Source organism: Rhodococcus sp. 06-462-5, from assembly GCF_002258315.1.
In the GTDB taxonomy this organism is placed as follows: Bacteria; Actinomycetota; Actinomycetes; order Mycobacteriales; family Mycobacteriaceae; genus Rhodococcoides.
Genome location: NZ_NOYD01000046.1, coordinates 11,638 through 126,980, shown reverse-complemented (window position 1 = coordinate 126,980; position 115,343 = coordinate 11,638). Strand labels below are relative to the sequence as shown.

At 65.8% G+C, this 115,343-nt stretch carries 105 protein-coding genes and 2 riboswitches (1 of these 107 running past the window's edge); of the genes, 62 read left to right on the top strand and 43 right to left on the bottom strand.

What is annotated here, in order from left to right; translation table 11 throughout:
• The 3 genes from CH251_RS20500 to rfbB all read right to left on the bottom strand — a co-directional run.
• Nucleotides 1-723: the 5' portion of an iron ABC transporter permease gene (locus tag CH251_RS20500; RefSeq protein WP_094614783.1), read on the bottom strand. Its footprint begins 360 nt before the window's first position; 723 of the gene's 1,083 nt are visible here — the first part of the coding sequence; its start codon is at nucleotides 721-723; the stop codon falls past the left edge of the window.
• On the bottom strand, nucleotides 723-1,694 hold the full coding sequence (locus CH251_RS20495) for an ABC transporter substrate-binding protein (protein ID WP_094614932.1): 972 nt from the start codon (nucleotides 1,692-1,694) through the stop codon (nucleotides 723-725). The genes CH251_RS20500 and CH251_RS20495 overlap by 1 nt, the downstream gene beginning before the upstream one ends.
• A 99-nt stretch (nucleotides 1,695-1,793) precedes the next feature.
• A riboswitch (cobalamin riboswitch) is annotated at nucleotides 1,794-1,937 on the bottom strand.
• Between the two features lie 30 nt (nucleotides 1,938-1,967).
• A complete protein-coding gene (rfbB, locus tag CH251_RS20490; RefSeq protein WP_094614931.1) occupies nucleotides 1,968-2,972 on the bottom strand; it encodes a dTDP-glucose 4,6-dehydratase in 1,005 nt (334 codons plus the stop codon).
• Between the two features lie 312 nt (nucleotides 2,973-3,284).
• Between rfbB and CH251_RS20485 the strand changes: the two genes are divergently transcribed.
• From CH251_RS20485 to CH251_RS20465, 5 genes are read left to right on the top strand one after another with little or no spacing between them, the layout of a single operon-like run.
• On the top strand, nucleotides 3,285-3,842 hold the full coding sequence (locus CH251_RS20485; protein ID WP_143544984.1) for a hypothetical protein: 558 nt from the start codon (nucleotides 3,285-3,287) through the stop codon (nucleotides 3,840-3,842).
• Nucleotides 3,839-5,047, top strand: coding sequence for a hypothetical protein (locus tag CH251_RS20480; RefSeq protein ID WP_094614781.1), 1,209 nt, complete (start codon nucleotides 3,839-3,841; stop codon nucleotides 5,045-5,047). The genes CH251_RS20485 and CH251_RS20480 overlap by 4 nt, the downstream gene beginning before the upstream one ends.
• On the top strand, nucleotides 5,044-5,415 hold the full coding sequence (locus CH251_RS20475) for a hypothetical protein (RefSeq protein WP_256979202.1): 372 nt from the start codon (nucleotides 5,044-5,046) through the stop codon (nucleotides 5,413-5,415). The genes CH251_RS20480 and CH251_RS20475 overlap by 4 nt, the downstream gene beginning before the upstream one ends.
• 51 nt (nucleotides 5,416-5,466) lie before the next feature.
• A complete protein-coding gene (gene rfbA, locus CH251_RS20470; RefSeq protein ID WP_094614780.1) occupies nucleotides 5,467-6,339 on the top strand; it encodes a glucose-1-phosphate thymidylyltransferase RfbA in 873 nt (290 codons plus the stop codon).
• Entirely contained in the window at nucleotides 6,336-6,920 is a 585-nt protein-coding gene (locus CH251_RS20465; protein ID WP_094614779.1) for a dTDP-4-dehydrorhamnose 3,5-epimerase family protein, read from the top strand. Before rfbA ends, CH251_RS20465 begins: the two co-directional genes overlap by 4 nt.
• Nucleotides 6,921-7,095: 175 nt before the next feature.
• Here the strand turns inward: CH251_RS20465 and CH251_RS20460 are convergent, their stop codons facing one another.
• Nucleotides 7,096-7,614, bottom strand: a complete 519-nt coding sequence (locus CH251_RS20460; protein ID WP_094614929.1) for a GtrA family protein — start codon at nucleotides 7,612-7,614, stop codon at nucleotides 7,096-7,098.
• A gap of 47 nt (nucleotides 7,615-7,661) precedes the next feature.
• Here CH251_RS20460 and CH251_RS20455 point away from each other — a divergent pair, with 47 nt between their 5' ends.
• The 7 genes from CH251_RS20455 to CH251_RS20425 all read left to right on the top strand — a co-directional run bounded on the left by CH251_RS20455 (nucleotide 7,662) and on the right by CH251_RS20425 (nucleotide 21,465).
• Nucleotides 7,662-9,113, top strand: coding sequence for an FAD-binding oxidoreductase (locus CH251_RS20455; protein ID WP_094614778.1), 1,452 nt, complete (start codon nucleotides 7,662-7,664; stop codon nucleotides 9,111-9,113).
• The gene (locus tag CH251_RS20450; RefSeq protein ID WP_037187221.1) at nucleotides 9,110-9,874 is read left to right on the top strand and encodes a decaprenylphospho-beta-D-erythro-pentofuranosid-2-ulose 2-reductase; all 765 of its coding nucleotides are present in this window, start codon (nucleotides 9,110-9,112) and stop codon (nucleotides 9,872-9,874) included. Before CH251_RS20455 ends, CH251_RS20450 begins: the two co-directional genes overlap by 4 nt.
• A 5-nt stretch (nucleotides 9,875-9,879) precedes the next feature.
• Nucleotides 9,880-11,769, top strand: a complete 1,890-nt coding sequence (locus CH251_RS20445; protein WP_094614777.1) for a galactan 5-O-arabinofuranosyltransferase — start codon at nucleotides 9,880-9,882, stop codon at nucleotides 11,767-11,769.
• Nucleotides 11,770-11,829: 60 nt separating this feature from the next.
• On the top strand, nucleotides 11,830-13,599 hold the full coding sequence (locus CH251_RS20440) for a glycosyl transferase (protein ID WP_094614776.1): 1,770 nt from the start codon (nucleotides 11,830-11,832) through the stop codon (nucleotides 13,597-13,599).
• On the top strand, nucleotides 13,577-16,780 hold the full coding sequence (locus CH251_RS20435; RefSeq protein ID WP_094614775.1) for an arabinosyltransferase domain-containing protein: 3,204 nt from the start codon (nucleotides 13,577-13,579) through the stop codon (nucleotides 16,778-16,780). The genes CH251_RS20440 and CH251_RS20435 overlap by 23 nt, the downstream gene beginning before the upstream one ends.
• Before the next feature lie 76 nt (nucleotides 16,781-16,856).
• On the top strand, nucleotides 16,857-20,174 hold the full coding sequence (locus tag CH251_RS20430) for an arabinosyltransferase domain-containing protein (protein ID WP_094614774.1): 3,318 nt from the start codon (nucleotides 16,857-16,859) through the stop codon (nucleotides 20,172-20,174).
• Nucleotides 20,175-20,502: 328 nt separating this feature from the next.
• A complete protein-coding gene (locus CH251_RS20425; protein WP_143537861.1) occupies nucleotides 20,503-21,465 on the top strand; it encodes a hypothetical protein in 963 nt (320 codons plus the stop codon).
• Between the two features lie 161 nt (nucleotides 21,466-21,626).
• On the opposite strand, the gene CH251_RS20420 is transcribed toward CH251_RS20425, so the two are convergent.
• The 16 genes from CH251_RS20420 to cobM form a co-directional block, all read right to left on the bottom strand.
• Nucleotides 21,627-23,171: an acyl-CoA carboxylase subunit beta gene (locus CH251_RS20420; RefSeq protein WP_094614772.1), complete on the bottom strand. Its 1,545-nt coding sequence runs from the start codon at nucleotides 23,169-23,171 to the stop codon at nucleotides 21,627-21,629.
• Between the two features lie 3 nt (nucleotides 23,172-23,174).
• Complete coding sequence (gene pks13, locus CH251_RS20415) at nucleotides 23,175-28,268, bottom strand: polyketide synthase Pks13 (protein ID WP_094614771.1); 5,094 nt, start codon at nucleotides 28,266-28,268, stop codon at nucleotides 23,175-23,177.
• 43 nt (nucleotides 28,269-28,311) lie between these two features.
• A complete protein-coding gene (gene fadD32, locus CH251_RS20410; RefSeq protein ID WP_094614770.1) occupies nucleotides 28,312-30,210 on the bottom strand; it encodes a long-chain-fatty-acid--AMP ligase FadD32 in 1,899 nt (632 codons plus the stop codon).
• A gap of 181 nt (nucleotides 30,211-30,391) precedes the next feature.
• Nucleotides 30,392-31,390 (bottom strand): LLM class F420-dependent oxidoreductase, encoded by a 999-nt coding sequence (locus CH251_RS20405; RefSeq protein WP_094614769.1) that lies wholly within the window; start codon nucleotides 31,388-31,390, stop codon nucleotides 30,392-30,394.
• 205 nt (nucleotides 31,391-31,595) lie between these two features.
• Nucleotides 31,596-32,549, bottom strand: a complete 954-nt coding sequence (locus CH251_RS20400; protein WP_094614768.1) for a cutinase family protein — start codon at nucleotides 32,547-32,549, stop codon at nucleotides 31,596-31,598.
• A gap of 12 nt (nucleotides 32,550-32,561) precedes the next feature.
• Nucleotides 32,562-33,107, bottom strand: a complete 546-nt coding sequence (locus CH251_RS20395; RefSeq protein ID WP_094614928.1) for a DUF732 domain-containing protein — start codon at nucleotides 33,105-33,107, stop codon at nucleotides 32,562-32,564.
• A gap of 83 nt (nucleotides 33,108-33,190) precedes the next feature.
• Nucleotides 33,191-35,092 (bottom strand): alpha/beta hydrolase-fold protein, encoded by a 1,902-nt coding sequence (locus CH251_RS20390; protein WP_094614767.1) that lies wholly within the window; start codon nucleotides 35,090-35,092, stop codon nucleotides 33,191-33,193.
• Between the two features lie 221 nt (nucleotides 35,093-35,313).
• Entirely contained in the window at nucleotides 35,314-36,327 is a 1,014-nt protein-coding gene (locus CH251_RS20385) for an alpha/beta hydrolase family protein (protein WP_052047297.1), read from the bottom strand.
• A gap of 329 nt (nucleotides 36,328-36,656) precedes the next feature.
• Nucleotides 36,657-37,667, bottom strand: coding sequence for an alpha/beta hydrolase family protein (locus tag CH251_RS20380; RefSeq protein ID WP_179273485.1), 1,011 nt, complete (start codon nucleotides 37,665-37,667; stop codon nucleotides 36,657-36,659).
• 219 nt (nucleotides 37,668-37,886) lie between these two features.
• Complete coding sequence (gene zomB / locus CH251_RS20370; RefSeq protein WP_094614765.1) at nucleotides 37,887-39,752, bottom strand: flagellar motor control protein ZomB; 1,866 nt, start codon at nucleotides 39,750-39,752, stop codon at nucleotides 37,887-37,889.
• Nucleotides 39,730-40,635 carry a decaprenyl-phosphate phosphoribosyltransferase gene (locus CH251_RS20365; RefSeq protein ID WP_045197991.1) on the bottom strand — a complete coding sequence of 302 codons (906 nt, stop codon included), beginning with the start codon at nucleotides 40,633-40,635 and terminating at the stop codon, nucleotides 39,730-39,732. The genes zomB and CH251_RS20365 overlap by 23 nt, the downstream gene beginning before the upstream one ends.
• Complete coding sequence (locus CH251_RS20360) at nucleotides 40,632-41,168, bottom strand: phosphatase PAP2 family protein (RefSeq protein ID WP_052049813.1); 537 nt, start codon at nucleotides 41,166-41,168, stop codon at nucleotides 40,632-40,634. Before CH251_RS20360 ends, CH251_RS20365 begins: the two co-directional genes overlap by 4 nt.
• On the bottom strand, nucleotides 41,146-43,053 hold the full coding sequence (locus CH251_RS20355) for a glycosyltransferase (protein ID WP_094614764.1): 1,908 nt from the start codon (nucleotides 43,051-43,053) through the stop codon (nucleotides 41,146-41,148). The genes CH251_RS20360 and CH251_RS20355 overlap by 23 nt, the downstream gene beginning before the upstream one ends.
• Nucleotides 43,050-44,279: a UDP-galactopyranose mutase gene (glf, locus tag CH251_RS20350; RefSeq protein WP_179273486.1), complete on the bottom strand. Its 1,230-nt coding sequence runs from the start codon at nucleotides 44,277-44,279 to the stop codon at nucleotides 43,050-43,052. The genes CH251_RS20355 and glf overlap by 4 nt, the downstream gene beginning before the upstream one ends.
• Before the next feature lie 67 nt (nucleotides 44,280-44,346).
• Complete coding sequence (cobF, locus tag CH251_RS20345) at nucleotides 44,347-45,096, bottom strand: precorrin-6A synthase (deacetylating) (RefSeq protein ID WP_179273487.1); 750 nt, start codon at nucleotides 45,094-45,096, stop codon at nucleotides 44,347-44,349.
• Nucleotides 45,093-45,836 carry a precorrin-4 C(11)-methyltransferase gene (gene cobM, locus CH251_RS20340; protein ID WP_094614761.1) on the bottom strand — a complete coding sequence of 248 codons (744 nt, stop codon included), beginning with the start codon at nucleotides 45,834-45,836 and terminating at the stop codon, nucleotides 45,093-45,095. The genes cobF and cobM overlap by 4 nt, the downstream gene beginning before the upstream one ends.
• Nucleotides 45,837-46,017: 181 nt before the next feature.
• Here cobM and CH251_RS20335 point away from each other — a divergent pair, with 181 nt between their 5' ends.
• Entirely contained in the window at nucleotides 46,018-48,234 is a 2,217-nt protein-coding gene (locus CH251_RS20335) for an N-acetylmuramoyl-L-alanine amidase (protein WP_094614760.1), read from the top strand.
• 77 nt (nucleotides 48,235-48,311) lie between these two features.
• Here CH251_RS20335 and CH251_RS20330 read toward each other — a convergent pair whose 3' ends face one another.
• Nucleotides 48,312-49,148 (bottom strand): HAD family hydrolase, encoded by an 837-nt coding sequence (locus CH251_RS20330; protein ID WP_094614759.1) that lies wholly within the window; start codon nucleotides 49,146-49,148, stop codon nucleotides 48,312-48,314.
• Nucleotides 49,149-49,223: 75 nt separating this feature from the next.
• Here CH251_RS20330 and CH251_RS20325 point away from each other — a divergent pair, with 75 nt between their 5' ends.
• The 6 genes from CH251_RS20325 to CH251_RS20300 all read left to right on the top strand — a co-directional run bounded on the left by CH251_RS20325 (nucleotide 49,224) and on the right by CH251_RS20300 (nucleotide 55,114).
• Nucleotides 49,224-50,255, top strand: coding sequence for an NADP-dependent oxidoreductase (locus tag CH251_RS20325; RefSeq protein WP_094614758.1), 1,032 nt, complete (start codon nucleotides 49,224-49,226; stop codon nucleotides 50,253-50,255).
• A gap of 57 nt (nucleotides 50,256-50,312) precedes the next feature.
• Complete coding sequence (msrA, locus tag CH251_RS20320) at nucleotides 50,313-50,825, top strand: peptide-methionine (S)-S-oxide reductase MsrA (RefSeq protein WP_094614757.1); 513 nt, start codon at nucleotides 50,313-50,315, stop codon at nucleotides 50,823-50,825.
• A gap of 180 nt (nucleotides 50,826-51,005) precedes the next feature.
• Nucleotides 51,006-52,277 (top strand): YhgE/Pip domain-containing protein, encoded by a 1,272-nt coding sequence (locus CH251_RS20315; protein ID WP_094614756.1) that lies wholly within the window; start codon nucleotides 51,006-51,008, stop codon nucleotides 52,275-52,277.
• Between the two features lie 19 nt (nucleotides 52,278-52,296).
• Complete coding sequence (locus CH251_RS20310) at nucleotides 52,297-53,040, top strand: CPBP family intramembrane glutamic endopeptidase (protein ID WP_037187130.1); 744 nt, start codon at nucleotides 52,297-52,299, stop codon at nucleotides 53,038-53,040.
• Between the two features lie 5 nt (nucleotides 53,041-53,045).
• Nucleotides 53,046-53,639, top strand: coding sequence for a DinB family protein (locus CH251_RS20305; RefSeq protein ID WP_094614755.1), 594 nt, complete (start codon nucleotides 53,046-53,048; stop codon nucleotides 53,637-53,639).
• Nucleotides 53,640-53,779: 140 nt separating this feature from the next.
• Nucleotides 53,780-55,114 carry an HNH endonuclease signature motif containing protein gene (locus tag CH251_RS20300; RefSeq protein ID WP_094614754.1) on the top strand — a complete coding sequence of 445 codons (1,335 nt, stop codon included), beginning with the start codon at nucleotides 53,780-53,782 and terminating at the stop codon, nucleotides 55,112-55,114.
• Nucleotides 55,115-55,187: 73 nt separating this feature from the next.
• Here CH251_RS20300 and CH251_RS28160 read toward each other — a convergent pair whose 3' ends face one another.
• Nucleotides 55,188-55,859 carry a hypothetical protein gene (locus tag CH251_RS28160; protein WP_143537862.1) on the bottom strand — a complete coding sequence of 224 codons (672 nt, stop codon included), beginning with the start codon at nucleotides 55,857-55,859 and terminating at the stop codon, nucleotides 55,188-55,190.
• A gap of 128 nt (nucleotides 55,860-55,987) precedes the next feature.
• Here CH251_RS28160 and CH251_RS20285 point away from each other — a divergent pair, with 128 nt between their 5' ends.
• The gene (locus CH251_RS20285; protein ID WP_094614751.1) at nucleotides 55,988-56,671 is read left to right on the top strand and encodes a response regulator transcription factor; all 684 of its coding nucleotides are present in this window, start codon (nucleotides 55,988-55,990) and stop codon (nucleotides 56,669-56,671) included.
• Nucleotides 56,668-58,119 (top strand): HAMP domain-containing sensor histidine kinase, encoded by a 1,452-nt coding sequence (locus tag CH251_RS20280; protein ID WP_094614750.1) that lies wholly within the window; start codon nucleotides 56,668-56,670, stop codon nucleotides 58,117-58,119. Before CH251_RS20285 ends, CH251_RS20280 begins: the two co-directional genes overlap by 4 nt.
• On the opposite strand, the gene CH251_RS20275 is transcribed toward CH251_RS20280, so the two are convergent.
• Together CH251_RS20275 and CH251_RS20270 are read right to left on the bottom strand one after the other, a co-directional pair.
• Complete coding sequence (locus CH251_RS20275; protein ID WP_094614749.1) at nucleotides 58,120-58,605, bottom strand: GNAT family N-acetyltransferase; 486 nt, start codon at nucleotides 58,603-58,605, stop codon at nucleotides 58,120-58,122.
• 9 nt (nucleotides 58,606-58,614) lie between these two features.
• Nucleotides 58,615-59,355, bottom strand: coding sequence for a 1-acyl-sn-glycerol-3-phosphate acyltransferase (locus CH251_RS20270; protein WP_094614748.1), 741 nt, complete (start codon nucleotides 59,353-59,355; stop codon nucleotides 58,615-58,617).
• An 86-nt stretch (nucleotides 59,356-59,441) separates the two neighbouring features.
• Here CH251_RS20270 and CH251_RS20265 point away from each other — a divergent pair, with 86 nt between their 5' ends.
• Nucleotides 59,442-60,311 carry a hypothetical protein gene (locus tag CH251_RS20265; protein WP_094614747.1) on the top strand — a complete coding sequence of 290 codons (870 nt, stop codon included), beginning with the start codon at nucleotides 59,442-59,444 and terminating at the stop codon, nucleotides 60,309-60,311.
• A gap of 44 nt (nucleotides 60,312-60,355) precedes the next feature.
• Here CH251_RS20265 and serS read toward each other — a convergent pair whose 3' ends face one another.
• Together serS and CH251_RS20255 are read right to left on the bottom strand one after the other, a co-directional pair.
• The gene (gene serS, locus CH251_RS20260) at nucleotides 60,356-61,609 is read right to left on the bottom strand and encodes a serine--tRNA ligase (protein ID WP_094614746.1); all 1,254 of its coding nucleotides are present in this window, start codon (nucleotides 61,607-61,609) and stop codon (nucleotides 60,356-60,358) included.
• A gap of 11 nt (nucleotides 61,610-61,620) precedes the next feature.
• Nucleotides 61,621-62,013: an ankyrin repeat domain-containing protein gene (locus CH251_RS20255; protein WP_094614745.1), complete on the bottom strand. Its 393-nt coding sequence runs from the start codon at nucleotides 62,011-62,013 to the stop codon at nucleotides 61,621-61,623.
• 34 nt (nucleotides 62,014-62,047) lie between these two features.
• Here CH251_RS20255 and CH251_RS20250 point away from each other — a divergent pair, with 34 nt between their 5' ends.
• Together CH251_RS20250 and CH251_RS20245 are read left to right on the top strand one after the other, a co-directional pair.
• Complete coding sequence (locus tag CH251_RS20250) at nucleotides 62,048-63,133, top strand: septum formation family protein (RefSeq protein ID WP_094614744.1); 1,086 nt, start codon at nucleotides 62,048-62,050, stop codon at nucleotides 63,131-63,133.
• A 13-nt stretch (nucleotides 63,134-63,146) separates the two neighbouring features.
• Nucleotides 63,147-63,479 carry a metallopeptidase family protein gene (locus tag CH251_RS20245; protein WP_082073870.1) on the top strand — a complete coding sequence of 111 codons (333 nt, stop codon included), beginning with the start codon at nucleotides 63,147-63,149 and terminating at the stop codon, nucleotides 63,477-63,479.
• 173 nt (nucleotides 63,480-63,652) lie between these two features.
• Here the strand turns inward: CH251_RS20245 and CH251_RS20240 are convergent, their stop codons facing one another.
• Nucleotides 63,653-64,450, bottom strand: a complete 798-nt coding sequence (locus CH251_RS20240) for a CbtA family protein (RefSeq protein WP_094614743.1) — start codon at nucleotides 64,448-64,450, stop codon at nucleotides 63,653-63,655.
• Nucleotides 64,441-64,635 (bottom strand): CbtB domain-containing protein, encoded by a 195-nt coding sequence (locus CH251_RS20235; RefSeq protein WP_032396459.1) that lies wholly within the window; start codon nucleotides 64,633-64,635, stop codon nucleotides 64,441-64,443. The genes CH251_RS20240 and CH251_RS20235 overlap by 10 nt, the downstream gene beginning before the upstream one ends.
• Before the next feature lie 48 nt (nucleotides 64,636-64,683).
• Nucleotides 64,684-64,839, bottom strand: a riboswitch (cobalamin riboswitch).
• A 42-nt stretch (nucleotides 64,840-64,881) separates the two neighbouring features.
• Between CH251_RS20235 and CH251_RS20230 the strand changes: the two genes are divergently transcribed.
• The 4 genes from CH251_RS20230 (at nucleotide 64,882) to CH251_RS20215 (ending at nucleotide 67,940) form a co-directional block, all read left to right on the top strand.
• Nucleotides 64,882-65,448 carry a histidine phosphatase family protein gene (locus CH251_RS20230; protein ID WP_094614742.1) on the top strand — a complete coding sequence of 189 codons (567 nt, stop codon included), beginning with the start codon at nucleotides 64,882-64,884 and terminating at the stop codon, nucleotides 65,446-65,448.
• Between the two features lie 88 nt (nucleotides 65,449-65,536).
• Nucleotides 65,537-65,848 carry a PE family protein gene (locus CH251_RS20225; RefSeq protein ID WP_037186570.1) on the top strand — a complete coding sequence of 104 codons (312 nt, stop codon included), beginning with the start codon at nucleotides 65,537-65,539 and terminating at the stop codon, nucleotides 65,846-65,848.
• 62 nt (nucleotides 65,849-65,910) lie between these two features.
• Nucleotides 65,911-67,116, top strand: a complete 1,206-nt coding sequence (locus CH251_RS20220; RefSeq protein ID WP_094614741.1) for a PPE domain-containing protein — start codon at nucleotides 65,911-65,913, stop codon at nucleotides 67,114-67,116.
• Nucleotides 67,113-67,940 (top strand): ESX secretion-associated protein EspG, encoded by an 828-nt coding sequence (locus CH251_RS20215; protein WP_094614740.1) that lies wholly within the window; start codon nucleotides 67,113-67,115, stop codon nucleotides 67,938-67,940. The genes CH251_RS20220 and CH251_RS20215 overlap by 4 nt, the downstream gene beginning before the upstream one ends.
• Here CH251_RS20215 and CH251_RS20210 read toward each other — a convergent pair.
• The 3 genes from CH251_RS20210 to CH251_RS20200 are packed head-to-tail and all read right to left on the bottom strand — an operon-like array spanning nucleotide 67,933 to nucleotide 70,259.
• Nucleotides 67,933-68,598 (bottom strand): histidine phosphatase family protein, encoded by a 666-nt coding sequence (locus CH251_RS20210; RefSeq protein WP_094614739.1) that lies wholly within the window; start codon nucleotides 68,596-68,598, stop codon nucleotides 67,933-67,935. The two genes, CH251_RS20215 and CH251_RS20210, sit on opposite strands and share 8 nt — an antisense overlap.
• The gene (pheA, locus tag CH251_RS20205) at nucleotides 68,595-69,527 is read right to left on the bottom strand and encodes a prephenate dehydratase (protein WP_094614738.1); all 933 of its coding nucleotides are present in this window, start codon (nucleotides 69,525-69,527) and stop codon (nucleotides 68,595-68,597) included. The genes CH251_RS20210 and pheA overlap by 4 nt, the downstream gene beginning before the upstream one ends.
• A 9-nt stretch (nucleotides 69,528-69,536) precedes the next feature.
• On the bottom strand, nucleotides 69,537-70,259 hold the full coding sequence (locus tag CH251_RS20200; RefSeq protein WP_094614737.1) for a hypothetical protein: 723 nt from the start codon (nucleotides 70,257-70,259) through the stop codon (nucleotides 69,537-69,539).
• A gap of 197 nt (nucleotides 70,260-70,456) precedes the next feature.
• Here CH251_RS20200 and CH251_RS20195 point away from each other — a divergent pair, with 197 nt between their 5' ends.
• From CH251_RS20195 to CH251_RS20175, 5 genes are all read left to right on the top strand, one after another.
• Nucleotides 70,457-71,224, top strand: a complete 768-nt coding sequence (locus CH251_RS20195; protein ID WP_094614736.1) for a DUF2470 domain-containing protein — start codon at nucleotides 70,457-70,459, stop codon at nucleotides 71,222-71,224.
• Between the two features lie 34 nt (nucleotides 71,225-71,258).
• On the top strand, nucleotides 71,259-72,068 hold the full coding sequence (locus CH251_RS20190) for a CPBP family intramembrane glutamic endopeptidase (RefSeq protein WP_032396467.1): 810 nt from the start codon (nucleotides 71,259-71,261) through the stop codon (nucleotides 72,066-72,068).
• Between the two features lie 397 nt (nucleotides 72,069-72,465).
• Complete coding sequence (locus CH251_RS20185; RefSeq protein WP_373454976.1) at nucleotides 72,466-73,725, top strand: LCP family protein; 1,260 nt, start codon at nucleotides 72,466-72,468, stop codon at nucleotides 73,723-73,725.
• A gap of 30 nt (nucleotides 73,726-73,755) precedes the next feature.
• The gene (locus tag CH251_RS20180; RefSeq protein WP_094614735.1) at nucleotides 73,756-74,316 is read left to right on the top strand and encodes a ferritin; all 561 of its coding nucleotides are present in this window, start codon (nucleotides 73,756-73,758) and stop codon (nucleotides 74,314-74,316) included.
• A 111-nt stretch (nucleotides 74,317-74,427) separates the two neighbouring features.
• On the top strand, nucleotides 74,428-74,982 hold the full coding sequence (locus CH251_RS20175) for a ferritin (RefSeq protein ID WP_094614924.1): 555 nt from the start codon (nucleotides 74,428-74,430) through the stop codon (nucleotides 74,980-74,982).
• Nucleotides 74,983-75,073: 91 nt separating this feature from the next.
• Here CH251_RS20175 and CH251_RS20170 read toward each other — a convergent pair whose 3' ends face one another.
• Genes CH251_RS20170 through CH251_RS20155 form a run of 4 tightly spaced genes read right to left on the bottom strand, consistent with a single transcriptional unit; the run spans nucleotide 75,074 to nucleotide 78,178 of the window.
• Nucleotides 75,074-75,985: a DUF5926 family protein gene (locus CH251_RS20170; protein WP_094614734.1), complete on the bottom strand. Its 912-nt coding sequence runs from the start codon at nucleotides 75,983-75,985 to the stop codon at nucleotides 75,074-75,076.
• A 10-nt stretch (nucleotides 75,986-75,995) separates the two neighbouring features.
• Nucleotides 75,996-76,769 (bottom strand): glycerophosphodiester phosphodiesterase, encoded by a 774-nt coding sequence (locus tag CH251_RS20165; RefSeq protein ID WP_094614733.1) that lies wholly within the window; start codon nucleotides 76,767-76,769, stop codon nucleotides 75,996-75,998.
• Nucleotides 76,766-77,830, bottom strand: coding sequence for a DUF4328 domain-containing protein (locus CH251_RS20160; protein WP_094614732.1), 1,065 nt, complete (start codon nucleotides 77,828-77,830; stop codon nucleotides 76,766-76,768). The genes CH251_RS20165 and CH251_RS20160 overlap by 4 nt, the downstream gene beginning before the upstream one ends.
• Complete coding sequence (locus CH251_RS20155) at nucleotides 77,831-78,178, bottom strand: rhodanese-like domain-containing protein (protein ID WP_094614731.1); 348 nt, start codon at nucleotides 78,176-78,178, stop codon at nucleotides 77,831-77,833.
• Nucleotides 78,179-78,464: 286 nt separating this feature from the next.
• On the opposite strand from CH251_RS20155, the gene CH251_RS20150 reads away from it, so the two are divergent.
• Nucleotides 78,465-79,391: an LLM class F420-dependent oxidoreductase gene (locus tag CH251_RS20150; RefSeq protein ID WP_179273504.1), complete on the top strand. Its 927-nt coding sequence runs from the start codon at nucleotides 78,465-78,467 to the stop codon at nucleotides 79,389-79,391.
• 95 nt (nucleotides 79,392-79,486) lie between these two features.
• Here the strand turns inward: CH251_RS20150 and CH251_RS20145 are convergent, their stop codons facing one another.
• Nucleotides 79,487-80,548, bottom strand: coding sequence for an acyltransferase (locus CH251_RS20145; protein WP_094614923.1), 1,062 nt, complete (start codon nucleotides 80,546-80,548; stop codon nucleotides 79,487-79,489).
• Nucleotides 80,549-80,886: 338 nt separating this feature from the next.
• On the opposite strand from CH251_RS20145, the gene CH251_RS20140 reads away from it, so the two are divergent.
• Nucleotides 80,887-81,510 (top strand): superoxide dismutase, encoded by a 624-nt coding sequence (locus tag CH251_RS20140; protein WP_094614729.1) that lies wholly within the window; start codon nucleotides 80,887-80,889, stop codon nucleotides 81,508-81,510.
• A 79-nt stretch (nucleotides 81,511-81,589) separates the two neighbouring features.
• Here the strand turns inward: CH251_RS20140 and CH251_RS20135 are convergent, their stop codons facing one another.
• Together CH251_RS20135 and CH251_RS20130 are read right to left on the bottom strand one after the other, a co-directional pair.
• On the bottom strand, nucleotides 81,590-82,510 hold the full coding sequence (locus CH251_RS20135) for a sucrase ferredoxin (protein WP_179273488.1): 921 nt from the start codon (nucleotides 82,508-82,510) through the stop codon (nucleotides 81,590-81,592).
• Nucleotides 82,511-82,514: 4 nt separating this feature from the next.
• Complete coding sequence (locus CH251_RS20130) at nucleotides 82,515-83,462, bottom strand: ABC transporter substrate-binding protein (protein ID WP_094614727.1); 948 nt, start codon at nucleotides 83,460-83,462, stop codon at nucleotides 82,515-82,517.
• Nucleotides 83,463-83,618: 156 nt separating this feature from the next.
• Between CH251_RS20130 and CH251_RS20125 the strand changes: the two genes are divergently transcribed.
• The 8 genes from CH251_RS20125 (at nucleotide 83,619) to CH251_RS20090 (ending at nucleotide 91,331) form a co-directional block, all read left to right on the top strand.
• Nucleotides 83,619-84,146, top strand: a complete 528-nt coding sequence (locus CH251_RS20125; RefSeq protein ID WP_094614726.1) for a peptidase — start codon at nucleotides 83,619-83,621, stop codon at nucleotides 84,144-84,146.
• Nucleotides 84,147-84,354: 208 nt separating this feature from the next.
• Nucleotides 84,355-85,059, top strand: coding sequence for a TMEM165/GDT1 family protein (locus CH251_RS20120; protein WP_094614725.1), 705 nt, complete (start codon nucleotides 84,355-84,357; stop codon nucleotides 85,057-85,059).
• Between the two features lie 33 nt (nucleotides 85,060-85,092).
• Nucleotides 85,093-86,277, top strand: a complete 1,185-nt coding sequence (locus CH251_RS20115; RefSeq protein WP_094614724.1) for a sensor histidine kinase — start codon at nucleotides 85,093-85,095, stop codon at nucleotides 86,275-86,277.
• Entirely contained in the window at nucleotides 86,274-87,290 is a 1,017-nt protein-coding gene (locus tag CH251_RS20110) for a hypothetical protein (protein WP_256979199.1), read from the top strand. The genes CH251_RS20115 and CH251_RS20110 overlap by 4 nt, the downstream gene beginning before the upstream one ends.
• A gap of 88 nt (nucleotides 87,291-87,378) precedes the next feature.
• Complete coding sequence (locus tag CH251_RS20105; protein ID WP_094614722.1) at nucleotides 87,379-88,674, top strand: ABC transporter substrate-binding protein; 1,296 nt, start codon at nucleotides 87,379-87,381, stop codon at nucleotides 88,672-88,674.
• On the top strand, nucleotides 88,671-89,612 hold the full coding sequence (locus CH251_RS20100; RefSeq protein ID WP_094614721.1) for a carbohydrate ABC transporter permease: 942 nt from the start codon (nucleotides 88,671-88,673) through the stop codon (nucleotides 89,610-89,612). Before CH251_RS20105 ends, CH251_RS20100 begins: the two co-directional genes overlap by 4 nt.
• A complete protein-coding gene (locus CH251_RS20095) occupies nucleotides 89,609-90,448 on the top strand; it encodes a carbohydrate ABC transporter permease (protein WP_094614720.1) in 840 nt (279 codons plus the stop codon). The genes CH251_RS20100 and CH251_RS20095 overlap by 4 nt, the downstream gene beginning before the upstream one ends.
• 115 nt (nucleotides 90,449-90,563) lie before the next feature.
• The gene (locus tag CH251_RS20090; RefSeq protein WP_094614719.1) at nucleotides 90,564-91,331 is read left to right on the top strand and encodes an SDR family NAD(P)-dependent oxidoreductase; all 768 of its coding nucleotides are present in this window, start codon (nucleotides 90,564-90,566) and stop codon (nucleotides 91,329-91,331) included.
• 40 nt (nucleotides 91,332-91,371) lie between these two features.
• Here CH251_RS20090 and CH251_RS20085 read toward each other — a convergent pair whose 3' ends face one another.
• Nucleotides 91,372-92,940, bottom strand: coding sequence for a TM0106 family RecB-like putative nuclease (locus CH251_RS20085; protein ID WP_094614922.1), 1,569 nt, complete (start codon nucleotides 92,938-92,940; stop codon nucleotides 91,372-91,374).
• A 137-nt stretch (nucleotides 92,941-93,077) separates the two neighbouring features.
• Here CH251_RS20085 and CH251_RS20080 point away from each other — a divergent pair, with 137 nt between their 5' ends.
• From CH251_RS20080 to CH251_RS20040, 9 genes are all read left to right on the top strand, one after another.
• Complete coding sequence (locus CH251_RS20080; RefSeq protein ID WP_094614718.1) at nucleotides 93,078-93,728, top strand: DUF6474 family protein; 651 nt, start codon at nucleotides 93,078-93,080, stop codon at nucleotides 93,726-93,728.
• Nucleotides 93,729-93,742: 14 nt separating this feature from the next.
• Complete coding sequence (locus CH251_RS20075) at nucleotides 93,743-94,264, top strand: hypothetical protein (RefSeq protein ID WP_094614717.1); 522 nt, start codon at nucleotides 93,743-93,745, stop codon at nucleotides 94,262-94,264.
• 45 nt (nucleotides 94,265-94,309) lie between these two features.
• Nucleotides 94,310-94,975, top strand: a complete 666-nt coding sequence (locus CH251_RS20070; RefSeq protein WP_094614921.1) for a YcnI family protein — start codon at nucleotides 94,310-94,312, stop codon at nucleotides 94,973-94,975.
• A complete protein-coding gene (gene mprA / locus CH251_RS20065; protein ID WP_094614716.1) occupies nucleotides 94,972-95,517 on the top strand; it encodes an MprA protease, GlyGly-CTERM protein-sorting domain-containing form in 546 nt (181 codons plus the stop codon). The genes CH251_RS20070 and mprA overlap by 4 nt, the downstream gene beginning before the upstream one ends.
• A 16-nt stretch (nucleotides 95,518-95,533) precedes the next feature.
• The gene (locus CH251_RS20060) at nucleotides 95,534-96,478 is read left to right on the top strand and encodes a copper resistance D family protein (RefSeq protein ID WP_256979198.1); all 945 of its coding nucleotides are present in this window, start codon (nucleotides 95,534-95,536) and stop codon (nucleotides 96,476-96,478) included.
• Between the two features lie 48 nt (nucleotides 96,479-96,526).
• Entirely contained in the window at nucleotides 96,527-97,711 is a 1,185-nt protein-coding gene (locus CH251_RS20055; RefSeq protein WP_256979197.1) for a DNA cytosine methyltransferase, read from the top strand.
• On the top strand, nucleotides 97,695-98,564 hold the full coding sequence (locus CH251_RS20050) for a GIY-YIG nuclease family protein (protein ID WP_143537863.1): 870 nt from the start codon (nucleotides 97,695-97,697) through the stop codon (nucleotides 98,562-98,564). The genes CH251_RS20055 and CH251_RS20050 overlap by 17 nt, the downstream gene beginning before the upstream one ends.
• 24 nt (nucleotides 98,565-98,588) lie before the next feature.
• Nucleotides 98,589-99,497 carry a LysR family transcriptional regulator gene (locus tag CH251_RS20045; RefSeq protein WP_094614715.1) on the top strand — a complete coding sequence of 303 codons (909 nt, stop codon included), beginning with the start codon at nucleotides 98,589-98,591 and terminating at the stop codon, nucleotides 99,495-99,497.
• Between the two features lie 68 nt (nucleotides 99,498-99,565).
• Complete coding sequence (locus tag CH251_RS20040) at nucleotides 99,566-100,669, top strand: TDT family transporter (protein ID WP_094614714.1); 1,104 nt, start codon at nucleotides 99,566-99,568, stop codon at nucleotides 100,667-100,669.
• A gap of 2 nt (nucleotides 100,670-100,671) precedes the next feature.
• Here CH251_RS20040 and CH251_RS20035 read toward each other — a convergent pair whose 3' ends face one another.
• Nucleotides 100,672-101,022: a VOC family protein gene (locus CH251_RS20035; protein WP_179273489.1), complete on the bottom strand. Its 351-nt coding sequence runs from the start codon at nucleotides 101,020-101,022 to the stop codon at nucleotides 100,672-100,674.
• A gap of 322 nt (nucleotides 101,023-101,344) precedes the next feature.
• On the opposite strand from CH251_RS20035, the gene CH251_RS20030 reads away from it, so the two are divergent.
• The 6 genes from CH251_RS20030 (at nucleotide 101,345) to CH251_RS20005 (ending at nucleotide 109,178) form a co-directional block, all read left to right on the top strand.
• Nucleotides 101,345-102,379, top strand: a complete 1,035-nt coding sequence (locus CH251_RS20030) for an ABC transporter substrate-binding protein (protein WP_094614713.1) — start codon at nucleotides 101,345-101,347, stop codon at nucleotides 102,377-102,379.
• Complete coding sequence (locus tag CH251_RS20025) at nucleotides 102,372-103,988, top strand: ABC transporter permease (RefSeq protein ID WP_373454973.1); 1,617 nt, start codon at nucleotides 102,372-102,374, stop codon at nucleotides 103,986-103,988. The genes CH251_RS20030 and CH251_RS20025 overlap by 8 nt, the downstream gene beginning before the upstream one ends.
• 25 nt (nucleotides 103,989-104,013) lie before the next feature.
• Nucleotides 104,014-105,045, top strand: a complete 1,032-nt coding sequence (locus CH251_RS20020) for an ABC transporter ATP-binding protein (protein ID WP_094614711.1) — start codon at nucleotides 104,014-104,016, stop codon at nucleotides 105,043-105,045.
• Nucleotides 105,046-105,171: 126 nt separating this feature from the next.
• Nucleotides 105,172-105,657: a MarR family winged helix-turn-helix transcriptional regulator gene (locus CH251_RS20015; protein ID WP_094614710.1), complete on the top strand. Its 486-nt coding sequence runs from the start codon at nucleotides 105,172-105,174 to the stop codon at nucleotides 105,655-105,657.
• 3 nt (nucleotides 105,658-105,660) lie between these two features.
• Entirely contained in the window at nucleotides 105,661-107,664 is a 2,004-nt protein-coding gene (locus CH251_RS20010) for an MDR family MFS transporter (protein WP_256979195.1), read from the top strand.
• A gap of 119 nt (nucleotides 107,665-107,783) precedes the next feature.
• Nucleotides 107,784-109,178, top strand: coding sequence for a PQQ-binding-like beta-propeller repeat protein (locus CH251_RS20005; protein WP_094614709.1), 1,395 nt, complete (start codon nucleotides 107,784-107,786; stop codon nucleotides 109,176-109,178).
• Nucleotides 109,179-109,211: 33 nt separating this feature from the next.
• On the opposite strand, the gene CH251_RS20000 is transcribed toward CH251_RS20005, so the two are convergent.
• The gene (locus CH251_RS20000) at nucleotides 109,212-110,765 is read right to left on the bottom strand and encodes a succinic semialdehyde dehydrogenase (RefSeq protein ID WP_094614708.1); all 1,554 of its coding nucleotides are present in this window, start codon (nucleotides 110,763-110,765) and stop codon (nucleotides 109,212-109,214) included.
• 154 nt (nucleotides 110,766-110,919) lie between these two features.
• On the opposite strand from CH251_RS20000, the gene CH251_RS19995 reads away from it, so the two are divergent.
• Together CH251_RS19995 and CH251_RS19990 are read left to right on the top strand one after the other, a co-directional pair.
• Entirely contained in the window at nucleotides 110,920-112,125 is a 1,206-nt protein-coding gene (locus CH251_RS19995; protein WP_256979194.1) for a lipase family protein, read from the top strand.
• Nucleotides 112,126-112,236: 111 nt separating this feature from the next.
• Nucleotides 112,237-112,989: a MerR family transcriptional regulator gene (locus tag CH251_RS19990; protein ID WP_094614706.1), complete on the top strand. Its 753-nt coding sequence runs from the start codon at nucleotides 112,237-112,239 to the stop codon at nucleotides 112,987-112,989.
• Here the strand turns inward: CH251_RS19990 and CH251_RS19985 are convergent.
• Entirely contained in the window at nucleotides 112,958-113,251 is a 294-nt protein-coding gene (locus CH251_RS19985) for a WhiB family transcriptional regulator (RefSeq protein WP_094614705.1), read from the bottom strand. The two genes, CH251_RS19990 and CH251_RS19985, sit on opposite strands and share 32 nt — an antisense overlap.
• Nucleotides 113,252-113,275: 24 nt before the next feature.
• On the bottom strand, nucleotides 113,276-114,316 hold the full coding sequence (locus tag CH251_RS19980) for an amidohydrolase family protein (RefSeq protein WP_256979193.1): 1,041 nt from the start codon (nucleotides 114,314-114,316) through the stop codon (nucleotides 113,276-113,278).
• Nucleotides 114,317-114,428: 112 nt separating this feature from the next.
• On the opposite strand from CH251_RS19980, the gene CH251_RS19975 reads away from it, so the two are divergent.
• Nucleotides 114,429-114,812, top strand: a complete 384-nt coding sequence (locus tag CH251_RS19975) for a DUF5313 family protein (RefSeq protein ID WP_094614704.1) — start codon at nucleotides 114,429-114,431, stop codon at nucleotides 114,810-114,812.
• A 24-nt stretch (nucleotides 114,813-114,836) separates the two neighbouring features.
• Nucleotides 114,837-115,316, top strand: a complete 480-nt coding sequence (gene rraA, locus CH251_RS19970; RefSeq protein WP_094614703.1) for a ribonuclease E activity regulator RraA — start codon at nucleotides 114,837-114,839, stop codon at nucleotides 115,314-115,316.
• Nucleotides 115,317-115,343 lie beyond the last annotated feature (27 nt).

The window sequence follows — 115,343 nt, the reverse complement described above, 5'->3', positions numbered from 1 at the left end:
CCTGGGCGCGCTGATCGATACGAGCAGTCCCACGCCGACCAACGCCAGCACGGGGAACACGAGAGTCGACCAGCGGGCATCACCGAAACCACCCGCGAGCCAATGCAATACACCGCTCAGACTTCGCTCGTCCGCGAACACGAGCAGCGTCAAGGTGATGAGAGCGGTGAAGACGCTGCCCACTGCGACACCGACGAGAACGATCGCCGTCGAGTGTGGGTATCGACCGCCGATCGCGAGCGCCAGGAACAGCGGGATCAGCGCACCGACGAACGCGGCCGCAGGCACGGTGAACGCGCCGAGTGCACCCGCGCCGATGCCGAGCGTCATCACCATCACCACACCGAAACCGGCACCCGAGGACACGCCGAGCAGGTACGGATCGGCCAGCGGGTTTCGCGTGACCGCCTGTGCAACACCGCCGGCGAGTGCGAGGGACGCACCGACCACCGCGGCGGTCAACGACCGCGGAAGCCGCGAATCGACGACGATCGCTGCACGCGCCTCGGTCCACCACGACTCGAACACGCCTGGGGCGAGCCGGTGCGCGACGATGGCCCACACGTCGCCCATGGGGATTCGCACCGACCCGAACGACACGGCCGCTGCAATGGACGCCAGCAACGCTGCCGCCGAAACGAGGAGGATCAAGCCGAAGCCGGTACGCGACGATCGTGTGCCCTGAGTGGCGGAGATGGCAGGCTTGTCCAGCACTGCGCTCATCAGAAGCGATCAGGATGCAGCGAGCGCGCGATGGTATCGGCGCTTCCGACGAGCCGCGGACTCTGGAAGAAGTCGTCGAGCGGAACGATGACGAATGCGTCTTGCTGCACGGCAGGCGTCGTCGCCATGATCGGCTGGCTCTTCAAGAAGTCGATCTTGCCCTCGGCGGACGTGTCGCCGTAGTCGAGGACCACGATGGCCTCCGGGGCCCGTTCGCCGACGAGTTCCCACGTCGTACCCAGGTACGGCCGGTCTCCCTCTACGAAGATGTTCTCGGCTCCGGCGTGATCGGCGATGAGTTGCCCGACGCCAACGCCTCCGATCGTGGTGGGCTCGCTCTCGCCCGAGTCGTAGAAGAACGTGGGCGTGGGGGCGACGCCGGCGAGCGCATCGTCGATCTCGTCGAGCCCGCTGACCACACCGTCGGTGACTTCCCGCGCAGCGTCGGCCACGCCCAGGAGGTCGCCCAGTTGGGCGTAATCCGTCTCCAACATCCCGATATCCGCGAGACCTGCGCCGCAATATTCGGAGAACAGGAACGTCGGGATGTCGAGTTCGGCGAACGACACGCGCGAGCGACCTTCCTTGTCGTCGAACGCGCTCCGCATTCCGCCTACGACGAGATCCGGGTCCAGGTCGAGGATCTGCTCCTTGGTCGGATACTCGTCGGCGAGGCCGTCTATCGACGCGAACTCGTCGGCCGTCTCCGGCGTCGGAACGGCATTGCGATAACCCATCCCGACGATCCGATCCGCCACGCCCATCTCGATGAGGACCTCCGTGACGTGGTCGTTCATCGAAACAATGCGCTGAGGTGGGGCGTCGAACCGCTGCACGATGTCGCAGTTCGTCACCTCGACGGGTTGATCGAACGGCGCTGTCGGGGCAGCATCGGCAGGGGCATCACCGCGGGAGCAGCCCGCGAACAGGACGGCCGCGGCGAGAACGGCGATGGGGGCGGAGCGTGACATGAGAACCTCGCTGGAGCTCAGAGCCACGAAATGAGAGTCGGGTGCGCAGCACGAAGCGGCCACGCGCAGGACTGCCGATTCGTAGACCACGACGAATAGGTGTGTCGCACACCAGCCGCTGGGTAATCGGGCTCGCCACCTTCGTCGGTGGCCCACCGTTGCGGGTCAGCGCCGGATTTCGACCGGCTTCCCCCATTGCGACTGGCTTGCTTGTGTTCGCCTCGCAGTATGCATCACCGTGTCGAACCCGCGTGAGCGCGCCTCACATATCGGTCAGGGCAGTACGGACTCTTTCGCTGCGTAGACGGCCTCGGTGGCGTCCTTCTGCGGTCGCCACCACTGCTCGTTGTCGCGGTACCAGTCGACGGTCGCCTTCAGGCCGGCGCGAAAGTCGATATAGGTTGGTGTCCAACCCAATTCGGTGCGGAGCTTGGTCGAGTCGATGGCGTAGCGCAGGTCGTGGCCGGGGCGGTCGGTGACGAAATCGAAGGCGTCGGGTGCGTTGCCGGTCTCTTCGAGAATGGCTTCGAGGACGGTGCGGTTGTTCGCTTCGCCGTCGGCTCCGATGAGGTAGGTCTCGCCGATGCGGCCGCCGTCGATGATGGCCCAGACGGCGCTGTTGTGGTCGTCGACGTGGATCCAGTCGCGCACGTTCTGCCCTGCCCCGTAGAGCTTGGGCCGGGAGCCGCTGAGGATGTTGGTGATCTGACGCGGGATGAACTTCTCCACGTGCTGGTAGGGACCGTAATTGTTCGAGCAGTTGGAAATGGTGGAGCGAACGCCGAACGAGCGGGTCCAGGCGCGCACCAGCAGATCGCTCGAGGCCTTGGTGGACGAGTACGGGCTCGACGGGTTGTACGGGGTCGATTCGGTGAACCGCGCCGGGTCGTCGAGTTCGAGATCGCCGTAGACCTCGTCGGTGGAGATGTGGTGGTAGCGGACGTCGTGTTCGCGGACCGCGTTGAGCAAGGTGGTGGTGCCGATGACGTTGGTGTGCACGAACGGCCACGGATCGGTCAACGAGTTGTCGTTGTGGGATTCGGCGGCGAAGTGCACAACCAGGTCCGTTTCGCGAACGAGGCGGTCGACGAGATCGGCGTCGGCGATGTCTCCGTGGACGAAGTCGATCCGATCGGCGACGGGGTCGAGGGAGGCCTTGTTGCCGGCGTAGGTGAGCTTGTCGAGCACGGTGACCTGGGAGTCGGGACGCTGCGCGAGGGTCTGATGTACGAAGTTCGCGCCGATGAACCCGGCCCCACCCGTGACGAGAATTCTCATGTACCGGCACTTTACCGGGGGATGCTCGTGCGGGCCGATCTTGTCTGCCACGCGTGCTAGCTTCTGTTCGACTTCGGGGGGAGTGGTGATCAGATGGGTCTGGGGAAGATTCTTGTTCGTCTCGCGGCATCGGTGACGCTGCTGTTCGGGATCATGTGGGCAATCCCGCAGCTGGCACCGGAGGTGCCGGAACCGTACGAGGGGGTACAGGCTCTTCCGCCGGTGTCGCCGGAACCCACGGGCTCGACGACGGCCCCGCCACCTCTGCCGCCCGGATTTCCGTCGATGAACCGACCGCCACCGAAAATCGAGGTGCCCGAGGGGCAACCGCAGCCCATCGCAACCAAATTCGGCTGGACCTACGAGATACCGGCGGACTGGGAGAACCAGTACGACGCGTTTACGGAGTGGACCGGTGAGGACGGGTCGACCGCTACGTACGGCGCTCTGGGGCTGCACGGGCGCTTCGACTGCGAAGGTGGCGAATTTCAGACCTCGGCAATCACAGGGATGACCGGTCGACGCGTCGGAGACTTGACGGTGCTCGCGTTTCAAGAGGTGCAAAAGGCCTCGATGATCTTCACCAACAGAGACGGATCCGAAACACCTACTGTTCGGATCAGCGACCCTCAGTACTTGGAAGTGGACGGTGAGCCAGCCGTCCGTTACTCAGCCTCGGTCGAAGACATACCCGATACGCCTGATTGCCCACCTCCCAGCGCAACATTTGACGTAGTGACCACAACCGGTTTCGCCACAACAGAGGTGGCGGTCTTCGTGGTTCTGGCCGACCGGGACGTCGAGAATGCGCTGAACGACGAGGACGTCGACAGCCTTATCTCCACTCTTCGAAAGAGTCCAGTGCAATGACCGAACCTCTTTATGCTAATTCCTCGGAAATAGCCGGTCTCGGCAATCTTCTCGATCGCATCAGCGTCGAAACACTGGCCAGCCGTCGCTATCTGCTCGACAATGCTGGTCTCAGCGAGAACGTGGTTGGGCAGATCCTGCAGCGACTCCAGCCGTATCTCGCTCGCTTCCAGGAGATGACACGCTCTCGGCAGGTTCACCTGTCTGCAAATTGCGGGGAAATAGGTGCCGAACTCAACAAGGCGGCGTGGCTGTATGCCGATCAGGATCAGCGAAACTACGACCTGCTCAACGCTCACACAAGCGGACCCCTGATTCCGGGCTTCGATCGTGGCAGTTCGGATCGTGCCGCCGTTGGGCACGTGGATGAATTCGACGGGGCAGCCGACTACGGCCGGCCACACGGGATCGACTACCCACCAACGAATCCCGCCGTCGACGATCTCCGCGAGGTAGTCAACGAAGCGGCCGGCTGGCTCGGAGAGATCGATCGAACGATCTTCGAGCTCTCCGGGTGGAGCCCCCTGAACGAGGCGACCATTCCGATCACCGGCAACTGGAACGAAATCAGGAGAATCGGCCAGGCGTACCAGATTGCAGGCGACGCCATGGAAGCTGCCGCAGAGTCCTTCTCGGCAGGAGTGCGCCGCGTCGACAACTACTGGAACGGCGCTGCCGCACAGGCATTCGCCGACTATGCCGACCGACAACTGGCCGCAATGCGATGGGAAGGGCCCGCCGGACGAACCATATCCGCGGTATGTGCGGTGATATCCGACCAGCTTCGCGAGGCCGCATCGGCAGTGGTCCGCAAGATCGTCGAGCTTCTGGAATCGGAGGTCGAGGTCGACAACGCCCGCGGTGCATTGAAGGTCGTGATCAAGAAGGTACCGGTGGTGGGCACAGCCTGGCAGGTCGAGAGCATCATCGAAATATGCTGGACCGCAATGGATCTGACCAAGGAACTCATCGCGCAGATCGAGCAGGTGGTCGACGACTTCGGCGCGTTCCTCGACGCGATCGGCGATCCCGAAGGCCAGGTGGGCAAGAAGATCGACGACACGTTGCGCCCCCTTAACGACTTCCTCGACTACGGCAAGCAGGCAGTCGAAGCAGGCAAAACGGCGGATATCCGACCGGTACTCGAGACTCCGGACGAGGACTTCTCCGTCGGCACCGGCGACGAACCATGGCGGGATGCATGATCGAGTTTCTGCCTCCGCACGTCCGCGACGCGTACGACCGTCTGATGGCATCCTGCGGTGAGCTCGAAGCCGCGCGTGCGCGGGCCCTCGACACCGATCTGAAGACAACAGCGACCCACCGAGTCACCGCAGAATTGCTGGCTCGCCTGGCGTCGTCACCGCGGGCGTCGGCCGACCTGATCCACTATGCAGGCCGGGTCGCGTCGGGTGAATGCAGCTGGGAACGCATCGAGGTGGACGCGGACCCGGTGCCACCGGAAGTCGAGGAACTCAAAGCCGACCCGCGAGTCGAGTGGCCGGAACACTGGCCGACGCCGATCGCCGAATCCGACATCGGCTCCCATCCGTATCGAATCCCCTGGGAGTGAGTGACGACACAATCGAGCGGGTGATCGGAGGGTCTGGAAGACTTCGCGGTCATGCGGGGAATCATTCTGGCGGGCGGCACGGGCTCGCGTCTTCATCCGATCACGATGGGCGTCAGCAAGCAGCTGGTCCCGGTCTACGACAAACCGATGATCTACTACCCGCTCTCGACACTGATCCTGGCCGGGATCCGCGAGATCCTCATCATCACCACCCCCCAGGACGCCGACCAGTTCACCCGCCTGCTCGGTGATGGCTCCCAATTCGGCATCTCCCTGACCTACAAGGTCCAACACGAGCCGAACGGCCTCGCCCAGGCATTCGTGTTGGGTGCCGAGCACATCGGCACCGACTCCGCAGCATTGGTGTTGGGCGACAACATCTTCTACGGCCCCGGCCTGGGCACCCAACTGTCCCGCTTCGACACCATCGACGGCGGAGCCGTCTTCGCCTACGAGGTCTCCGACCCCACCGCCTACGGCGTCATCGAATTCGATGCCAACCGCAAAGCCATCTCCCTCGAAGAGAAGCCCGCCGCCCCGAAATCGAACTACGCCGTCCCCGGCCTGTACTTCTACGACAACGACGTCATCGCCATCGCCCGCGACCTGCAGCCCTCCGCGCGCGGGGAATACGAGATCACCGACGTCAACCGTCACTACCTCGATGCCGGCCGCCTGCAGGTCGAAGTCCTCCCGCGCGGTACCGCCTGGCTCGACACCGGCACCTTCGACTCCCTCCTCGACGCCTCGAACTACGTGCGCACGATCGAACAACGCCAGGGTCTGAAAATCGGGTCCCCCGAAGAGGTGGCGTGGCGACGCGGATTCATCACCGACGACGAACTGCGCGCCCGCGCGGACAAGCTCGTCAAGTCCGGGTACGGCCGCTACCTGCTGGATCTGATCGACCGAGGGAACCGATGACCTTTCGTGAGTTGAGCATTGCCGGTGCCTACGAGTACACCCCACGCCAGTTCGGTGACGATCGCGGTGTGTTCTTCGAATGGTTCAAAGCCAGCCTCTTCGAGGAATCCACCGGGCGGTCGTTGGACCTGCTGCAGGCGAACTGCTCGGTCTCCGCCGCAGGCGTGCTGCGCGGGATCCACTTCACCACCAACCCGCCCGGGCAAGCCAAATACGTCACCTGCGCCCGCGGAGCCTTCCTCGACGTGATCGTCGACCTCCGCGTCGGGTCACCGACCTTCGGGCAGTGGGATTCGGTGCTGATCGACGACATCGACCGCAAAGCGGTGTTCCTCTCCGAAGGCCTCGGGCACGCGATCTTGTCGTTGGAGGACAACTCGACCGTCATGTACCTGTGCTCACTGGAGTACACCCCGGCGCTGGACCGCGACATCAACCCCCTCGACCCGGCCCTGGGCATCGACTGGCCCACCACCGCCCGCGACGGATCGCCGTTGACCTACGAACTCTCCGACAAGGACACAGCCGCCCCCACCCTCGCCCAAGCCCTCGAACGCGGAGACCTGCCGGGCTTGTCGTGAGCGGCGGGACGAGGCGGCGACGCCAGATCGGGCAAACGCGCGCGCGTTCGTCAGGCGCGCGGAGAATCGTCCGTGACCGCGCGCGAGAATGCACGCGTCTGGCAAGTGCGCGCGCGTTCGCGAACCCCCGGGGGCGAACCCGCGTCTGCGAACCGCCGGGGGCGAGCCCGGGAACTCAGCGAATCTTGAAGATCACGAATCGCTGAACGAGGAAGTTGATGACCGTCGCCGTGCCCTGCGCGATGACGAAGGCCACGTTGGCGTACCAGAAGCCGTCGGGAAGAGCCTGGTAGAGCCAGGTGTAGATGCCCACCTGGACGGCGAAGGTGACGCCGTACAGCGCGACTACGGCGAAGAACCTGGCCCGTGACGGAGCTGCGTTGAACGTCCAGCGCCGGTTGATCAGGTAGGCCGTCGTCGTTCCGAGAACGAAGCCGATGGCCTTGGCCAGGGTCACACCGACGCCGAACACGAAATGCAGGATCAGGTTGACGCCCTGGTCGACGATCGCCGACAGCACACCCGTCGCCAGGAAACGCAGCACCTGCGTCTTGAGATCGAGGGCTGCGTCGGCGATGTTCTCGGTCAGCGGCAGCTCGACGGGTAGCGGGACGTGATGCTGCAACTCTTCGTCCTCGGGCGACCAGTCGTCGTCCGTCGAGCCTTCTTCTGCGGAGCGGTCGGGGGTGGACACGAGGACTGACACTAGCCGCTGCTGCAGTGCGGGTACCCTCTTGAGCGATGTCCACGACAGCCGACGACGCACTCTTCCCCCTGGAACCACAGGCCGGGAACACTGCGCCGCTACCCACGCAGACCCGCACACTCACCGGTTGGGGCCGCACTGCGCCCTCCACTGGAGAGGTGCTCTCGACCTCCGACCCCGAGCTCATCGCGAACGCGGTCAAGCAGGTCGCCGAGCAGAACGACTCCAAGCCGGCCTATCTCCGACGCGGCGTCATCGCCCGCGGCCTCGGCCGCTCCTACGGTGACAACGCGCAGAACTCCGGCGGCCTGGTCATCGACATGAATGCGCTGAACGGCATTCACAGCATCGACGCGTCCACTCGCATCGTCGATGTCGACGGTGGCGTCAACCTCGATCAGCTGATGCGCGCCGCGCTGCCGTTCGGTCTGTGGGTACCGGTGCTGCCGGGTACGCGCCAGGTCACCATCGGTGGGGCGATCGGCACGGACATCCACGGCAAGAACCATCACAGCGCGGGTAGCTTCGGCAACCACGTCCGCTCGATGGAACTGCTGACCGCAGACGGACAGATCCGCCACCTGACGCCGTCGGGCAAGAACGCCAAACTCTTCTGGGCGACGGTCGGGGGCAACGGCCTCACCGGCATCATCCTGCGCGCGACCATCGAGATGACGCCGACGGAAACGGCCTACTTCATCGCCGACGGCGACGTCACCAGCACCCTCGACGAAACCATCGCGCTGCACAGCGATGGCAGCGAGAACAACTACGACTACTCGAGCGCATGGTTCGACGCGGTTGCGCCGCCGCCCAAGCTCGGCCGCGCAGCCCTCTCCCGTGGATCGTTGGCCCGGCTCGACCAGCTGCCGGAGAAGTTGCAGAAGGATCCGCTGCGGTTCAACGCGAAGCCGCTCGTGACGTTCCCGGACATCTTCCCGAACGGTCTGGCGAACAAGTACACGTTCTCCGCCGTCGGCGAGGTCTGGTACCGCAAGGCCGGCAACTACCGGAACAAGGTTCAGTCCCTGACGGCGTTCTATCACCCGCTGGACATGTTCGGTGAATGGAACCGCGCCTACGGCTCCAAGGGCTTCCTCCAGTACCAGTTCGTGGTGCCGCCGGAGGCCGTCGACGAGTTCAAGAAGATCATCGTCGACATCCAGCGGTCGGGTCACTACTCGTTCCTCAACGTGTTCAAGCTGTTCGGGCCGGGCAACAAAGCGCCACTGAGCTTTCCGATTCCCGGTTGGAACATCTGCGTCGACTTCCCCATCAAGCCGGGTCTCAACGAATTCGTGCGCGAGCTCGACAAGCGCGTTCTCGAATTCGGTGGTCGTCTCTACACCGCGAAGGACTCGCGGACCACCGCCGAGACGTTCCACTCGATGTACCCGCGAATCGACGAATGGATCAAGGTTCGCCGATCCGTCGACCCCACAGGCGTTTTCGCCTCCGATATGGCAAGAAGGTTGGAACTGCTGTGACGATAGATGCCGTCGGTAACCCCCAGACGATTCTGGTTCTGGGTGGCACCAGCGAGATCGGTCTCGCGATCACCGAGGAGTACCTGTCGAAGTCACCGGCACGTGTCATCCTCGCTGCGCTGCCGAACGATCCGCTTCGCGAGAGCGCCGTCGCACAATTGAACGCCAAGGGCGCGAAGTCCGTCGACGTCATCGACTTCGATGCACTCGACACCGCCTCGCATCCCAAGGTGATCGACGCGGCATGGGCCAAGGGTGACGTCGACGTCGCCATCGTGGCCTTCGCCGTCGACTTCGATGCCGAGCAGCTCTGGCAGGACCAGCGCAAGGCCGTCCTCGCCGCGAACATCAACTACACCGCCTCCGTCTCGGTCGGCGTGCTGCTGGGCGAGAAGATGAAGGCGCAGGCCTACGGCCGCATCATCGTCATGTCCTCGGTGGCAGGCGAGCGGGTACGTCGCTCCAACTTCGTCTACGGCTCCACCAAGGCCGGCCTCGACGGGTTCTACCTCGGGCTCGGAGAAGCGTTGCGCGAGTTCGGACCTCGGGTTACCGTCGTTCGCCCGGGCATGGTGCGCACCAAGTTCAGCGCGCACGTCAAGGAAGCCCCGATGACCGTCGACAAGGAGGTCATCGCCAAGCTCGCGGTGAACGCGTCGCGCAAGGGCACCCCGCTCATCTGGACTCCCGCTCCGTGGCGTCTGGTGATGATGGTGCTGCGGCACGTACCGCGGCCGATCTTCCGCAAGCTGCCCATCTGATTTCGATGACAATCGGGGTTGCACCGGCTCGCAGAACCGCCTCTGCCGTCGGCGAGATCGCTGCCGGTGTGCTCGTCGCAGTCGTGGTGGCGACGGTCGGGTTGTACGCCTTCTCACTGGTTCAGTGGCCTGCGTTCAACTCGTCCAACGTCACCCGCGCCATCACGACGCTCGGCCAGGTGGTTGCGGCAGCGCTGTTCGCCGCATCGATCTACCTGTACCGGATTCACAAGTGGCCGTGGGTCGCTCGGCTCGCGGCATGGATCGGGCTGAGCGGATTCGTCACCGTCACCCTCGGGATGCCGCTGGCTGCAACCAAGCTGTATCTGTTCGGCATCTCCGTCGACCAGGAGTTTCGTACCGAATACCTGACGCGACTGACGGATTCGGCGTCGTTGCGCGACATGACCTATGCCGACATCCCGCCGTTCTACCCCGCAGGCTGGTTCTGGCTCGGCGGACGAGTCGGCAACATCCTGGGCATGGACGGCTGGGAAGTGTTCAAGCCCTACGCAATCGGGCTGCTCGCCGTCACCGCCGTCGTGTCGTTCGTGCTGTGGAAGGCGCTGATCCGTGCCGACTGGGCCGTCGCCGTCAGCGCCGTCACCACCGCACTCGTCGTCGCCCATGCCTCCCCCGAGGCGTACAGCGCCGTGATCGTGATGCTCTTCGCTCCGGCACTCGTCCTCGCGTGGGGTGCGCTGCACCGAAGTGCATCAGGCGGGTGGGGAGCGGTGATCGGCACCGGACTCTTCCTCGGTCTGGCCGCAACGTTCTACACCCTGTATCTCGGTTTGGCTGCTTTCACCGTCGTACTCATGGCGCTGTTCGCAGCCGTCCTCGCCTATCGCGAGCGAAAGTCCTGGAACGTGCTGGTTCCCATCGCGATCAAGGTCGCCTCGATCGCCGCGATCTCGGGCCTCATCGCCGCAACCGTGTGGCTGCCGTATCTGATCGACTTCCTGCGCGGCGCACCGTCCACATCCGGCACAGCGTTGCATTACCTGCCCGAAGCCGGTGCGACGCTTCCCTTCCCGATGTTCGAGTTCTCCCTGATGGGCGTGCTGTGCCTCATCGGCACGGTGTGGGTCGCGGTGCGGTTCTCGTCCTCACGCCGGGCGCAGGCACTCGGCGTCGGCGTCGTCTCCATCTATCTGTGGACGCTGCTCTCCATGGCCGCCACTGCCGCGGGCACCACCCTGCTCTCGTTCCGCCTCGAAGCGGTGCTGATCGTATTGCTCGGCAGCGCAGGCGTTTTCGGCTTCCTCGAAGGCAGTCACGCGATCTACCAGGCCATCAACGAGCCACCCAAGTTCCGCATCGCGGCCGTCGTCGTGGCGGCCATCGGTGCCATGACCTACGCGCAGAACATCCCCCAGGTACTGCAGACCGAGATCACCGTCGCGTACTCCGACACCGACGGTGACGGCAACCGCGCCGACATGCGTCCGCCGAGCGCGGTCTCGTACTACCGCGAAGTCGACGCCGCCTTGACCGAGCAGACGCAGCGTCCGCGCGACGAGACCGTCGTACTGACCGCGGACACCTCGTTCCTCAGCTACTACCCGTACTTCGGATTTCAGGGATTGACCTCGCACTACGCCAACCCGCTGGCACAGTTCGATCAACGAGCCGAGGCCATCGAGCAGTGGACCGAACTCGAGACTCCCGATCAGTTGGTCGACGCGCTGAACACCAGCCAGTGGCGTGCACCGGACGCGTTCCTGTTCCGCCGCGGAGCCGACGGCTACACCCTGCGCCTGGCCGAGGACGTCTACCCGAACGACCCGAATGTGCGCCGCTACACCGTCACCTTCCCGGAGTCGTTGTTCGAGGATCCACGCTTCACCGTCACCGACATCGGACCCTTCGCGCTGGTAGTGCGCACGTCGTAGCTGTGTGACCCAGGTCGTTCGAGTTTCCGCCCACCGTGATCTTTCTGTAACCTCGACGCGATGACCACCCACGACCAGAGAGTTCTCGAGCGGCAGCCGACTACGGCACCGGCTCGACACTCCGGCGTCGGACGTGGTGACGTCGTTGCGGCGGTCGGATTTCTTATCGCTGCGGTCTACGTTCTGCAGGGTCAATGGCGCAATCTGGGTGGCGGCTACCTCTACAACAGCGGCCAGGACCAGACGATGTGGGAGTGGTTCTTCTCCGTTGCCGCGCATTCGGTTGCTTCGCTGAGCAACCCGCTGGCGAGTGACCTGCAGAATTACCCGCTCGGGGTCAATCTGATGGCGAACACGGCAATGTTCGGCATCTCGATCCCGCTGGCCCCGATCACGTTGCTCTTCGGCCCGACCGTGACCTGGGCAATTGCCCTCACCATCGGCCTCGCCGGCACATCGTTCGCGTGGTTCTGGCTGTTCTCCCGCCAGCTCAACTCATCCAAGGGTGCCGCGGCCATGGGCGGTGCGCTGTGCGGCTTCGCGCCCGGCGCGATATCGCACGCCAACGGCCACCCCAACTTCGTGGTGCTGTTTCTGCTTCCCGTCATCGCCATGCTGGTCACCCGCATCGCACGCGGCGGCGGAACCACCAAGAACACCGTCGGACTCGGCCTGATCGTCGCGCTGCAGATCCTGCTCGGCGAAGAGCCGCTGCTGATTTTCGCGATGTCGTTCGGCATCTTCGCCGTCGTCTACTACATGTCGCGGCCGCGTTCGCTGTGGCCCGCCGTCCGCAATGCCGTGCCCCGACTCGCCGTATCGGCCGGCATCGCGTTGACGCTCGTGGCGTTTCCGCTGTGGTGGCAGTTCTTCGGCCCGCAGTCGTACTCGTTCCTCGAACACGGGCCGATGGGCAACGACGCCAAAGCGCTGTTCCAATTCCCGACGCAATCCCTCGGCGGCGAGGCGACGCCGGGGCAGAACGTCCGCATCAACGCCACCGAGGAGAACGCTTACTTCGGCTGGCCGCTACTGGTGCTGTGCCTGGTTGCCGCGGTGTGGATGTGGCGAGTCGCGTGCGCCCGTGCCGCCGCTGCCACCGCGATCGTCATGAGCGTGCTCTCGCTCGGCGCGACTCTGGTGATCGGCAAGGACGACACCGGCATCACGCTGCCGTGGACGAAGCTCGCCGAATACCCCCTCGTCGAATCCGTGCTCGAGACCCGGTTCGCGTTGGGTGCGGTACCTGCTCTCGCCCTGCTGCTCGTCCTGGCCACCGATCGCACGGTTCGCAACGGACTTCGCCCGTTGCCTGCGTTCTGGATCGCCGGACTCGCCCTCGCGCTCGTGCCCCTGATCCCGACGCCGCTGGTCACCGTCGACAAGTCTCCGACCCCGGAGTTCTTCGCCGACGGTGAGTGGGAGAACTACGTCGACGACGGTTCCGTCGTCACCGTTCCCCTCCCGCGGCCCGAGGACGCGCGCCCGCTGCGCTGGCAGATGGACGCCGACATGGGCTTCAAGCTCGCCGCCGGATACTTCGTCGGACCGAGCGACAAAGAAGACAAGGTCGCCAAGTACGGAGCCGTCGACCGGCCCACCGCACTGCTGCTCGGCTCGGTCTACGACTCGGGCACCGTTCCCGAGATCACCGACGATCAGCGCAGTCAGGCAGCGCAGGACATGGCGTTCTGGGAGGCCGACGTCGTGGTGCTGCCGCCGAGCAAGAACACCATCGCCCTACGCACCACCGTGACCGACCTCGTCGGTGTCGAGCCTCGATACACCGGTGGCGTGTGGGTGTGGGATGTGCGGACGCTCGTCCCATAGCATCGTCGGCGTGCCCGAGACCGCTCCGAACCTCAAGACCTCCCGGCTGATAGCGATCGTCACCGGCATCATCGGTGCGATTCTCGCCATCGCGACTCCCCTGCTGCCGGTTCAGCAGGACGTTGCCACCCTCTCGTGGCCGCAGAGCTCGTTCGGCAGCGTCAACGCCCCGCTGGTGAGCTACTCGCCCGTCGACTTCGAGGCGACCGTTCCGTGCAGCGCGGCCAGTGCTCTCACCGACGGCGGCACGCTGATCTCCACCGCACCCATCGCGGCTGCGAAGACCGAGCAGAAGGCACTGATCGTGCGGGTCGACGACGGCCGACTGCAGGTTCTGCTGCGTGAGCGCGTCCTCGCCGAGGCTCCCGTCGCAGAGCTGTCCGAGAACTGCGCCCTGACGGTTACGTCGAACGCCACCAGCACCGTCGTCGACCTGGACGGCGAGGCGATTACGGTGGACGGTGACATCCGCCCGCAGGTCGTCGGCATCTACACCGACCTCACCGCACCGGTCGACGGCCTGAACGTGCGCGCGGACATCGACTCGCGTTACTCCTCGAGCCCCACCACATTCAAGTTGCTGGCCATGATCGTCGGCGCACTCGCGGTCATCGCATCGCTGTTCGCGCTCCATCGCCTCGACAGCATGGACGGTCGACGCCACCGCCGATTCCTGCCCTCGCGCTGGAAGTCGATCACCGGCGTCGACGCCGTCGTGGTCGGCGTGCTGGTGCTGTGGCACTTCATCGGCGCCAACACCTCCGACGACGGCTACCTGCTCAACATGGCCCGCGTCTCCGAGAACGCCGGCTACATGGCCAACTACTTCCGCTGGTTCGGCGTCCCGGAAGCGCCGTTCGGCATGCCCTACTACGACATGCTCGCCGCTCTCGCCAAGGTCAGCACGGCCAGCATCTGGATGCGCCTGCCCGCCACCATCGCGGCGCTGCTGTGTTGGCTGGTGATCAGCCGCGAGGTGATCCCCCGCCTCGGTCGGGCGGTACTGACCAACCGTGTCGCACTGTGGACCGCGGGCTTCGTGTTTCTCGCCTTCTGGCTGCCCTACGACAACGGACTGCGCCCCGAACCGATCATCGCCCTCGGCGCACTGCTCACGTGGTGCTCGATCGAACGCGCCATCGCCACCGGACGACTGCTGCCCGCCGCCATCGGCACCCTGATCGCCGCGTTCTCCCTCGCCGCCGGACCCACCGGATTGATCGCCGTCGCCGCCCTGCTCGCAGGCCTCCGCCCGCTGGTGATGATTGTGGTCAAGCGGGCTCGCCAGGTGGGACTGCTCGCCGTTCTCGCGCCGCTGGTCGCGTCGGGACTGGCGGTGCTGATCGCGATCTTCGCCGACCAGACTCTGAGCACCGTCCTCGAGGCGACCCGGGTGCGCTCGGCCATCGGACCGAACGTGCCGTGGTTCGAAGAACGCGTCCGCTGGGACGCGTTGATGACCATCTCGCCCGACGGCTCGCTCGCCCGACGATTCGGCATGTTCGCCATGCTGCTCTGCATCGTCGTGTGCATCGCGGTGATGCTCCGCAAGAACGGACGCATCCCCGGGACCGCCACCGGGCCGTCGCGTCGGATCCTCGGAATCATCCTGGGCGCACTGGCTCTGATGATGTTCACCCCCACCAAGTGGACCCACCACTTCGGGGTGTACGCCGGTCTCGCGGCATCGTTGGCCGCGCTGGCAGCCGTTGCCGTCACTGCGGCGACCGTCCGATCCCCGCGCAACAGAACACTGTTCACCGCCGCCGTACTGTTCCTGACGGCGGTGGCGTTCACCAGCTCGAACGGGTGGTGGTACGTCTCGAGCTACGGCATTCCGTGGTTCGACAAGCCGCCGTCCATTGCCGGAAAGGGCTTTTCGACGATCCTGCTCGGCCTGACGGTTCTGACGCTGCTCTACGCCGCCTATCAGCACGTCCGATTGCCCTATCGCAGAGAAGAACCCACCACGCGTCGACGCTTCGCGCCGTCCGCGCTGACCATCGTCGCCGGCGGGGTCGTCGCCTTCGAGGTGCTCTCGTTCGTCAAAGGCGCTGTGGCGCAATACCCGGCGTACTCCATTGCCCGATCGAACTTCTCCGCCCTCGCCGGAAACTCGTGCGGACTCGCCGGCGACGTGCAGGTGGAGACCGACGTCAACGGCTCGGTCCTGCAACCGCTCGATCCCGCAGCCGACGCACTGGGTGCCGGAGGGAGTACCGGCTTCACCCCCGACGGCGTCGCCCAGGACCTGACCGCAGACTCCGAGGACACCGCTCAAGGCAGCGCCAACTCCATCCGACCCGAGGACTCCGAACAGAGTGCGGCGGCCACCTCGTCGAACTCTGCGGGCACCTCCGGCGGAACCAACGAGAATGTCGGAATCAACGGCAGCACAGTCGCTCTGCCGTTCGGTCTGAATCCTGCAACCACTCCGGTGCTGGGCAGCTTCGGAGCCACCGAGCCTGCGTCGCTGACCTCCGGTTGGTACGCATTGCCGGGGGAAGGCGACCTGATCGCCATCGCCGCCGCCGGCCGTATCCGCTCGGTGGACAAGGACGGCGTCGTCACCCCGGGCCAACGCGTCGAACTGGAATACGGGCGCCGCGACGGTAGCGACGTCCAGGCACTGGGCCGCGTCACCCCCCTCGATATCGGCCCGTCGCCGTCCTGGCGCAACCTGCGGGTCCCGATGAGCGATCTACCGGCCGAGGCAGACGTCGTGCGCATCGTGGCCGAGGACAACGACCTGGCCGGCGATCAATGGCTTGCCGTGACCCCGCCGCGCGTCCCGAACACCCAGACGCTGAACTCACTGGTCGGATCGACCGATCCGGTGTTGCTGGACTGGGCCGTCGGACTTGCGTTTCCGTGCCAGCGACCGTTCGATCATCGCGACGGCGTCGCCGAGGTACCGAAGTACCGCATCCTGCCCGACCGCACCGGGGCCGAATCCACCAATGCCTGGCAGGACTCGATCGGCGGCGGCCCGCTCGGCTGGACCGAACTGCTCCTCGGAGCGGAGACACTGCCGTCGTACCTCGCCGACGACTACTCCCGAGACTGGGGATCGATCGAGAGATACATGCCACTCGATCCTGACGCGGCGGCGGCCGAGATCGACGTCGAGCAGCGGTCTCGGTCCGGATTGGCCAGCGACGGACCGATGAAAACCGACTGATTCCCTGGTTCTGTAATTATTCCCGGGGACGGTGCCTGTGTGACCTCTTCGTCACGCTCGCATAACATCGACTCTCGTGCCCGACGTCGTGACAGATTCATCAGCTGGTCCACCCGTTCCCGCTCCACTGCGAGCCTCGGACGAACTTCGTGCTCAGGTACGAATTCCCCGGCTGATCGCCATGGTGGCCGGCGTTCTCGGTGTGCTGTTCGCGCTGATCACTCCGTTCGCACCCGTCACTCAGACCACCGCCACCATCGCGTGGCCGCAGAACGGCCTCCTGCAGGACGTGGACGCCCCGCTGGTGTCCCAGGCACCCCTGAGCCTCACCGCGACCCTCCCGTGCTCTGCCGTCGCAGCACTCCCCGCGTCGGGCGGGCTACTGCTGGCGACGGCGCCCCCGCAGGGTGAAGGCGCGGCACTGAACAGTCTGTTCGTTCGCGTCGGCGAATCGAACGTCGACGTTCTCGACCGCAACGTGGTCGTCGCGACGGCACCTCGCGCCGACGTCGAGAGCACGCGCTGCGCGACCATCGAGATCACCTCGAACGACCAGTACACCTCCGCGGCATTCACCGGACTGACCGATGACGACGGCCAACCGATCCAGGGCCGTCTCGACGGCGACCTACGTCCCCAGGTCGTCGGCATCTTCAGCGATCTCAGCGGCGCGGCCCCGGCCGACATGTCGGTCACCGTCGACGTCGACTCGCGCTTCTCGTCGTCGCCGACGCTCCTGAAGTCTCTGATCATGATCCTCGCGATCGCCTGCACCTTGTTGGCCATCGGCGCACTCGGTCGGCTCGACGGCACCGACGGTCGCGCGCATCGCCGCTTCTTCCCCTCGCACTGGTGGAAGTTCACCGGCGTCGACGTCACCGTCCTCGGTGCTCTGGTCGGTTGGCACTTCGTCGGCGCGAACACCTCCGACGACGGCTATCTGCTCACGATGGCCCGCGCCGCCGATCACTCCGGCTACATGGCCAACTACTTCCGTTGGTTCGGCGTCCCCGAGGCCCCGTTCGGCTGGTACTACGACGTACTCGCCGTCTTCGCCAAGATCTCGACCGCCAGCCCGTGGATGCGCCTGCCCGCCCTCATCGCAGGCGTCCTGTGCTGGATGGTGATCAGCCGTGAGGTGGTGCCACGCCTCGGCCGCGCCGTCCGCAAGTCCAACGTCGCCCTGTGGACCGGCGGACTGGTGTTCCTCGCGTTCTGGCTGCCGTACAACAACGGTCTGCGCCCCGAACCGATCGTCGCCCTCGGAGCGCTCCTCACCTGGTGCTCGGTGGAACGATCCATCGCCACCGGCCGACTGCTCCCCGCCGCCGCAGCATGTCTCATCGGAGCCTTCACCCTCGCCGCAGCGCCGACCGGATTGATGTGTGTGGCAGCGCTTCTCGCCGGGGCCCGGCCCATCGCGCGCATCGTCGTCCGACGCCACCGCCAGGTCGGCACCCTCGCGATGCTGGCACCGTTGGCCGCAGCCGGCGTACTGGTCCTCGTCGTCGTCTTCGCCGACCAGACGTACGCGACGGTCATCGAATCCACCCGAGTCCGCACCATCATCGGCCCCAACGAGGCGTGGTACCAGGACTTCCTGCGCTACTACTACCTCTTCGTCCAGACCGTCGACGGCTCGGTCGCACGCCGCTTCGCATTCCTGACGATGATCCTGTGCCTGTTCACCACACTGTTCGTGCTGCTGCGTCGCCGACGCATCCCCGGCATCGCGAACGGGCCGGCCTGGCGTCTGCTCGGCGTCGTGCTCGGCACCATCTTCTTCATGATGTTCAACCCCACCAAGTGGACTCACCACTTCGGTTCCTACGCCGGCATCGCCGGTGGCCTGGCCGCGCTGACGGCCGTCGCCGTGTCGGCCAGTGCCCTGCGCTCGCGGCGAAACCGATCGCTGTTCACCGCCGGACTGATGTTCGTTCTCGCACTGTCCTTCTCGGGTATCAACGGCTACTGGTACGTCTCGAGCTACGGCGTGCCGTGGTTCGACAAGACGGTGTCGCTGGGCGGCAACGAATCCGGCACCCTGTTCCTCATCCTCTTCGGACTCGTCCTCGCCGTAGCCGCATTCCAGTACCTACGTGAGGGATACGCTCCCCCACAACCGAAACCGACATCCGCGCGCGGCAAACGCATCCGTAAGTTCGCTGCCGCACCACTGACCGTCATCGCCGGAATCATGGTGCTCTTCGAGATTCTCTCGCTCGTCAAGGGAGCCGTCTCGCAATACCCCGCCTATTCGTTGGCCCGCTCGAATGTGCAATCGGTACTGGGTAATTCGTGCGGACTCGCCAACGATGTCCTCGTCGAATCGAACCCCAACGCAGGCGTGCTGAGCCCGCTGCCCGAGGAGTTCGACCCCGTCGCAGGACCCCTCGGCGGATCGAGCAGCACACTGCGCAACTTCACCGCCAACGGCGTTCCCAGCGACCTCAGCGCCGACGCCGTGGAAGTCAAACCAGGACAAGGCAATACCGACCAGCAAGCCGTCGGACCCGCCTTCGAGGAAGGCCAGAGTTCGGGTACCGCGGGAGGCACCGGCGAAGTGGGCGTCAACGGCTCGTCCGCCGCCCTGCCCTTCGGTCTCGACCCGGCCACCACCCCCGTCCTCGGCTCCTACCAGGAAGGCGTCCAGGAGCCCGCGTCTGCCACCTCGAGCTGGTACCAACTACCCGCCCGCAGCGACGACGCTCCCCTGGTCGTCTTCTCCGCAGCCGGACGCATCTGGTCCTACGACGACACCGGAGCCCTCACCTACGGACAGTCGCTACTGCTCGAATACGGCAAGCGTCAGCCCGACGGTAGCGTCCAGGCTCAGGGCACCTACCTTCCGCGCGACATCGGACCCGCACCCTCGTGGCGCAACCTCCGAATCCCGTTGGCGAACATCGCACCCGACGCCGACGCCGTCCGCATCGTCGCCAACGACCCCAACCTCACCGGCGACCAATGGCTCGCATTCACCCCGCCGCGAGTTCCGGTGATGGAAAACCTGAACACCATGATCGGCAGTGAGCAGCCCGTGCTGCTCGACTGGGCCGTCGGACTGCAATTCCCGTGCCAACGCCCCTTCGACCACCGAAACGGCGTCGCCGAGGTACCCGGATACCGCATCCTCCCCGACCGCCCACTCGCCGTCAGCTCCACCGACACCTGGCAGTCCGGCGAGAACGGCGGCCCCCTGGGCTGGTCCGAACTACTCGCCAAGCCCGTCACCGTCCCCACCTACCTCGACAACGACTGGGCCAGGGACTGGGGTTCGTTGGAGCGCTACGAGCAGTACTACCCGAGCGCCGTGCCCGCTGAACTCGAAACCGCAGACGTCACCCGATCGGGCTTCTACAAAGACGGACAACTGCGAGTATTCGAGGACTGACCGCCCGCCCGCTTTGCGTCAATGGACCCTTGCACACGTCTCGACCGTGCAAGGGTCCATTCACGTTTCGGCCTGTTGTGGGTCAATGGACCTTTGCATACGTCTGAGCGCGTCAATGGTCCATTCACCTTCCGGTGGGGCAGGGACCGCGGACGCCATCGCGCCATCCGACTCCACTGGCCGGCCCTATCATCCGACTCCGACAGCGTCGTCCGGCTCACGACCGGCCTCAACCAATCCATTCACAGCCTGGTCGGCTATCCACAGACAACCCGCGACAGCGCCTGAACGCGACAAACGTGTCGGTGCGAAATTCCACTCTTCGGGCATGAAAAGACGACTGTGGAATGCGGGTTCATTGTTCGACCTGAGCTCGACTGGCGTCGTGACGCGCAGGCAGCTTCGCGAGGCGGGCGTGAGTGATGCAGCGATCGACGGCAGGTGCGCGGCCGGCGGTCCGTGGCAGCGGTTGCTACCGGGCGTCGTACTGCTGCGCAACGGACATCCGTCGACGCTCGAGCGCTCAGCCGCGGCGCTCGCATACGGCGGAGCGACGAGCATGATCACCGGCTGCGTCGGACTCGATTCGTTCGGATACGGGACCAACGGATCCGCCGGGGACGTCCATCTGCTGTTACCCGCGGAGATGCGTCGGGCATCGGTGTCTTTCGTCCGCGCAGAGCGGACGTGGCGTCTTCCCAAGCCGGTCACGAAGGGCAGCATCCGAGTTGCTCCTCTGGTGCGTTCACTGGTCGACGCCACGCGAGCCGCGAAATCCGAGGCACGGTGCGTCGCCCTGCTGACCGAGGTGCTCCAACGAGACGGCGTGACCATCGACCAGATCGCCACCGAATTGGCCGAAGGGCCGCGTCGCTACAGCGCGCTCACCCGCCGTGTACTTCTCGAGTTACGGGACAACGCGCACTCGGTGGCAGAACTCGAAGACCAACGCCTGTACCGAACAAGCGGACTGCCTGCGATGACGCACAACTGCGACATCTACGCCCGCAGCGGAGAGTTCATCGCCAATACCGACGGTTGGATCGACACCGTGGCGCTGGCACGTGAAATCGATTCCGTAACCCATCATCTGTCACCGGCCGACTACCAGCGGACACAGGCCCGACGCAACCGAATGCGGGCCCACGGACTGATCGTCGTATCCCATTCACCGCAAGACATCCGCGATCGGCCGACACAGGTGCTCGACGACTTGAGGATGAATTACCACCATGCTCTGGCAAGGCCTCGACCGGATGTGGTGATGGTTCCGCGCGAGTCGACCGCGTGAATGGACCATCGAACACATCTGACCGGTGCAGTGGTCCATTGAAACAGCCGCGGCTGATGCGTGAATGGACCATTGCATACGTCTGACCGGTGCAGTGGTCCATTGACGCGAACGGGAGCGGAGCGACCCCCGAATACGACGGACCGCCCACCTAGCTCTGACTAGATCGGGAGCAACGAGTGTTTGCGCGGACTCTTGTGCACTTCTTTGTCCCTGAGTATGTGCAGGGCCTTACGAATTTCGAGGCGCGTTTGTGAGGGCTCGATGACCGCGTCGATGTAACCACGTTCGGCGGCGATCCAGGGCGTTGCCACATGCTCGTTGTAGAAGTTGATGAGCTGCTTGCGCAGAGCCGGTGCGTTCTCGCCGGCCTCGGCGAGTTGTTTACGACTCATGATGTTGATGGCACCTTCGGCACCCATGACGGCGATGCGAGCGGTCGGCCAGGCGAGATTGATGTCGGATCCGAGCTGCTTCGAGCCCATCACCGCGTATCCACCGCCGTACGACTTACGAATCACCACGGTCAGTTTCGGCACCGTCGCCTCGACGAACGAGAAGATGAAGCGGCCACCGCGATGGATGACGCCGAGGGTCTCCTGGTCGACGCCGGGCAGGAAGCCAGGCGTGTCGACTAGGAAGATGATCGGAATGTTGTACGCATCGCTGAGGCGGATGAACCGGGCGCATTTGTCCGCGGCCTTGGCGTCGAGAGCCCCGGAAAGGTGCATCGGCTGATTGCCGACGATGCCCACCGGCCGGCCGTCGACGCGGGCGAAGCCGGTGATGACGTTCGGTGCCGTCTGGCCCGACAGTTCGTGGAATTCACCGTCGTCGAAGATGCGCAGGATGATGTCGTGCATGTCGTAGCCGGCGTTGTCGGCGTCGGGCATGAACGAATCGAGCTTGCGATCGGATTCGGTGATCTCCGGCTCGAGCCCCGGGTTGATCACCGGCGACTCTTCCTGGCAGCTCGACGGCATGTAGCTCAGGTAGTTCCGGATCCACTCGAAAGCGGCCTTCTCGTCGGCGGCCACATGGTGCACGTTGCCGTTGATGGCCTGGACGCGGGCACTACCCAGTTCGTCGAGGCTGACGTCCTCGCCGGTGACGGACTTGATGACGTCCGGACCGGTGACGAACATGTACGCCTCTTCGGTGGCGACCACGATGTCGGTGTTGATCGGGGCGTACACCGCTCCACCGGCACACTTGCCGAGGATCAGGGAGATCTGCGGGCACAGACCGGACAGCGCCTCGTGGCGTCGACCCAGCTCGGCGTACCAGGCCAGGGACGTCACCGCGTCCTGCACACGAGCTCCACCGGAGTCGTTGATGCCGACGACCGGGCAACCCATCTTGATCGCGAAGTCCATGATTCCGGCGACCTTGCGGCCGAACATCTCGCCGACGGTCCCGCCGAACACCGTCTGATCGTGTGAGAACACCGCGATCGGACGACCGTCGACGGTTCCGTGGCCGGTGACGACGCCGTCGCTGTAGAGGGCGGCCGGGTCGTTCGGGGCCTTCACCAGTGCGCCGATCTCGACGAAGCTACCGGGATCGAGCAGCGACTTGACGCGATCGCGGGCACTGGGGATGCCCTTCTTCGCCCGCTTCGCTACGCCGATCTCGCCGGCCGGTTCCTTGGCCTGTTCGAGCTTCGTCCGTAGTTCGGCCAGCTTCTCCGCAGTGGTGCCACTCAAGATCTACGCTCCGGTTCTTGCAGACTCGATGTTCTCGAGCGTCTTCGACAAATGGGCCGCAATTTTTCCAATGTACGGCTCGTCGACCACCGCGAGGTGATCGCCTCCGACGTAGACGATCTCGAGGTCCTCGACCACCGGTCCCCAACCACCGTGCTCTTCGCGGGTGGCGTACGCGGGCTCGAGAGCGATCGCGTCGTCGTGGTACTTGTCGGCCAGGTACAGCGTCACGTGGCCGCCGTACTTCTTGAGCTCGGCCGTTTGGATGGCCCGATTGTCGAGCCACGACGTGCGCTGGTGCTCGATGATGCCGCCGGGGATCTTGGCTCCGCTGAGCTTCACCAGATCGGTGATGATGCGGATCTGCCCCTCGTCGTCCGAGTCGACCAGCTTGTCGTAGGGAATCGGATAGTCGACGTTGTACGTCTTCTTCGCGAACGCCGCGTACCGCTCCCAGCGCTTGCGCACCTCGTCCTTGGTGTCCGGGATCTGCGTACCGGGCATGACGGTGTCGAGCAGCCCGACATAGGCGACCTCGATGCCCTCTTCCTCCATCTGACGCGCCACCTCGTAGGCGAGGATGCCGCCGAGCGACCAGCCGACGAACACGTACGGTCCTTCGGGCTGTATCGCCTTGATCAGCGGCACGTACTCCGCAGCCCGCACGGCGATGGGTCCTTCGACGCGCTCGAGTCCGTACATCGGAGTGCCGGCAGGCAGCTTCCGGAGCAGCGGCTCGTAGGCGACGGTGGAGCTACCGGCCGAGTGGAACGCGAACACCGGTGTGGCGGTGGAACCTTCGGGGCGGGCACGCAGATTGCGTACGACGCCGTCGATCTCACCGTCCTCGAGGTGCGGGCGAACCTTGTCTGCGAGCTGCTCGATGGTCTCCGAGTCCAGGACGTCGTCGAAGGTGATCTCGCCGCCTGCCCGCTCGGTCAGACGAGCGGCCAGCTTCTCGGCCGTCTCGTCGTCGAGGATCGGCAGGGTGTTGAAGATGCCCTTGGCCGATTCCTTCGTCACCACAGCCCATGTCGCGAACGTCATCCGCTCGGCATTGTCGCGCGGAGGCACGTCGGATCCGGCGGCCTCGGCGAAGGCTTCCTTGCCACCCAGGTCGGTCTGCGCCGCGGCAGCTACGGCCGGAGCAGGCTGATACTCGGCGCTCGGAACCGTTGCTTCCGGCGTTGCGATGGCAGTGTCCAGAGCTTCTTCACGAGCACCTGCGCCGTTCTCGGCAGCCTGCTCGGCCGCCTTCTCCGCCGCCTGCTTGTCGGCCAGTGCCTGCACCTCGTCGCGGTTCTCGATCGCGTAGCGCAGGTACTTCTCCACCTCACGCAGGTTCGCGTCGCGCACGGCCTGCAATTGCACTGTGGGGATATCGAATTCGTACTCGACCCGGTTCTTGATGCGCACGGCGCTGAGCGAATCGAGACCGAGTTCGATCAGCGGAACCTCGGGCGGCAGATCCTCGGGCGCGTAGCCCATGGACTCCGCGACGATGACGGCCAATCGATCTTCGAGCTTCTGGTTGCCGTTGGGATCCCAGCGATCCCCGAACGTCTCGACGACCTCCGGCAACTCCTCCATCGGTGACGAGCTCTGCTGTTCCACGGCCACAACGGGTTCCGGACGCACATCACCGGAGGTGACGACGGCCTCATGCAGCAGCGTGAACGCCGAGCCCTCGTGCGCGTGCACCTGCACCGACGCGCCACCGAGGTGCGAGGTCAACGTGGTGACGACCGTGCCCGCCTTCGGCACGGCGGCGTGGGAGACCGAAACACCCAGGGCCACATCGGAGAACACCTGCGATGCGGCAGCCGTGACCAGTGCATCGAAACCGGCGACGGCCGACGCCTGGACCTCCCACACGTGGCGGCCGTCCGGCAATGCGACGCGGGCACCGGGAACTCGCGCGTTGCCGCTGGAGCTGACCTGCGAGTTGAGCCAGAACTCCTTGCGCAGGTATGCAGTTCGCGGGATGTCGGCGTACGGGCCGGACTCGAACAGCGTTGCCAGTTCCAGTGCGTGACCGTGGACATAGAGCTGCGCCAGGGCAGCGAGGAACGTCTCGGACTCGTCCTCCTTGCGCTTGAGCGTCGGGATCAGAGTCGAATCGGCGACGCCTGCAGCCCATGCCGTGGCGGCAACCGACATCAACGCGACGGGGTTGGGAGCGAGCTCGACGAACGTCGTGTGACCGTCTCCCACAGCGACATTGACGGCCTGCGTGAACCAGACCGGATGACGCATTCCCTTGGTCCAGTAGTCGACACCGTGGATCGCCGCATGCCCGACGCGATAGTGCGCCTCACGATCGACCGACGAGTAGACCCCGGCAGTGAGTTTGCCGGGTTCGATTCCGGCGAGTTCGGCGGCCAGCTCACCGAGCAGCACGTCGACGGCTGCGGTGTGTCCGGCTCCCTTGACGTCGAGGAGTCGGGCCATCTTGCCTGCGGCCTCGGCCATCTCGACGAGAGCCTCGACCTCGGCGCGTGGCCCGCCGACGGTGGTGTGCGTCGGTGCTGCGTAGACGCAGGGTTCGACGTTGGGGAACTGATCGGTGAGCGTCTTGACCTCGTCCGGGGTGTATTCGACGAGGGCCATGGCACCCTGCGATGCGGCTCCGAGTCCTTCCTGGCCCTCGGCCAGCAGTCGCGAGCGGGCGTAGATGATGCGCACTGCGTCTTCGAGATTCAGACCCCCGGCGACGTATGCGGCCGCGACCTCACCCATCGAGTGCCCGATGACGGCCGACGGCTCGGCACCGTGCGCGCGAAGCGTTGCCGCCAAGGCGATCTGGATGACGAAGATGCCCACCTGGGAGTTCTCGAACTCGTAGGTCTGCGAGTCGTCGAGGATGATCTCGCGGATGGAGTAGCCGGCCTCGTCGACGAGCAGCTCGTCCACCTTGTCGACCTCTGCGGCGAACACCGCGTTGGTGCGGTAGAGCCGCGACGCCATCTTGCGGTGCTGTGAGCCGAAGCCGGAGAACACCCACACTGCGCCGTTGGAGGCGGGCGAATCCGCGGAGAACACACCGGGTCCCGGCTTGCCTGCGGCGATGGCGCGCAGTCCCGCGATCGCCTCGGCCGTGGTGGATGCGAGAACCACTGCGCGCGAACGCCCGTGGTTGCGGCGCGCCAACGTGCGGCCGACGTCGACGAGAGGCGTCGTGCTGCCCTCTTCGGTTTCGAGCCAGTCGGCCAACTCTCCGGCGGCTCGCTTACGGCGCGACGGAAGGGCCGCGGACACAGCGAGAATGACCGTCTCCGAACCGCTTTCAATATCGGACAGAATCGTCTCGGCCTCGGCTACCGGATCGGTGGTCTCGACCTCCGAGACTGCAGATTCAGCCTCGGGCTCGGCCACGATCGGCAGCTCGGCACCGGAGACGTCGGTGAGACCCTCGACGAGAACGGCTTCCGGGTCCACGGCCGCGGGGTCGAATGCGCCGTCGGTCTCGCCCGGGACGTACTCGCGCACGACGACGTGGGCGTTGGTGCCACCGAATCCGAAGCCGGAGACGCCCGCGACGGCCTTGCCGGTGTACCGCGGCCAGTCGGTGGCCTCCGGGATCACCTTCAGGTGCGCCTTGTCGAAGTCGATGTACGGGTTGGGGCCCACGTAGTTCAGCGACGCGGGAAGCTTGTTCTCCTGCATCGCGAGGACGACCTTGATCAAACCTGCTGCGCCTGCGGCAGATTCGAGGTGCCCGAAGTTGGTCTTCGCCGATCCCAGCAGGGCCGGCTTGTCCGCGTCACGGCCACGACCGACCACACGACCGAGAGCGTCGGCCTCGATCGGATCGCCCAGAATGGTTCCGGTGCCGTGCGCTTCGATGTAGTCCACGCCCGACGGGTTGATACCGGCGTCGCGGTAGGCGAACCGCAGTGCATCGGCCTGTGCGTCCGGGTTCGGCGCGAGCAGACCGTTGGAGCGGCCGTCCTGGTTGATCGCGGATCCGGCGATGACGGCGAGGATGTCGTCCCCGTCGCGTTCGGCGTCCTCGAGTCGCTTGAGCACGACGAGTCCGCCGCCCTCGGAGCGGATCATGCCGTTGGCGTCGGAGGAGAAGGCCTTGATGCGGCCGTCGGGCGCGAGCACGCCCGTCTGGCCGAATCCGACGGTGATGGGCGGGGCGAGCAGCATGTTGACGCCACCGGCAACGGCGAGATCGGATTCACCGGTACGCAGACTGCGTACTGCCTGGTGCACGGCGACCAGCGACGACGAGCACGCGGTGTCGACGGCGATCGACGGCCCGCGGAAGTCGTAGAAGTACGACACTCGGTTGGCGACGATGGCGGTGGACGTACCGGTGAGCGCATACGGGTGCACGGCCGGGTCACTGACTGCGATGAGCTGGTAGTCGTTGGAGGAGCTGCCGATGAATACGCCGACCTGGCTGCCCTTGATCGAGCTGGCCGGAATGTGCGCGTGCTCCAACGCTTCCCAGGTCAGCTCGAGCGCGAGCCGCTGCTGCGGATCGACGTTGACGACCTCGTTGGGCGACATCGCGAAGAACTCGGCGTCGAAGGTCTTGACGTCGTCGAGGTAACCGCCCTTGGTCACCGTTGCGGCCACCGCAGCAGCGATGACGGGATCGGAGGTGAATTCCTGCCAGCGGCCGTCGGGCAGATCGGTGATGCCGTCGCGACCCTCGATCAGCAGCGACCACATCTCTTCCGGAGTCTGTCCGGTGCCAGGGAAGCGGGAGGACAGGCCGACGATCGCGACGTCGTGTGCGTCGCCCGAGTGCCCGCCGCTGGTGTAGAACGCATCGTCGACGGTGCCGACCGGCTCGTCCGGCTCGCCCTCGATGATGATCTTGGCCAGCGAGGCAATGGTGGGGTGCTGATAGACGACGGTGGCGGTCAGGGTGACCCCCACCAGCTCCTCGATCTCGCCGCTCAGTGCGACGGCATCGCGAGAGGACAGACCGAATTCCTCCATCGGGCGGTCGTCGGAGATGGCCGACGCCGGTTGCCCGGTCGCGTCCGCAACCCAGTTGCGCAGCCAGTCCCGCAGCTGGGCAACCGTGAGGTCTCCGCCGTCCACGCGCTCGATTTTGTCTGTCTCTAGTTCAGCCATTACTCACCAAGTCGTGTCGGAGGAAAAACGGAGGGTGCGTCCGTCAGTCGGGCAGTTCTGCGTCCGGGAAGGCCGTCTGCTGGTAGCCGCCACGCAGCGTGCCCTCGATGTACGCGGCCTTGCAAGCGCGTCGAGCGATCTTGCCGCTCGACGTACGCGGAATGGAACCGGCCGGGACGAGGAGCACGTCGCGAACGGTGACGCCGTGTCGTGCGGAGACCGCGGTACGCACCTCGTCGGCGATCGGAGCCGGGTCCGCCTTGCCGGAGCCGGGTGCGCGCTCGGCGACGATGACGAGCTGCTCGGAGCTGTCGTCGGAGTCCTTGGTCAGGGCTGCGCCACTGAACTCGAACACGATGTCCGGGAGCTGGTTGAGCGGGACGGCGAAGGCCGCGACGAAACCGGGACGCAATGCCTTGCTGGCTTCCTGGGCCGAGAACTCGAGGTCCTGCGGGTAGTGATTGCGGCCGTCGACGATGACGAGGTCCTTCACGCGGCCGGTGATGTAGAGCTCGCCGTCGTGGTAGACGCCGAAGTCGCCGGTCCGCATCCAGTTGCCGCCCTCGGGAGCGCCGTCTGCGTGCGAGCCCTCGGGATTGCGGTGGACGAGCTTGTTGTGGAAGGTCTCCGAGGTCTCGGTTTCGCGGCCCCAGTAGCCCTTGCCGATGTTCTCGCCGTGCAACCAGATCTCGCCGACGTGCTCGTCGGCAACTTCGGTGGCGGTCTCGGAATCGACGATGGCGGCCCATTGGCTGCGGGCGACGGTTCCGGTGGACACCTGCGGGATCGCGCCGGGGGCGTCGGGGGCGACGACGACGAAGTTGCCCGCGTTGAGCTCGACGCGGTCGACGTAGACCACCTTGGCCTCGTCGGCGTGCTTGCTGGTCGAGACGAACAGGGTCGCCTCCGCCATGCCGTACGACGGCTTGATCGCGGACTTCGGCAGACCGTAGGGGCCGAACGCCTCGTTGAACTTCTTCATCGAGGACGTGGTCACGGGCTCGCTGCCGTTGATCAGACCGATGACGTTGGACAGGTCGAGGCTCTCGCCGTTCTTCGGCAGACCACGCTGGGCGGCGTGCTCGAACGCGAAGTTCGGTGCTGCTGCGAAGGTGCCTGCGCCGTCGGAGACCGCGGCGAGTTCCTTGATCCAGCGCCAGGGCCGCTGCACGAAGGCGCGCGGGCTCATGATGGTGATGTACTTGCCGCCGAGCGCCGGGAGGATGACGGTGAGCAGGCCCATGTCGTGGAACATCGGCAGCCAGGTGACGCCGCGGGAGTCGTGGTTGATCTCCATGCTGTCGACCATCTGCAGCGCGTTGACGCCGACCGCGCGGTGCGTGATCTCGACGCCGGCCGGGGTCCGCGTCGAACCGGACGTGTACTGCAGGTAAGCGATGTCGTCGAGCCCGGCCTCGGGCTCGACCCATGTTTCACCGACGCTGTCCGGGACCGCGTCGACGGCGATGATCCTGGGACGCTCCGCGGCGGGCAGCGCGCGGAAGAACGCACGCACGCCTGCTGCCGAGTTGCTCGCGGTGAGGATGGCGCTCGGCTTGCAGTCGCCGAGGACGGCATGCAGACGATCGGTGTGACCGGGCTCGTCCGGATCGAACAGGGGTACCGCGATGGTGCCCGCGTAGATCGCTCCGAAGAAGGCGATGACGTACTCGAGGCCCTGTGGTGCCAGGATGGCCACTCGATCACCGGGCTGGGTGACCTGCTGCAGGCGAGCCGCGACAGCTTTGAGGCGAGTACCGAACTCGGCCCAGGTCAGCTCGTGAGCTTCGCCGTCACGTTCCCTGGAGTAATCGACGAACCGGTACGCGAGCGTGTCGGAATTCTCCTTCACGTTCACCTCGACGTGGCGGACGAGCGTCTGCCCTTCGCCGATGGTGATATGCCCGTTCTCATCGATGAATTCATCGAACGTGTGGCTCATTACTTCAATCTCCTCCGACACGAATCCGCTGCCACACAGCCTGCGTGACCTGGGCCCGCACGACCGGCTACGTGCATGCAGACACCGAACAGCGTTTTATGTTACTGACTAGTAGCTCTTATGGTGTCGGTTTGGCACCTGGTTTGAAAGGCCAGCTACATGGTACCGACACGCGCCTACGTCACTCGCCTTTCAGCAAGTCGACAACCGGCGCGAATGCTTCCATTTGAGTAGGGAAAACCCCGACATAGGACATCGTCGTTCGCGCGCGAACGTTACGGATCTGATCGGCAATTTCCTCGTATGTCCCGAATGCGAGGTACGGAGACGACAGGATGTCCTCGACGGTTAGCTTGACGTCGACGTCCACGTTCGGCGGGTAGCCGTTGTCGAGTGCCGCCAGCGCCATCTCGGCCATCTGCTCGCGATCGTCGGTGACGACGATCGTGGTGATGGCCCAGTTCAGTTCGATGTCGTCGAACCGATCGCCCGCTGCCGCGCGAATGAGATCGACACGCTCGAGGGTCTTCTCGATGGTCATGCCCGAGAGCAACAGCTTGCCCTCCTTCGAGGTGCTCGGCACCACGGAGATGATGTCGGCGTGCTTGGCCGCCAGGGCGAGCATCCTCGGACCGCCACCGCCGATGCAGATGGGAGGACGCGGTCCCTGGCGGGGCCGAGGACTGCCCTTGAGTCCTGCAATCGTGTAGTGCTTGCCCTCGAAGTTGCATTCCTGACCGCGCAACAACACGTCGAGAATTTCGAGGGTCTCCTCCAGCTTCTCGATGCGCACGCCAGGGCGGTCGTACGTGATTCCCGCCTTGTCGTATTCCTCACGCATCCAACCCGCACCGAGACCGAGTTCGAGCCGCCCACCCGAGAGCACATCGATGGTGGCCGCATCCTTGGCCAGCACTGCGGGATGCCGGAAGCCGTTGGCCAACACAGCGGTGCCGAGCCGAATCTTGTCGGTGGCGACGGCGAGCGCTCCGAGTGCTGCGATGGGACCGACCTGGTTGCCCAGGTGGTCGGGGATCATGAAGCTGTCGTAGCCCAGTTCCTCGGCCTGTTGCGCCAGCTTGATGAACTTCCGAGCCCCGCCCTCCTCGGCGTTTCCCTCTCCGCCTGCAGCGAATCGGAATTTGCGCGGCCCTGCGGTCGCGGCCTCGGCGGAACTCATCTATTGCTCTCCTCGGAGTGTGCAGCGGTCTTGTTTCGGGTGACGCGAGCAGCCCGGTCGGGCCGATCTGCGCAGGTCCAAGGCGCCACTCTAGCCGCTGGCCCGAGCCGATCACACCGGCTGGGGGCTTCGCGGCTCAGGTTTGTGCCCGGCACCAGATCGCTGCACGTGACGTTGTGACGTTTCCGTTATGAAGCGTCGTCGCTCACGAATGCGCGGGCGTCGGGGCATTCTCGATCAGTCCGGCGGCCCACCCAGCGGTCCACTGAGTAGCCGTCGTACCGGATCCGTCGACGACAAAACTGTTGTACGACGCATGTACCGGGTTGCCTGCAGCGCCGATCAGAATCTGGATGCTCTGCGGAATGTTGCGGAGCGACAGTCCATCCGACGGTGACGAGCAGATCAGGTCCCCGGGTGCGCAGATCTGGTTGGTCCGGTCGTCGAGGGCACCGAAGCCACCTTCTCGGCGCCCCGTCATCGTGATGCCGGGCAGGTCGAGTCCGCCGAGAGCGACCTCGGCACCGACGCCGTCGAGCGGGCCCGGAACATCGGTACCGGAGACGCCGTCGCGTCGGCCGTCGGCGATGAGGGTGACGCCGAGAACGCGATCGGCGGAGATGGGACCGTTGCCTGCTCCGATGTCGGCCGCGATGTCACCGGAGATGACAGCGCCCTGCGAGAAGCCGGTGAGAACGAAGTTGGTCAACGGGCAACGTGCACTGACGTCGGTCATCTTCTGTACGGCGACGGCTTTGCCTTCGGTACGGCTGTTGTTGTACGACTGCTGGCCGTCCGGCGGCAGCGCGATGGGATTCGAGAACTGAGCCACGTACGGCACGGTGTAGACGTCGGCCCGCGATCCCGGGAACTGCTCCTGCAAGGGGCGAGTGACGTTGAGCATCAACGAGGCCGGATTGGCCGTCGGGTTGTACGGATCATCGGTGGCCGACGACTCCCAGGTACCGGGGATGGCGATGACCTGGACGTCGGGGCAGTCGGCCGGCTGCGACGTCGGCTCCTCGGGTCCCGGAGGCACCGGGATGCCCGGTTCCTTCGGCAGCCGTCCGGCAAGCAGGTACCACAGAGCGACGATGATCAGACCGATGATCGCCGCAACGGCAACAACCGGAAGGATTCTGCGCTTACGCTTGGCCATCACCGTGGATCTCTACGGCCTGCAGTACGTCGCCTGCGCGGCGGCGATGTAGGTCTGGGCTGCCTGCTGAGCCTGCGTCTCGCTCATCTGAGTTCCGGAGGCGCTGGCCTCGACGCCGACGTTCGCCGTGACGAAGGTCGAGATCTCCTCCGCCGTGACGCCCTGCGCCTGCGCGGCGCAGATGTAATTGGCCGTCGACACCGCGATGTCGCCGTTGCCCGCCGGGGTGATGCCTTGCTTCCTCAGCTCGTCCAGGAAACTCGTACCGCGGTCGTCGATCTGGCTTTCCGTCGGCCCCGGAAAATCGTCCGGGACGGGCTGCGGCTGCTCGGGCGGCGCGGTGGCTGCCTCACCCGGACTCGTGGTCGGCGCAACGGTGGTGGTGGTCTCGGCAGCCGACGTCGTCGAACTCGCCTCGGTCGTCGTCTCGGCAGCCGAGGTGGTGCTCGTCGGCGCTCCGGTAGCCGTCGAGTCGTCACTCCCGCAGGCCACCAGCATCGAACTCGCCGCCACGGCGAACACACCGAGCGACAGAGTCCTGGTGAGGGAATTACGCATCATCGATCGAAATCCTTCGGTCGTCGGGTCGCAGGCGAGAGTACCGCCACGCTCTGAGAGGACTCTGAAGAGTCATGCACGCTCTACGGCGCGATCGTGGCAACGCCGTCCTTGACGGTGATGATGCCGAACTGGAAGTTCTGCTGCTTGCCGCCACCGTCGATGTCGAACTGATCGCTGGTGGGGTAGCCCAACCGGCCGCCCTCGTAGCCGACCGATCCCCATGCGTCGAAGATCGGACCGTACGGGGTGGACCACGCTCCGCTGAGCGGGCTCCAGTAGATGTTGCCCGTCTCGAACTGGTTGAAGCGTCCGCCGTCCCTGATCGGGCCGAGCTCGTTGGACTTGGGGAACCCGAGAGCTCCACCCTCCCAACCCAATTCGCCGTACTTGCCCAAGATCATGCCCTGCACCGAATGCACACCGGCATCGGGCGAGGTGTAGATGGCACCGATCTCGAAGCCCTGTACCGATCCGGGCTTGTTCGGCGTTTCGACCTCGTCGAGCACCGGGTAGCCCAGCGGTCCGCCCTCGTAACCCTGAGCGGCCCACTCGTCGAGCACAGCTCCCTTGACCACGTGCGCGCCGGTCTGCGGCGTGAAGTAGACCATGCCGTTCTGGAATGCGTTGAACCGTCCGCGACCGTCGGGAGTTCCGATCTCGCCGGTGGTCGGGAATCCGAGCGCACCCTCGGGGCCCCTGTTGCCCTGGTAGATGCCACCGATGGCACCGGCGACGACCTGCGCACCGGTATCGGGGCTGAAGAAGACCCGGCCGAACGTGAAGTCCTGAGCGCGACCTCCGGCCACGTTGTACTCGGCGGTCAAGCACGGGCCGAGCCACGAATTGGCACCGCTCGCGTTGCCGATCAGGCCGGCCACGCTGCATGCGGGCTTGTCGACCTCGACGCCGAGTGCGGTGGCGAGCTGCGGCCACAGCTGATGCAGCTCGAACTGCCAGTACGGCCACGAGTGCGTGCCCGACGGCCGGTAGTTGACCTGAGCGGGGATGCCGAGCTGGTTGAGCTTGGTGGCGAAGGACTGCGAGGTCAGGCGGGAGAGAATCTCGAGCCCCATGCCTGCGTAGTTGGTGCTCACGCCCGGAATGCCCGACGGCTGGTCGTACGGTCCGGTCGAGCCGTTGCCACTGGAGATGTAGAGGCTGACGCCCTTCAGCTTGTCGGCCAGCAGGTACGGATCGTGCTGTGCCCACAGGGAGTTGGACGGCGAGCCCCACATGGCGCTGGAGCTGTAGCCGCCCGCGTCGGTCATCGCGTACTGGATGGCCTGCGGCATGCCGAGCGAGGTGGTGGTCAGGATCCCCGAGAGCGATCCGGCGAACTTGAAGAAGCCGGGGTTGCGCGCGGCCAGGAACATCGCGGACGTACCGCCCATCGACAACCCGACGACTCCACGGGTGTCGGTGCTACGCCAATCCCGCTCAAGAATCGGTGGGAGCTCCTGGGTCAGGAACGTCTCCCACTGGTAGTTCTTGCCGTTGTCCTGATCGAGCCAGTCGGAGTAGAAGCTGGACTGGCCGCCGATGGGAAGGACCACGTTGACGTTCTTGTCGGCGAAGTACGACTCGGCGTCGGTCTCGGCCGTCCAACCGTTCTCCTGATCGGTCGCGCGCAGGCCGTCGAGCATGTACACCTGCGGGAACGTGGCCTGCGGGTTGATGTTCCAGTCACGCGCGAGCAGCAGCTGAACCTGGATGGGCGTTCCCATCGAGGGCGACTGGATCCACAGCGCGACGCGACGATCGGAGAGCCAGTCCACCGACGTGACGGTGGCACCGGACGTCTGCGTGTAGGCGGGGCCGGCCAGCGCAACAGGGGCCGTCTGCGCGATGGGGGCAGCAGAGGCAACGGTCGTCGTCGCGAAGGGGATCATCAGCGCGGAAGCGACGGTCAGTGCTGCTGCCGCTCGCCGAGCCCGTGTGCCGGCCGATGTAGTCCGACCGAACCGAACAAGCTCAGTGCGCATGATGGTGACTCTCTTTCGACGTGACTTTCGAAGGTCTCCTATCGAGACATGCTTCGTATGTCTTTCTACACGTGCCCGATGCCGACGAGCAGCAGACGCGCTGTGACTGGTGGTGCAATTGTGAACTGAGTCGGCGATGACGACCATGGCCGGACCGAAAAATGCCGCCCGGCGCACAGACGCGGGGCGGCATTTCTCGAAGAACGACTACTCGATCGGTGTCAGGCGTTCAGCGCGTCCAGGATCTGGCCGCGAGCCTTCCACAGCTCGGCTCCCCAGTACGGCCATGCGTGGATGCCGTTGGACGGGAAGCTGTAGGTGGCCGGGATGCCAAGAGTGTTCATCCGGATCTGGAATGCACGGGTGTTGGCGAGCGAGAGTGCCTCGAGGGCCATGCCGTTGGCGGTGTTGTAGAAGTCGATCGGCGCAGCCGGACGATCGAACTCGCCGGGCAGACCGCTGGCCGCCGAGATGTACAGGGACATGCCCTCGAGTCGCGGCGCGAAGACGAACGGGTCGTTGCGCAGCCACGCCGGGTTCCACGGCGGTCCCCACATGGAGTCGACGTTGAAGCGTCCGGCATCGAGCATTGCGACGCGGATGGCTTCACGCATGCCGGGTGCCGAGATGTTGAGGTAGCCCGAGAGCGAACCGGCGAACTTGAACTGATCGCGGTGGTACGCGGCGAGCGTCAGAGCTGCCGAACCACCCATCGACAGTCCGAGAACACCGTTGTTGCTGCGCGAGACACCGTAGTTCTCGAGGAACGCAGGCAGTTCCTGCGTCAGGAACGTCTCCCACTTGTAGGTGACTTCCTGGCCGTTGAAGTTCGACGAGGTGTACCAGTCGCTGTAGAAGCTCGACTGACCGCCGACGGGCATGACCAGGGTCACGTCGTCGTTGGCGAACTGATCCTGCGCGTTGGTCTCGAACGTCCAGGCGTTGCGGTCGTCGCGGGCGCGCAGTCCGTCGAGCAGGTAGAGAGCCGCGTTGCCGCCGCGGGCCGCCCACTGGACCTGAACCTTGATGGGGCCCATCTCGGACGGGACGATCAGGTCTTCACGGCCACCGGCAGGGGCCTGGTGCGCGACGGGAGCGGGCGCTGCAACAGCGACTGCTCCACCGACGACACCGGCTGCGAGGGGAAGGACGAGTGCTGCAGCACCGACGCCGAGCAGGCGCTGACGCCAGCGTGAAGACGCCTTCGGTGTTCTGCTGAGGCCGGCAAATCGCATGAAACGTGCTCTCTCTCATCTACGCGGTCTCCGCGACATGCGGCCCCCGGCAATCGAACAGGGCTTTCCTGGTGGCCCCTCCGGGCCGAAGGACGATGTGGTCCCGAAAAATCTGAGGTTCTGCTGTGAAACAGGCGAACCGCTCGATGGAGGTTATTCCATCGAGCGGTTCCAAGGCAAAACTGTGATCAGCGTCCCAGTTTCACCTCGACGTTTCCCTGAAACAGGAGACTATCCTGCTCGGTCCCCGCTGAACAGCCCTGAAAAGTCGTGAAGTTTCACGAAGGGCCGAGAAGCGGGCGAAACGACCGAAATGATCCGTGACCGGGTCAGTTACCGATGTTGGCGCTCAGGTCCGGTGCCATGATGCGGATCTGCTCGCCCCAGTAACCCCACTGGTGGGTACCGACGGCCGGGAAGGCATAGGTGACGTTGTTGGCACCGATGCTGGCCATCCGGATCTGGAACGCCCGACTGTTCGCCAGTGCGATGGCCTCGAGGCCCATGCCGTTGGCGGTGTTGTAGTAGTCGATGAAGCTCCGCGGGCGATCGAGTCCGCCGGGCAAGCCGCTACCTGCGAACACCCACACGCGGGTTCCGTTGTCGCGCAGACGAGGCGCGAAGACGAACGGGTCGTTGCGCAGCCATGCCGGATCCCACGGCGGTCCCCACATCGCGTCGATGTTGTAGCGACCGGAGTCGAGCAATGCCAGACGCATCGCTTCACGCATGCCGGGAGCGGAGATGTTCAGGTAGCCGGACAGCGAGCCCGCGTAGCTGAACTGGTCCGGGTGGTAGGCCGCGAGCGTCAGAGCAGCCGAGCCACCCATCGAGATACCGATGACACCGTTGCGGTTGGGGTTGAAGCCCCAGTTGGCGCGCAGGTTCTCACGCAGGTTCTGCGTCAGGAAGGTCTCCCACTTGTATGTGGTCTGCTGGCCGTTGAAGTTCGACGGTGCGTACCAGTCGGAATAGAAGCTCGACTGTCCGCCGACCGGCTGGACGACGTTGATGTTGTACCCGGCCAGTACGGCACCGGCGTCGGTCTCGTGCTCCCAGCCGGAGATGTCGGTGGTGGCCCGCAGCCCGTCGAGGAGGTAGACGACACGGTTGGTGTTGCCGTCCGCGGCGCGCCAGACGCGACTCTTGATCGGACCCATGCTCGAGTCCGTCCAGACGTCGATGGCATTGCCGTCGAAGGCTGCGTTGGCAGTTGCGCCACCGCCGGCTACAGCCAATCCCAGTGGGAGGACCACCGCCATCAGCATGGACGTGGCGGCGCGCCGTCCCCAGGACCCACCCCGCTTGTCCTCGGACCGGCTCTTCCTTCTACCCAGCATGCACTCGACCTCTCAGCTGCTTCATCGTCACATCGGTTACGCAATCAACGCTTGATCTCGCAAGTTCATCATGTCTGCCGCCCGACCACAGAGGTCGGACGCATACACATCCTCCGCACTTATCGCGCGAAGGACGACCCCCGTTACATGATCGAGATAGCTCATCTTGGCGTCGAGACCATTTCGGCGCAACCCGGTGACCTTTTCGTGTTCGGACACCTAATTGTCCGCCTTCAATATCGGGGCCGGAAGATCACATCGTTGTATTTCGTACTTCGGCACCCGATCGAACCGATATCCGGCGTAGAAGAGCGAACGCTTGAAGTTCCGGACGAACAGATCCTTCGTCAACGGAGCCCGATACGAGGTGAGCAGCTCCTGGGTGTCGGGGCAGGTCAACGCCACCTGAGCCTCGGTGACCCAGTCCTCGTCCATGTACCAGGGCAGGTACGGATGGACGGCGACGAGTCCGAGATCGGCCACCACCCAGTCCGGATACAGATTCTTGTCGTGTCCGATCCGGCCGTTCTCGAGCCGCTCGGTGTGTGACGCCAACGGGTACGCCAGCCCCATCTGGTCGATGACCCGCACGTCGAGCCCGACGTTCATGCTGGTCATTCCCAGGTTGAGGAAGAAGACGGTGTGACCGAACCCACCCTCGGGGATCGGCAGCGGTGGCGGCACGACATCCCAGTACGTGAACTGGGCCGACGGCAACAGCAACCCGCCGTCGGGAGTGTCCTCGATCGCCTCGACCATCCCTCGCATCCGCGGGTAGTCGAGGTAGTCCGAGGCCAGAATCGGATGGGCGTGCCCGGTGTTGAGCGAGTAGAACGCCCGCTCGTCGACGATGCCACTGCGTCCGACGATCGAGCCCTGCGGCATTCCCGTCGTATTGGCAGCCACCACGGCCCAGACCACGATGCCACCCCAGACGAACAGATCGGCGACGAAAACCGCTGCCGCGCGGTCTGCGGACCAGCGTTTCGGGAGGGCGACCGGTAGCACCGAAATCGGCAACAAAAGCGTGAACAATGCCGGCAACAATGTCCGTCCGTGCATGAAATCGCCGCCGACGCGAATGGCGTACAAAGCCAGCAGAAGGCCACTGATCAACACGAAAACGACCACGGCGGTCGGCGTCCGCAGAGCTGCGAGCCAGCCGCCGACGGTACGGGGTAGGGACAGCCGCACTCGTGAGGCCGACAGTGCGGCACCGACGACGAGCAGTAGGAGCGGGAGCCACAGCAGGTATGGGCCCACGAGGTTGGACAGGTACTCGAACCCCTGCGACCACTTGGCTCCGCCAGCATCCTTCGACACCGCGGTGTTGGGGTACGGCAGGCCGTAGTAGCCCATGCGCCAGATCTGATAGAGCACCGGCACGGCTCCGGCGAACGCGAACACTCGCAGCCTGGACAACCAACTCTGTGGGGCCAGGAAGATCATCGCCAGCGCCAGCACCGCCACGATGGACAGTTCCGGACGCACCAGCGGGCCGAGCCCGGCGAAGAAGGCCAGCAGGAGCAGCTCGACGCCACCGGAGCGGCGCTGTCCCCAGCGGACCATCAGCACCCACAGCATCGCCAACCAGAAGATGACCAGGCAGGTCTCGAGGCCGGACGTGGCGAAGTCGCGGGCGGGCGGAACCGCGATGTAGACCAGTACACCGGCGGGCAGGAACAGAGTCCGCGACGCGGTACGCCCACGTAGCGCGAAGGTGCCCATCATCGCCAGAACGACGGCCGCCGTGGACAGGACCAGTGCGATCGTCAGGACGACGTACTCGAGCCGACCCTCGCTCAGCCAGCTGCCCGCGTAGACGAGATAGGTCCAAATGGTGCTGGTGTTGGTTTCCACGCGTTCGCCCGCGTTGAACACCGGTCCGTTGCCTGCCAGCAGGTTGCGGACGGTACGCAGAACGATCAGGCCGTCGTCGGCGATCCAGCGGCGCTCCCACGCACCCCAGAGGAACAACGCCCCGGTGACCACGGTCCCGATCCAGAAGACGGGCCTGGTGATCGATGCCCGAGCGGAGTTCTCTTCTCGCGCGTCTCGCTGGTCAGGCGAGGTAGACAGCGACACCAACCACTCCGATCCACGCTATGGCGAGTAGCTGCAGAACCCTGTCTCCCAACGCGATCTCTTCGGGTTCGCCTGCCTCGCCGCCATCGACATCCACTGCGTATCGCAGGATTGCGATAGTAAACGGAATCATCGAGATGGCGAACCAGTTGGCACCCGTGCCCGCGTCTTCCTGGAACGCCCACAGGCCGTAACAGATGACGACAGCGGTCGCGGACAGTGTCCAGACGAATCGCAGGTACGTGGTGGTGTAGTTCTCGAGCGATTTACGGATCTTCGCTCCGGTGCGTTCGGCCAGCTGGAGCTCGGCGTAGCGCTTGCCGGCCGCCATGAACAGCGAACCGAACGCCATGATCAGCAGGAACCACTGCGACAGCGGGATCGAGGCAGCAACCCCACCGGCGATCGCACGGAGCAGGAAGCCCGAGGACACGATGCAGATGTCGAGCACGGCCTGGTGCTTGAGGCCGAAGCAGTACGCCAGCTGAATCGCGATGTAGACGCCGATGACCAGCGCCAGCTTCCAGTTCGCGATGAACGAGAGGCCGATGGCGAGACCGAGCGAGACAACCGCCATCGCGTAGGCGATGTTGACGGGCAGTACGCCCGCCGCGATCGGCCGGAACCGCTTGGTGGGGTGCGCACGGTCGGCTTCGACGTCCATGGCGTCGTTGACCAGGTAGACCCCGGACGCGGCGAAGCAGAACACGACGAACGCGAGCGCGACGGACAGCAGAACGTCGGGGTCGGTGACCGAGCCCGCCGCCAGCGGTGCGGCCAGCACCAGAACGTTCTTGACCCACTGACGCGGACGAAGCGCCTTGACGATGCCGTCCGCCAGGTTCTTCGGCGGTGCGCCTACGGGTGCGGCATCCTCGCTCATTTGTCTCCTTCGAACTTCACGACGGCCGCAGCCGTCAACGCGCCGAGTGCCGATCCGGCCAGCACATCGGTGGGGTAATGGACTCCGAGCACCAAGCGCGAGAGCAGCATGGGTGGGACGAGGACCGCCGGTAACGGTAGCCCGGTCACCCGGCCGAGGAGAACCGCGGCGGCTGTGGTGGACGTCGCATGCGAGGACGGGAAGCTCAGCTTGCTGGGTGTCGAGACGTTGATGCGCACGGCCGGGTCGTGGGGCCGCGGCCGGCGCACGATGCGCTTGATGACGATCGACGCGGCGTGGGAACCGACTGCCCCGACGGCCACCGAGGCCCACTGACGCCGACGCGGCCGGTCCAGTGCAGCTCCGATACCGGCGATCGCGACCCATCCGAGTGCGTGTTCGCCGAAGTGCGACATGCCGCGGGCGACGGTGATCGCGCCGGGGGCACTGCCGACGGTGCTCTGCACCTTCTCGAGGATCCTGACTTCCGTCGGAGCCTCGGTCTGTCCCTTACGCCTGGTAACGAAAGACACGTTCCCACGTTTCCTTACTGGTCAGGTGCGGCACGGCATCGCGGTACCGAGCCTTGAGGGCGGGGAATTCGGCTGCCAACTGCTTGCGCAGCGACAGAGCTTCCTTGAGCAGTGCTGCGGCCTGCTGACGATCCCGCTTGCGGTACACGACGCCCCGGCCGTCGGCGGTGGTGACGGTGACGCCGTCGACCTGAGACAGCAGGAACCAGCGCGCGTCGAGAGTCGGGACGTTGAGCTGCGGGCGATCGTGATGCTGGGTGTGCGCAGGCTTTGTGTTGTGCAGCAACCCTTTTGCCAACCGACCGATCTTGGCGAGCGGGTTGGTCGGCAGCCCGACGGCTCCCACTTCCTCACCGGACGCCAGGGGCAGCTCCGTGGAACTGCCGACGACGACCGCGTCGGGAAATTCCTTGCGCAGCGCGTGCACGGTCGGCAGTGCGGTGGGCAGGATCTCGAGGATGTGCTCGGGGCCGGCGAGGAAGTCGCGGATCGCGAGGTTCTGGATCGCAACGGTCGAGTATTCGAGGCACAGCAGATGCTTGACCGTGGCCTTGATCGTGTCGAGCACCAGGCCCTTGCCGTCGCCCGGCATGTGCAGCGATGCGACCACGAGGCGGTTGCGCAGATGGAAGTACGCCTGCCAGTCGATGGCGTCGTCCTTGTCGCTCCACGCCATGTGCCAGATCGCCGCACCCGGCAGGGTCACCGTCGGATATCCGGCTTCCCGTGCGCGCAAGCCGTATTCGGCGTCGTCCCACTTGATGAACAGTGGCAGCGGCTGCCCGAGTTCCTCGGCGACGACGCGCGGAATCATGCACATCCACCAGCCGTTGTAGTCGACGTCGATGCGGCGGTGCAGCAGCTTGCTGGTGCGCAGCGGGTCCTCTGAGAAGTCGTGGTCGTACTCGACGTTCTGCGCACCGGTCCACATGAAGTTGCTGCGATCGATCACTTCACCCATGACGTGCAGATGGCTGCGCGCCTGCAGGTTGAGCATCTGGCCGCCGACGAGCGTGGGGACCTTGGCGAACCGAGACATGGCCAGCGCCCGCAGAATCGAATCGGGCTCGATCTCGATGTCGTCGTCCATGAACAGAATGTGTTGGCAGGCAGTGTTGTTCAGTGCCTCGTACATGATGCGGCTGTATCCGCCGGACCCACCGAGGTTGGCCTGGTCGTGGATGGCGAGGCGGCCACCGAGTGCCGCTGCGGCCTCGTCGAATCCGGGCTCGTCCTTGGCCTTGCGGGTGCCCTGATCGGGCATGATGACGGCCTGGACCACCTCCAGCACCAGGGGATCCGAGCCAAGGGCGACAAGGGCTTTGACGGCGTCGGTCGGGCGGTTGAACGTGGGGATGCCGACGGCAACCGTGGCCTCACCCGGTGCCTCGATCGGCGCGTACCAACCCGCGCTCTCGAGCACCACCTCGGAATCGGAGGTGATGTCGAACCAGATCCATCCGCCGTCCTCGAACGGACCGAGATCGATCAGAAACTCTTGCGCCGCATCGCCGTCCACGGCCTCACGGCCCTCGACGTGGATGCGCGACGCGTCGGCCTTGGACCGGTAGACGTCGATTCGGCAGTGTCCGGAGACCTCGACGCGCAGCACCACGGACTTCAGGACGCTGTAGCGCCGCCAGTAGCTCGCCGGGAAAGCGTTGAAGTAGGTGCAGAACGACACCTCGGACTCGGAGCCGATGGTGACCGAGGTTCGCGAGAGCGAGTGTGCGCGTTTGGCATTGGTGAGCGCTTCTTCGAGGTACAGCGTGCGCACGTCGAGCGGTTCGCCCGAACGCGGCAGCAATACCCGCTGCAGCAACGACTTACCGAGGACCGGTGCGGCGTCGGCGATGCCGTCCTCGAGCAGGTGCTTGGCGGTCACTTGTCGCCTGCCAGGGGTGCGCCGGTCTCGAAGTGCGGAACCAGGGTGTTCTCGTACATGTTCAGCGCGCTCGCGATGGCCATGTGCATGTCCAGGTACTGATAGGTGCCGAGGCGACCACCGAACAACACTCGGTTGGACGCTGCTTCGGCCTTGGCGCGGTCGCGGTAGGCCTCGAGCTTGCTCCGGTCGTCGGGAGTGTTGATCGGGTAGTACGGCTCGTCGCCGCTCTTGGCGAAGCGGGAGAACTCACGCATGATGACCGTCTTGTCGGTCGGGTACTGGCGCTCGGGGTGGAAGTGCCGGAACTCGTGGATCCGGATGAACGGCACGTCGCCGTCGTTGTAGTTCATCACCGGGGTGCCCTGGAAGTCACCCGTCGGGAGTACCTCGGTCTCGAAATCAATTGTGCGCCAGCCGAGTTCGCCTTCGGAGTAGTCGAAGTAGCGGTCCAGTGGGCCGGTGTAGACGATGGGAGCGTCGGGGCTCTCGGCCACGAGCTCGGCCTTGACGTCGAACCAGTCCGTGTTCAACCGGACCTCGATCTTCTCGTCTGCGGCCATCTTCTCGAGCCACGCGGTGTAACCGTCGACCGGCAGTCCCTCGTAGGTGTCGTTGAAGTAGCGGTTGTCGAACGTGTACCGCACCGGCAATCGGGTGATGTTGCCTGCGGGCAGGTTCTTCGGATCGGTCTGCCACTGCTTGGCGGTGTAGTCCTTGATGAACGCCTCGTACAGCGGGCGTCCGATCAACGAGATCGCCTTCTCCTCGAAGTTCTGTGCGTCCTTCGAGTCGAACTCGCTGGACTGCTCTTCGATGAGGGCACGCGCCTCGGCAGGCGAGAAATACTTGCCGAAGAACTGCGAGATCAGGCCGAGGCCCATCGGGAACTGATACGACTGGCCCTTGTGCAGGGCGAAGACGCGGTGCTGGTAGCTCGTGAAGTCGGTGAACTTGTTGACGTAGTCCCAGACCCGCTTGTTCGAGGTGTGGAACAGATGCGCGCCGTACTTGTGGATCTCGATACCCGTCTCGGGCTCGGCCTCGGAGTACGCGTTGCCGCCCAGGTGGTGCCGCCGATCCAGCACGAGGACACGCTTGCCCAACTGGGACGCCGCCCGCTCCGCCACGGTCAGTCCGAAGAACCCGGATCCGACGACGATGAGGTCGTATCGGCCGGTCACGGAGGCGTCGGAAGAGGTGGTCTCGGGGCTTACAGCAGTCACGGGCAACCAGGGTATCCGACGATCGTGACCGCTCTACCCCACCAGGCGCCGATCGCCGGGCCCGGTGTCATTCCAAGGAACGTCGAAGCAGGTAGGTGTCCATCACCCAGCCGTGCTGGGACTTGACCTCCTCGCGGGCGCGCCGGATCTCGCCCAGCACGTCGTCGAGCGGACCCGCCACCAGCTTCTCGTCCGCCGTCCCCAGATTGGCTCCCCAGTGGATACCCCATCCTGCGCCGGTCAGCGCGCTGCAGGCCAGGTTGCCGTCGAGCATGACCACGAGGTTGTCGAGGCCGGCGGCGACGTCGCCCGCCAAGTTCCTGCCGGTGGTGATGACGATCGGTCCGCCGATGCGGTTGAGGACGAGGCGATGACTCGCCGCCAGCATCGACACGCTGGAGATACCGGGTGTGACATCGAACTCGATGTCGCCGCGCAACGCAGCCAACCGCTCGACGACGCGGATAGTGCTGTCGTAGAGCGCGGGGTCTCCCCAGACGAGGAATCCGACGACGGTGCCTTCGGCGAGGCCGTCGAGCACATCGGCGTAGGCGCGGGCGCGGGCGTCGTGCCAGTCGAGGACGGCGGTCTCGTACTCCCGGGGCGAACGGTCGCGGGGCGGGTCGGGTACCTCGATCACCCGGTAGCTGCCACCGTGGTGGCGCTCGAGTATCTCCTGCCTGGCTGCTGCGAGATCGCCGACGGACGCACCCTTGTCGGCCACGATGAACACGTCCACGGCCCGCAGTTTCTCGACGGCCTGGACGGTCACCTGATCCGGGTGGCCGCCGCCGATGCCGATCAGATGGATCCTCACGAGCGGTCCCGACACGCGTCGTACAGATGGGATTCGGTGACGACGCGTCGAGCCAGGGCGGGCCCCACCAGAATGACTGCGGCCTGTCGTAGGTCCGCGGCCTCGACCTGATCGGCGATGTCGGCCAGCGTGCCGCGCAGAATCAGCTCGTCCGGCTTGCTGGCGTGGAAGACGACGGTGGCGGGGCACTCCGGGCCGTAGAACTCCGTCAGTTCGTCGGTCAGGATGCGCGTGCGCGTGATCGCCAGGTGCAGCGCCAAGGTCGCCCGGGTGGCGGCGAAGTTCTTCAGTGCCTCGGTATCGGGCATCGCCGTCGAGCGGGCCTGCGCGCGGGTGAGCACCACCGACTGCGTCACCTCGGGAACCGTCAGCTCGACGCCCAGTGCGGCGGCTGCAGCCGCGTACGCCGGAACGCCAGGGGTGACGTCCCAGGGCACGCCTGCGGCGTCGAGTCGTGCGGACATCTCCGCCAGCGCGGAGTAGAGGGACGGATCCCCCGAGCACAGGCGGGCGACGTCCTCGCCGCGCTCGTGGGCTGCGACCAGCTCTGCGGTGATGGCGTCGAGGTCGAGCTTCGCGGTGTCGACCAGTCGGGTGCCAGCGGAGCAATGTTCGAGGATCGCGTGGTCGATGTAGGTACCGGCGTAGACGCAGACCGGGCTCGATCGCAGAAACCCGACGGCCCGCAGCGTGAGCAGGTCGGCAGCGCCCGGTCCGGCTCCGATGAAGTGCACAGTCACAGCTGAAAAGCGTATGCGACGCGCCCGACGCGCCGCGCCACTGGACTTCCCGGCTGTGGCTAACTGTCAAGCTAAGGTTTAGCCTTGTGTCTGATGGGACTCATGTTGCTGATGTGATGCATGTTGTTCAGCAACTGGAGATCCTACGACGCGTACCTACCAACAACCAGGGAGTACCGCCTTGCCGAACCGTCGAACGAAGCCGTCGATCGTTCTCGGTGCTGTCGCACTGCTGGCCGTCGCGACCCCCTTTGCGGTCGCAGGCCTCACCGACAGCACGACAACCGGAGTTCGACCGGCCAACGAGACAACCCCCGTCACTGTGCCGACCAAGATCGTCGAGACCGCGCTCAGCGCTGCACCGGACATCGTGATCCCGCTGCAGGAGCTCACCGGACTGCCGTTGCCCGATCTACGGCTCTCCGATCTGAAGTACCTGCCGCTGCCGGATTCCATCGTGATCCCGCCGATCGAGATTCCCGACATCCCGGGTCTCACCACGCCGGCCCCGGGCAACGCGACCGCACAGGCCCCGATTCCTCGGGTGGACGCAGCAGCACCGGTCAATCCGGAAGCTGCCGATCCGACCGGTCCGCCGCTCGGTGCCGCCGTCAAGGAGATCAAGCAGGACACCCCGTTCAGCATGGTGGCCCTGGCCTCCGAACAGCTCGACGGTGCTTCCGCACAGGTTCGCCGGCAACTGGAGGACGGATCCTGGGGTCCGTGGCTGGAAACCGCGCCGGTGGATACCACTGCGAGCGACGCCGTTCCCGCTCCGGAAAAGCAGGGCACCGAGCCGATCTTCGTCGGACTGACCAAGGCCGTGCAGGTGCTGCTGACGCCGATGACGAGCAGTGCAGCTCCCGAAAGCTTTGCGACTGCACCGGTTCCCGAGGTTCCGGTCGTCGAACTGCCAGCCACCGACGCAGCCGAGGCTCCCGCTGCTGCGGAGCAGCCGTTGGGCTACACGCCGGCGTCATCGAGCAAGCCACTGCGCCAACAGGATCCCGCCCCACTCGATCCGGCTGCAATGGATCCGGCCGCAGCCGAGCCTGCACCGGCAGATCCGGCAGCGGATCCCGACCAGGCGAGTTCCGCAGAGCAGTTGGCTGCGGCGGTCAACGACATCAGTGCCGTGCTCATCACGCCCGGCACGTCGCCGGTCGACTCGGCACTGAGCGACATCGCCACTCCCGTCGCCGGTGACGCAGGCCCCAAGGTCATCACCCGCGCGCAGTGGGGTGCCGACGAGTCGATCCGTTGCGCCACACCGACGATCGACGACTTCCTCGGCGGTGCCACTGTGCACCACACCGCAGGTAGCAACGACTACTCCAAGTCCGAATCGGCGGAGATCGTCCGCGCCATCTACGCGTACCACGCGCAGACACTCGGCTGGTGCGACATCGGCTACAACGTCCTCGTCGACAAGTACGGCCAGATCTTCGAGGGTCGCGCAGGCGGCTTGGACAAGCCGGTTCAGGGCGCTCACTCGGGCGGGTTCAACGAGAACACGATGGGCATCGCCATGATGGGCGACTACTCCAACGTCGATCCCTCGCAGGAGACCATCGACTCGGTCGGCAAGTTCCTCGGTTGGCGACTCGGCAAGGCCGGTCTCGACCCCAAGGGAACCACGACGATGACCTCGGAGGGAACGGATTTCACGTTCGTCGGCAAGGGCAAGAGCGTCGACCTGCCGGTGATCTTCGGTCACCGCGACGTCGGCAACACCGAATGCCCCGGTGACGCCGGATACGCACGGCTCGGGGAGATCCGCGACATCGCTGCGGCAAACCTCGGCGGCGGCGGAGATGCCACTCCGGCATCGCCCGATGCGCCCGACACCACTCCGGATTCTGCGGTCACCGATTCGACTCCGGCACGTCCGGGTACCGACGCCAGTTCCACTCTGGGCGAGAACATCCCGGCCCTGGTCGCCGAGTTGCAGCGATTGGCGTCGACCAGTCCTGTTGCACAGAAGTGGTTGTCCTCGGGCGGCGAAACCGGCGCGCTCGGCGTACCGGTGAGCGGTCTGGTGCAGGTGAGCGGCGGCCGCGAGAAGGCCCAGTTCGCCAACGGCGAGATCATCACCAACATGGCCGGCCAGGCTGTGGCCGTCATCGGCAAGATCTTCCAGCAGTACGTGCAGCAGGGTGGCGTCGACGGCGTCCTGGGTCTCCCGCTCACCGACGAGTTCCGGGTGCCGGAGGGCTTCCGGACCGACTTCGAGAACGGTTCGCTGATCTTCAACGAGCTCACCGGAATCGTCACCACGGTGATCAAGACGTACAACGACACCTACAACGCGGAGATGCAGAACCCCGTCGCAGCACCGGTGGAACCGGCTCCTGTGCCCGAGCCTGCTCCCGCACCGGAGCCCGCACCCGCGGGCTGAGCTTCACCAGCGACAAGGGCCGAGTCACCGTGGTGACTCGGCCCTTCTCGTGTTCGAAACGCCCCAGAACCGACGCATCACCACCAGCGTTCGAGGACGTGCGCCACTCCGTCTTCTGCGTTGGTGACGGTCTGTTCGTTCGCCGCCGCGACGGCAGCGGGATGCGCGTTACCCATCGCGACGCCCAGTCCGACCATCGAGAGCATCGGCACGTCGTTGGGCATGTCGCCGAAGGCCACGATGTCCTTCACGTCCACCGACAGCGTCTCGGCGACCTTGGCCAGGCCCGACGCCTTGGTGATGCCCGGGGCCGAGAGCTCGATGAGTCCGTTGTCGGTGGAGAACGTCAGGTCGGCTCGACCCGAGATCAGCGGGGACAGGACGTCGGCCATGTGTCCACTGGTGGAACCGGACAGCCGGATCAACAGCTTGACGGCCGGAACGTCGACCACGTCGTCCTCGGTCATCTCGACGTTGTCGGGGTTCAGCCACGCGTGCTCGTAGCCGGGCGAGCTGACGAACTGCGGCGTGGCCGAGTCGTGTGCCGTCCGGCCCACTCGCTCGGCGGCCAGACCGCAGCCGGGCAACGCGCGGTAGGCGACGTCGGCCAACCACTGCAGTGTCTGCACCGAGAGCGTCTCGGCGCTGAGCACGCGATCGTTGGCGGCGTCGTAGATCACCGCGCCGTTGGCGCACACCGACATCGGCGCGTATCCCAGCTGATCGACGACGGGGTGGATCCACCTCGGCGGCCGGCCGGTGGACAGTACGAAGGGGACGCCGTCGGCCACGACGGCCGACACGGCACGCCTGGTGCGTTCGGTGACTCGCTCGTGCTGGTCGAGCAGGGTGCCGTCGACATCGCTGGCAACGAGTCGGGGGGCGAGGCGGGTGGTGTTCGGCGCGTTGGTCATCGTGACGTCATTCTGCCCTAGTGTCGAAGCACCCTGTTTTCGACATGCACGTCTTCGATGTGGAAGGAACGGTAGATGACATCTGTGAACCGTCAGATCCGATTGGCTCAGCGCCCGGTGGGACGTCCCGACGAGTCGACGTGGAACCTCACCGAGGAACCGATTCCCACTCCGGGCGACGGCGAGTTCGTCGTCACCGTCGACTACGTCTCACTCGACCCGGCGATGCGCGGCTGGCTCAACGATGCGCGCTCGTACGTGCCGCCCGTCGGGATCGGCGAGGTGATGCGGGCACACGCCGTAGGACGGGTGCTGGAATCGCATCACCCTGATTACGCTGTCGGAGAGATCGTTTCGGGCTCGTTCGGCGTCACCGAGCATGCGCTGTCGGACGGCACGGGCGTACAGAAGGTCGACGAATCCATCGCACCCGCACCCACATGGCTGGGAGCCCTCGGCTTCCCCGGACTGACGGCGTACTTCGGCCTGATGGACGTCGGCAAGCTCACCGAGGGCGACACCGTGGTGATCTCCGGAGCCGCCGGAGCCGTGGGCAGCATCGCGGGTCAGATCGCAAAAGCCAAGGGAGCCACTGTGATCGGCATTGCCGGTGGACCCGAGAAGTGTGCGTGGCTCACCGAAGAGCTGGGCTTCGACGCGGCGATCGACTACAAGAACGAGTCGGTGTACAAGGGCCTGAAGGCCGCTGCCCCCAAGGGCATCGACGTGTATTTCGACAACGTCGGCGGCGAAATCCTCGACGCGGCCCTCTCGCGGCTGCGCAAGGGAGCGCGAGTGGTGTTGTGCGGAGCCATCTCCGGCTACAACGCCACGGATCCGCAGCCCGGCCCGGCGCACTACCTGTCCCTGTTGATCAATCGGGCATCGATGACGGGCTTCATCATCTTCGACTACCTCGACCGCTACCAGGAGGGCATCGACGCACTGTCCGAACTGCTCACCAGCGGCAAAATGACCGCGCGGGAGCAGATCGAGATCGGCGGCGTCCCCGCCTTCGGATCGACACTGAACCTGTTGTTCGACGGTGCCAACACCGGCAAACTGGTCCTCGAGGTCGGAGAACGCACCCACGATTCGGAATTATGAGCGCGCTTCGTTCGTTGAACCACACGTATCGATCGATAAAGAGCTAGGAGAGCAACGATGTCTGCAGCCACCGAAACCGCCATTCTCGCCGGAGGGTGCTTCTGGGGAGCCGAAGAGCTCGTCCGCAAGCTCCCGGGCGTGATCTCCACCCGCGTCGGCTACACCGGCGGCGAGGTCCCGAACGCCACGTACCGCAACCACGGCAATCACGCCGAGGGACTCGAGGTCGTCTACGACCCCACCCAGACGACGTACCGGGATCTGCTCGAGTTCTTCTTCCAGATCCACGACCCCACCACCAAGAACCGTCAGGGCAACGACATCGGCGCGAGCTACCGCTCGGCGATCTTCTACCTCACCGACGAGCAGAAGCGCGTCGCCGAGGACACGATCGCAGACGTCGACGCGTCGGGACTGTGGCCGGGCAAGGTCGTCACCGAGGTCACCGCGGCCGGAGATTTCTGGGAAGCCGAGCCCGAGCACCAGGACTACCTGCAGAAGTACCCCGAGGGATACACCTGCCACTGGGTGCGTCCGGAGTGGAAGCTGCCGCGTAGGGCAAACGCCTGAGCGGCTGAGCCGCACACGTGCGCGGGGAGCCTGCGGTCGTTCCGCAGGCTCCTCTCCGGTCTCGTAGCCTGCTGCGAAGTTCCGTTCACATGGGTGGCGTAGCAGCGGTCGAACTACCGCGCACTCGGGAGCCGAACTTGCGACACTGATCCGGTGACCTCCGACAGAACCCCTCGGTCGATGGCCGACGTCCTACGTTCGCCGCGTTTCTGGCTCGCTCCGATCCTCGTGGTCTCGGCGCTGATGTCCTTTCTGGCTGCCTTGTATCTGGGCGGAGTCCTCGACCCGCGAGGCAATCTGCACGACCTTCCCATCGCGATCGTCAACCAGGACGAGGGCGACACCCTTGCGGGCGAGCAACGCAACATAGGCAACGACATCGTCGAGGGTCTGCTGCAGAACGTCGATCCGGAGAAGGTCGATTTCAGGGAAGTCGGCCCGGCGCAGGCACAATCGCTGCTGTCGACGGCCGAGGCCTACGGTTCCATCGTCATCCCCAGCGATTTCACCAAGAGAATGGGAATCCTCGCCCAGGCGAGCGTGATTCCCGGGGACGTCGAGAAGCCGATCATCACGGTCTACACCAACCCACGTGCCGGCAGTTTCGGAATGTCACTCGTGACCGGAGTGGCGACACCGGCGTTCGAGTCGGTCAATGAAACTGTGGGACAGCAGATCACCGAACAGGTACGCCAACAGCTCGGCGAGACTCAGCTCGCCGGTGCAAGTGCTCTCACCCTCGCGCTGCCGATCGATGTGATCGTTGCGCAATACGATCCTCTGCCCGACGGCACCGGCGGTGGCCTGTCCGCCTTCTATTACGCGCTCTTGCTCGTCCTGGCGGGCTTCACCGGTGCGACCATCGTCAGCGCACTCGTCGACGGCCTACTCGGATTCACACCCACAGAGATCGGTCCCAAGTACATCCATCGGGGACCGACCCTGATCAACCGCTTCCAGACGCTGCTCGTGAAGTGGCTCGTCATGGTCGTACTGGCCATGCTGGTGTCTGCCCTGTATCTGCTGATCAGTCATCTGCTCGGTATGCCGATCACCCACGCCTGGACCCTGTGGATGTACGGCGCGTTCGCGATCACCGCGGTCGGCATCACGGCATTGGCGGTGATGTCCGCGTTCGGCACCGCAGGACTGCTGATCAATCTGATCGTGTTCATCATCCTGGCGTTGCCGTCCTCGGGTGGCACCATTCCCCTCGAAGCCAGCCCGCGGCTCTTCACCTGGCTCGCGCAGTTCGAGCCGATGCACCAGATTTTCCTCGGCACCCGCTCGATCCTGTACTTCAACGCCTCACTCGACGCAGGGCTGCTGCACTCGGTGGGCATGACGTCTCTCGGACTGCTCATCGGGCTCGTGTTCGGTGTGGTGTTCACCCGCATCTACGACCGCAAAGGCCTCGACCGAAGCCTCGATTCACCGGGCGCTCACAGCTGACGCCAGTACACTCGATCCAATGCTTGCTGTGAATCCGGCCGGGAGCGTGGCACCCCGACGCGCCTTCCACGCTTACCTCGACGTCGCCATCGTCGTCCTCGTACTCGTGGGCACCAACCTCATCGCGCACTTCACCACGGTCTGGGCCAGCATCGCGACGGTTCCGATCGCCGCGGTTCTGCTGGTAGTCCTGGCGAACCGTCGCGGTCTGGGGTGGGCCGAACTGGGACTGTCTCCGAAGCAGTGGAAGACCGGATCTCTGTACGCACTCGGAGCCGTCGGGGTCGTCCTCACCGTCGTCGCGATCGGTGCGTTGCTGCCGCTGACTCGTCCGTTCTTCATGGCCGACCGATACGCAACCGTTTCTGCCGCAATCGTCGCATCGATGATCGTCATTCCGCTGCAGACCGTCATCCCGGAAGAACTCGCGTTCCGCGGCGTGCTGCACGGCACGCTGGGGCGCATCTACGGAGCTCGAGGCGTGTTCGCTGCAGGGTCCCTGCTGTTCGGTCTGTGGCACATCGCGTCGTCGCTGGGGCTGACGGCGGGCAACGTGGGGCTGAGCGGGTTTCTCGGCGGCGGACTGTTCGGGCAGATCGTCGGTATCGCGCTGGCCGTCGTGGCGACTGCGGCGGCGGGTGTGGTGTTCACGTGGCTGCGCAGCCGCAGCGGAAGTTTGATCGCCCCCATCGCCCTGCACTGGTCGCTGAACGGACTCGGCGCGCTGGCCGCTGCTCTGGTCTGGCACGCGTCGGTGAGCTGACGAGTATGGCCGAGCCGACCAGCATGAAAGACGACCTGCACCAGTATCTGCGGATCGCCCGCGAGAACATGCTGTGGAAGCTCGACGGCCTCACCGAGTACCAGAAACGACGGCCGATGACGCCGACTGGGACGAATCTCCTGGGGCTGATCAAGCACCTGGCGATCGTCGAATACGGCTACTTCGGCCTCACCTTCGGCCGCGAATTCCCGGCCCGATTCACCGAGCTGGAGAAATCAGCTGCGGCGCGATCGAACTCCGACATGTGGGCCGCTGCCGACGAATCCTCCGAGTTCATCGTCGACCTGTACCGCGAGGCCTGGTTGCACGCCGACAAGACCATCGAATCGAACGACCTCGACACCGTCGGACGCGTCCTGCACTGGCCCGCCGAGAAGCAGGAAGTCACGTTGCACCGCGTACTGGTGCATGTGTGCATCGAAACGAATCGACATGCCGGACACGCAGACATCGTGCGCGAGCTCATCGACGATTCCGTCGGGCTGCGACTGGGGAACGAAAACATGACCGACGGCGACGCAGCATGGTGGGCCGCCTACCGAGATGAACTGGAAACCGTTGCCAGAGAAGCTGACTGAGCGCATCACCTGACGTCTGGTTTTACCAACGCCTATCACACGCCACCGACAGGTTCTGCATAGCGAATAGTTAAGCGGCGCAATAGTTTTCGGTTGAACTATGGTTGCCAGTCGAACGTGCGTTCGATACACTTGCTCCCATGACCACGGAGATCTGGCAACTGAGCGAGAGCGAACTCCTCGCCGACGCCGCCGCGGTCTCCCACCAGATCCAACTGCTCGAAGCCCGACGCATCGCCCTCGTCGCAGAGATCGACACCCGCGTGAGCCGGGAGAAGCTCGGCTTCCCCGGACCCGCCGGCTGGCTGACCTCCACCACCCTGCTGTCCCCGAGCAGGGCCACCAAGATCGTCGCCCTCGCACGCGGGTTGAAGAACTTCCCCGACATCGCCGACGCCGTCAACACCGGCGTGATGACCGTCGACCATGCAGCCCTGATCCTCACCTTCGCCGAAACCCCACCGGCGAACCTGCCGGAAGAGGGGCGCGATGTCGCACGTAGAGCTCTGATCGCCGCCGCGACCGGGCCCGACGCGCGCACCGGCCGGATCCGTGCAGCGATCACCAGACTCGAAGACAGCTTCGGCAACAAGAAACCACCCGCCGAGGACACCGACCGCAACGAATTCTTCGCCTCCAAGACCCTCAACGGCCGGCTCGTACTCAAGGGAGACTTCGATGCGATCACCGGAGAAAAGCTGCTCACCGCACTCTCACCGCTGACCGAACCCCGCCCCGCCGCCGACGGCACCGATACACCCAAAACCGGAGACGACCGCAGCCCCGCCCGACGCCGCGCCGACGCCTTCGGACACATAATCGACCACTACCTCGCCTCGAGTGATCGACCCATCGAAGGCGGCGAACGACCCCACCTGAACCTGCACATCAGCCTGCGTGACCTCACCGACCTCCGCGACAGTGCCGACGCAGACGACATCGCCGACGACGAGAACACCCGCGCTGCAGACGAATCCGATGACGACGGCCACCCCTCCGCAGATCGCGGCGCATACAGGGACCTGTTCGGCGACGGCACCACAGTCGGGTGGCTGCCCTGGATGGGACCACTGTCCCGCAACACTTCCCGGCAACTCGCCTGCGACTGTGTCCTGACCGCCATCGTCATGGACGAGAACGGCTCACCGATCAACCTCGCCCGCACCGCCCGCACCGTCACCGCAAAACAACGCAAAGCCCTCATCGCCCGAGACCACACCTGCACGTTCCCCGGCTGCGGAAAACCCGCCGCCTGGACAGAGGCGCACCATATCCGGCACTGGGCAGACGGCGGCCCCACCGACATGAACAACCTCGTCCTCCTCTGCGGATTCCACCACCGACTCCTCCACCACAGTGACTGGGAAGTGTTCATCGGTATCGATCAGCACCCCTGGTTCGTACCCCCGGCGACCGTCGACCCCTACCGACAACCCAGACCATCCCACGCCCGAGCAGGCCCCCACATCGCCTGAGCCTGCCGACACGAACCGAACGAACAATCCAGCCCCGCACCGAGAACACGGTGCGGGGCTGGAAAAGGTTGGTTCAGGAACCCGAGGGAGCTGCCGGCGGAGCGGGAGGAGTCGCGCCATCGGCCGGAGCAGGCGGCGTCACACCGTCACCCTCAGCACCCGGTGTGGGCGGAGCAGGCGGCGTCACACCGTCACCCTCAGCCGGAGGCGCCGGCGGCGTCGCGCCGTCTTCCGGAGCGCACAGAGGAGCCGGTCCACCCTTGCCCGGGCCACCCTCACCCGGGCCACCCTCACCCGGTCCACCTTCAGCTGGTCCACCCGGACCACCCTTGCCCGGACCCCCGGCGGGGGGAGCGGGCGGAGTTGCCCCATCCCCCGGTGCCGCAGGAGTTGCGCCGTCCGCAGATCCCGGTGGTGTCGGAACGGCGGGCACCGTCGATCCGTCACCGGAGTCCGGGGTTGCCGGCACCGCAGGTACATCCGACCCGCCACCGCCGTCGGTCCGCTGTCCGAGGGTCGACGACGACGCCACCGTGGACACTCCGGGTGAGGCGTCCGGCCCTGTCGCAGCGAAGACTGCCGAGGCCACCAGCGCACCGACTGCGAGTCCCGCTGCCGCCGTCGCCACCATCGGCACCCGTCCCTTCCAGCGCTTCGGCTTGTTCTCCCGAGCTGCCTCGCTTTCGGCAGTCGCGGCGGGGCCGGGATTCGATGCGGCGGGGATCGGCTGAGTCTGATCGTTCACGTTCACTCCTTGTTCGAGTCTGTGTCGTTCGTTTCGGTCTGTCATCGACCCTGCCGCCGCTAGCTGAAGTCACCCTGAAGCCGGCCGCATCTTCAGGATCACTTCAGCTGGTGGGTGACAATCGAGACATGACATACAGTTCCGCTCCCCGGGTGATGGTGGTGGAGGACTCGCTACCCATCCGAGAAGCGCTGGTGGCCGCGTTCGAGGACGCGGGATTCACCGCAGCGTCCTTGCCCGACGGCGACGACTTCGAGACCAGGATGGCGGGCTTCCGCCCCGATGTCGTGATTCTCGACATCATGCTGCCCGGCGCGCGGGACGGGTTCGCGTTGATCGGCATCGTCCGCCAGAGCAGCGATGCAGGAATCATCATGGTCACCGCGAAGGATCAGTTGGAGGACCGCCTGCGCGGATTGAGCGACGGCGCAGACGACTACGTGGTCAAGCCGTTTCAGCTCGACGAGGTGGTCGCGCGAGCGAAATCGGTGCTGCGCAGGCGCGGGAGATCCTCGGACGCAATCCAGGTGGGCGATCTACTGGTGGACGAATCCGCGGGGATCGTCACCCGCGCCGGTCACGTCCTCGACCTGACGGCCACCGAACTCCGGTTGGCAACCTTCCTCGTCGCGCAGCGCGGTCGCACTGTCTCGAAAACGTCCATACTCGAATCGGTCTGGGGCTACGGCGCGTACGACGCCAACCTGGTGGAAGTGCACGTCAGTGCGTTGCGTCGCAAGATGGAAGCCCACGGACCGCGGTTGATTCACACTGTCCGCGGCCTCGGTTACGCTCTGCGGGCCCCGCAGTGAACCGCACACCGACGCCGTCGTTGCGTACGCGAGTGGTCGCCACTGTCGTCGTCCTGTTCGCGGTACTTCTGGTGGTCGTCGGAACATCGGTGGATGTCGTTCTGGGTCAACAGCTTCGGCGCGATCTGGAGGCCCGGTTGACCGACAGGGCATCTCGTGCGGTCGAGCTCGTGGAGAGCGGCGTCGAGTCCGGCGATCTGGTGCAGTCTCTCCAGGGCGACGCCATCCGAGTGCGCGTCACCGCGGCGGACGGCACGGTCTACGGCGTTCCCGGCAGCGGACCGCCCGGGCCGGACATCAGGCCCGCCACCCCGGCTCCGCCCGCCGGTCAGTCGAAGGATCCCAACCCTCCCGGTCCACCCGATCCTCCTGCCCCGCCGTCGGATTCGTTGGAGATCACCGAGCCGCTGCCCGATGGATCGACGCTGTCGCTGCTCGGTGACACCACCGCGATCGCCGATGTTCGCCAACAGTTGCGCATTCTGATGGTGGGTGCCGGTGCAGTCACTCTGCTCCTGGCCGCCGCCGCGCTGATCTACGCGGTCAGGCGAGCACTGTCGCCCCTGGACTCGATGACGTCCGTTGCACGCCGAATCACCAACGGCGACAGAGGAAGACGGCTACTACCATCCAAGCCGAAGACAGACCTGGGCCGCACCGCATCGGCCGTCGACGAGATGCTCGACGCCCTCGAGGACGCCGAGCAGAAAGAGGCCGCGGCCGCGCAGGCGGCGCGCCGAGCGGAGGAAGACATGCGCCGATTCCTGGCCGACGCGGCACACGAACTGCGCACACCGGTGGCCGGGATCTCGGCGCTGGCTCAGTCGCTGCAGCGCGACGCCGAGCACCGCCCCGATCGGGTCGGCAGGTGGAGTGAACTGTTGGTCGGCGAGTCCGCCAGGGCGTCGCGCCTGGTGGGCGACATGCTCGATTCCGTTCGTGCAGAGAACACTTCGGAGCTGGAGCTGACCGACGCGGATCTCGCCGACGTAGTTCGACGCACCGTCGATCGCGCGGCCCTGCTGTCCCCGCAGGTCCGGTTCGAGGCCGACGGATCGCAACCGATACCGGTCAGGGTGGACGTGGGACGCGTCGAGCAGATCGTCTCGAACGTCCTCGACAACGCCGCTCGCTTCACGCCGCCCGGCGGTAGCGTCCGAGTGACGACAGGAGTCGATTCACAGGCATTCGTCACAGTCGACGACGACGGTCCCGGCGTCGCCGAAGCCGATCGAGAGCGCATCTTCGAGCGGCTCGTTCGACTGAACTCCGCGCGTGACCGGTCTTCCGGCGGCGTCGGATTGGGGTTGTCCATCGCACGAACGCTGGCGCGCGCCCATGGCGGCGAACTCGTCTGTGCCACAGGGCCTACCGGTGCACGATTCCGACTGACACTTCCTGGCCCTACGGGTCGTTCCGCGGGCTCCACCCCGGCGGACCACCGATAACTATTCGACGATCAAGTCCATCAGCAGACTGTCGTGCCAGCCGCCCGGACCCTTCTCGTATTTGCGCATGATTCCGACGGGCTCGAAACCGACTGCGCGGTAACAGGCTATCGCCACCGCGTTGTCGGCAGCGGGGTCGATCACCAGCCGGTGGTGCCCCAGGTCGACGGTCAGGTATCGCACTAGAGTCCCCACGGCATCCTTGCCGACGCCGCGGCCGTGCACTGCCGGGTCGAGGAAGATGTCGATCGACGCATGCCGGTACATCGGATCGGCCTCTTCGCCGTACTGGATCAATCCCACTGTCGTGCGGTCCAATTCGATGACCAGACGCTTCTCGTCGGGGTTGTCGAACGGCCAGTTCTCGTCGGCGTCCTCGTCGCCCCACCGCGCGTACACCTCGGGGGTGTGCAGTATTCGGCGTAGCTCCGGCACGTCTTCGGCGGCGACGGGCCGCAACACGACCCGTTCACCGCGGAGGTTCATCGACGTGCTCTACTCGGCCCGCTTGGCCGCACGGGCCGCGAGGTCCTGGGCGTCGAGCTTGTCGGCTTCCTCGAGAGTCGGGGCGCTTCCACCGAGGCGCGCCGGAACCCAGTAGGCCCCTGGCTCGTGGTGGTAGTTCTCCTGCAGCTCCAGCAGCATCTTCTGCATCACCGTCCGCAGTTTCTCGGTCAGCTCGTTCGGCGGACCGACCGGCGGCAACGGCTCACCGACGGCAATCGAGATGGGAGTGTTGGTGCGGCCCAACCGCTTCGGGTATCCCTTGGTCCACACGCGCTGCGCACCCCAGATGACCGTCGGGATGATCGGCACGCCTGCCTCGATGGCCATGCGCGCTGCGCCGGACTTGAATTCCTTGATCTCGAAGCTGCGGCTGATGGTCGCCTCCGGGTACACACCCACCAGTTCGCCGTTGCGCAGGCTCTGGACCGCCGACTTGTAGGACTCCGCACCGGCCCCGCGATCCACAGGAATGTGCCGCAGTGCGCGCATGATCGGGCCGGAGATCTTGTTGTCGAAGACCTCCTTCTTCGCCATGAACCGGATGTAGCGCTTGACCCGTCGCGGCGGAAGCCCGGCGTAGGTGAAGTCCATGTACCCGGTGTGATTGACGGCGATGACGGCTCCGCCGGTGGCAGGGATGTGTTCCTCGCCCTCGACGTCGAATTTCAGGCCCTCGAACGCGAACACTGTACGAGCGATGCCGATGACTGATCGGTAGACGGGTTCCACAGTCCGTTAGCGTAGTCGGTGGACGATGCCGGGGAAAAGGTCCGGCAGGTGACAGGTCCGGTCGAAAGCAACGGGGGAGAAACGACGTGAAGAACAGTGCGGCACCACCACGGCGGACCAGGGTCGTCCGAACCGCGCTGCCGCTGATCGCAACGCTCGCCCTGGTGGGAGCCTGCGATTCCGCAGTCGGACTGCCGTCCGAACAGTCCGGGGCGACGAGCAACACCACCGAGGCAACTGCGTCGACGACGACTCCGACCACGGCCTCCGCGACCACCACCACGCCCCCACCGATTCCGCCCGGCCCACCCGTCGGCGAGGTTCCCGGAAGCCCCGAGGCCGCGATGGCGCTGCGACCGTTCGTGAACGACCTCACCGGCGGCGGAATCGGCGTCGTCACGGCGCGGTGCTGGACGGTTCCGCCCACCGACATCCCGACGATGTACGTCGACACCGAGGCCATTCTCGCTGCCGTTGCCGCCCCCGGCGTCGACGGCCAGTACGCGGTCACGTGGACCGGGCCCACCGCGACGGTCAGCGTGAAACGTAGCGAGATCGCGTCCGGTTACGCGTGCCCCACCGTCTACCCCACCGGCACCGCCCCCGTGTTCGACGCGGCAGACGCGGTCTACACCGTCGATCGCTACCTGGGACGTCTGGCCGGGACTCCGGTCAACCTCGGCGATGTGGAAGAGACGTACCCGATCGTGTGCGACGGCCGTCGGACCTGGGATGCTCTCGGCACCGGCGCTCCCACTACCCCGCCGCTGGTCGACAACCCCGACATCCTGCCCGGCATCACCTCGTTCGACCCAGACAGCGTGTTCGTCACCGGGCAGAACGGCATCTACACCCAGGTCAACGCAGACATCATCGACGCCTCCGGGGTGTACCAGAACCGCACGTTCGTGCTGGCCATCGGCGGTGAGGGCTACTGCATCGGCGACATAGCCTGAGCCGACCCAACTAGCGCAGGAGTAAAGCCTGCGGAACGACCCAACTAGCGCAGAACGTCCGTTCCGACGAAGGGCACCAGGGCCTCGGGGACGCGGACGGTGCCATCGGCCTGCTGGTGGTTTTCGAGGATCGCGACGATCCAACGGGTGGTTGCGAGGGTGCCGTTGAGCGTTGCCGCGGTCTGGGGCTTGCCGTTCTCGTCGCGGTACCGCACGCCGAGGCGTCGGGCCTGGAACGTCGTGCAGTTCGAGGTCGAGGTCAGCTCGCGGTAGGCCTGCTGGGTAGGAATCCAGGCCTCGCAGTCGAATTTGCGTGCGGCCGAGGAGCCGAGATCGCCGCCTGCGGTGTCGATGACGCGGTAGGGCACCTCGACGGCGGCGAGCATGTCCTTCTCGTACTCGAGCAGCTTCTGGTGTTCGGCGGCTGCGTCCTCGGGCTTGATGTACGAGAACATCTCGATCTTGTCGAACTGGTGCACTCGGATGATGCCGCGGGTGTCCTTGCCGTAGCTACCCGCTTCGCGGCGGAAGCACGACGACCATCCGGCGTACCGCTTCGGGCCGTCGGCGAGGTCGATGATTTCGCCCGAGTGGTAGCCGGCGAGGGCAACTTCCGAGGTTCCGACGAGGTAGAGGTCGTCGGCTTCGAGGCGATAGATCTCGTCTGCGTGTGCACCTAGGAACCCGGTTCCCGACATGATCTCCGGCCGCACCAGCACCGGCGGGATCATCATGGTGAACCCGTTCTTGACGGCCTTCTGCGCGGCGAGCTGCAGCAATCCCTGCTGCAGCAGTGCGCCATAGCCGGTCATGAAGTAGAAGCGCGAGCCCGAGACCTTGGCTCCGCGTTCCATGTCGATCAGGTTCAGCGACTCGCCGAGCTCGAGGTGATCCTTGGGCTCGAAGTCGAACTCAGGGAGATCGCCGACGGTCTCGAGCAGCACGAAGTCGTCTTCGCCACCCGCGGGTGTGCCGTCCTGGACGATGTTGGAGATCGCGCGGTGAGCCGTGTCGAGGGCTGCGTCGGCCTCGGCTTCGGCTGCCTGGGCCGCCTTCACTTTGGCGGCGAGTTCCGATGCTCCGGCGAGCAGACCCGGACGGTCCTCGGCGGATGCCTTGCCGACCTGCTTTCCCAACGCCTTCTGCTCTGCGCGCAGCTGATCGCCGGCCAGAACCGCGGCCCGGCGGGATGCGTCGGCATCGAGAAGTGCGTCGACGAGAGCGGGGTCCTCGCCTCGGGTGCGCTGCGAGGCGCGCACTGCATCGGGATTCTCGCGAAGGAATTTCAGGTCGATCACGAGAGGGAACCTTACTTGCCGAGCAACCCCAGGTAGTCCTCGCGTCCGAACATGGTGGCGGCATCGATCGCCGACGGGTGGCCGCCGTGTGGATCGGCTCCACCGTCGACGAGCACGCGCACCACGTCGTCCTCACCTTTGAAGACCGCGCCCGCGAGTGGGGTCTGCCCTTTGTCGTTGGGCTTGTTCACATCGGCACCGCGCTCGACCAGCGCACGCACCGCATCGGCGTGCCCGTGGTACGCGGCGAGCATGACCAGTGTGTCGCCCGATTCGTTGTGCAGATTCACCGGAACGCCTGCGTCGACGTAACTCGCCAGAGCGGACGCGTCACCGGTGCGGGCCATTGCGAACAGTCGGCCGGCGAGCTCGCTGAGGTCGTCGTCACCTGTTGGGTCGCTCATGAGGACCGAACATACTCGGGCATGATGGAGGGTGATGTCCGGATACGAAACAGACCCTCCGCCGAGCGAGAAGTCTCGGCGAACACTGTCTGCAACCACAGCTCGACGTGGGCTCGCCATGGTTGCGGTCGGTGCGGTGCTGGCCGCCGGCGCGACGGTTTTTCTCTCCGACGGGTTCTCGACCCCCGAGAAGATCACCACCCATGCGACGGCCAGCGGGCCCGCGACCGATGGCCCCGTCTCGGCGTCCTCCTTCGGTGCCGCCGATCCGGGCGCATGCCTGCAGTGGACGCCCACCGACGATCCGGAGACGGACCGACAGGATCTCGCCGAAGTACCGTGCGCCGACCCCCATCGCTTCGAGGTGGCCCGCGACATCGACATGAGCGTCTACCCCGGCGTCGAGTTCGGACCGGGCTCGCCGTATCCCGGCTCCATCCGGTTCAGCGAGTTGCGCGACGAGCACTGCGCGGCCGCCGTCAACGACTACGTCGGAGCCAAGTTCGACCCCAACGGCCGCTTCGGCGTCGGGCTGATGTTCCCCAGCCAGGCCGGGTGGGCCAAGGGCGAGCGGACGCTGCGCTGCGGGGTGCAGATGCCGTCGAACACCGGTGCGCTGATGGAGATGACCGGCTCGATTCTCGACCAGGACCAGTCGAAGGTCTGGCCGACCGGCACCTGCGTCGGCATCAACCAGAACGTGCCTGCCGATCCGGTGGACTGCTCGGCACCGCACGCGTACGAGGTGGCGTCGGTGATCAACCTGACGCAGCAGTTCCCCGGCGGCCACCCGTCCGAGGGCGACCAGGACGCATACCTGGAAGGCACGTGCACCGACGCCGTCAACGGCTACCTCGGCTCGGACACCGCACTGCGAGACAAGACGCTCACCCTGTTCTGGGACACCATCGACGTCGCGAGCTGGCTCGCCGGAAGTCGCCAGGTGACGTGCTCGGTGGGTGCCGAACTCGACTCCGGCGGCTTCGCGACCATCGTCGGCACCGCCAAGGGCGACATCCTCATCAACGGTGCAGCTCCCGTCCCGCCGCCCTCCGCTCCCGACGGCCGCGCACTGCCGACACCGCTGCCCGGCGCCGCACCGATCACCACCGGAGGGTGACATTCCCACCCACATGACCCGCGTCGACTTCGAAGAAGCCGTGTCCGACGCGCTCGACACCCTGCCGCGTGAGCTCACCGATTTCATGAACAACGTGGTCGTGCTCGTCGAGGAGGAACACCCCACCGAGGACATCCTCGGGCTGTACGAGGGCATCGCGCTCACCGAACGCTACGAATACAGCGGACACCTACCGGACGTCATCACCATCTACCGCAAACCGATCCTCGAGATGGTCGACGACGAAAACGAAGCCCGACGGGAAATCGCGATCACCGTCGCCCACGAAATCGGACATCACTTCGGCATCGACGACGAGCGACTGCATCAACTCGGATTCGGCTGAGCGCACTCGCCCGTCCCTCGCGCCCGCTCACCCTCGGACGCGTGAATGGACCATTGCACACGTCTGAGCGGTGCAATGGTCCATTCACCCCGGCCGACCGGGCGGGCCACACTGCGTCAATGGCACTTTGCATACGTCTGAGCGGTGCAATGGTCCATTGACGCGGAATCGGGCTATGCCGCGACGGGCTCCTGGCGGATCGGGCGTACTGCGCGGTCGGTGAGGAATGCGAATCCCAATCCCAGGGCCAGCCACAGCGTCGCCTGGGTTGCCAGTGAGGACAGTCGGAATTCCCAGAGCAGGGTTGCCGGGAAGTCCGTGCCGACCTCGTTCACACCGGGCAACAGCGCATAGCCGATGCCGACCACAATCAGGAACGCCAACAACGGCGCGCCGACGCGAACCGCCATCGAATGCTGCGACGCCACGACCTTCGCGACGTAGATTCCCACTGCGACGGCCAGCAAGCCGAGAATCACCGTCGCCAACCACAGCCACGTGCGCTGGGTGATGGTCTCCGGATCTCCGACGGCAGGCGGATTGGCCGGGTACTTGAAGAACGGCACCGCTTCGATGGCCAACCATCCGGCTCCGGCCCCGACGAGGGCGAGTACCGATCCCGGGAGGGAGCTGAAGCGTCGCCCATAGTGCAGTGCCGAGGCGAAGATCGCGCCGAGAGCAAGGCCTGCGAGTCCGGTCGCGAGGAACAGGCCGACGCGCTGCCCGTCCCGGCTGACGAGCGCGTCGTCACCGTGCGAATGCGCGGCAGGGTCGGCGTCGGCTCCGGTGTGATGGTCGTCGGTGCCTGCTGCTTCTTCGATGGCGATGGCCGAGTCGATGTGCGGTTCACCGACGACGAAGGCGACGGCTCCGGCGAGCAGGCCTGCGACGAGTCCGGCGAGCAGACCTCGCAGCAACAATTGGACGAAGGTGCCCTGCAGTGTCGGGCCGTGGGTGTCGGTCAGTGGCATGGCAGGCCCAGCAGGTGGCGGCCGTCGTGCATCAACTCGTGCATGTACATGCCACTGCGGGAGATCGCGCCCTGATCGAAACCGACGAGGTAGAGCACGACGAAAGCGAGCAGGATCGTTGCGGCGACGATGACGGCAAGAGCTGCCGACTCCGTCGTATTACTGGGTGCGTGAATGATTGCCATGGTGTCCTCCTGGGATTGTGCGTCCCGTAGTCCCCGCTAAAAAAGCGAGGACGGCCATGCGATGTACGAGTTTTCTGACTCTCGAATTCGGACATCTGCCCGACGTCGATCACAGTGGCGCAACCGCTCCGGATTTTCACCGGATTACCTGCGTACATCGCGTCTAACCTGCGAACTGTGGCACCGAACGCGACGCTGTGTCAATCGCTGTCCTGACCTCCCGCAGCTCGGTGCCACAATGGCACGGTGTCTGCGCCCGTGACCCGACTGATCCTGGTGAGCCACGCCAGAACCGCCGCGATGCGCACCGGCCGGTTTCCCGGCGACGAGCCACTCGACGACGCGGGGCTGCGCGACCTTGCTGCGGTGACCGACATTCCCCGCGTCGACCGCGTCCTGTCCGGACCGGAAACCCGCTCGATCTCCACGGCCCGCATCTTCGGATCGGACATCTCGGTCGAGCCCGCGTTGGCCGACATCGACTACGGCCGGTGGTCCGGTCTCGAGATGACCGATCTGCCCGACGCCGACGCGATGGCCTGGCTGGGCGATCCGGCGTTCGTTCCACCGGGTGGCGAGTCCCTCGACGCGTTGTTCTCTCGTGTCGAGACGTGGCTGAAGGCTGACGGATCGACGCCGGGCCGCACGCTGGCGGTGACCTCTCCTGCCGTCGTCCGAGCCGTGGTGGTGCTGGTGTTGGCGGCCCCGGTGTCCTCGTTCTGGCGCATCGACGTCTCCCCGCTCACGCGCACGGCAGTCAGCCGTCGAGGCGGCGCGTGGACTGTGAGCTCGACGGCTCAGAAGTTCGTCTGAATTTTTCTCGCGTCGAGGGAACCAAACCGAACACGGCGGCGTCCTACCTACCGACAGCGCAAAGTTCTTCGATCAGGGGGCGTGGCTCATGACCGTCATCAAGGTGGATCCGGTGGCACTGCAGCTCGCTGCCTCCGAGCTGGATGCGGTCGCCGCTCGCCTGCAGGCAGCTGTCACTGCGACGGCAATTCCCGTGCGGCCACTGCCGCCCGGCACCGACGAGGTGTCGCTGCTGACCGAGCGATTCTTCGGCACCGCGGCCGAGACCTTCGGACCCGCTGCGGCGCAGGGTATTTCGGAGTTGCACCGGGCGGCCGAGGAACTGCGGAAACAGGCCGCGGACTACGTGGCCACCGACGACGACACGGCCGGGGGCCTGCCCGGTCTACCCGGCATCTGACGCACGAACTCGACCGCAGCAGAAAATTCGACACAACGCTCGAACATCATGGGGGCCAGAGGATGACGCTCGGAGTGACAGGTGTGGTGTGGCTGCCACGCACGGCGACGGGAAACTCGACGCGATTGCTCGGTCCTGGACCGGTGCCGTTGCATGTCGCCGGTGGGGCGTGGGGTTCGGTCGCCGCGGCGTTCACCGAGGCATCGGCGAGTATCGCCGCCGTCACCGCGGCTCTGACCGCAGGCTGGGAAGGCGAGTCGGCGTTGCTAGCTCAGGCTGCGCTCGGTCGTTTCGCGACCTGGACCGCCGCCACGGCAGTGAAGGCAGCGGCGCTCTCGGTCGAGGCCCCGGCCGCGGGCACCTCGTACGGTGTCGCATTGGCGACCATGCCCTCGCTCGTCGAAATCGGAGCCGTGCAGGCCGCCAAGGTCACCGCGGCCTCGACGGGTGGCGTGATGAACGGCAGCTACGAGGCAGCCGAGGTGGCCGACCGACTGCTCGACATCCGCGCCGCGATGGTGATGGAGGGCTTCGAGTTGGTCTCCTCGCACCGCATCGTCAAGACCACGTTCGATCAGCCGCCGGCCATCGTCTCCGATTCCGGCACCGGTCTAGGCAAATTCGCGAACGGCGCGCTGATGACATCTCCGGTTCAGGCCGCGATCGGTGGCTTGATGGCCGCAACCCAGAACCCCGGCGTGGCCGCTGCTGCTGGTCAGATCGGTAGTGCTGCCACCTCCATCGCCAGTACCGGCGTGTCCACCGTGGCCACCGCGGCGTCCAACATCGGGTCGAGTGCACTGTCCGGTGGCGTCGGGGCCGGTGGTGGATTCGCACCCGGTGGTTCGGCATCCCCTGCCGTCGGCCCGGCGTCCACGCGTCCGGTGTCGTTCGGCGGCGGGGCAGGTGGAGCAGGCGGGTTCGGCGGCGGCGTCGGAGTGCCCGGTTCCGCGTTGGGTCCCGCAGGTGGTGGCTCGATGCCGGCCGGTGCAGGCCAGAACGGTCCGACCGCGTTCGGCGCACCCGCCCCGGCCGATGGCGGCCTCGCTCAGCGCAGCACGGGCGCGGCCGGCGCTCCGGCCTCCGGCACACGCGGGCAGGCCGAGGACGACGAACACGAGACCCCGGAGTACCTCAAACAGTTCGAGCACTTCGCGGACGGCCGCACCGTTGCGCCGTCCGTCATCGGCGCGGATCCGACCCTGCCGCACACCACCACGCAGCCCCACACCAACACACTGCCGGAAACCAGCGGGAACGGCCGTTGATCGACTTGGGAACCGTGCCGGTGGGCCACACACTGCCGATCGCCTCACTCGGTACGGACGAGATGGACTTCCTGGTCGACGAGCTGTCGATCGCCGAGCTACCCGTCGTCCTGAACGTGTTCCCGCGTTTCGACGACGCTGCTGCGCGGGATTCCGCGTTGGAACGTGGCCGCTGTGCGCTCGACTCGGCCGGGCTGTTGTCCGACGGCGGCGTCCACGAGGATCTTCGTCAGTGGCTACGAGTTCTCGAACAACCTCACTGGTACGTCTCGGCCCGTGTGTTCGACGTCGAGAGCGCCGAGCCGGTTCCGGCCACTCGGATCTGCGTTGCATCCGACGGTCGGATGACGGTGTCGGCGGTGCGGCGGGACGACGTGGTCACCGTCCGCGCTGTTCACGGTGATCCGGCCCAAGACCTCGCGTCGTCGATCGGCTCGGCTGCGTCGTTCGACCCGGGCAGCATCAACGCGCCAACCGATCTGCTGGCCGAAGCACTCGATGCGGCACCGACCGACGTCGGAGCGACCGCGTCTCGGCTACGTGGAATCGGGATAGCGGACGACCGCGCTGCGGCCCTGGCGTCGGCGATGGCCACCTGCGCCGGCAGAACCGAGATCACGGCCGTCGCCCGTAGGCACGGCACCCGCCATGTGGCCAGGAGACCCGTCGCCCTGTTCGACACCCGACCCGGACGTATCGTCGCCACCTCCGCCCTCGCCGCCGACGGCACGTCGTGGAGTTCCATGACCGGCGCAACGGATCGCAGAGTGACTGCCGCCCTGGCCGAGCTGATCGCGTCGGCGCAGGGCCTTCTCGCTAGCTGATCGGGTTGTCGGCCTTGTCGCTGCCCTTGCCCTCGAACGGTGGCGGGAACGTGCCCCACCGTGCGCAGGACCATCCTCCGTCGGGTAGCGGCAGCAGCTCGACGGTGTGGGTGTTGTCGAGATGGTTGTCGGCCGCGAACGTGCCATCGACGCCTGCCAGTACCGCCGCGACCAGTCGGATTGCGGCACCGTGACTGACGACAACGACGTCGCCTGCGGTGTCGTCCCCCAGGTACTGCGCGCGGAGGCCGTCGAGCACCGGGACGTATCGCTCCAACACCGAATGTCCGCTGTCGCCTCCGGGCACGGTCGCCGCCAGATCTCCGGCATGCCAGCGACTGAAGATCTCGGTGAACTCCCGGTGCGCGTCCGGGTCGTCGCGGTCTTCCAGATCTCCCGCGAAGGTCTCCTGGATTCCCTCGGCCACCAGCAGGGGAACCCCGGTCGCGCGCTCGATGTAGCCGGCAGTCTGCTTGGCGCGCAACGCAACCGAGGACACCAGCACGGCGGGCGGGCGTCCGATCCAGGTCTGCGCGTAGGCCTCGGCCTGCTGGTGCCCCAGCTCGGTGAGCTCGGCTCCCGGCGGTGAGGTGTCCAGTATCTTCGCGACGTTTGCTGTCGTCTGACCGTGCCGGACCAGTATCAGTTTTCCCATCACAGATCACCGCGTCCGGCACGAACGTCTGCGACCCACTGCACGTGTTCGTCGGTCGGCGGCGGTACCGATCCGCCGGTTCCCGTTGCAGTGGGCCAGGATCCGAGGAACCGCAGAGGCATCTTGCGGTGGAATGCAGCCAGCATCTCCGCGACGAGCGGGTCGTCGATGTGTCCGGCGCAGTCGATGAAGAACCTGTACGTTCCGAATTGTGAACGGGTGGGCCGTGATTCGATGAAGGTCAGGTCGATGTTGCGAATTCCGAACTCGGCCAACGCTGCCGGCAGCGTGCCCGGATCGTTCGGCGGCTCCAGTACCACCGAGGTTCGATCGGCTCCGGTGCGCGCAGGCACCGATTGCGGCGCGGTCACCAGTACGAAGCGCGTCCGCGCGCCCTCCACGTCGATGATTCCGTCTGCCAACCGTGGCAACTTCAGACGCTCACCGGCGAGCCGAGTCGACACCGCAGCATCGACCATCCCCGCCGCAACATCCTCTGCCGCACCGGCATTGGACGATGCGGACTGCACAACCGCGTCGGGCATGGTCGCCTGCAGCCACTGACGGACCTGGTTGAGTGCGATCGGGTAGGCGCTGACCGTGCGGGCCGAGTCGAGGGTGACACCGGGACCGCCGAGGATGGTGAAGGCCACCTCGATCTCGGTCTCGGCGACGATCTGCAATCGCCGGCCCTCCGACAACGCGTCGAGCGTCGGTGGAACCGCCCCCTCGATGGAGCTTTCGATGGGGACCACGGCCGCATCGGCCGCACCCGATCGCACGGCCTCGAGCGCCGCAGGCGGGTTCGACGCCGATATCCGCTCGACCGTCCCGTCCAGACCGACCGCGCCGAACGTTCCGAGCCTCTCGAACTGCGCGAGCGCCATCTCCGTGAACGTTCCCGATGGGCCGAAGTAAGCGATGCGAGGCACGCCTCGAGGTTACGTGGTCGACGTCCCCGAAGCGATCAAACCGACGTCGACGAGCCGCGCGCGGGCAGCAGCAGCGTCGACGATCTCGATTCCGAGCAGCACCTCGCGCACCGCCTCGGCGGCCTTGGGGATGAGGGCCCGCAGTGCGGCGACGTTCGGAGCAGCCAGAGCCGCGGCGATGTCGTCTCCGCGCAGCGACGCCACCGTCGCGGCAAGGATCGCGAGCACCTCGTCGCCGGAGTCGGCGCGGGCGACGAGGCCCACATCGGCGTGCGAGACCACCGCGAGCACGTCGGCGATGCGCCGCGGGGTGTCGCCGACGCTGATGCCCGGGGTCCGGTGGGCGAGGACGACGGCCTCCGCGGTCTCGGCCACGTCGATCGCGTCGAACATCGGGAAGACGACCAACGGCGAGGGCAACCGCAGCGTGAGCGCATCGGCGAGATGCTCGGCCGGAGCATCGACGTCGAACCGAACGGCCTCGTAACCGCCGGTCCGACCTGCCCGGAGCTCGTCGGGGTCGATGTCGAGATGCACCACGACGCGCCCGAGATCGTCCGATTCGGACAGTGCGAGCAGGGTCGATGCCCGAACGACGGGCGGTCCGTACTCGGCTCCGCGCGGGGCTGCGGCCGGCGAGTCGGCGTCGGCACAAATCGGCTGCAGCAGTCCGTGGACGAGCGCATTCGGGTCGGGTCGGTGTGGCACACCGAGGGTCAGCGGAATCGGCACGCCTCAACGGTAGCCCCGGCTCTGGGTCGTTCCGCGGGCTCCACTCCTGTGGCCTGGGTCGTTCCACGGGCTCCACTCCTGTGGCCTGGGTCGTTCCACGGGCTCCACTCCTGTGCACGGTCTTGCGATCCTCGCCACACCACGCTAACTTAGGTTTGCCTCACCTACTCGCATGACCGATCGCATCGGAGGAGCCCATGCTCGGCGCAACCACAACCGGACCGACCACTGCCGAACGCGTGCGCAGTGCCTGCATGCGCGCCGAGGGTGCCGCCCTGGCCATCGACGGCAGCGACCCGGTGATCACGACCCTGCACCACCTGCGACCCAACGGGGAGATGATCCTCGCCGTCCCCACCGACTCCCTCGACAGTGCGGTCACCTGGCAGTCCTCCCGTGCCGGAACGCCCGCCGTCCTCGAACTGACCGATCACGCTCCGCTCGCCCTGCGTGAACCGGTGCGGTCGTTGGTGTGGCTTCGCGGCGATCTACGCCCGGTTCCGGAATCGCTGATGCGGCCCATGGCCGGAGCGGTGGCCGCCGAACATCCGCATCCGGCCCTGCTCGACGTCGGTCACACCACCTCGCTGATGCGGCTGATCGTCACCTCCGCCGTGGTCGCCGACAGCACCGGAGCGGAACCGGTCGACGTCGACACGCTGCTGGCTGCCGAGCCCGATCCCTTCTGGGAGATGGAGACCAGCTGGCTCGAGCACCTCGACTCCGACCACCCGGACTTGCTCGCCCAATTGGCCCGACGCCTCCCGCCGTCGCTGCGGCAGGGCCGGATCCGGCCGCTGGGCATCGACCGCTACGGCATTCGGCTGCGGATCGAAGGCGAATGCGGCGACAACGACGTTCGGCTGGGATTCGCCGAGCCCGTCGAGGACGTCCTCTCACTCAGTCGCGCGCTGCGCGTTCTCGCCGGTTGCCCGTTTCTGAACGGGCTACGCGCCCGCGGCTGACACCTCACTGCACGAAACAGGGCAGACTCGTGCGGTGATCGACTTCAAGAGCTGGTTGACGCCACCGCCGCCCGCGAGCACGGCTCCCCCGCCCGATGCCCGCGAACGCACCACCATCAAGGTCGAGATCGCGATCGTCCTGCTGGTGACGTTCGGCCTGAGCGGCATGAGCAGCATCCTCTCGCTCGTCGAGGACGCGCTGCAGACCGCTGCCCTGTCCGATCAGACCGTGGCGCTGAACTCGTCGCGGTCGAGTTTCAGCCTGATCGATCTCCTCTTCCAACTGCTGAGCATTCTGCGTCTGTGCGCCTGGGGTGCCCTGGGGTTGTACCTGCTGTGGCGAGCCGATCTGGCACCCCGAGCGATCGGTTTGGCCCGGCCGCGGCTGAAGATCGATCTCGGTCACGGCGTCGGACTGGCCGCACTGATCGGGCTACCCGGGCTCGCGCTGTATCTGGTGGGCAACGCCCTCGGGTTCAATCTGAACGTCGTTCCCAGTGCCCTCGACGACCACTGGTGGCGCGTGCCTGCACTGATTCTGTACGCGCTGGCCAACTCCGGTGCCGAGGAGATCATCGTGGTGGCATACCTGATCTCTCGCCTGCGCAGACTCGGTCTGAGCGAGAACGCGTCCCTACTGTGCTCGTCGCTGCTGCGCGGCAGCTATCACTTCTATCAAGGCGTGGGCGGTGGTGTCGGAAACTTCCTCATGGGCCTGGTGTTCGGCCGCTACTGGCAGCGCACCGGCAGACTGTGGCCACTGCTGATCGCGCACGCTCTGATCGACATCGTCGCCTTCGTCGGCTACGCCCTCCTGCGCGAGCATCTGTCGTGGCTCCCGTGAATCGAACCTCGAGGAAGACCGCTGTTTCCTCGACGACGGTTACAGTCGATCCGTGAACGACGACGATCGCTACGGACGGCACGGCGCGCCGGACCGGCGCACGCCGCCTCCCGGTCGAACGCCGCCACCGAACCGCACGCCGCCAGCGGACAGATCCACGCCCGGCCGGCACGGTCGTCCCGATCCTGCGCCCCAACCCGGACGCGCCGCAGGTCCACCCCCGCACCAGCCTCCGGGTCCACCACGGCCCCGTCAGCAGCCGCCCGGTCACCAGCCGCCCCCGCCACGGCCCAACCGTCCGCCGCCCGGCCAACAGCCGCCCCCACGTGGGTATCGTCCGGGCCAGCCGCCGCCGGAGGGCACCGAGTTCATCCGACGCGACGGCCGTCCCACTCCCATGCCGGAAGGGCCACCTCGGCCGGCACCCCTCCCGCGCCACAGCCCTCAGCAGGCCTGGTCGCAGGCACCCGAACCCCGATCGGCACAGTCGAATTCAGCACAGTCGGATCCTCCGAATTCGACGCGTCAGTACTCACGTTCCCAGGACGATCCACCGGGTCGCACCGGGTATGCGCCGCGTCAGCAGCCGGAGCCGTTCACCGAGGAGCGCAGGCAACCGGCGGCACCTGCCCAGCGAGCCCTGCGCCGTCCCGAACCTGCTCGGCCGCAACGTGATTCTCGGCCACCGAAGGTGGCCAAGCCGCGCAAGCGCCGACGCTGGGGTCGACGCTTCCTGATCGTGTTGCTGGTTCTCGTGCTGGGCATCGGCGGTGTCGTCTACTACGTCGACAGCTCGTTGACGCGCGTGGACGCCCTCACCTCGTATCCCGGGCGCATCGGCGACACCCCCGGCACCAACTGGCTTCTCGTCGGGTCGGATTCGCGAGCCGGCCTGACGCCGGAGCAGGAAGCCGCGCTCGCGACCGGCGGCGAGGTGGGCCCGAGCCGCACCGACACGATCATTCTGATCCACGTCCCCGAGGGCAGCGGCGCGCCAACGATGGTCAGCCTGCCGCGCGACTCGTACGTGTCGATTCCGGGCAACGGCCAGGACAAGCTCAACGCGGCCTTCGCATTCGGTGGGCCGCCACTGCTGGTACAGACGGTCGAGGGTGCAACCGGTGTGCACATCGATCATTACGCCGAGATCGGATTCGGCGGCTTCGCCGGGATCGTCGACGCGGTCGGTGGAGTGAACGTGTGCGTGCAGAATGCGATCGACGATCCGTTGGCGGGCATCAACATCGCCGCCGGCTGCCAGGATCTCACCGGAGCCGAGGCGCTCGGATTCGTGCGATCTCGCGCGACGGCATTGGCCGACATCGACCGTATGAACAACCAACGCGCGTTCATGTCCGCCCTCCTGGAAAAGGCAACCAGTGCTTCGACTTTCCTCAACCCACTGCGGTTGTGGCCGCTGATCTCGGACACCGCGTCGTCGTTGAGCGTCGACGAGGGAGATCACATCTGGAATCTCGCCGCATTGGCCTGGGCGATGCGCAGCGGTCCGGTGACCACGACGGTGCCCGTCGGCGGATTCCAGGACTCCGACGTCGGAAACGTGCTGCTGTGGGACGACACTCGCGCTCCGGCATTCTTCGACGCCATCGCCCAAGATCGCGAGATCCCGCCGGAACTGCTGACCGGCGGCCCCTGAGGGCCACAGCACAACGGTAGGTTGTGGACCATGACATCGCCGTCTGCCCAGCCCGCCGCCACCCCCGGTACGTCGTTCCACGATCTTCTGCGCGCGCAGGTGCGGCACGAGTTCACCGCATCGCAGCAGTACGTCGCCATCGCTGTGTGGTTCGACCGCAACGATCTACCGCAGCTGGCCACGCGCTTCTACGCGCAGTCCGCCGAGGAGCGTCGGCACGCAATGATGATGATCCGCTTCCTCATCGACAACCGGCTAGAGGTCGACGCGTCGGGCATCGACGACGTGGTGACGGCATTCCAGTCGGTCGTCGAACCGGTGGAACTGGCGCTGGCTCAGGAGTCGACGGTGACCGAACAGATCACGGCGCTGGCGCGCGCTGCCCGGGCCGAGGGTGACTACATCGGCGAGCAGTTCACCCACTGGTTCCTCACCGAGCAGGTCGAGGAGGTCGCGGCGATGCAGAGTCTGCTCAACATCGTTCGCCGGGCCGGAGCCAACCTGTTCGACATCGAGCAGTACGTCGCTCGCGAGATCGGCTCCACGGTGATCCGCGCCACCAACGCCCCGAAAGAGGCCGGGAGCGCGTAGCGTGCGCCCTGCTCAGAGCGGACATTTAGGATTCACTGTATTAGGCTACGTTCGCCTCAATAAGGTTCGACTTGGATGACAACGCCTCTGACCAGGCATATCGTCCTCGTCATGAGCGTAGACATCAAAGAAACCAGCCACACCAAGTTCCATGCACTTCTTCGCGACCAGATTCGCAACGAGTTCAACGCCTCGCAGCAGTACATCGCCACCGCGGTGTACTTCGCGAATGTCGACCTGCCGCAGCTGGCGAAGCACTTCTACGCGCAGTCGGTCGAAGAGCGCAACCACGCGATGATGATCGTGCAGTACTTCCTCGATCGTGACATCACGGTCGAGCTGACCGGCGTCGACGCGTCGAAGTCCGTCTTCACCGATCCGCGTGAGGCCATCGCCTTGGCGCTGGCGCAGGAAGAGACCGTCACCGAGCAGATCATCGCTCTGGCGAGCACCGCACGCGAAGAGGGCGACTACCTCGGCGAGCAGTTCATGCAGTGGTTCCTCAAGGAGCAGGTCGAGGAAGTTGCCAGCATGAAGACGCTGCTGAACATCGCCGATCGCGCGGGCCACAACCTGTTCGATCTCGAGCAGTTCGTTGCCCGTGAGATGAACACCAGCGTGGTCGCCGATTCCGGCGCACCCACCGTTGCCGGCGGATCGCTGTAGATCCCGCCGCAGCCGAAGGGCGAACAGCTCGCTCATACGGGTGGCCGCTCGAACAGGAATTCCTTGTTCGCGCGGCCACCCGTTTCGCGTTCTAGCGCAGAGTGACCTGGCGTCCGCGTAGGCCGTCGCGCGAACGCAGCTGCGCCGCCGTGAGCGGAGCGTCGACAGCCAGTGCCTCGGCCAGCTTCTCACCGAATTCTTTTGTGGGCGCTGCCCATTCGGTTGGGTGCATCTCGGGATCGAGATCGAACACCGGCACCAGCAGCCCATGTGTGCGGAACGAACCGGCGTAGCGCGAGCCCTCACCCAAGTTGAGATCACCCGCGGCGTGCAGCCGCGCGAGGGCGAGCATCACGTCGTCCTCGCTCTCCGGACGGACCCACCGGATGTGCGCCTTGTCGCCTGCATCCACCCACCACGCCGCGACGACGCCGTCGGCCTCGATCCGCGCCGAGGGCATGATCGCCTGGTTCGCGCGCTCCACGGTGGCAGTCACATCGGCTGCGGGAGTTGTATTTTCGGGAATCCACCAGTTGAAGTCCTGATGGACGGTGATCTCGAGCAGCGCGGACGCGTCGAGCACCTCGGTCAACGCGGGGGTGCTGTCGCTGACCTTCGCGGCTTCGAGCGACTCGCCCGCGGAAGCGGTGGACGCCCATCCGAGCGCGCTACTGATATCTGCTGCAACGTCTTTCGACTGGTTCTGCACCTGAAGGCCGACGAATCCCTCGACGCTATCCGCGTCTTCGCGCACCAGTGCCGCGACGGCACCGGGCAGCACCGTTGCCAGCGTGATGGTGCGACCGTCCACAGTGATCGGCGCGGTTGCCGTCGCCGACGGGACGAACTCACGCAGCGCTACGAGGTCGCATTCGGCAGCAAGGCCTTCGAACGGGCGAGTCGACGCCGATTCGATGCTCGCGCGTTCTGCTTCTCGCTGCGCCAGCTTCGCTGCGCGGTTGCTGTCCTGCTTCGGTCCACTGTTTCTTTTGCTCTTACCCACGCCCGAAAACCTACACGTTCTTCGATTCGAGCCAGGCTCGCGTTCGACCGGGATGGTTGGTGGCGATCCACCCGACGCCGAGCTCGCGGCACAGGTCCACGTCCTCTTTCTCGTCGACGGTCCACACGTAGCTGGCCCGGCCGGACGCTGCTGCGCGGTCGATGAGGCCAGGGTGCTCGCGCAGCGCGCGTATCGACGGACCGACGGCGGTGGCCCCGACGGTCGTCGCCGCTCCCCCGCCTAAGTAGTGCGAGCTGTCGCCGAGGAGCACTGTCGGCAGCATCGGAGCAGACCGCCGTACGCGCCAGACGGCCGACGGCGCGAACGACATGATGACCGCGCGCGAGTGGTCGGCCGATGCGGGCGCACCGATGCCGAACGTGTGCAGCTCGGCGAGAACCTTGCTCTCGATCAGCGAGCCGTACCGCACGGGATGCTTGGTTTCGATGAAGAGTTTGACCGGCTTGCTGGTCCAGTCGAGGACCAGCGAGACGAGGTCGTGCAAGGTCAGGAGTTCGGCGGGTTCGTCGGCGTCGCCGTAGTTCAGTCGGGCGAGATCGGCGAAGTCCATCTCGCTGACGATGCCGGTGCCGTTCGAGGTTCGATCGACGCGGCGATCGTGCACGCACACGATGTGCCCGTCCTTGGTGAGCCGCACGTCGCATTCGACGCCGTCCGCTCCCTCGCGCAGCGCGAGGTCGTAGGCGGCGAGAGTGTGTTCCTTCTTGGCCGCCGACGCACCTCGATGCGCGACGACCAGTGGCCCACGCCGATCGGGACTCACGACGCCGTCACCGCCTCGGGCTGCTTCTCTTCGGACCGGTCGGTGTCGGCCTTCTCGATCTCGGCCTTCTCGGCTTCGGGCTGTTGCTTCGGCTTCTGTTCGGTGCCGGTGGCGATCACCCAGCGGGTCGGTCGCGACAGGGCGGAGCCGCGCAGCGTGCGGCCTTCGAGTCGGCGCATCACGGCCAGGGTCAGCACGGCCGAGACCGCGGCCACCAGTGCCACGAACGCCGACAGCAGAACTCCGTCGGCTCGGGCCTGGAGGGAATCGCGCAGGTTCCACAGCAGCTGGACGATCACCAGCGCGTTGCTCGCTGCCCAGAGCGCCCACCAGATGCGAACCAGTGTCAGTTCGCGGTGCACGTCGGCATCGGCCCCGCCCCGAAGACGGACCACCTCGGTGAGGTAGACCCCTGGCATCACGATGCGAACCAGCGGCAGCATCGACAACAGCAACATCGTGCGTACCGATCGCGGATCGGTGGAGCCGGCGGCAGCGAAGGTACGTCTGCGCTGGTCGATCAGCCAGCAGGACGAGGTGATCAGCGCCGCCAGACCGATGACGAGTGCCCCGACCTGGGCGAAGTACACCAAGGCGTCGGACACGGCCAGGGTGATCGGCGAAATCAGGCGCACGCGGTTGTGCAGCAGGATGCCGTACCGGAACACTTCGGCGACCGCGGCGAGCCCGAGCAACATCGCGGTGACGAGGACCAGGTTCTGAGCGTGTGCGGCGTACCGCTCGACGCGACCGACGCGGCGATCGGCCTCGGGATCGCGGGGGATGTCGCGCAGACCCCAGGTAGGCGTCGAGGTGTAGTGCGGTGTCGGGGTCGGCGATGTCGATCGGCCGCGACGCTCGGCACTACTCGACGAGGTCGCCGGGCGGGCTACCCATCGGAAGTTGCGGGCACCTTGCGCGGGCGCCCTGCTGGACACCGGCGAGAGCAGGACGCCGTGGCAGCGGGGACACCAGGTACCCGGCCGTGCGCCCACAGCCCAGCGGGTGCTGCAGCGGGCACAGACCTGGAACGCCTGAGCGCGTCCCTGCGGTGCCGACATCTAGATGATTCTCGCTTCGTGGGCGTCGTCGCGTTGGATCGGTCGACCAGCGGCGTGCCAGGCGAGCATGCCACCGTCGACGTTGATCGCGTCGTAACCCACGCGGTTGAGGTATTCGACGACGCGCGCCGAGCGACCACCGGCTTTGCAGACGACGTACACCTCGGATTGATTGTCGATCTCACCGGCGCGGGACGGGATGTCGCCCATCGGGATGTGAACGGCGTCGGGTGCGTGTCCGGCCTGCCACTCGTCGTCCTCGCGCACGTCGAGCAGGATGGCCGCCGACGGGAACGGCACCGGGAGACGATCGACGGTGACGGCAGGCGACTGCTCGGGATGAGACACACCTCGATCTTGTCACGCGTCCGCGCGGGCCTGCCACCCGTGTCCTCGCGACCGAAGCGCCGTCGCGCTATGACCTACGTCACTGCAGTCACACAAGTTATCCACAGTATCCACAGATCGATCCACAGAATCGGGGCCCGTGCCGGTTTCTATCCACAGGTCAAAGCTTCGAGCCGGTCTCGCGGTGTACCGAATACCAACTCGGGCTGTGGATCGATGGTGATTTGACACAGCCGTCGTCTGCGGTCCCGATAATCCGCTGTTTAGGCTGGCGAACATGACTTCCATAGAGCTGCGTGTCTTCACCGAACCGCAACAGGGCGCCACGTACGACGAACTGCTACGCGTCGCAAAAGCTGCTGAAGAGTTCGGCTACGGCGCATTCTTCCGGTCCGACCATTACCTCGCGATGAGCGGCGACGGCGGCCCCGGCCCCACCGACGCCTGGATCACCCTGGCCGGGCTGGCCCGCGAGACCTCGACCATTCGGCTCGGCACCCTCGTCACCTCCGCGACGTTCCGCTACCCGGGGCCGCTGGCCATCAGCGTCGCCCAGGTCGACGCCATGAGCGGTGGTCGAGTGGACCTCGGCCTCGGAGCCGGCTGGTTCGAGGACGAGCACAAGGCGTACGGCATTCCGTTCCCGCCGCTCGGCGAACGCTTCGACCGACTCGAAGAGCAACTGGCCGTCGTCACCGGACTGTGGAACACGCCCGTCGGCGAGACCTTCTCGCACGCAGGCACGCACTACCCCGTCACCGACTCCCCTGCGCTGCCCAAGCCGGTGCAGACACCCCACCCGCCCATCGTCATCGGCGGCGGAGGCAAGAAGCGCACCCCGGCACTCGCCGCGAAATACGCCGACGAATTCAACATCCCCTTCGCCTCGCTGGCCGACACCGAGACCCAGTTCGGTCGCGTCCGCGCAGCCTGCACAACCGCCGACCGCGACCCCGACTCCCTCGTCTACTCCAACGCCCTCGTCCTCTGCTGCGGCCGCACCGAAGAAGAAATCGCACGACGCGCCGCCGCCATCGGCCGCGAGGTATCCGAACTACGCGAGAACGGTGCCGCAGGAAGCCCCGCCGAACTCGTCGACAAGATCGGCAGCTTCGGAGCCATCGGCGCGACCCGCGTGTACCTGCAGACCATGGACCTCACCGATCTCGATCACCTCGAACTCGTCGCATCCGAGGTTCTCCCGCAGCTCTGACCCCCAACGAATCACGCCCGCCGAGTCCACTCAACGTGACATTGACTGCCCAAAAGTCCACTGAACGTCACATTGAGTACCCATGGGGGCCTCGGTCAGGCGGCGGATCGGGCGCGTAGGCGTGCGTAGTGCGCGCTGATGTGTCGTGCAGCCGGCAGTTCGATCCAGCGGTACATGATTTCGGCGAGTGCGGCGGTGCCGGCCAGGAATGCCAGGACTGCTGCGCTGGGGCCCAGGTGCGGTTCGACGGTTGCGTAGATGCGGTAGAGCACGAGGGTGTGGATCAGGTAGATCGCGTAGCTGCGGGTGCCGATCCATCGGATGACGGGCCAGCGGGTGATGGGTCCGTCGTATCGGGCGAGGATCAGGACGGTGCCGGTGACGACCAGCAGGGTCCAGAGGTAGGTGTCGCCCATCCAGAAGGTGTGGACTTCGATGGCGAGTCGGATCACTTCGATCTGCGCGATGACGCCGACGACGACCCATCGCCAGGTGATCAGTCGTGCCCATCCGAGGTAGATGATCTGGCCGAGGAACAGGGTCGGGAGCACTCCTGCGACCTTGGTCAGGAACGGAATCGTGTAGGGCTGCGGTAGGTAGAGGTTGTAGACGATCACCAGGACGCACAGTGCTGCGCCGACCAGTGGCACCGCGATGGGCCTGGTGCGCAGTGTTCCGCGCATGGAGATGCAGTAGAGGTAGAACGCGATCTGCACGACGAGGGTCCAGGTGACACCGAGGACGGCGACCTCGGGTCGGAGGAAGAAGCCGCCGAGGAAGAAGCTGAGAAACGCCTCGCCGTTGGTGATGCCGGGTTGGCCGCTGAACATTCCGTTGAGGCCGAGCTTGACGAGGATGACGGCCATCGCGACGGCGAACCACAGGGCCGGTACGAGGCGGGCGAGGCGCGCGACCATGAAGTCCCGACGCGATTGCCGCATGGCGGATCGGGTGATCAGCAGGCCGGTGAGCAGCATGAAGATGCTGACGCCGACGAAGGACAGGTGCATGTTGAGGCCGGCGTCCTGGATCAGAACGGTGTCGACGACGTCGATCATCCACCAGCCGCCGCCGATGTCGTCGAGCAGATAGAACGAGATGTGCGAGTACAACACTGCGAGGACGGCTATGACACGGAGGAGGTCGGCGCCGTTCATCTGGACTCGGGGCGCGTCGACGGGCTGTGTGGCGGCGGAGTCGTCGACCGTGTTCTGGCTCGGCCGGTCCCCGTTCACACCCGCGAGTTTAGGTTCCGTTCATCTATTGGACCAATCCGCAGCTGCTCCGCAACTGTTTCGTGATATTCGGAGCGGATTCACAGCCGAACAATTCGACTGTCTCGTTCACACGAATTTATTCCGAGAAAAGCATCTCGGTTACAACTGTTGCACTGGGGGTAGGAATGAGATTGGGTTGAACCCTACGAAAGATCCGCAGTAGGACGAACGTGCCCGCATCACACGATGGGTACGGCGTCGTTAGAGAAGGGAACCACGTGTCCGAGTACACCTTGCCCGACCTTGATTTCGATTACTCCGCCCTCGAGCCGCACATCTCGGGCGAGATCAACGAGCTTCACCATTCCAAGCACCACGCCACCTACGTCGCAGGCGCGAACACCGCGGTCGAAAAGCTCGCCGCAGCGCGTGACAACGAAGATCATGCAGCCATTTTTCTGCTGGAGAAGAACCTCGCGTTCCACCTCGGTGGCCACGTCAACCACTCCATCTGGTGGAAGAACCTCTCGCCCAACGGTGGCGACAAGCCCGAGGGTGAGCTCGCTGCCGCAATCGACGACCAGTTCGGTTCGTTCGACAAGTTCCGCGCGCAGTTCACCGCTGCCGCCAACGGCCTGCAGGGCTCCGGCTGGGCAGTGCTGGGCTACGACTCGCTGGGCAAGAAGCTGCTCACCTTCCAGCTCTACGATCAGCAGGCCAACGTGCCGCTCGGTATCATCCCGCTGCTCCAGGTCGACATGTGGGAGCACGCCTTCTACCTGCAGTACAAGAACGTCAAGGCCGACTACGTGAAGGCGTTCTGGAACGTCGTCAACTGGGCCGACGTCCAGGCTCGTTTCGAGGCCGCGACGTCGAAGACCCCGGGTCTGATCTTCCCGTAATCGAGGAGATTGCCGACAGTCGAGCAGTCGTAGACAGGGCCACCGCAACGTATGCGGTGGCCCTGTCTCGTTCGAAGAGTCAGGCCCGGTCGGCTGCTGGGATCGGCCGGATCGAGGCGATTCCGTGGTCGGGCGTCGCGAAGGCCTCGGAGCGGCAGGTCGTTCTGCGCGGGGCCTCGGGGCTCGGAGCGACGTGCACGTGCGTCGAGCCCGTCGGCGTCACGACGACGACGTCCTTCCCGCCGTCCGAGGATGTTGCCGCGGTCGGACGTACATCGTTGATTCCGGTCATGCCGTACTCGGTGCGCACTGCGTGTTCGGCGATCTGACCTGCCGTGTCGTCCGTGCACCGGCCGCGGTAGTTCTGCAGCGACAGCTGGCCGCGATCGTGGCGGTCCACCACTGCCTGAGCATTCGCCGGCGTGAGGTTGCCGTAGTAGCTGCCCTCCGGCAGTGCCACCATTCCGGCTGCGAACCGGTCCCCGCCGAGGTGCGTCGATTCCCATACCCGTCCCCCGGGCCGACTCAGGGCGGCTGCGACCGGCCGGCCGAACACCGCGCAGCACGGATCCTTCTTCCCGTGCGTGCACACCAGGTACAGCGGCTGGTCTACACCTATCCCCAGGCCGGGCGGGGTATCGGCCGCTGCGGCTTCCAGTGGCAGATCGAGTACCTGTTCGACGGTATCGATCGTGTATTGCTCCAGCCATGGGCCGCGGCGACCCGAGTGAACGAGAAACACTCGTCGCGTATCGGTGGTTTCACGCCTGCCGTGAGTTTCTCGCACCAGTTGGGGACGCACGCCGACGGCTTTGCAGCGCCGCGAAAGTTCGACGCCGATTCGACCCAACGGCCCGTCCGAGCCCCACGGTTCGCGGCCCCAGGGGCCTCGATGTTCGATCAGCACCCAGCCGTCGGCCCGTGCTGCCGTGCCGCGAAGTGACTCGTCTCGCTCCCGGGCAACCGCAGCGCAGCCGCCCCACTGTTCGGGTGCAGGCACGCGTCTACCCACCGAGTTCGGACGCGGTCTCCACCAACGCCTGCGCGGTGAGTACGTTGCCGAAGAGGTAGTCCTTGGACGGCAGTTCGGTCACCCGAGCACCGAGTCCGGTGAAGAGCGGGTTCTGCCGCAGTTGCGCCACCGCATCCTCGGTACCCGCGTCGGACAGCAGAACGATGTCGTCGGCGTCGAGTACGTCGATCAGCTCCGGACTGACGTCGACCGTCTGCACCTCGTCCGATCCGCGGTCCTGCTGCGCGGGAGCGCGATAGCCCAGGTCGGCGAGCACCGAGTAGGGGAACGAGCCGTCCTGTGTCATGTACCGCAGCGAGTCGGCTCGCACCCTGGCGACGGTCAAGGTGCTGCCCTCGCCCGGTGCCCGACCCTGCGATTCGTCCACGGTGCGCCGATAGTCCGCCAGCAGGTTCTCGGCCTCGGCGCGCTGGTCGAACACATCGGCCACCTGCTCGAGGGTGCTCTGCCACGAGGCAGGTGTGTAGTCCACGACGACGGTAGGTGCAATGGGGGCGACGCGGTCGAACAACTCGCGATTGTCCTCACCCGTCGTTCGCATCACGATCAGGTCCGGTTCGGCCGCCGTCAGCGCCTCGATGTCGATGTCGGAGTCGGCGGATCCGATGTCCACCGGTTCGGCGGCGAGCCGGGCACGGACGACGGGTGCGTAGTCTCCGGTCAGTGGCGGCTTCACTGCCGCGACCGGCTGCACCCCGAGAGCCACGACCGCTTCCATCGTGCGATCTCCGTCGAGAACAGCGACACGCTGCGGATTCACCGGAATGCTCGTTTCACCGAACGCATGCTGCACGGTGCGGACATCACCCGAGTTCTCGTCCGTGCTCGACGCGTCCGCGCTGCACGCAGTGACCGCGGCGGCGACGACGAATGCCACGACCGCGACGCCGAGCCGTCCACCTCTTCCTCCGAATTTCATCGAAGCAGCGTATCCGGCGGCGATCCACGACGGGGCCGCTACGTTTCGGCTGGCACTCTCCCCATCTTGTGTGCCAGCCGATTTCACGTCATTCTCTTCCTACCCAACGTCGTGTACCCGGCTTCGAGCCCTGTACCTGTCTGGGAGGAATGCGCAATGGACGATCGAGATCTCATCGGTGTCTCGCCCTTTCACGCCGCCGGTCTGCTACGCGGATTCGTGATCTCCGGCCGCTGGCCGGACACCACCAAGGAATGGGCACAATTTCTGGCCCTCGCCGTGCGGGTGGCCTCGATGCCGGGCCTGTTGGCGACGTCGACGGTGTTCGGGGTGCGTGAGGAATTGCCCGACGATCCCTCGCCGGGGACGGTCGGCTTGGTCGTCGCCGAGGGTCCGGTGATCGGAGATTTCGCGTTGGCTCCCGGACGGTTCGCCGCGCACCAACCCGCTGCATTGCTGATGCTGCATCCGCCGTCGGAGACGACACCGACACTCCCCGAGTGTGCTGGCGCGGCGTCCGGCTGCGTTCTGCTCCCCGGCCTTCCGCACCTCGGGCTCGACCATCGGGCGGCCTGGGTGGAGGCGGAGTCCGACGGCACCGTGACCTCGATGGTCAGCCGGGTGGGGCTCGATCCCATCAGCGATCCCGACACCGCAGTTTTGGCAATGCTCCTCGCCTCCTGACCGCTCCCCGCACACGAATCTTCGGGAACCCAAACTTATTGGCGCATTGGACATTTCGCGAACATCGCCTTAAAGTCGTCTGCAGCGAAGGGGAGTAGCCCCCAATCAACGTGTCGACATACTGGTTGCTGGAGAGCGACCCGGCACCTGAACCGGCCAGTTCCGGTGGGCGAGACCTTCGGTCCGTTCGACGACCGAGGAGTCTTCTGTGCTGTCCGCATTACTGTTGAGTTTCGCTGTCATTTTCGTCGCCGAGCTGGGTGACAAGTCCCAGCTCATGGCCATGACGTTCGCCCTGCGATACAAGTGGTACGTCGTCATCGGCGGCATCACCGTCGCCACCACCGTCGTGCACCTGGTCTCGGTCGCGGTCGGCCACTTCCTCGGGGTGTCGATTCCCACCGAGCTGATCTCCATCGTCGGCGGCATCGCGTTCGTCATCTTCGGACTCTGGACCCTGCGCGGCGACTCCCTGTCCGACGACGAGGGTGCGAAAGCCTCGCGGGTCACCAAATCTGCGTTCCTCGCGATCGCCTCGGCGTTCTTCCTCGCCGAGCTGGGCGACAAGACGATGCTGGCCACCGTCACTCTCGCCGCCGACAACGACTGGGTCGGTGTGTGGATCGGCTCGACGGTCGGCATGGTCGCCGCCGATGCACTGGCCATCGTGGTCGGCGCGGTACTCGGAAAGCACCTGCCGGAACGCATCATTCAGTACGGCGCGGCCATCCTGTTCTTCGTCTTCGGTGCCGTCCTGTTCTTCGAGGGCCTGATGCCCGGCACCGCGGCCCCGTACATCGCTGCCGCGGCGGTTGTCGTGATCTCCGCCGTCGTCGTCGCCGTGTTCGTCCGACGCTCCCGCACCAGGGCAGCACAGGAATCGGCGAAGCAGACCACCACCGAACGCGCCTGACCTTGGATTACACTCCTCTCCCGGGAGGGGTGTATGAACAACGATCAGCAGGTGAGCACGACCGACGCTGCGCACCACTCGACCGACCGGCTGATCAGAATCATCGGCCGATTCGTCGGTGTCGGCTATGGGGCGTACCTGCTGCTGTTGATCCCCGATATCGCACGCACCGGTGACGTCGTTCCCGGATGGTGGACTCCGACGGCGGTGGCCGTCGTGTTCGGCACCGGTTTCGCGTTCGCGGCCTCCACCTTTCACCCCAGCATCGGAGTCATCCGCACGGCCGGTTCCATCGCCGCGCTGGCCTTCCCGTTCATGGCCGCGCTGTGGTGGACTGCTTGGGACGGCGTGACGTTCGATCAGGGGGGAACGTTTCTCGCGGCATTTCCCGGCCTGGCGGCACTTGCTGCTGCCACGGTGTGGCACCCCGTTCCGGCGTTCGCACATATGACCACGTCGGTCGTGATCGTACAGTTGACCAATCAGGCTGTGCGAGAACCGTTCCCCCGCAGCAATGTGGTCGCGGACATATTCTTCGCAATGATGTTCTGCACGGTGTTCGTGGCCGCCACACTCGCCGCGGTTCGCACCGGACGCACTCTCGACGCCACCATCCTCTCGGCTCAGAACGACGCCGCCAGGGCCGCCGCGGCCACCGCGCGCGAGGTCGAGCGTGAACGGTTCGATGCGCTGATCCACGACGAGGTCATGTCGTCACTGCTCGCCGTGACTCGCCACGGGCGCACGTCCAGCCTGGCTCGTCAGGCCCGCTCGGCTCTGATGCATCTCGATGACCTGACCACCGGTGCCGTCTTCGAGACGTTCTCGGCCGACGAGGCTTTGGCCCAGCTTCGTTCTGCCGCAACCACAGTCGACGAGTCGATCGAATTCACCGTGGACGACGACGCGCGGGAGCGGGCGGAGCAATACCCAGCAGAGACAGTACGAGCCATCGCTGCCGCACTGGCAGAAGCGCTGCGCAACAGTCTGATTCACGCACAGGCATCGAAAAGGTCGGTCACCGCCCGGCTGGCTCCGTCGACGGTGCAGGTCACCGTGCAGGACGACGGCGTCGGCTTCGATCGACGTTCGGTGCCGCCCCACCGACTCGGCGTCGCCGTCAGCATCGAAGGCCGGATGCGTCAGCTCGACGGCGGATCGGCCGAAATCGAATCGTCGGCCGCAGGCACCACCGTGCGATTGGGCTGGAAGCTGTGAACGGCGAGGACGTTCGCGATCTGCTGTCGATGAAGTCGGCGGCAGCATATGGGGTTGCCGGGTTCTTCATCCTCGCGTGCCTGGTGTGTGCATCCACGACCCTGACCGGGGTGTCCGCAGTGTGGCCCGAATACGCAGCGGTGTTGGTGCTCTCGGCCGCGGTCATCCTGTTGCTCAGAGCGCCGGGTGACCCACCGAGCATGCGGTCGACCGCACTGATGACCGTATCGGGCCCGGTGGCAGCCGCGCTGGTCTTCGCAGTGGTGCCGGTACCACTTGCCGGGAGCCTGCAGACGTGGCCTCTGGGCATGCCACTGGTGATCTACACCTTCATGTGTGTCCGCGGTCGCACCCTGGCCGCGTGGCTCGGGCTGGCACTGACCATGTCCGTGGCCATCGGGTGGGCAGAGGTGACGGGTCAGGGATTTCTCTACGGACTTTCGTTCAGCGCCATCAACATCGCGCCGCTGTTGATGTCGACGTTCTTCGCGTTCACCATCCGTCCGCTGGCCGCAGCAATTTTCGAGTTGCGCAGGCAGTCGACGGTGCGCATCGCGTCCCAGGCTGCCGCGGCGGCAGTGCTCGAGGAACGCGACGCTCGGCTGGCAAGTCTCGACGCGTTGGCCCGTCCGTTGCTGCAGCGCATCGCCGACGGTCCCGATCCCACCGACGAAGAGGTCCTCGCGTGTCGGCTGCTCGAAGCCGAACTTCGCGACACCCTACGCGCCCGCGGTCTGGTTCGGCCCGACCTCGCTCGCGCCGCCAGGTCCGCGCGGGCCCGCGGGGTGGAGGTGATGCTGCTCGACGACCGATCTCCGAACGCACTCGACGACGACGCCCGAGAACGCATCGTGGCCGCCGCGTCGAACGCACTCGATGCCGCCGAAGCAGGCGCGGTGACGGTCCGGCTCCTGCCTCCTGGCCGCCCCGCGGCGGCGACGATTCTGCTCGACGACCTGGGCGACGGTACGCACCGAGTCGAGTACGACGACACCGGACGCAACCGAAGCTGACGGCCGGGTTTGGGCGCAGACCGTCGTGGTTACCCTGCGGCGGACCAGTTGGTCTGTCGCACCGGCAGCCGATGAACGGAGCCCCGCAATGCCTCTCGATCGTCGATCCTTCCTGATCGGATCCGGTGCCGCAGCAGTGCCGCTGCTGCTGGCGGGGTGCGGCTTCGTCAAGTCCGGCCCGTCGCAACAGGCCGAGGGCACGCTGACGTTCACCACCTGGGGAACCGACGCCGAGTTGGCCGGCTTCCGAGCCTCGATCAGCGCGTTCGAGGGGGCCAATCCCGGGTCGACGATCACCCTCAACGCGGTGCCGTACGAGCAGATGTTCACCAACATCGACGCCCAGCTCCAGGCGGGCAATCCACCCGACATCTTCCGCGTGCCGTACTACACGTTCGGCGCGTATGCCGGCCGTGGCCAACTGCTGGATCTGTCGCCGCTGTTGGCGTCCGACACGCGTGATCAGTTCACGCCGACGGCGTGGGCTGCGGTGCAGAACGGTGGAATTCCCTACGGTCTGCCGCACCACACCGACACGTCGGCGATTCTGGTGAACCGAAACCTGTTGTCGCAGGCCGGTATCGACTCGGTCCCGACATCTCTGGACGACGCCTGGACGTGGGACGAGTTGTCGTCGATCGGCGATCGACTGCGTTCCTCGCTGCCGGCGGACAAGTACCCGTGGGCATACAACTGGCAGGGCAACGGTGTCACCCGCTGGCTCAGCCTGCTGTTCCAGGCCGGCGGATCCTTCCTGGCCGAGGACCAGAAGACGCCACTGATCGACTCCGACGAGGCTCGACGGGCCGTCGAATTCTCGTCGTCCTTCTTCTCGAAGGGCTACGTGCCGGCCAACAACACCATCGCGTCGTCGAGTTACGCCAGCGAGGCCTGGTTCTCGCAGTCGGTGGCCATGGTGTGGTCAGGTGCGTTCCAATTGCCCGACGCCGATGCCACGGCCAGTTTCGATTGGACGGCCACCTATGCGCCGCGAGATCGCCGGGGCGGCGGCGACTTCGGCGGCAACGCACTGGTGGCGACGTCGCAGACCTCTCAGCCGGAGCTGGCGGCATCGTTCCTCGAGTTCGTCACCCAGCAGGAGCAGATGCGCAACTTCTGCAGAGCCGCCTCGCTGCTGCCGACGCGCACCGACCTGCTCAACTCCGACCTCGAGTTCGAGGTTCGATCGGAACTGGCTCCGATCTTCGCCGCGCAGGCGACCACGGTGCAGCCGCAGGATGCCGCTCAGGTGGCATCCCCGTCGATGTCGGCGATCATCCCGGTTCTGAAGGAGCAGCTCGATCTCGCCTTCGCGGGGTCGCAGGATGCCGCCGCCACCGTCTCCGCGCTGCAGAGCGGCATCGCCGGGGTCACCGGGGCATGACGGCCACACCGATCACCGAGGCCGGGCACGAAACCAAGGCCGGGCTCAAAACCAAGACAAAGCGCGCCGGGGCCAGGAAAGAAGCGTTCGCGGCCGCCGGGTTTCTCGCCCCCAGCTATGCCTTGTTGGCCGTGTTCGTGCTCGTTCCCCTCGTCGCCGCGTTCGTCGTCAGCCTGCAGCAGACGGACGGATTCGGTGCAGGCGAGTTCGTCGGGGCGGCCAATTACGCACGCCTGGTGGAGGATCCGCTGTTCTGGCGGGCGCTGATCAATACACTGCTGTTCACCGCGCTGGTCACTCCGCTGTCGATGCTGTTCGGTCTGATCGCGGCGGTACTGCTCAATTCCGCGCTGCCCGCCCGGCCGCTGTGGCGTTCGCTGGTGATCCTGCCGATGGCCGTCTCCGGCGTGGCGACCGGCCTGATCGGCATTCTGGTGTTCGACCAGAACTCGGGTGTGCTCAACAACTTGATCGGATTCCTCGGTCTGCCCGCCATCGACTGGCAGTCCTCTCCGGGGCCGGCTTTCGCGTCGATCGTCATCGCCACCGTGTGGTGGCGCACCGGGCTGAACATGCTGATCTACCTGGCCGGCCTTCAAGGTCTGGGGCCGGATCTGTACGAGGCGGCCCGGTTGGACGGTGCCAACGCATTTCAACGCTTCCGCAACGTGACGGTGCCGCTGCTGGGTCCGACGTCGTTCTTCCTGCTGGTGCTCAACGTCATCTACTCGTTCCAGGTGTTCGATCTGGTCTTCGTTCTCACCGGCGGCGGACCGGGCGGGGCGACATCGGTTTTGGTCACCTACGCCTACGAGACCGGTTTCGTCACCCGCGATCAGGGCTACGCCGCGTCGATCGGCATGGTGCTGTTCCTGTTCGCCCTCGTCTTCGCCGCCGCGCAGTGGCGCGCGAGCCGAACGAAGGATCTGGTCGAATGAGCGGGCCGAGGAACGCGTCCGCTCGCCGGGCACTGGTGCTGCGCACGGTGGTCATCGCCGTCATCGGGCTGATCACCGTCGCGCCGCTGTATTGGATGCTGGCCGTGGCGTTCTCGACTCGAGGCGAGTTGTTGGGCGGCGGCGAGTTGCGGTTGTGGCCGCGTCAGGTGACGTGGGAGAACGTCACCCGCGTGTTCGACTCGTTCCCGGTCGCGACATGGCTGGGCAACTCTATCGCCATCGCCGTCGTGGTCACGATCATCACCGTGACGACGAGCCTTTTGGCCGGGTATGCGTTCGCGCACTTGAGTTTTCGGTTCTCGACGCCGCTGTTCTTCATCGCGCTGGCCACGTTGGTGCTGCCCGTGCAGGTGATCATGGTGGCACTGTTCCGCATCGTCGTCGGTCTCGGCCTGTACGGCACGTACTGGGCGGTGATCCTGCCGAGTTCGGCGTCGGCGTTCGGGCTGTTCCTCGCACGTCAGTTCATGCTCGGCATTCCACGTGAGCTGCTCGAGGCGGCGCGCCTCGACGGTGCCGGGCACTGGCAGATCTTCCGACGCGTCGTACTGCCCCTGTCGGGACCGCTGATCGCCGTCCTCGCCTTCATGAGCCTGCTGCAATCGTGGAACGATTTCGCGTGGCCACTGATCGCACTCCGAGAGAACGAGCTGTTCACACTGCCCATCGGTCTGCTGTACCTGCAGGGCCAGGCGAACAGCGACTACGGTGCCACGATGGCGTTCGCGCTGATCAACGTCGTGCCGATGGCACTGCTGTTCCTGTTCTTCCAGAAGTACTTCATCGCCGGATTCGCGCGCAGCGGGATCAAGTAGGCCCATCCAGGGTGCCTGAGGGTGGGTGAGGTGTCCCGCCGGTTATGGTGCAAGCGACTACGAGGTCGCTGCCTGTGCCGCGGCCCGCCACCGTGAACGAAGGGGATCGTACGACGTGGAGATTTCAGGAACAGCAGCACTTGTCACCGGTGGAGCGTCGGGCCTCGGTGCCGCAACGGCCGCACGTCTGGCCGCCGCAGGCGTCACCGTGTTCGGGCTCGATCTGCCGCAGTCCATCGAGCGCGCCGGAGACAGCGTCCCGGCCGGGGTGACACTGCTGCCCGCAGACGTCACCAGCGAGGCCGAGGTCGAGGCCGCACTGGACACCATCGTCGAATCCGGTGTGCCGCTGCGCATCGTCGTCAACTGTGCAGGCGTGGGCTGGGCCGGGCGCATCCTGTCCAAGAAGGGACCGCACGATCTCGAGCTGTTCCGCACCGTCATCACCATCAACCTGCTCGGCACGTTCAACGTGATGCGACTGGCCGCGAACCGGATGCAGTCGCAGTCGACCGTCGACGATGCAGGCCAGCGCGGCGTCGTCATCAACACCGCGTCCGTCGCGGCGTTCGAGGGCCAGATCGGCCAGATCGCCTACACCGCCTCCAAGGGCGGCGTGCACGCGATGACCATCACCGCAGCTCGCGACCTCGCGCAGGTCGGCATCCGCGTAAACACCATCGCCCCCGGCATCGTCGACACTCCGATGTTGGCCGGCGTCACCGAGGAATACCGTCAGGGCCTCGAGGCGTCGGTGCCGTTCCCCTCGCGTCTGGCGCAGCCCACCGAGTACGCGCAGCTGGTCCAGATGATCGCCGAGCACGATTACCTCAACGGCGAGACCATCCGCATGGACGGCGCGATCCGTATGGCACCGCGGTAACCACCGACCACTCCGCGTGGCCCCGCCGATCGGTGCGGGGTCACGCGCGAGCGCGCAGGTCCGCCACCGTCGGGATCTCCTTCTCCGCACGGTCGGACATCCACTCGCGCAGCACTTTCGTCGCCAGAACATCGTCCTCGTTGTAGACGAGCAGTCGCTCGCGTTGCGTGTGGTCGGGCTCCGCGTCGTATCCGACGGCTTCCCGATACCAGCCCATGGACGCCTCGCCGCCGGCTTCGTCGTCACGCCACGCGAATCCTGCCACCGGCGCAATCTTCTTCAGGCCCTTGCCGTTCGGGCAGATGAACTGATCACTGACGGCCTGATAGATGTCGACCCACTGCTCACTGTCGATGAACTCGTGGATCTGCGCCTCGGTCGGCACCCCGGGAACGTCCGCGAAACGGCGGGCCGAGTCGAGCAACCACTTGTCCTCGGCCTGACGCGAATAGCAGTACGCGGCAAAGGTTTTTCCACGAGCAGCAGCGTCGGCCCTGGTGTCCATCAGCCACGTCCAGAACACCGCGAACGAGCGGCCCTCGTCGACGGTCGGCAGCGGGTCCCAGGTGACGAAGCCGCGATACGTCGGCGGCGGGCCGCCTGCCTCGGTGAGCAGCGTGCCCCACAGGTATGCGCCGTGTTCCTGGTAGCTCTCCATGTCCACGTCGACCTCGACGTCGGCGCGGTGGACCGTCACGGTCTCCGAGCGCCGCAGCAACGGCACGTCGGCTCGCCAGGCCAGTGCTGCGGACACGGCGTCGTCGAAGTTCCCGAAGGGCCATTCCTCCGGTGCCGGGCCGGTCCACTGCGCCAGCTCGTCGATGGTGCGCACGCCTGCGCTGCGCAGCACATCGGCGCGAGAGCCCGACGCGACCAACGAGACGTCGCGAACGGCCTCGAGTTGAGGCTTGCAGTCGAACCACCACGAACACGAACGACATTCACTGACCTGAGAGGGAACGGTGAACGCGGCGCCCTGGGCAACCGAGAGCCGGTCTGCGAAGCGGGTGTCGTATTCATCGAGGACCGTGGTGAGATCGTGCACCAGCATGCATTCGCCCTTGTAGCCCACTGCGCCGCCGACGGGTGTTGCCGTGTTCAGGCCCTCGTGCGCCAGCATGCGATACAGGTGAGCGAGCCGGAGCTGGTCGCGTAGCTGACTGCGCACCTTGCGGGTCTCGTCGATCGCCGGAGACCAGTGGTCGAGCGGGGTCGTGCGCGCGCCGCGGCCGGGGTCGGTGACCTTGTGGTTGACCACGATCACCGGGATGTATCCGCCGGACGCGTCGCGGACGAGCAGTTCGCTGCGACCGCGGCGGCCGGTGTCGCGTTCGAGGGGCAGTACCGCGTTCCAGATGCGTTCCACTCCGGCCCGACAGGCGGCAACGGTGGCGTCGGCTGCGTCGCGGGCAGTGGGTTCGTCGATCTCGGTCCACAGCATCGAATCGTCCACGGCCAGCTGCGCGCGGACGTTCTCGCGGTGAGCCTGAGCGGCTTCCCTGCGCTGGCGTACCCCAGGGTTCTCGGGTTCACCGCGCAGCAACGATCCGTACGCGGTGTCGAGATAGAGCCGATGCCTGCACCGCGTCAACGATCCGGCGTCGAGCAACACGGGCGCTGCTTCTCGTTGACCGTTCACACTGCTAGACACTAGGTCAGCCCTCCGACAGCCCGCGACCATCGACTGCCTTAGGGTGGGGGTAACGCATCATTTCCGCCTAGCAGCACACGTCAGGAGCCTTGTCGATGGGTTTGTTCCGCAAGCGTAAGGGTCGAGCCACTCGCAAGGCAGAGGCCAAAGCGCTCAAGCACAAGGCAACACTCGAAGCGAAGCTGGGCGCGAAGAACGAGCGCAAGCAGTTGAAGTCGATCGCCAAGGCGCAGCGCAAGCTCAGCGCGGTGGAGGCGAAGTCGCAGAAGAACGTCGAGAAGGCCCAGGTCTCTGCTCTCAAGGCCCAGCAGAAGGCTGCGGTGCAGGGAACGCTGAGTGTGGCTCAGATCCGCAAGTACCTCGGCATCGCACGGCTGCTGATTCCGGTGTTGGCTCCCATCCTCTACCGCGGTGCGACCGTCGTACGCGCGCAGCTCGACAGCCGCAAGGCGCAGCAGCTCGGTGTCGCTCCCGATCAGCTCAGCGAGTACACCGGCCACGGCGGCAAGCTCAGCGCCCGCATCGCCGGTGCCGAGAAGTCGCTCAACACCATCGGTGCGCGCCACTCCGATCCCGAGACCAAGAGCTTCGGTGCCGCGATCAGCGAGCGTCTGGACGACCTGACCACCGCTGTCCGCGCGTCCGAGCAGATGCCGCCCGCTCGCCGCAAGACCGCACACGCCGCGATCTCCGCAGAGCTCGACGGCATCGAGGCCGATCTGCTCGCCCGTCTCGGCGTGCGCTGACTCCTGAACTACCGATGACCGACAGCTCTGCCGCCCCGCTTCGCGGCGGAGCTGTCGGTATCGTCACCGCGGCGCTCGCGGTGGCCGCACACGGCATGGCCGGCGGCGATTGGCCCGACGGTTCCGCCCTGGCCCTGCTGATCGTCGTCGGTATCGGTATCGGTGCCATGACGGCCCTGCCCAGGCGTTCGACCGTTCTGCTGCTCCCGGCTCTGCTCACCGGCCAACTCGTCGCCCACATCGCGCTGAGCCTCGGTAGCGCAGCTCAGATGCACGCACACTCCCTGCTTCCCAGCACAGCCATGATCGTCTTCCACGCGGCCGCCTCGGTCGTCGCCGGATTCACGATCGCCGCGGCCGAGCGCCTCTACGGCCCGATCACCTCCATCGTCCGAGCGGTTCTCGCCCTCCTCACTCCCCTGCCCGACGGTTCCGCCGTCGGTCGCGTCTCCATGTCCGTTGCGGTTCCGTCGGTGGACGGCACTGCCCTGGACTGGGTCATCTCTCGTCGCGGGCCCCCGGTGTCGATCTACTGACCGACATCCCTTTCCGCACATCTCTGCACAGAAATGACCCAACCCATGAAGAGCTCTCTTTCCCGTGCCCTGTTCGTCTCAGGAGCCACCGTCGGCGCGTTGCTGATCGGCGCAGGCGCCGCGTCCGCGCACGTCGTCGTCTCCGCTCCCGACGCCGCACAGGGCGGCTATTCGGTGCTGACGTTCCGCGTTCCCACCGAGTCCGACACCGCCTCGACCAGCTCGGTCAAGGTGACCCTGCCCGGCCTCAATTCGGCTCGTACGCAGCCCATCCCGGGCTGGACGTCCACCGTCGAGAAGGACTCGGCCGATCTGGCGGTGTCGGTGACGTGGACGGCGAACCCCGGTTCCGAGGTCGGCCCGGGCCAGTTCCAGCAGTTCCTGCTCTCCGCGGGCCCGCTGCCCGAGCAGGAGAGCGTCTCGTTCCCGGCCACCCAGACCTACACCGACGGTGAGGTCGTGAACTGGGACGAGCCGATGACCGAGGACGGTAGCGAGCCCGAATTGCCCGCTCCCACTCTGACTCTCGCCGCGGCCGGCGGTGATGCGCACGGCAGCGCCCACACCGAGACCACCGCAACAGCGGAGGCGTCGTCGGAGGCGTCGTCCTCCGACAACACCGCCCGCTGGCTCGCCGGCGTCGGACTCGTACTGGGGGCCGTCGGTGCAGGTCTGGGCATCGGCGCGACCATCCGGGCGCGGCGCTCGTGAGATCGCTCGTCGTGTCCACGAAGGCACTGCTCGTCTCGGCCGCAGCACTGCTGGTGCTGTTGATCGCCGCACCGATCGCCTCGGCGCATTCGCAGGTCACCGGGTACAGCCCGGCCGACGGCTCCTCCCTGGACTCGTCTCCGGCGACGGCGTCGGTGTCGTTCAACGAGGTGCCGCAGTCGCAGTTCGCCACGCTCAACGTCGTCGGGCCCGACGGCAACATCTGGTCGAAGGGCGACGCACGCATCGAGGGCCAGAGCGTCGTCGTCGACGTCGGTGAACTGGGACCGATCGGCGAGTACACCCTCGCGTATCGCATCACCTCGGCCGACGGCCATCCCGTGAGCGGTACCGCGACATTCACGCTGACGCAGGAGGGTTCCGGCACTCCCGGGGCACCGGCCGACGCGTCGGGCACCTCGGAGGAGTCCGATGGCGGATTCCTCGGCGGCTACGGACACATCGTGTTGATCGTGATCGCGGTTCTGGCCTTCGCGGGCGCGTTGGGGTTCGCCCTGCGTAAGCCGAAGACCCAGAAGTAGTACCGACGTGGCTGCGGTGGGCGAGAGAAGCGTTCGGTTGGTGCTCGCCGCCGCAGCTGCGGCGTTGCTGGGGGTCGCGGCGGCGTTCGCGCTGGCGTACCCCACCTTTCCCGGTGGGTCGTCGTGGCTACGGGTGATCGCGGTGGCGTCGGGTTCGGTGGTGTTGGGGTTCGGAGTTCTCGCTGTCCTGGACGCCAATTCCGAGTCCCGACGCCCCGCGGTCGACCCGCTGGTGATGTGGCGCGCGATCGGCTATCTGGCAGGACTGTGGGCGGTGGCCGAGTTCGTTCTGCTGGCCGCCGCGGCGTCGGATTCGGCCGGGCGTACGCCACTGACGTTGTCGCCGAGCGCTTTCACCACGTTCGCCACCTCGATCTCCGTGGGCCGTCTGGGTTCGGCGACGGTGATCCTGGCGCTCGCTCTGTGCGCCATCGGGGTGGCCGGGTATCGGTCGGGGGCGAGCTGGTCTCCCACTCCGGTGATCGTGCTGGCGTCCCTTGCGCTGGTCGCTCGGCCGATAACCGGACACATGTCGCAGTTCGCGTTCGGATCCTTCGCCGTTGCGGTGCATGTGCTGTGCGCGTCGGTGTGGCTCGGTGTACTGGGTGCGATGGCGCTGAGTCTGCGGAGCAAATCGGCGTGGGCGACGGTATTGCCGGTCTATTCGCGAGTCGCGTTCTGGTGCGTCGTCGGGGTGGCCACCACCGGGGTGTTGGACGCGGTCCTGAAGCTCGACAGCCTCACGGCGGTGGTCGAGACCGGTTACGGCCGAATCGTTCTCGCCAAGGTTCTCGCCACGGTGATCCTGGTCGCGTTGGCTCACCGGATCCGTGGGACGTGGTTGCCGACCGTCGCCGCACACCGATCGACGGTGGAGCACTCGGTGGGGCGAGCGGCCGCGCACGTCTGCCTACTGGCGGTGGCATTCGGCTTGGCTGCGGCGCTGGCGACCACTGCGTGAGCCGGCAGTAGGCACAACCTTGTCGGGGCGCTGTACTAGCCTGAGTCCATGCCGAAGTTGACTGTGGTGCCGGGTGGATCCTCGGCATCTGCGCTCGGCCGGATCCACACCGTCGCGGAGTTCTTCGCCGGTATCGGCTTGGTGCGAATGGGCTTGGAGCAGGCCGGTTTCGAGGTCTCGTGGGCCAACGACATCGAGCGCGACAAGCACCACATGTATCGCCAGCACTTCGGTGACGATGCCGGCCATTTTCAACTCGGTGACGTCGCTCGCACTCGAGGAGACGATCTGCCCGAGGATTTGTCGTTGGCGTGGGCGTCGTTTCCGTGCACCGACTTGTCGTTGGCCGGCGGCCGGGCTGGTCTCGCAGGTAAGAACTCCTCGACGTTCCGGCATTTCACGCGGGTGTTGAGCGAGCTCGGTGATGCCCGACCCGAGGTGGTTGCGCTCGAGAACGTCGTCGGGCTGGCCACCAGTCACGGCGGCGACGATCTGGCCGCAGCGGTCCGGGAACTCAACGAGCTCGGCTATTCGGTGGATGTACTCACCATCGATGCTCGACGCTTCGTTCCGCAGTCACGTCCACGCCTTTTCCTGATCGGTGCGCAGAATCCCCCGGAGGATGCCCGCGATCCCAACAGTGAGCTGCGGCCGGATTGGTTGCAGGCGGTGTACGGCGATTCGACGTTGCTGACCCACCGGGCTCCGTTGCCGAGTCCGCCGATTCCGTTGACCAGTGGCCTCGGTGATGTGGTCGAGCGCATGGACTACCGCGACGAGCGGTGGTGGGACGCAGCCCGTACCGCGGCGTTCGTGCAGTCGTTGTCGCCGATTCAGCTGCAGCGCATCGAGATTCTGAAGAAGGCCCGCAAGGTCAGCTACCGCACCGCCTACCGTCGCACCCGCAACGGCGTCGCCGTCTGGGAGGCTCGGCCCGACGACATCTCCGGCTGCCTTCGTACCGCCCGCGGCGGTTCGTCGAAGCAGGCGGTGGTGAAGATGGGCAACGGCCGGTTGCAGGTGCGCTGGATGACGCCGCTCGAGTACGCACGCCTGATGGGTGCCGGCGAGTACACACTCGACGGCCTCCGAAACAACCAGGCGCTCTTCGGTTTCGGTGATGCAGTGTGCGTTCCCGTGGTCACGTGGCTCGCCGAGCACTACCTGATGCCACTGGTCAACGGGACGATGCATTCATCGACTACAGCTGCGGCGCATGTCAAGTCACGGTAAGTCCTCGCTGCGGTCGTCTGCCGTCGCGCCGCGCAAGAGCACTCTTCCCGCGGACGATGTGCAGTCCTTTCGCACGGCTCTGCGAGAAGTACTGAGCGAGAGGGACGATCAGGGCCGGGTGTGGTCGGCGGCCAAATGGGGCGTGTATGCGTTCTACGACTACGACGGTGAGCCGATCTACGTGGGGCAGACCAAGGAGAAGCTCAGCGTTCGGGTGCAGCGTCATCTGACCAACCAGCGAACCGACGCCGTCGCGATGCGGGTACTCGACGTCTTCGAGGTCGCGGAGATCGAGATCTGGCCGCTGTGGCAGTACGAGGATCTCAAGAAGTCCGACGGCGCAGAACGATTCCGCGCGGCCGAGCGCGATCTGAATGCTCACGAGTACACGGCGTACCTCGAGGCCATCGACAAGTCGCGGCACAAGGCGATCCTCAACGAGAAGATTCCGCCGGTCTCGGAGCCCATCGCACTCCCCGCGTCGCTGCGTCGGTCGCTGATCTCCGAGCAGACCCGCCGCGAGCGCGGGCACCCCGACATACGCATCGCCCGGCGCGCCGAGACAATATCGCGATTGGCTGCGGTCACTCGCGAACGCGGTGAGGTCTCCGAGGGGCTGCGACGCGTACTCGTGGTCCAGGCCGTGCGCCTGGCCTACCTGTCGGCCGAACGGCTCGCCTTCGTCGAGGGACATCCCATCCCCGATCCCGCCGCGATCGACGTCACCGCCCTGGTGGGTTCGGTGCTGCACGAGCGCAGTGAGCCTGACGATCCCGAAGACACGGAAGATGCGATCGAGTCCGCGGACATCACCGAGCCCGACGGCGAGTTGGACCTGTTCAGCGAGTACTGACTCGCCCCGCCGTAGGCTCGCCTCGTGCCACTTCCCCCTCACGTTGCCGATCTCACCAGCATCGATCTGCTGCTGTCGGTGGCCGAGCTCGGCAGCATCGGGCGAGCCGGCAGAGCCCACGGCATGTCGCAACCGGCGGCCAGTGCGCGCATCCGTGCCCTCGAACGCCGCGTCGGAGCGCCATTGCTGACACGGGGCGCCCGCGGAACGGTACTGACCGAACTCGGTGAGCTCGTCGCCAGTTGGGCTGCGCCGGTCGTTCGGTCCGCCGAGGACTTGGCGACGGCCATCGCCACGTTGCACGCCGAACGCATCGGCCATGTGCAGATCGCCGCGAGTCAGACTGTCGCAGAGTATCTTCTGCCGCGCTGGCTGGTCACGCTGCACACACTTGTCCCGCACATCGTTCCGACGCTGAGTTCTGGTAACTCGACGGTGGTTGCCGAGAAGGTTCTCGCGGGCACCGCCGACCTCGGTTTCATCGAAAGCCCCAGTGTCCCTGCAGCTCTGGACCACCGGACCGTTGCCACCGACGAACTGGTGCTGGTGGTGGCACCGGACCACTCGTGGGCCGCCACTGCGCCGTCGGCCACCGAGATCGTCGGCACTGCACTGGTGACGCGGGAGGCCGGGTCGGGGACGCGCTCGGCCTACGAAAGCGCATTGGCGGCAGCGGGTCTCGGGCAACCGGCCTCGCCGCTCCTCGAGGTCTCCTCGACGACGGCGATCAAGTCCGCGGTCGGGGCAGGAATCGGCGGAGCCGTGCTGAGCTCACTGGCCGTCGCTCCCGAGTTGACTGCCGGGACCCTGGTCCGCGTACCGATTCCAGGACTGACACTGCATCGTGAACTGCGGGCGATCTGGCCGTCCGGCCGCGCGCCGAGTGGACCGGCCGCGGAGTTGCTCACCGTGGCGGCGAAGACGCAGCCATAACTCTGGGTTATGACTGAGTGTCGAACCGCTGTCTACCGAGCGGGCACGGCACCCCGCAGGCTGAAGACATGACCATGACAGCTCCTACCCGCGTGGTGCGCCGCCAGCCCTTCGAGCACATCACCCCCAACTGGTTCGCCGCGGTGATGGGGACCGGCATCGTGGCCACCGCGGCCGCCACGTTGCCGGTGCAGTTTCCGGCTCTGCACGTGTTCGCGGTCGCCGTCTGGGTCTGCGCAACTGCGGCGCTCATCGTGATCGGTGCGGCCTTCGCGATGCACTGGATCGGGCACCGCGACCGAGCTGTCACCTATGCCCGGCACCCGGTGATGGTGCAGTTCTACGGGGCTCCGCCGATGGCACTGCTCACCGTCGGCGCGGGCGCAGGCCTCCTCGGAGCGGACCTGCTCGGATCCACCGCGGCCACCACGCTGTTCGCCGGCCTGTGGATCACCGGGACGATCGCCGGTCTGCTCACCAGCGTCGTCGTTCCGTATCGCATGATCACCGCGTCCGATCGTCGCGACGTTTCAGCCCTGCCCGCGTGGCTGATGCCGGTGGTGCCGCCGATGGTCTCGGCCTCGACCGGGGCGTTGCTGCTTCCGCACCTACCCGATGGCCAATGGCGGCTGGCGTTGCTGTGCGCCTGCTACGCGATGTTCGGGCTGTCGCTGATCGTCGGGATGATCACGCTGACTCTGATCTACGGGCGTCTGCTGCACGGCGGTCTGCCGCCCGTCGACGCGGCTCCGACCGTGTGGATCACCCTGGGACTCATCGGTCAGTCGATCACGGCGGCGAACCTGCTCGGCACCGACGCATCGATGGTGTTCACCGGTACACAATCGTCGATCGCCGTCGGACTCCACGTTTTCGGCATCGCCTACGGGTTGATCATGGGCGGATTCGGTGTGCTGATGTTCGCGCTCGCGACGGCTCTCACCGTGCACGCGGCGCGCAGGAACCTGGGGTTCTCGCTGACGTGGTGGTCGTTCGCCTTTCCCGTCGGCACGTGCGTCACCGGGGCGAGTGCCCTGGGACATGCGCTGAATTTCGGTGCGGTGCAGGTTCTGGCCGTTGCCCTGTACCTCCTACTGCTCGCCGCCTGGTTCACCGTGGCCACCCGCACTCTTCGTGGCGTCCGGCGTGGCGACTTGTTGTACCCCGCCTGATCTCACATGTGCGAGAGCACGTTCACCACGTTGCCGTCGGAGTCGCGAAAGAAGAATCGGCGTACGCCCCACTCCTCGTTGGTGATCTCGTAGACGATCTCGAGTTCGGCGTCCATCGCTGCCCGGTACGCCGCGTCCACGTCGTCCACTTCGATCGACGCCGACGGGTTGACCGGTCCGGTGGGATCGGTGGCGATCAGGCTCAGCTGCGCCGCACTGTCACCCGACGGCGCGAGCGTGGCGATCCAACCGTGATTCATCACCACCTCCATGCCGGTGACCTGGACGTACTTGTCCAGCGCCGCATCGAGATCGGTGACCGTGAGCAATGGCATCGCGCGCACAACGTCCATGCCCGGACTGTATCGCCGAAGACGTCCCCGCGGGGACGTCCTCCCCACAGCTCCGGTGGGCACAAGTCCCACTCTCTCTGCGTGTAGTCCATCGGATTGAATGAGCTTCGGCAGCACACGTCCGACTATGTCAAGCGCGCGGAGGCCGACGGCTCGATGCTGGACCCGTGGCAGCGAGGCATCGAAGAGCCGGTCGAGATCCACAGCCCCTGAAGCCATCGCGTCGTTCACCCCGGCGACACGTGCAGTTCCCGCAACACACGCCTGCGCGTCGGTTCGGGTCGGAAGCATGAGCAACTTCCGTGCTCGATGCCTCCAGGAGATGTACCAAGTGAACACTGTTCGTCGCGTTGCCACCGGTGGAATCCTCGGTCTCGCAGCCCTCACCCTTGCGTCCTGCTCCGAGCCTGCGGCTCCCGAGGCCGGTGGAAACGGCGACGGGGCCAGCGGCACCCTCACGGTGTACACCTCGGAGCCGCAAGCCAAGATCGACGCGCTCAACGCCGAGTTCACGGCGGAGAACCCCGGCATCGACGTACAGGTGTTCCGCGCCGGCACCGGCGATCTCAACGCGCGCATCGCGTCGGAGCGGCAGACCGGTTCCATCGGTGCCGACGTTCTGCTCGCTGCGGACGCCCCCACGTTCGAGAAGTACAAGGCCGACGATCTCCTTCTGCAGTACACCCCTGCCGACGTCGACGCGCTCGATCCCAACGTCGTCGATCCCGACGGTTACTACGTCGGCACCCGCATCATCCCGACGGTCATCGCGTACAACACCGGCGCCGTCTCGCAGCCCCCGACGTCGTGGAAAGAACTGGCGGATCCCCAGTACAAGGGCCGGATCACGCTGCCCAATCCCGATGTGTCCGGCGCGGCCGCGTTCAACACCGCGGTGTGGCTCGGTCAGGACGACCTCGGCCTTCCGTGGCTCACCGACCTCGTCGCCAACGAGCCCGTGGTCGCCGAGAGCAACGGCCCGGTCGCTCAGGCCGTCGCGGCCGGCACCCAGCCCGTCGGCATCGTCGTCGACTACCTGGTGCGCGAGCTGGCCGAGAAGGGCTCGCCCATCGCTGCGTCGTACCCCACCGACGGTGTCCCGTACATCTCCGAGCCCGCCGGAATCTTCAAGGACTCGGCCAACCAGGAGGCCGCCCAGAGGTACGTGGACTTCCTGGTCAGCAAGCGCGGTCAGGAGATCGCCGTCGAGCAGCAGTACCTGCCGGTCCGGTCCGATGTCGGAACTCCCGAGGGTGCGCCCGCGCTCGACGACATCGAACTGCTCAACCCGGACCTCGACACGATCACCGCCTCGCAGCCCGATGCCGTCGCCACGTTCAACGATCTTCTTGGCTGACCGCGTCACCTGGGTACGCGCCGGCCTGTGGTTGGCCGTACTGGCCCTGATCGGCGCTCCGCTGGCCGCCGTTGTCTCGATCGGACTGGGCGGCAACCACATCCAGGAGCTGCTCGACGGCGGAATCGCGTCGGCTGCGGTCAACAGCATCGTGTCGGCCGGTCTGTCCGCGGCCGCGGCGGTGGCCGTCGCGACCGTCATGGCCCTCGTTCTCGATCGCACCGATCTGCCGGGCCGGTCGGTGCTGCGCCTGATTCTGCTCAGCCCCTTGCTGATTCCGCCGTTCGTCGGCGCGATCGCCTGGACAGGCCTGCTGGGCCCGAGCGGAATGATCAACACGTTCTGGAACGAGACGTTCGGCGGCGGTCCGCTGTGGAACATCTACGGCGGCGACGGGGTGATCTTCTTGCTCACGGTCCACTCGTACCCGCTTGCGTACCTGATCATTTCGGCGGCGCTCCGACGCGTACCGGGCGATCTGGAACAGGCGGCCCGCATTGCCGGAGCATCTCCGTTCCGAGCCATGCGCGACGTGACGCTGCCGCTGCTGCGTCCGGCTCTGCTGGCGTCACTGACGTTGACGGCCGTGTCCAATCTTGCAGACTTCGGCATACCAGCTCTGGTCGGATTGCCCGAGCGCTACGTCACGCTCTCGACCATGGTGTACCGATACATTCAGTCGGGCACCGTCGATCGCCCCCTCGAGGTGGTCTCGACCATCGGCATCGGACTCCTCGCACTCGCCGTGGTCGCAGTAGCGATCGATCGCATTCTCGGCCGCCGATCGATTCAACTGGACGGCGCGGTCACTGCCCCGCAGCTACTTCCGCTGGGTCGCAGTCGAATTCCCGCAGGAATCGTTTTCTGGCTCATCGGGCTGGCTCTGACGGTGTTGCCGATCCTGGCGTTGGCCACGCAGGCGTTGCTGCCGGCTCCCGGCGTACCACTCACCTGGGCCAATCTCACGCTGCAGAGCATCGAGAGCGCGGTCACCGCACCGGGAACGCTGGTCGGCATCCAGAACTCGGTGACCCTGGCCCTCGGGGCCGCTGTGGTGTGCGGATTCCTCGGCCTGGCCATCGGCGTGCTCACCACCCGCACTCGCTCCCGCGACAACGTCGGCCTGGATCTGGCAGCGATGCTGCCGCAGGCGATTCCCGGCCTCGTCATCGCGGTCGGCTGGTTGATCATCGGCCGATACACCGGCCTGTTCGACACGAAGTGGGTCATCCTGTGCGCCTACGTGATGGCGTTTCTCGCGATCGTCGTCCAAGCAGTCCGCGCACCGTTGAGTTCCACTCCGACAGCCCTCGAAGAAGTCGCCAGATCCTCTGGCGCGTCGCATCTTCGATCACTGTGGGACGTGCCGTGGAAGATGGCGATACCGGCTGCGATCACCGGCTCGGTACTCGTCGCCCTCACTGCGGTGCGCGAGCTGACCATGTCGGTGCTCCTCGTCTCGCCCGGCACACAGACCCTCGGCGTGTCCATCTTCAACCTGCAGCAAGCAGGCGACTACAACGCCGCCTCCGCCCTGTCCCTACTCGTCGCGCTCGTGGGATTCGCAGGCCTCGGCCTCGTCGCATCCACTCGAGCCGGACGCCCGTAGCTCCGACGCCGAGAAGAAGGAATCGATGTCCGCCATCACGATCGAGCAGCTCGGCCTCCGATACCCCGACGGCACAATCGGTTTGGAGGGCATCGACCTGGAGATCGCAGACGGCGAGTTCGTTGCGCTCGTCGGACCGTCGGGCTCCGGCAAGACCACGCTACTGCGTACCGTCGCCGGCTTCCTGACGCCGACCGCCGGTTCGATTGCCATCGGCCCCGATGTGGTTGCGAACATGCAACTTTCGACGCCTCCCGAGTCGCGCAGGCTCGGCATGGTGTTTCAGCAGCACGCGCTGTGGCCGCACCGCAGCGTCGGGCGGAATGTCTCCTACCCACTCGAACTGGCCAAGGTCACCAAGACCGAACGCGAGAAGAAGGTCGCCGACGTGCTCGAACTCGTCGGGCTGCCCGGGCTCGAGAAGCGGGATCCGTCGACGTTGTCCGGTGGCCAGCGACAACGCGTCGCACTCGCTCGCGCCCTCGCCTCTTCGCCGCGAGCGCTGCTGCTCGACGAGGCACTGTCTGCGCTGGACGAGCCCCTGCGTGATCGCCTTCGTCTCGAACTGCGCGCGCTGACGCGGGCCGCGAACCTGACCGTCCTGCACGTGACCCACGACCGCACCGAGGCCCTTGCCCTCGCCGACCGGGTGGTCGTCCTCGATCAGGGTGCCGTCGCACAGATCGGTACGCCCGAGGACGTGGTGCGCGCCCCGGCATCGGCGTTCGTCGCCCGCTTCCTGTCCGACGCCACCCTCGTGGACGGCACCGTCGCGCACAGCACCTTCACCTCCGGCTCCCTCACCCTCGCGGCGGAGGGCTCCGGAACCGGGACGCTCGCAATCCTGCCGACCGACATCGAGATCGTGCCCGACGGCGGGGTCAGTGACGAAAAGATCCTGGGCACCGTGACCTCCTCGCTGTTCGGACGTGATGCCAGCGATGTTCTGGTTCGTTCCGGCGATGTGGACTTCCGATGCTCGGTGCGCGGACCGCGCCCGCAGGTGGGCGATACCGTCGCGTTGACGGTTCGGCGGTCGTTCTTCTACCCGCGCTAGCCACCCTCGGCCGTGGATCGGCTCCAACCCTGTGACCCACCAGACAGGAATAATGTTTGCTTAGCGCATGTATGTATATATATGGTTGCAGACAGCAAGTAAATGGAACTCATCGTTGGAGCACTCATGGCAGTTCAATCCACGACAGCGGAGTCGTTGGTCGAAGAGGTTTTTCTCTTCGGCCGCACGCTGAAGCGGGCCGTGACCACCGGAGTCGAGGATTCACCCCTGCCGCAGGCGCTGACCGGAGTACTGGCCATCCTGGCGACCGAGGGCGAATGCAGACAGACCGACCTGGCCAGCAGACTCTGCGTCAGCCAGTCCGCCCTCAGCCGGCAGATCGCAGACCTCGTCGACCTCGGCTACATCGATCGTCATCCGGATCCCGACGACAAACGTGCGTCTCGGGTCTGTGTGTCGGACGTCGGCCAGGTTCGACTGAAACAAATTTGGGACAGACGCGCACGTCGCCTGGCAGAGATGCTGAGCGGCTGGAGCGAGTCCGAGGCACTCGATGCACTCGACTCGATCCGCAAACTGAACGACAGCTTCACCGAAGACGCCCACGCCCAGCACCAGGACGTGGTCCGCATTGAATCGATTGCGAGATAAGACATGACAACATCTGCGGAAACTCCGCCCAATCAGGCAGTCGTCGATCCCGACGCGATGTCGCATCGCCAGATCCTCGAAGCCCTCACCGGCCTGCTGGCCGCGCTCTTCACCGCGCTGCTGAGCACCACGATCGTCTCGACGGCGCTGCCCACCATCATCGGTGATCTCAAAGGCTCGCAGACCGCGTACGCCTGGGTGATCACCACTGCCCTGCTGGCCAATGCCGCGTCCACGCCCATCTGGGGCAAGCTGGCCGACCTGTTCAACAAGAAGGTGCTGGTCCAGAGCGCGATCGTCATCTTCGTCGCGGGCTCGCTGATCGCCGGCTTCGCCCACAACGTGCCGGTCCTGCTGGCCGCACGCGTGGTGCAGGGCATCGGCATGGGTGGTCTGACGGCTCTCGTCATCGCCATCATCGGAACCATCGTCTCCCCGCGTGATCGTGGCCGCTACTCCGGTTACACCGGTGCCGTCATGGCCGTATCGATGTCCGGTGGCCCCATCCTTGGCGGCGTCATCGTCGACAGCCCCCTCGGGTGGCGCTGGTGCTTCTTCGTCTGCGTCCCGTTGGCTGTCATCGCCCTCGGCCTGCTGCAGAAGACGCTGCACATCAAGACCGTCCGCAAGGACAACGTCTCCATCGACTGGCTCGGCGCACTCCTGCTCACCGCAGGCGTTTCCGTTCTGCTGGTGTGGGTGTCGTTCGCAGGCAAGGCCGACTACTACGCCTGGATCTCCCGTGAGACTGCCTACCTGGTGGGCGGCGGAGTTCTGCTGCTGATCCTGACGATCATCGTCGAGGCACGGCACAAGTCGCCGATCATCCCGCTCAAGATCGTCACCGAGCGCACCACCGGCCTGGCCATCATCGCCTCCATTGCCGTCGGTGTCGGCCTCTTCGGAGCCACCACCTTCCTCGGCCAGTACTTCCAGACCGCTCGCGGCTACACCCCCACCGAAGCCGGATTGCTCTCCATCCCACTGGTGTTCGGCATGCTCGTCGCCTCCGTCGGTTCGGGCCAGCTCATCACCAAGTTCGGAAAGTGGAAGCCGTTCATCGTCACCGGTTCCGTCCTGCTGGTCGTCGGATTCCTGCTCCTGGGCACCATCGACCACGCCACCAGCCTGGTGACGGTCGGCATCTTCATCACCGTCGTCGGCCTCGGTACCGGCATGCTGATGCAGAATCTCGTTCTCGCAGTGCAGAACACGGTCAGTGTGCAGAACGTCGGTGCGGCATCGTCGACGGTTGCGTTCTTCCGCACCTTCGGCGGCGCGATCGGCGTGTCGGTTCTCGGTTCGCTGCTGGCAACTCGGGTGGCCGACAAGTCCGCAGCCGGCCTGGCCCAGCTCGGCGTCGACAGCTCGTCGGGCGGCGGTGGATCGCTCGATCTCACCTCACTGCCTGCTCCGGTCCTCGAAGTCGTCCGCACCGCATACGGTGACGCGACCGGTCGCATCTTCATGATCGCCGGTTTCGTCGCGATCGTCACGCTGATCGCAGTCGTCTTCATTCCGAATCGCCCACTGCGCCAGACGATCGACATCGCGTCGACCCCTGCGCAGGGACCGAAGGACGAGCCGCAGGATCAGCTCGCCGAGATTCCCTCGTTCGGTGCCACTCAGGATTACGTCTCCGCCGAGCACGACACCGATCGTCGTTTCGACAGCAACCGCGTCGAGGGCAGGCACGAGGCTCAGCCGGGGCAGCGCCCCTTCGAGGGTCTGAGCACCGACGCCCGAGATCGACTGCTCGCCCTGCTGCTGCCCGAGCCGAAGGACACGTTGGCCGCATTGGACGAGGCCGAGACCATCCGCGCCGAAGTGATCGCACTGCAGCAGGAACTCGACGCGAGGATGCTCGATTTCGATGCAGTCTGCGAGCGGCTTCGTCGCCTCGGACTCAGTGAGCAGCAGATTGCTCGGGTGTTGGGAGACAACCACATTCCCGACAGTCGCAATCACTACGCACACGCCGGACTGAACGGACACAGCGTCAACTAGGTCGAGCATCACGAAAGTTCCCCGCACCCCCACCGGGGGTGCGGGGATTTTTCGTTCTCTATGCTCGAAGAACGGACCGACCACCTTCTTTCGGTTCTGCACATGCGGGAGGATCTTTCATGACACGTCGTCTCCAGGTCTCCGCCGCCGCGGTCCTGGTAGCAGCGTTTGCCTGCGCGTCGTGCGCACCCGAGCAGCGAGCGTCGACGGCCGGCACCCCCGTCGACGGTGCAACAGGACCTGCTCCCGCTCTCGGATGGACGCTCACTCCGGCGGATGTGGGTATCGAAGGCGGTCAATTTCGCGATCCCGCCCAGGGCAGCGACACCGATTCGATGGAATCCGGTTCCATCTCCGACGGCACGACGGTCGTCACGCTCGTCGGCCGTCTGGACGGCAGAGAGTTCGTCGACGCCACCCTGGTGGGGTTGGACATCGCCGATGGTGCGGTGCGATGGCGTACCCCCGCGGACGATCTCGTGGGCTGCGGTGAGGAATTCGTCGACGGGCAGGTCGTCTGCTACCGCGGCACCACCGGCACGACATCCGAAATCTTCACTGTCGACGCCGATTCCGGGGAATCGAGCGTTCGGGACGCAGCCTTTCCGGTCACGAGTCTGACCACCGCAGACGGGCACGTCTACGCCTCCCGGGCAGTGCGCGAGGGTGCCAGGCCGACGGTGTCTCGCGGTACTGCGGACGCCCTCGACGCGGACTGGTCGGTGCAGTTCGACTCCACGTCCCCGGCCGACGCGCAGTTCGCTTCCACACTGCACACCGAGCACGGAATCGGGCTGTTCGACGACGGTCGAGGAGTGTTCGCCTTCGACCTCGACACCGGCGACAACCTGTGGTCCAGAACGGTTCCCGACTGCGCGCGGTCGGGAACCGCCTCGAAGGACGGCGCAGTGCGGGTGGTGCGGACCGACTGCTCGGATCCCAATACGATCGTGGGTTCGGAGATCGTCGACACCGACGGAACCGTGCTCGCTGCAACGGATTCCGTCACTCTGCAGCAGCCGACGTTCGACGCACCCTCCGAGGAGAGCCCGTTGCTGCTCGGGACGGGCGGCTACCGGCCGTCGAATCCCGATCCCGTGTGGTCCGACGAGAGTCTGGTCTGGGCTGTTCCGCCGGACATCACCGGCCCCGCCGCAGCATTCCTGTCCAGAACCGGGCTGGCATACGCCGTCACGGGTTCGGTCGCGCTACTGCGCAACAACGACACGGCCACCGAATCCGCACTCGACCTCGACACCGGGGACGCACTGTGGAGCCGCGAATCAGGAGCTTTCGCGGAGGTCGGCGCGCTCGACGGTGACGTCGCCACACTGTTCGGACCGGAAGTGCTGCGCGGAATCGACGTCAGGACCGGGAACGTCGTGTGGGACATCCCCACTACAGCACTCGACGACGAGGGAATCGATCTGCAGTCGTGGCCGATGTTCGATCGAGTCGGAACCGACTCGATCTACACCAGGTCACTGAGCATCTCGGCCCTACGAGCTACGTAGAACCTCCCCCGTCGTCGACGCTGCGGGGCCGGTCTACCGACCCGGAATGTACTTGAGCGCCTTGACGAAGGGCGGCATGATCTTCGCCCACAGCTTCGGCGGAAGTCCGCGCGGCCCACCGAGATTGAGCAGACGCGTCGTCGCGATGGTCTGCGATTCGGTGTACTTGAGCAGGCCCTCGGTACCGTGCCTGCGTCCGACACCGGACACACCCATGCCTCCCATCGGAGCGCCGGTGGTGCCCCACGTCGGTGCGTAGCCCTCGTCGACGTTCACGGTGCCCGAATGCAGCCGCGCCGCAATGGCTTCGCCCTGCGCCTTGGTCTTGGCCCACACACTGGCGTTGAGTCCGTACTCGGTGTCGTTGGCCTTCTCGATGGCCTCGTCGACGTCGGCGACGGGGTAGATCGACACCAGCGGCCCGAAGGTCTCCGTTGCCGCGCATTCCATGTCCTCGGTGACGTTCGTCAACAGCGTCGGCTCGTAGAACAGCGGGCCGATGTCGGGGCGCGCATTGCCGCCTGCGACGACGGTCGCGCCCTTGACCTTGGCGTCGTCGACGTGGGCCGAGACGGTCTTGATCTGGTCCTCGGAAATGAGGCTGCCCATCTCGATGCCGAATTCGTAATCGGCTCCGAGGGTCATGTTGCGTACCCGCTGACCGAACTTCTCGGTGAACTCCGCCGCGATCGACTTCTCGACGTAGATACGTTCGATGGAGATGCAGAGCTGACCGGAGTTGGAGAAGCAGGCCCGCACGGCCGCGTCGGACACTTCCCGGAGGTTGGCACCCTTGGCCACGATCATCGCGTTCTTGCCACCGAGCTCGGCCGAGAAGCCGATGAGTCGACGCCCGGCCTGCTCGGCCAGGAGCTGGCCGGTGGCGGTGGAGCCGGTGAACATGACGTACTCGGTGTTCTCGACGATGGCGGTTCCCACCACCGAACCCGGGCCGGGAACCACGGCGAACAAGTCACGGGGCAGGCCGGCCTTGTAGAGCAGTTCGACGCAGGCGAGCGCGCAGTACGGCGTCTGGCTGTCGGGCTTGAGCACGACGCCGTTGCCTGCCAGCAGCGCCGGGATGGCGTCGGACACTGCGAGGGTCATCGGGTAGTTCCACGGGGAGATGATTCCGACGACGCCCTTCGGCTGGTACCGGACCCGAGTCTTGGTCAGCACGGGCAGCATGCCGGTGACCTTCTTCGGAGCCAGCAGCTTCGCGGCGGTGCGCGCGTAGTGCCGCGCGGTCATCGAGATGTCGAGAACTTCTTCGAGGGCGGCGGCACGGGACTTGCCGGTCTCGGCCTGCGCCATGTCCATCAACTCGTCGCGGTGGGCGAGCACCAGGTCGCGGTAGCGGTGGAAGATCTCGGCGCGCTCGGACACGGGGCGCTTGGCCCAGGCCACCTGAGCTGCGCGAACGCGCGCGATGGCAGCCGTTGCATCGGCAGCGGTGCCGACCGGGATGGTCGCCAGCTCCTTGCCGGTGAACACCTCGGTGATGGTCTTCGTCGGCCGCGATTCGGCGTCGGGGATGGCGATGAGATCGGCGAGCCGGGTGAAGGTCGCAGCTGACGGTGCTGGCATGGACGGGTCCCTACTGGTGAGTAGTGTTCGGAGTAACAGACAACCTACCTGCTTGCTGGCTCAGTTCACAGACCCGAAATTGCCCCACCGTATGGCACGATGGTCCGTGGTCTACCGGACGTCGGGGCGTACGGAGCTACAGGGTGGGAAATACATGCGCAAGGCACTCGTTCTGGCCGGAGCCGCAGCATTGATGCTGTCGTTGGCGGGGCCGGCTCACGCCGATCCTCTTCAGGACTTCGTCGCTCCCCCTTCAGACCCCGCCGCGTACCTGCCCACCTCCCTGGGTGATCCGTGGTTCGATCCCCCGGCCGGGTACGAGAATCTGCAGCCGGGCACGGTGCTGAACCGTCGAGATGTCGCGGTGACGCCCGAGGCGTCGTCCGTTCAGTTGCTCTTCCGCTCGACCGACTCCAAGAACCGACCCATTGCAGCGGCGACGACCGTCCTGACACCCACCGCGCCGTGGACCGGAGCCGGGGATCGTCCCGTCGTCGCGTACAACGAGGCAACGGACTCGCTCGGTAATCAGTGCGCGCCGTCGTACACCCTGCCGCGGGGTAACAACAAGGAAATCGATCAGGTTCGGATTCTGCTCGGCCGCGGCTACACCGTGGTCGTCACCGATTATCAGGGTCCTCGGCAGGCATATTCGGCCGGTCTCGTATCCGGCCACACCGTGCTCGACGGCTTGCGCGCATCGCAGAGTGCAGGGGTGGCTGCGGACGCTCCGATCGGTATCACCGGCTACTCCGGCGGTGCCATTGCCTCGGGTTGGGCCGCGCAGTTGGCTCCGGAGTACGCGCCGGAGTTGAACATTGCCGGCGTCGCGTTCGGTGGCCCGCCGACCGACTACAAGATTCTGCAGAGCTCGCTGAACGGCCAGATCGGATCGGGTCTGTTCACTGCGGCGACGATCGGGTTGTCCAGGGAGTACCCGGAGATGCGGGAGCTCGCCAACGACAACGGAAAGCGATTGGCTTTGGCGCAGAAGGATCAGTGCGTCGATGTGTTGTCGTATTCGGGACTGTTGCTCCTGGACCAGCGCAACCTCTCCAGCGTGCCCGATGTCTTCGACCACCCGATCACCAAGGCCGTCGTCGAAGAGAACCGGATGGGCCAGACCAAGCCGGACGCACCGATCTACATCTACCAGGGCCTGCAGGACTTCCTCATTCCCAAGGAGGGTGCCGAGGCGGTGCAGGACCAGTGGTGTGCAGCCGGAGCATCGGTTCGCCTCGAAGAGATTCCCGGGGATCATTCACTGGCGCAGACCAACGGCCGTCCCGGTGCGTACGACTGGCTCGGGCAGCGGCTCGCCGGAGAATCCACCTCCGGGTGCGAGCGCGTGATTCGTTAGGAGGGGAGCCTGCGGAACGACCATGGAGGCTGGTAAGCGCTTGACCCTCACGTCACGGGAGGCGGCACAGTGTCTTTCGTGAGTGATTCTTCCGCGAACGATTCGGCAGGCATGCAGGTCGGGGCAGTCTCGAAGTTGGTGGGTGTCAGTGTCAGAACGCTGCATCACTACGACGAGATCGCGCTGGTGGTGCCGTCGGGCAGAACGCCGAAGGGCTATCGGACGTACTCGTCCGCCGATGTCGAACGGCTGCACCAGGTTCTGACCTACCGCGAACTCGGATTTCCGCTCGACGCCATCGCGGCGTTGCTCGACGACCCGTCGGTCGATGCCATGGCGCATCTACGCCGACAGCGCGACCTACTGAACGAGCGGATCGATCACTTGCACGCAATGGCTGCGGCCGTGGACAAGATGATGGAGGCGAAGAAGATGGGTATGCAACTGACCCCCGAGGAACAGCGCGAGATTTTCGGCGACAACTGGCCCGGCGAGGAGTACGCCGAGGAAGCCGAGCAACGCTGGGGCGAGACCGACGAGTGGAAGCAGTCGCAGCAGCGGACGGCGTCGTTCACCAAGGACGATTGGAAGGCCGTCAAAGAGGAGACGGATCTACTGGAAACGGATCTCGCTGCCGCGATGCAGCGGGGTGTGTCACCGGATTCCACCGAGGCCGGGGAACTGGCCGAGCGTCACCGGGCATCGATCGAGCGGTACTACGACTGCGGCTACGAGATGCAGGTGAACCTGGCGGAGATGTACATCGCCGACGAGCGGTTCGCCAAGCACTACAACGATATTGCCGACGGATTGGCGCAGTACCTTCGCGATGTCATTGTCGCGAACGCCGCTCGTCAGGGGTGACGCGAACCATCGCGGACCGCTCGCGTGCGGTCGATCCGCCCCAGACTCCGTACTTTTCGTCCGAGTCGAGTGCGTGTTGAAGGCAGCGCGCGATCACGGGGCATCGATCGCACACGAGCTTCGCCTGTCGCTCGAGGCTTCTCAACGAGTATCCCCGCAATCCCAACGGCGGGTAGAACATCGAGACCGGCATCGAGCGGCAGGCGGCATCGATCTGCCAGTCCCAGTGCTCGGAGATCGGTTGCAGTGCTTGCGCTTTCATCGGGCAGTGTCCACCTCTTTCGGATCAGCGATCGAGTAGTCGGCGGACGTTGCCGGATGTTCTCGCGCGCCAGTTCTCGAGTCCGCCGTTCGCGGCACCGGCGTCGAGTGCTCGCAGTTGCTCCTGCACCGCGGCGATCGGCGTGAAGCAGTAGTCGCTGCCGTACACCAGACGATCGGGGCCGACAGTGGACAGCAGTGCGGGCAGCTGCCGCGGGACAGGAGTTCCAGCGAGGTCGAACCACAAGCGCTGCAACACATCCGGCGTGGTCGGGGTCCCCAGACCCACCTGGGTTCGGAAGAAATCGACCCGGTCGGCCAGCAGTGGTAGAACGCCACCGCCGTGAGTGAACACCCAGCGGATGTTCGGGAATCGATCGACCACCCCCAGCAGAATCAGGTCGACGACGGTTCGTGCTGTGTCGAAGAGGAATTCGATCATCGGTGCCGGACGCCCGAGCGATACTGCGCCCGAATTCGGCGGCGACGTGGGATGCACGAACACCACCGCCGATCGCGCGTCGAGCGCGGCGAGCAGCGGTGTCAGCACGGCGTTGCCCAGGTACATCCCGCCGGCGTTCGACATCACCGTCACGCCGTCGGCCCCCAGCTGATCGAGGGCACGGATGGCCTCGACCGTCGAGTCGACGACGTTCGGGAGTGGCAGCGACGCGAAGAACCCGAGCCGGGGCTGGTTGGCGACCACTCCGGCCCCGAAATCGTTGACGCGTCGGGCGAGGTCAGCGGCCTTCCCGTCGTTCCCGAAGTGCACTCCGGGTGACGAGACGGACAGGATCGCGCTGTCGATGCCGCAGCCGTCCATCATCTGCAGGTGCTCACCGACCGACCAGGACGGCCACTTCGGCATGCCGTCGGGAAATACGATGCCCGACGCGAGGGCCTCTCGCAGGTAGAAGTCGGGAACCATGTGCGAATGGACATCGACCACTCCGGCCGCGGCGGGACTGGGGGATGCCGATGCAGTGGCGTAGGTCAATGTCGAGAGGGCAACCCCGGAGATCGTCGCGGCACTGAGGGTGCCCAGCAGGGTTCTGCGATCGATCACAGTGGAAGTCCTCTTTTCGATGCCACCGACTCAACTGACGTTATCGTCACATATGAGATAAACCGCAGTCAACGGTGAGATCTACCAACGAAACCCGGACTAGCATTGCGCGATGACCACCGAACGTACGACGCCGAGCCCGCTGCAATTTCTGGGGTATTCGTTCGGTCGCACGCTGCCCGAGTCCATGCAGGATTGGGTTCGCGAGGATCTGGTGGGCAACGGAGCGCAGGTTCGCTACATCGCTCGATTCACGGTGCCCGTCATCCCGCTGCTGTTGTTGTTCCTGCTGATCCCGGGACCGCTGTGGATGTCGCTGGCGATGATGGCCTTGCTGTTCATTCCGCTGGTCTACTTCGCGATCGCACTGATGAATGTCTATCGGCGGCATCGCTTGTTGATTCACGGCCTCGATCCGCAGTTGATCAACGCCAAGGCGCAGAGCCGCGCCGACCGCACTCGAGACGACTACGAACGCCGTCACGGCCGCGGTTGATGCTCGGGCGATAGTCTGTGCCGCATGACTTCACCTGTGGAATTCAAGGCAACAGCTGATCTGGCCGATGAGATCGGTCCCGACATCCGCAGCTGCGACACCCAGTTCATCCAGTACGGCAAGCACACCGAATTCGCGGGCCCCATCACCACCATCCGCTGCTTCCAGGACAACCTGCTGGTCAAGCAGACCCTGAGCGAACCCGGCAACGGTGGCGTTCTTGTGGTCGACGGCGATGCCAGCGTGCACACGGCGCTCGTCGGCGACATCATCGCGGGCCGGGGCGTCACCAACGGTTGGGCCGGCGTCATCGTCAACGGCGCGGTGCGCGACTCGGCAATCCTGCGCACCCTCGACATCGGCGTCAAGGCGCTGGGCACGAATCCACGCAAGAGCACGCAGACCGGATCGGGGGAGAAGAACGTTCCGGTCAGCTTCGGTGGCGTGACGTTCAACCCGGGCGAGATCGTCTACAGCGACCACGACGGCGTCGTCGCGGTCTAGCCCCAATGCGGCGGCAGGCACTCGGCC

Bases quoted from the DNA above. Each gene is read 5' to 3' on its own strand.
- CH251_RS20495 (WP_094614932.1), bottom strand. From the start codon at position 1,694: ATGTCACGCTCCGCCCCCATCGCCGTTCTCGCCGCGGCCGTCCTGTTC.
- rfbB (WP_094614931.1), bottom strand. From the start codon at position 2,972: ATGAGAATTCTCGTCACGGGTGGGGCCGGGTTCATCGGCGCGAACTTC.
- CH251_RS20480 (WP_094614781.1), top strand. From the start codon at position 3,839: ATGACCGAACCTCTTTATGCTAATTCCTCGGAAATAGCCGGTCTCGGC.
- CH251_RS20475 (WP_256979202.1), top strand. From the start codon at position 5,044: ATGATCGAGTTTCTGCCTCCGCACGTCCGCGACGCGTACGACCGTCTG.
- rfbA (WP_094614780.1), top strand. From the start codon at position 5,467: ATGCGGGGAATCATTCTGGCGGGCGGCACGGGCTCGCGTCTTCATCCG.
- CH251_RS20465 (WP_094614779.1), top strand. From the start codon at position 6,336: ATGACCTTTCGTGAGTTGAGCATTGCCGGTGCCTACGAGTACACCCCA.
- CH251_RS20455 (WP_094614778.1), top strand. From the start codon at position 7,662: ATGTCCACGACAGCCGACGACGCACTCTTCCCCCTGGAACCACAGGCC.
- CH251_RS20445 (WP_094614777.1), top strand. From the start codon at position 9,880: ATGACAATCGGGGTTGCACCGGCTCGCAGAACCGCCTCTGCCGTCGGC.
- CH251_RS20440 (WP_094614776.1), top strand. From the start codon at position 11,830: ATGACCACCCACGACCAGAGAGTTCTCGAGCGGCAGCCGACTACGGCA.
- CH251_RS20435 (WP_094614775.1), top strand. From the start codon at position 13,577: ATGTGCGGACGCTCGTCCCATAGCATCGTCGGCGTGCCCGAGACCGCT.
- CH251_RS20425 (WP_143537861.1), top strand. From the start codon at position 20,503: ATGAAAAGACGACTGTGGAATGCGGGTTCATTGTTCGACCTGAGCTCG.
- pks13 (WP_094614771.1), bottom strand. From the start codon at position 28,268: ATGGCTGAACTAGAGACAGACAAAATCGAGCGCGTGGACGGCGGAGAC.
- fadD32 (WP_094614770.1), bottom strand. From the start codon at position 30,210: ATGAGCCACACGTTCGATGAATTCATCGATGAGAACGGGCATATCACC.
- CH251_RS20405 (WP_094614769.1), bottom strand. From the start codon at position 31,390: ATGAGTTCCGCCGAGGCCGCGACCGCAGGGCCGCGCAAATTCCGATTC.
- CH251_RS20400 (WP_094614768.1), bottom strand. From the start codon at position 32,549: ATGGCCAAGCGTAAGCGCAGAATCCTTCCGGTTGTTGCCGTTGCGGCG.
- CH251_RS20395 (WP_094614928.1), bottom strand. From the start codon at position 33,107: ATGCGTAATTCCCTCACCAGGACTCTGTCGCTCGGTGTGTTCGCCGTG.
- CH251_RS20390 (WP_094614767.1), bottom strand. From the start codon at position 35,092: ATGCGCACTGAGCTTGTTCGGTTCGGTCGGACTACATCGGCCGGCACA.
- CH251_RS20385 (WP_052047297.1), bottom strand. From the start codon at position 36,327: ATGCGATTTGCCGGCCTCAGCAGAACACCGAAGGCGTCTTCACGCTGG.
- CH251_RS20380 (WP_179273485.1), bottom strand. From the start codon at position 37,667: ATGCTGGGTAGAAGGAAGAGCCGGTCCGAGGACAAGCGGGGTGGGTCC.
- CH251_RS20365 (WP_045197991.1), bottom strand. From the start codon at position 40,635: ATGAGCGAGGATGCCGCACCCGTAGGCGCACCGCCGAAGAACCTGGCG.
- CH251_RS20330 (WP_094614759.1), bottom strand. From the start codon at position 49,148: ATGACCAACGCGCCGAACACCACCCGCCTCGCCCCCCGACTCGTTGCC.
- CH251_RS20325 (WP_094614758.1), top strand. From the start codon at position 49,224: ATGACATCTGTGAACCGTCAGATCCGATTGGCTCAGCGCCCGGTGGGA.
- msrA (WP_094614757.1), top strand. From the start codon at position 50,313: ATGTCTGCAGCCACCGAAACCGCCATTCTCGCCGGAGGGTGCTTCTGG.
- CH251_RS20315 (WP_094614756.1), top strand. From the start codon at position 51,006: ATGGCCGACGTCCTACGTTCGCCGCGTTTCTGGCTCGCTCCGATCCTC.
- CH251_RS20310 (WP_037187130.1), top strand. From the start codon at position 52,297: ATGCTTGCTGTGAATCCGGCCGGGAGCGTGGCACCCCGACGCGCCTTC.
- CH251_RS20305 (WP_094614755.1), top strand. From the start codon at position 53,046: ATGGCCGAGCCGACCAGCATGAAAGACGACCTGCACCAGTATCTGCGG.
- CH251_RS20300 (WP_094614754.1), top strand. From the start codon at position 53,780: ATGACCACGGAGATCTGGCAACTGAGCGAGAGCGAACTCCTCGCCGAC.
- CH251_RS20285 (WP_094614751.1), top strand. From the start codon at position 55,988: ATGACATACAGTTCCGCTCCCCGGGTGATGGTGGTGGAGGACTCGCTA.
- CH251_RS20275 (WP_094614749.1), bottom strand. From the start codon at position 58,605: ATGAACCTCCGCGGTGAACGGGTCGTGTTGCGGCCCGTCGCCGCCGAA.
- CH251_RS20255 (WP_094614745.1), bottom strand. From the start codon at position 62,013: ATGAGCGACCCAACAGGTGACGACGACCTCAGCGAGCTCGCCGGCCGA.
- CH251_RS20250 (WP_094614744.1), top strand. From the start codon at position 62,048: ATGTCCGGATACGAAACAGACCCTCCGCCGAGCGAGAAGTCTCGGCGA.
- CH251_RS20245 (WP_082073870.1), top strand. From the start codon at position 63,147: ATGACCCGCGTCGACTTCGAAGAAGCCGTGTCCGACGCGCTCGACACC.
- CH251_RS20240 (WP_094614743.1), bottom strand. From the start codon at position 64,450: ATGCCACTGACCGACACCCACGGCCCGACACTGCAGGGCACCTTCGTC.
- CH251_RS20235 (WP_032396459.1), bottom strand. From the start codon at position 64,635: ATGGCAATCATTCACGCACCCAGTAATACGACGGAGTCGGCAGCTCTT.
- CH251_RS20225 (WP_037186570.1), top strand. From the start codon at position 65,537: ATGACCGTCATCAAGGTGGATCCGGTGGCACTGCAGCTCGCTGCCTCC.
- CH251_RS20220 (WP_094614741.1), top strand. From the start codon at position 65,911: ATGACGCTCGGAGTGACAGGTGTGGTGTGGCTGCCACGCACGGCGACG.
- CH251_RS20195 (WP_094614736.1), top strand. From the start codon at position 70,457: ATGCTCGGCGCAACCACAACCGGACCGACCACTGCCGAACGCGTGCGC.
- CH251_RS20185 (WP_373454976.1), top strand. From the start codon at position 72,466: ATGCCGGAAGGGCCACCTCGGCCGGCACCCCTCCCGCGCCACAGCCCT.
- CH251_RS20180 (WP_094614735.1), top strand. From the start codon at position 73,756: ATGACATCGCCGTCTGCCCAGCCCGCCGCCACCCCCGGTACGTCGTTC.
- CH251_RS20175 (WP_094614924.1), top strand. From the start codon at position 74,428: ATGAGCGTAGACATCAAAGAAACCAGCCACACCAAGTTCCATGCACTT.
- CH251_RS20160 (WP_094614732.1), bottom strand. From the start codon at position 77,830: ATGTCGGCACCGCAGGGACGCGCTCAGGCGTTCCAGGTCTGTGCCCGC.
- CH251_RS20145 (WP_094614923.1), bottom strand. From the start codon at position 80,548: ATGAACGGCGCCGACCTCCTCCGTGTCATAGCCGTCCTCGCAGTGTTG.
- CH251_RS20130 (WP_094614727.1), bottom strand. From the start codon at position 83,462: ATGAAATTCGGAGGAAGAGGTGGACGGCTCGGCGTCGCGGTCGTGGCA.
- CH251_RS20125 (WP_094614726.1), top strand. From the start codon at position 83,619: ATGGACGATCGAGATCTCATCGGTGTCTCGCCCTTTCACGCCGCCGGT.
- CH251_RS20115 (WP_094614724.1), top strand. From the start codon at position 85,093: ATGAACAACGATCAGCAGGTGAGCACGACCGACGCTGCGCACCACTCG.
- CH251_RS20105 (WP_094614722.1), top strand. From the start codon at position 87,379: ATGCCTCTCGATCGTCGATCCTTCCTGATCGGATCCGGTGCCGCAGCA.
- CH251_RS20100 (WP_094614721.1), top strand. From the start codon at position 88,671: ATGACGGCCACACCGATCACCGAGGCCGGGCACGAAACCAAGGCCGGG.
- CH251_RS20095 (WP_094614720.1), top strand. From the start codon at position 89,609: ATGAGCGGGCCGAGGAACGCGTCCGCTCGCCGGGCACTGGTGCTGCGC.
- CH251_RS20080 (WP_094614718.1), top strand. From the start codon at position 93,078: ATGGGTTTGTTCCGCAAGCGTAAGGGTCGAGCCACTCGCAAGGCAGAG.
- CH251_RS20075 (WP_094614717.1), top strand. From the start codon at position 93,743: ATGACCGACAGCTCTGCCGCCCCGCTTCGCGGCGGAGCTGTCGGTATC.
- CH251_RS20070 (WP_094614921.1), top strand. From the start codon at position 94,310: ATGAAGAGCTCTCTTTCCCGTGCCCTGTTCGTCTCAGGAGCCACCGTC.
- CH251_RS20055 (WP_256979197.1), top strand. From the start codon at position 96,527: ATGCCGAAGTTGACTGTGGTGCCGGGTGGATCCTCGGCATCTGCGCTC.
- CH251_RS20050 (WP_143537863.1), top strand. From the start codon at position 97,695: ATGTCAAGTCACGGTAAGTCCTCGCTGCGGTCGTCTGCCGTCGCGCCG.
- CH251_RS20040 (WP_094614714.1), top strand. From the start codon at position 99,566: ATGACCATGACAGCTCCTACCCGCGTGGTGCGCCGCCAGCCCTTCGAG.
- CH251_RS20035 (WP_179273489.1), bottom strand. From the start codon at position 101,022: ATGGACGTTGTGCGCGCGATGCCATTGCTCACGGTCACCGATCTCGAT.
- CH251_RS20030 (WP_094614713.1), top strand. From the start codon at position 101,345: ATGTACCAAGTGAACACTGTTCGTCGCGTTGCCACCGGTGGAATCCTC.
- CH251_RS20020 (WP_094614711.1), top strand. From the start codon at position 104,014: ATGTCCGCCATCACGATCGAGCAGCTCGGCCTCCGATACCCCGACGGC.
- CH251_RS20015 (WP_094614710.1), top strand. From the start codon at position 105,172: ATGGCAGTTCAATCCACGACAGCGGAGTCGTTGGTCGAAGAGGTTTTT.
- CH251_RS20010 (WP_256979195.1), top strand. From the start codon at position 105,661: ATGACAACATCTGCGGAAACTCCGCCCAATCAGGCAGTCGTCGATCCC.
- CH251_RS20005 (WP_094614709.1), top strand. From the start codon at position 107,784: ATGACACGTCGTCTCCAGGTCTCCGCCGCCGCGGTCCTGGTAGCAGCG.
- CH251_RS20000 (WP_094614708.1), bottom strand. From the start codon at position 110,765: ATGCCAGCACCGTCAGCTGCGACCTTCACCCGGCTCGCCGATCTCATC.
- CH251_RS19995 (WP_256979194.1), top strand. From the start codon at position 110,920: ATGCGCAAGGCACTCGTTCTGGCCGGAGCCGCAGCATTGATGCTGTCG.
- CH251_RS19990 (WP_094614706.1), top strand. From the start codon at position 112,237: ATGCAGGTCGGGGCAGTCTCGAAGTTGGTGGGTGTCAGTGTCAGAACG.
- CH251_RS19985 (WP_094614705.1), bottom strand. From the start codon at position 113,251: ATGAAAGCGCAAGCACTGCAACCGATCTCCGAGCACTGGGACTGGCAG.
- CH251_RS19975 (WP_094614704.1), top strand. From the start codon at position 114,429: ATGACCACCGAACGTACGACGCCGAGCCCGCTGCAATTTCTGGGGTAT.
- rraA (WP_094614703.1), top strand. From the start codon at position 114,837: ATGACTTCACCTGTGGAATTCAAGGCAACAGCTGATCTGGCCGATGAG.